Annotated in this window: 106 protein-coding genes, 1 tRNA gene and 1 pseudogene (1 of these 108 cut by a window edge); 62 read left to right on the top strand and 46 right to left on the bottom strand. The window is 65.7% G+C overall.

The features are described 5' to 3' along the window. The 5 genes from G3572_RS16735 to G3572_RS16715 form a co-directional block, all read left to right on the top strand. Positions 1–1,119: the 3' portion of an MFS transporter gene (locus tag G3572_RS16735; RefSeq protein WP_164614003.1), read on the top strand. 114 nt of this gene lie to the left of the window's left edge; the window shows 1,119 of its 1,233 coding nt (coding positions 115–1,233); the start codon falls outside the window, past its left edge; it ends in the stop codon at positions 1,117–1,119. Positions 1,120–1,175: 56 nt separating this feature from the next. Then, positions 1,176–1,832, top strand: coding sequence for a peptide-methionine (S)-S-oxide reductase MsrA (gene msrA / locus G3572_RS16730; protein ID WP_164614001.1), 657 nt, complete (start codon positions 1,176–1,178; stop codon positions 1,830–1,832). Continuing rightward, complete coding sequence (locus G3572_RS16725; protein WP_164613999.1) at positions 1,775–2,992, top strand: geranylgeranyl reductase family protein; 1,218 nt, start codon at positions 1,775–1,777, stop codon at positions 2,990–2,992. Before msrA ends, G3572_RS16725 begins: the two co-directional genes overlap by 58 nt. Positions 2,993–3,232: 240 nt before the next feature. Then, positions 3,233–4,162, top strand: a complete 930-nt coding sequence (locus tag G3572_RS16720; protein WP_240335606.1) for a 50S ribosomal protein L11 methyltransferase — start codon at positions 3,233–3,235, stop codon at positions 4,160–4,162. Positions 4,163–4,268: 106 nt separating this feature from the next. Then, positions 4,269–4,634, top strand: a complete 366-nt coding sequence (locus tag G3572_RS16715) for a hypothetical protein (RefSeq protein WP_164613997.1) — start codon at positions 4,269–4,271, stop codon at positions 4,632–4,634. A gap of 106 nt (positions 4,635–4,740) precedes the next feature. Here G3572_RS16715 and G3572_RS16710 read toward each other — a convergent pair whose 3' ends face one another. Then, the gene (locus G3572_RS16710) at positions 4,741–4,944 is read right to left on the bottom strand and encodes a DUF1127 domain-containing protein (protein ID WP_164613995.1); all 204 of its coding nucleotides are present in this window, start codon (positions 4,942–4,944) and stop codon (positions 4,741–4,743) included. A 354-nt stretch (positions 4,945–5,298) separates the two neighbouring features. On the opposite strand from G3572_RS16710, the gene ruvC reads away from it, so the two are divergent. The 4 genes from ruvC to ruvB all read left to right on the top strand — a co-directional run bounded on the left by ruvC (position 5,299) and on the right by ruvB (position 8,596). Next, positions 5,299–5,811, top strand: coding sequence for a crossover junction endodeoxyribonuclease RuvC (gene ruvC, locus G3572_RS16705; protein WP_164613993.1), 513 nt, complete (start codon positions 5,299–5,301; stop codon positions 5,809–5,811). Then, positions 5,808–6,506 carry a Holliday junction branch migration protein RuvA gene (gene ruvA / locus G3572_RS16700; RefSeq protein WP_164613991.1) on the top strand — a complete coding sequence of 233 codons (699 nt, stop codon included), beginning with the start codon at positions 5,808–5,810 and terminating at the stop codon, positions 6,504–6,506. The genes ruvC and ruvA overlap by 4 nt, the downstream gene beginning before the upstream one ends. A 114-nt stretch (positions 6,507–6,620) precedes the next feature. Continuing rightward, the gene (gene htpX / locus G3572_RS16695; protein ID WP_164613989.1) at positions 6,621–7,523 is read left to right on the top strand and encodes a zinc metalloprotease HtpX; all 903 of its coding nucleotides are present in this window, start codon (positions 6,621–6,623) and stop codon (positions 7,521–7,523) included. A 44-nt stretch (positions 7,524–7,567) separates the two neighbouring features. After that, positions 7,568–8,596 carry a Holliday junction branch migration DNA helicase RuvB gene (gene ruvB, locus G3572_RS16690; RefSeq protein ID WP_164613987.1) on the top strand — a complete coding sequence of 343 codons (1,029 nt, stop codon included), beginning with the start codon at positions 7,568–7,570 and terminating at the stop codon, positions 8,594–8,596. A gap of 61 nt (positions 8,597–8,657) precedes the next feature. On the opposite strand, the gene ribD is transcribed toward ruvB, so the two are convergent. From ribD to dnaG, 6 genes are all read right to left on the bottom strand, one after another. Continuing rightward, positions 8,658–9,749, bottom strand: coding sequence for a bifunctional diaminohydroxyphosphoribosylaminopyrimidine deaminase/5-amino-6-(5-phosphoribosylamino)uracil reductase RibD (gene ribD / locus G3572_RS16685; RefSeq protein WP_354004056.1), 1,092 nt, complete (start codon positions 9,747–9,749; stop codon positions 8,658–8,660). Beyond that, positions 9,746–10,213: a transcriptional regulator NrdR gene (gene nrdR / locus G3572_RS16680; RefSeq protein WP_103332883.1), complete on the bottom strand. Its 468-nt coding sequence runs from the start codon at positions 10,211–10,213 to the stop codon at positions 9,746–9,748. Before nrdR ends, ribD begins: the two co-directional genes overlap by 4 nt. 267 nt (positions 10,214–10,480) lie before the next feature. Continuing rightward, positions 10,481–10,759, bottom strand: a complete 279-nt coding sequence (locus tag G3572_RS16675) for an HlyU family transcriptional regulator (protein ID WP_164613985.1) — start codon at positions 10,757–10,759, stop codon at positions 10,481–10,483. Between the two features lie 209 nt (positions 10,760–10,968). Next, on the bottom strand, positions 10,969–11,328 hold the full coding sequence (locus G3572_RS16670) for a hypothetical protein (RefSeq protein ID WP_164613983.1): 360 nt from the start codon (positions 11,326–11,328) through the stop codon (positions 10,969–10,971). A 10-nt stretch (positions 11,329–11,338) separates the two neighbouring features. Then, positions 11,339–13,348, bottom strand: a complete 2,010-nt coding sequence (gene rpoD / locus G3572_RS16665) for an RNA polymerase sigma factor RpoD (RefSeq protein ID WP_164613981.1) — start codon at positions 13,346–13,348, stop codon at positions 11,339–11,341. A 124-nt stretch (positions 13,349–13,472) separates the two neighbouring features. Beyond that, positions 13,473–15,461 carry a DNA primase gene (gene dnaG / locus G3572_RS16660; protein WP_164613979.1) on the bottom strand — a complete coding sequence of 663 codons (1,989 nt, stop codon included), beginning with the start codon at positions 15,459–15,461 and terminating at the stop codon, positions 13,473–13,475. 178 nt (positions 15,462–15,639) lie between these two features. Between dnaG and G3572_RS16655 the strand changes: the two genes are divergently transcribed. Continuing rightward, positions 15,640–16,272, top strand: coding sequence for a hypothetical protein (locus G3572_RS16655; protein ID WP_164613977.1), 633 nt, complete (start codon positions 15,640–15,642; stop codon positions 16,270–16,272). Here G3572_RS16655 and G3572_RS16650 read toward each other — a convergent pair. Next, a complete protein-coding gene (locus G3572_RS16650; protein ID WP_164613975.1) occupies positions 16,247–16,696 on the bottom strand; it encodes a CreA family protein in 450 nt (149 codons plus the stop codon). The two genes, G3572_RS16655 and G3572_RS16650, sit on opposite strands and share 26 nt — an antisense overlap. A 56-nt stretch (positions 16,697–16,752) precedes the next feature. Here G3572_RS16650 and ybgC point away from each other — a divergent pair, with 56 nt between their 5' ends. Then, the gene (gene ybgC, locus G3572_RS16645) at positions 16,753–17,154 is read left to right on the top strand and encodes a tol-pal system-associated acyl-CoA thioesterase (protein ID WP_164613973.1); all 402 of its coding nucleotides are present in this window, start codon (positions 16,753–16,755) and stop codon (positions 17,152–17,154) included. Between the two features lie 447 nt (positions 17,155–17,601). Here ybgC and G3572_RS16640 read toward each other — a convergent pair whose 3' ends face one another. Next, positions 17,602–18,096, bottom strand: coding sequence for an REP-associated tyrosine transposase (locus tag G3572_RS16640; protein ID WP_164613971.1), 495 nt, complete (start codon positions 18,094–18,096; stop codon positions 17,602–17,604). Positions 18,097–18,359: 263 nt separating this feature from the next. Between G3572_RS16640 and tolQ the strand changes: the two genes are divergently transcribed. The 12 genes from tolQ (at position 18,360) to folD (ending at position 30,750) form a co-directional block, all read left to right on the top strand. Then, the gene (tolQ, locus tag G3572_RS16635) at positions 18,360–19,055 is read left to right on the top strand and encodes a protein TolQ (RefSeq protein ID WP_164613969.1); all 696 of its coding nucleotides are present in this window, start codon (positions 18,360–18,362) and stop codon (positions 19,053–19,055) included. Positions 19,056–19,058: 3 nt separating this feature from the next. After that, positions 19,059–19,529: a protein TolR gene (gene tolR / locus G3572_RS16630; protein WP_164613967.1), complete on the top strand. Its 471-nt coding sequence runs from the start codon at positions 19,059–19,061 to the stop codon at positions 19,527–19,529. Positions 19,530–19,554: 25 nt separating this feature from the next. Then, entirely contained in the window at positions 19,555–20,739 is a 1,185-nt protein-coding gene (locus G3572_RS16625) for a cell envelope biogenesis protein TolA (RefSeq protein ID WP_164613965.1), read from the top strand. Positions 20,740–20,899: 160 nt separating this feature from the next. Continuing rightward, the gene (gene tolB, locus G3572_RS16620; RefSeq protein ID WP_240335605.1) at positions 20,900–22,189 is read left to right on the top strand and encodes a Tol-Pal system beta propeller repeat protein TolB; all 1,290 of its coding nucleotides are present in this window, start codon (positions 20,900–20,902) and stop codon (positions 22,187–22,189) included. 103 nt (positions 22,190–22,292) lie between these two features. Further along, a complete protein-coding gene (pal, locus tag G3572_RS16615) occupies positions 22,293–22,838 on the top strand; it encodes a peptidoglycan-associated lipoprotein Pal (RefSeq protein WP_164613963.1) in 546 nt (181 codons plus the stop codon). 4 nt (positions 22,839–22,842) lie between these two features. Then, positions 22,843–23,727 carry a tol-pal system protein YbgF gene (ybgF, locus tag G3572_RS16610; RefSeq protein WP_164613961.1) on the top strand — a complete coding sequence of 295 codons (885 nt, stop codon included), beginning with the start codon at positions 22,843–22,845 and terminating at the stop codon, positions 23,725–23,727. Between the two features lie 20 nt (positions 23,728–23,747). Beyond that, positions 23,748–24,965 carry a tRNA lysidine(34) synthetase TilS gene (gene tilS, locus G3572_RS16605; protein ID WP_164613959.1) on the top strand — a complete coding sequence of 406 codons (1,218 nt, stop codon included), beginning with the start codon at positions 23,748–23,750 and terminating at the stop codon, positions 24,963–24,965. A 78-nt stretch (positions 24,966–25,043) separates the two neighbouring features. Further along, a complete protein-coding gene (gene ftsH / locus G3572_RS16600; protein WP_164613957.1) occupies positions 25,044–26,951 on the top strand; it encodes an ATP-dependent zinc metalloprotease FtsH in 1,908 nt (635 codons plus the stop codon). 81 nt (positions 26,952–27,032) lie between these two features. Further along, a complete protein-coding gene (locus G3572_RS16595; RefSeq protein WP_164613955.1) occupies positions 27,033–27,632 on the top strand; it encodes an MOSC domain-containing protein in 600 nt (199 codons plus the stop codon). 154 nt (positions 27,633–27,786) lie between these two features. Continuing rightward, a complete protein-coding gene (locus tag G3572_RS16590; protein WP_164613953.1) occupies positions 27,787–29,463 on the top strand; it encodes a formate--tetrahydrofolate ligase in 1,677 nt (558 codons plus the stop codon). Positions 29,464–29,543: 80 nt separating this feature from the next. Beyond that, the gene (locus tag G3572_RS16585; protein WP_164613951.1) at positions 29,544–29,858 is read left to right on the top strand and encodes a chorismate mutase; all 315 of its coding nucleotides are present in this window, start codon (positions 29,544–29,546) and stop codon (positions 29,856–29,858) included. Between the two features lies 1 nt (position 29,859). Further along, a complete protein-coding gene (folD, locus tag G3572_RS16580) occupies positions 29,860–30,750 on the top strand; it encodes a bifunctional methylenetetrahydrofolate dehydrogenase/methenyltetrahydrofolate cyclohydrolase FolD (RefSeq protein WP_164613949.1) in 891 nt (296 codons plus the stop codon). Between the two features lie 52 nt (positions 30,751–30,802). Here the strand turns inward: folD and pdeM are convergent, their stop codons facing one another. Together pdeM and G3572_RS16570 are read right to left on the bottom strand one after the other, a co-directional pair. Then, the gene (gene pdeM / locus G3572_RS16575) at positions 30,803–31,453 is read right to left on the bottom strand and encodes a ligase-associated DNA damage response endonuclease PdeM (protein WP_164613947.1); all 651 of its coding nucleotides are present in this window, start codon (positions 31,451–31,453) and stop codon (positions 30,803–30,805) included. 82 nt (positions 31,454–31,535) lie between these two features. Next, positions 31,536–33,929: a ligase-associated DNA damage response DEXH box helicase gene (locus tag G3572_RS16570; RefSeq protein ID WP_164613945.1), complete on the bottom strand. Its 2,394-nt coding sequence runs from the start codon at positions 33,927–33,929 to the stop codon at positions 31,536–31,538. A 98-nt stretch (positions 33,930–34,027) separates the two neighbouring features. On the opposite strand from G3572_RS16570, the gene G3572_RS16565 reads away from it, so the two are divergent. The 7 genes from G3572_RS16565 to G3572_RS16535 all read left to right on the top strand — a co-directional run bounded on the left by G3572_RS16565 (position 34,028) and on the right by G3572_RS16535 (position 40,535). Then, a complete protein-coding gene (locus tag G3572_RS16565) occupies positions 34,028–34,840 on the top strand; it encodes a TIGR00282 family metallophosphoesterase (protein WP_164613943.1) in 813 nt (270 codons plus the stop codon). Beyond that, on the top strand, positions 34,837–35,736 hold the full coding sequence (locus tag G3572_RS16560; RefSeq protein WP_164613941.1) for a DMT family transporter: 900 nt from the start codon (positions 34,837–34,839) through the stop codon (positions 35,734–35,736). The genes G3572_RS16565 and G3572_RS16560 overlap by 4 nt, the downstream gene beginning before the upstream one ends. Then, the gene (locus G3572_RS16555) at positions 35,736–37,514 is read left to right on the top strand and encodes an SLC13 family permease (protein WP_164613939.1); all 1,779 of its coding nucleotides are present in this window, start codon (positions 35,736–35,738) and stop codon (positions 37,512–37,514) included. The genes G3572_RS16560 and G3572_RS16555 overlap by 1 nt, the downstream gene beginning before the upstream one ends. Positions 37,515–37,525: 11 nt before the next feature. Next, positions 37,526–37,897: a hypothetical protein gene (locus tag G3572_RS16550; protein WP_164613937.1), complete on the top strand. Its 372-nt coding sequence runs from the start codon at positions 37,526–37,528 to the stop codon at positions 37,895–37,897. A 4-nt stretch (positions 37,898–37,901) separates the two neighbouring features. Continuing rightward, the gene (locus G3572_RS16545; RefSeq protein WP_164613934.1) at positions 37,902–39,245 is read left to right on the top strand and encodes a phosphohexomutase domain-containing protein; all 1,344 of its coding nucleotides are present in this window, start codon (positions 37,902–37,904) and stop codon (positions 39,243–39,245) included. Positions 39,246–39,312: 67 nt separating this feature from the next. Next, positions 39,313–40,053, top strand: coding sequence for a YebC/PmpR family DNA-binding transcriptional regulator (locus G3572_RS16540; RefSeq protein ID WP_164613932.1), 741 nt, complete (start codon positions 39,313–39,315; stop codon positions 40,051–40,053). Positions 40,054–40,328: 275 nt separating this feature from the next. Continuing rightward, positions 40,329–40,535 carry a cold-shock protein gene (locus G3572_RS16535; RefSeq protein ID WP_101922075.1) on the top strand — a complete coding sequence of 69 codons (207 nt, stop codon included), beginning with the start codon at positions 40,329–40,331 and terminating at the stop codon, positions 40,533–40,535. Between the two features lie 72 nt (positions 40,536–40,607). Here G3572_RS16535 and G3572_RS16530 read toward each other — a convergent pair whose 3' ends face one another. After that, positions 40,608–41,210 (bottom strand): LysE/ArgO family amino acid transporter, encoded by a 603-nt coding sequence (locus G3572_RS16530; RefSeq protein ID WP_164613930.1) that lies wholly within the window; start codon positions 41,208–41,210, stop codon positions 40,608–40,610. An 82-nt stretch (positions 41,211–41,292) separates the two neighbouring features. On the opposite strand from G3572_RS16530, the gene G3572_RS16525 reads away from it, so the two are divergent. From G3572_RS16525 to G3572_RS16500, 6 genes are all read left to right on the top strand, one after another. After that, a complete protein-coding gene (locus G3572_RS16525) occupies positions 41,293–42,180 on the top strand; it encodes a LysR family transcriptional regulator ArgP (RefSeq protein WP_354004055.1) in 888 nt (295 codons plus the stop codon). Positions 42,181–42,220: 40 nt separating this feature from the next. After that, entirely contained in the window at positions 42,221–43,114 is an 894-nt protein-coding gene (locus G3572_RS16520) for a DMT family transporter (RefSeq protein ID WP_240335598.1), read from the top strand. A gap of 142 nt (positions 43,115–43,256) precedes the next feature. Continuing rightward, the gene (gene ftsW, locus G3572_RS16515) at positions 43,257–44,420 is read left to right on the top strand and encodes a putative lipid II flippase FtsW (RefSeq protein WP_164613928.1); all 1,164 of its coding nucleotides are present in this window, start codon (positions 43,257–43,259) and stop codon (positions 44,418–44,420) included. Then, positions 44,420–45,520 carry a UDP-N-acetylglucosamine--N-acetylmuramyl-(pentapeptide) pyrophosphoryl-undecaprenol N-acetylglucosamine transferase gene (locus G3572_RS16510; RefSeq protein ID WP_164613926.1) on the top strand — a complete coding sequence of 367 codons (1,101 nt, stop codon included), beginning with the start codon at positions 44,420–44,422 and terminating at the stop codon, positions 45,518–45,520. The genes ftsW and G3572_RS16510 overlap by 1 nt, the downstream gene beginning before the upstream one ends. Then, positions 45,517–46,929, top strand: coding sequence for a UDP-N-acetylmuramate--L-alanine ligase (murC, locus tag G3572_RS16505; RefSeq protein WP_164613924.1), 1,413 nt, complete (start codon positions 45,517–45,519; stop codon positions 46,927–46,929). Before G3572_RS16510 ends, murC begins: the two co-directional genes overlap by 4 nt. Next, positions 46,926–47,183 carry a DUF2484 family protein gene (locus G3572_RS16500; protein WP_164613922.1) on the top strand — a complete coding sequence of 86 codons (258 nt, stop codon included), beginning with the start codon at positions 46,926–46,928 and terminating at the stop codon, positions 47,181–47,183. The genes murC and G3572_RS16500 overlap by 4 nt, the downstream gene beginning before the upstream one ends. 42 nt (positions 47,184–47,225) lie before the next feature. Here G3572_RS16500 and G3572_RS16495 read toward each other — a convergent pair whose 3' ends face one another. After that, positions 47,226–47,525, bottom strand: coding sequence for a hypothetical protein (locus G3572_RS16495; RefSeq protein WP_164613920.1), 300 nt, complete (start codon positions 47,523–47,525; stop codon positions 47,226–47,228). Positions 47,526–47,796: 271 nt separating this feature from the next. Between G3572_RS16495 and G3572_RS16490 the strand changes: the two genes are divergently transcribed. From G3572_RS16490 to recN, 9 genes are all read left to right on the top strand, one after another. After that, the gene (locus G3572_RS16490) at positions 47,797–48,180 is read left to right on the top strand and encodes a PRC-barrel domain-containing protein (RefSeq protein ID WP_205518768.1); all 384 of its coding nucleotides are present in this window, start codon (positions 47,797–47,799) and stop codon (positions 48,178–48,180) included. A gap of 127 nt (positions 48,181–48,307) precedes the next feature. After that, the gene (murB, locus tag G3572_RS16485; RefSeq protein ID WP_164613918.1) at positions 48,308–49,231 is read left to right on the top strand and encodes a UDP-N-acetylmuramate dehydrogenase; all 924 of its coding nucleotides are present in this window, start codon (positions 48,308–48,310) and stop codon (positions 49,229–49,231) included. A gap of 60 nt (positions 49,232–49,291) precedes the next feature. Next, complete coding sequence (locus tag G3572_RS16480) at positions 49,292–50,209, top strand: D-alanine--D-alanine ligase (RefSeq protein WP_164613916.1); 918 nt, start codon at positions 49,292–49,294, stop codon at positions 50,207–50,209. Next, positions 50,197–51,108, top strand: a complete 912-nt coding sequence (locus tag G3572_RS16475) for a cell division protein FtsQ/DivIB (RefSeq protein WP_164613914.1) — start codon at positions 50,197–50,199, stop codon at positions 51,106–51,108. The genes G3572_RS16480 and G3572_RS16475 overlap by 13 nt, the downstream gene beginning before the upstream one ends. Then, positions 51,105–52,436: a cell division protein FtsA gene (gene ftsA, locus G3572_RS16470; protein WP_164613912.1), complete on the top strand. Its 1,332-nt coding sequence runs from the start codon at positions 51,105–51,107 to the stop codon at positions 52,434–52,436. Before G3572_RS16475 ends, ftsA begins: the two co-directional genes overlap by 4 nt. Positions 52,437–52,665: 229 nt before the next feature. Then, positions 52,666–54,297: a cell division protein FtsZ gene (gene ftsZ, locus G3572_RS16465; protein ID WP_164613910.1), complete on the top strand. Its 1,632-nt coding sequence runs from the start codon at positions 52,666–52,668 to the stop codon at positions 54,295–54,297. A 214-nt stretch (positions 54,298–54,511) separates the two neighbouring features. Beyond that, the gene (gene lpxC, locus G3572_RS16460) at positions 54,512–55,432 is read left to right on the top strand and encodes a UDP-3-O-acyl-N-acetylglucosamine deacetylase (RefSeq protein ID WP_164613908.1); all 921 of its coding nucleotides are present in this window, start codon (positions 54,512–54,514) and stop codon (positions 55,430–55,432) included. Between the two features lie 128 nt (positions 55,433–55,560). Further along, positions 55,561–56,400: an outer membrane protein assembly factor BamD gene (locus tag G3572_RS16455; protein WP_164613906.1), complete on the top strand. Its 840-nt coding sequence runs from the start codon at positions 55,561–55,563 to the stop codon at positions 56,398–56,400. Between the two features lie 36 nt (positions 56,401–56,436). Then, complete coding sequence (recN, locus tag G3572_RS16450; RefSeq protein WP_164613903.1) at positions 56,437–58,077, top strand: DNA repair protein RecN; 1,641 nt, start codon at positions 56,437–56,439, stop codon at positions 58,075–58,077. A 125-nt stretch (positions 58,078–58,202) separates the two neighbouring features. Here recN and G3572_RS16445 read toward each other — a convergent pair whose 3' ends face one another. The 5 genes from G3572_RS16445 to G3572_RS16430 form a co-directional block, all read right to left on the bottom strand. Next, positions 58,203–58,589, bottom strand: a complete 387-nt coding sequence (locus G3572_RS16445; RefSeq protein ID WP_164613901.1) for an SgcJ/EcaC family oxidoreductase — start codon at positions 58,587–58,589, stop codon at positions 58,203–58,205. Beyond that, positions 58,586–59,953, bottom strand: coding sequence for an FAD-binding oxidoreductase (locus G3572_RS16440; RefSeq protein WP_164613898.1), 1,368 nt, complete (start codon positions 59,951–59,953; stop codon positions 58,586–58,588). Before G3572_RS16440 ends, G3572_RS16445 begins: the two co-directional genes overlap by 4 nt. 57 nt (positions 59,954–60,010) lie before the next feature. Then, positions 60,011–60,682 (bottom strand): DUF1638 domain-containing protein, encoded by a 672-nt coding sequence (locus tag G3572_RS16435; protein WP_435530988.1) that lies wholly within the window; start codon positions 60,680–60,682, stop codon positions 60,011–60,013. Beyond that, complete coding sequence (locus G3572_RS21900; RefSeq protein ID WP_205518767.1) at positions 60,679–60,834, bottom strand: hypothetical protein; 156 nt, start codon at positions 60,832–60,834, stop codon at positions 60,679–60,681. The genes G3572_RS16435 and G3572_RS21900 overlap by 4 nt, the downstream gene beginning before the upstream one ends. 136 nt (positions 60,835–60,970) lie before the next feature. Next, on the bottom strand, positions 60,971–61,666 hold the full coding sequence (locus tag G3572_RS16430; protein ID WP_164613896.1) for a corrinoid protein: 696 nt from the start codon (positions 61,664–61,666) through the stop codon (positions 60,971–60,973). Positions 61,667–61,828: 162 nt separating this feature from the next. Here G3572_RS16430 and G3572_RS16425 point away from each other — a divergent pair, with 162 nt between their 5' ends. Continuing rightward, positions 61,829–62,917, top strand: a complete 1,089-nt coding sequence (locus G3572_RS16425) for a PA0069 family radical SAM protein (protein WP_164614184.1) — start codon at positions 61,829–61,831, stop codon at positions 62,915–62,917. Between the two features lie 94 nt (positions 62,918–63,011). Here the strand turns inward: G3572_RS16425 and bmt are convergent, their stop codons facing one another. Beyond that, positions 63,012–64,028, bottom strand: a complete 1,017-nt coding sequence (bmt, locus tag G3572_RS16420) for a betaine--homocysteine S-methyltransferase (RefSeq protein WP_164613894.1) — start codon at positions 64,026–64,028, stop codon at positions 63,012–63,014. A 132-nt stretch (positions 64,029–64,160) separates the two neighbouring features. Further along, positions 64,161–64,475, bottom strand: coding sequence for a DUF1476 domain-containing protein (locus tag G3572_RS16415; RefSeq protein WP_164613892.1), 315 nt, complete (start codon positions 64,473–64,475; stop codon positions 64,161–64,163). Positions 64,476–64,735: 260 nt separating this feature from the next. Between G3572_RS16415 and G3572_RS16410 the strand changes: the two genes are divergently transcribed. Both G3572_RS16410 and purS read left to right on the top strand, forming a co-directional pair. After that, positions 64,736–65,506, top strand: coding sequence for a phosphoribosylaminoimidazolesuccinocarboxamide synthase (locus G3572_RS16410; protein ID WP_164613890.1), 771 nt, complete (start codon positions 64,736–64,738; stop codon positions 65,504–65,506). A gap of 120 nt (positions 65,507–65,626) precedes the next feature. Then, positions 65,627–65,866 carry a phosphoribosylformylglycinamidine synthase subunit PurS gene (gene purS, locus G3572_RS16405; protein WP_164613888.1) on the top strand — a complete coding sequence of 80 codons (240 nt, stop codon included), beginning with the start codon at positions 65,627–65,629 and terminating at the stop codon, positions 65,864–65,866. 85 nt (positions 65,867–65,951) lie between these two features. Here purS and G3572_RS16400 read toward each other — a convergent pair whose 3' ends face one another. The 9 genes from G3572_RS16400 to G3572_RS16360 form a co-directional block, all read right to left on the bottom strand. Further along, positions 65,952–67,301 carry a cytochrome P450 gene (locus tag G3572_RS16400; RefSeq protein WP_164613886.1) on the bottom strand — a complete coding sequence of 450 codons (1,350 nt, stop codon included), beginning with the start codon at positions 67,299–67,301 and terminating at the stop codon, positions 65,952–65,954. Next, positions 67,298–68,530 (bottom strand): hypothetical protein, encoded by a 1,233-nt coding sequence (locus G3572_RS16395; RefSeq protein WP_164613884.1) that lies wholly within the window; start codon positions 68,528–68,530, stop codon positions 67,298–67,300. The genes G3572_RS16400 and G3572_RS16395 overlap by 4 nt, the downstream gene beginning before the upstream one ends. A 59-nt stretch (positions 68,531–68,589) precedes the next feature. Next, positions 68,590–69,348, bottom strand: coding sequence for a cytochrome c biogenesis CcdA family protein (locus G3572_RS16390; RefSeq protein ID WP_164613882.1), 759 nt, complete (start codon positions 69,346–69,348; stop codon positions 68,590–68,592). Positions 69,349–69,517: 169 nt separating this feature from the next. Continuing rightward, positions 69,518–72,289, bottom strand: a complete 2,772-nt coding sequence (locus tag G3572_RS16385; protein WP_164613880.1) for an Rne/Rng family ribonuclease — start codon at positions 72,287–72,289, stop codon at positions 69,518–69,520. Between the two features lie 423 nt (positions 72,290–72,712). Further along, a complete protein-coding gene (gene ppk2 / locus G3572_RS16380; RefSeq protein WP_164613878.1) occupies positions 72,713–73,618 on the bottom strand; it encodes a polyphosphate kinase 2 in 906 nt (301 codons plus the stop codon). 66 nt (positions 73,619–73,684) lie between these two features. Beyond that, positions 73,685–75,013 carry a sigma-54-dependent transcriptional regulator gene (locus tag G3572_RS16375; protein WP_164613876.1) on the bottom strand — a complete coding sequence of 443 codons (1,329 nt, stop codon included), beginning with the start codon at positions 75,011–75,013 and terminating at the stop codon, positions 73,685–73,687. Between the two features lie 7 nt (positions 75,014–75,020). Beyond that, a complete protein-coding gene (locus tag G3572_RS16370; protein ID WP_164613874.1) occupies positions 75,021–76,790 on the bottom strand; it encodes a sensor histidine kinase in 1,770 nt (589 codons plus the stop codon). Between the two features lie 47 nt (positions 76,791–76,837). Next, the gene (gene purQ, locus G3572_RS16365; RefSeq protein ID WP_164613872.1) at positions 76,838–77,506 is read right to left on the bottom strand and encodes a phosphoribosylformylglycinamidine synthase subunit PurQ; all 669 of its coding nucleotides are present in this window, start codon (positions 77,504–77,506) and stop codon (positions 76,838–76,840) included. 76 nt (positions 77,507–77,582) lie between these two features. Continuing rightward, on the bottom strand, positions 77,583–77,801 hold the full coding sequence (locus G3572_RS16360) for a ribbon-helix-helix domain-containing protein (protein ID WP_164613870.1): 219 nt from the start codon (positions 77,799–77,801) through the stop codon (positions 77,583–77,585). Between the two features lie 140 nt (positions 77,802–77,941). On the opposite strand from G3572_RS16360, the gene treY reads away from it, so the two are divergent. After that, positions 77,942–80,176: a malto-oligosyltrehalose synthase gene (gene treY, locus G3572_RS16355; protein ID WP_164613868.1), complete on the top strand. Its 2,235-nt coding sequence runs from the start codon at positions 77,942–77,944 to the stop codon at positions 80,174–80,176. A 92-nt stretch (positions 80,177–80,268) separates the two neighbouring features. Here treY and G3572_RS16350 read toward each other — a convergent pair whose 3' ends face one another. Then, positions 80,269–80,727, bottom strand: coding sequence for a pyridoxamine 5'-phosphate oxidase family protein (locus G3572_RS16350; RefSeq protein WP_164613866.1), 459 nt, complete (start codon positions 80,725–80,727; stop codon positions 80,269–80,271). 210 nt (positions 80,728–80,937) lie between these two features. Here G3572_RS16350 and G3572_RS16345 point away from each other — a divergent pair, with 210 nt between their 5' ends. Both G3572_RS16345 and G3572_RS16340 read left to right on the top strand, forming a co-directional pair. Continuing rightward, the gene (locus G3572_RS16345; protein WP_240335597.1) at positions 80,938–82,278 is read left to right on the top strand and encodes a hypothetical protein; all 1,341 of its coding nucleotides are present in this window, start codon (positions 80,938–80,940) and stop codon (positions 82,276–82,278) included. After that, complete coding sequence (locus G3572_RS16340; RefSeq protein ID WP_164613865.1) at positions 82,278–83,048, top strand: COG3904 family protein; 771 nt, start codon at positions 82,278–82,280, stop codon at positions 83,046–83,048. Before G3572_RS16345 ends, G3572_RS16340 begins: the two co-directional genes overlap by 1 nt. A 25-nt stretch (positions 83,049–83,073) precedes the next feature. On the opposite strand, the gene G3572_RS16335 is transcribed toward G3572_RS16340, so the two are convergent. The 6 genes from G3572_RS16335 to G3572_RS16310 form a co-directional block, all read right to left on the bottom strand. Next, positions 83,074–83,652, bottom strand: coding sequence for a YdeI/OmpD-associated family protein (locus G3572_RS16335; protein WP_164613863.1), 579 nt, complete (start codon positions 83,650–83,652; stop codon positions 83,074–83,076). A 396-nt stretch (positions 83,653–84,048) separates the two neighbouring features. Further along, positions 84,049–84,123, bottom strand: a tRNA-Glu gene (locus tag G3572_RS16330). A 63-nt stretch (positions 84,124–84,186) separates the two neighbouring features. Beyond that, complete coding sequence (gene recJ / locus G3572_RS16325; RefSeq protein ID WP_164613861.1) at positions 84,187–85,932, bottom strand: single-stranded-DNA-specific exonuclease RecJ; 1,746 nt, start codon at positions 85,930–85,932, stop codon at positions 84,187–84,189. A gap of 138 nt (positions 85,933–86,070) precedes the next feature. After that, positions 86,071–87,051, bottom strand: coding sequence for a class II fructose-bisphosphatase (glpX, locus tag G3572_RS16320; RefSeq protein ID WP_164613859.1), 981 nt, complete (start codon positions 87,049–87,051; stop codon positions 86,071–86,073). 1,046 nt (positions 87,052–88,097) lie between these two features. After that, positions 88,098–89,393 (bottom strand): homoserine dehydrogenase, encoded by a 1,296-nt coding sequence (locus G3572_RS16315; RefSeq protein ID WP_164613857.1) that lies wholly within the window; start codon positions 89,391–89,393, stop codon positions 88,098–88,100. A gap of 131 nt (positions 89,394–89,524) precedes the next feature. Then, entirely contained in the window at positions 89,525–89,779 is a 255-nt protein-coding gene (locus G3572_RS16310) for a hypothetical protein (RefSeq protein ID WP_164613855.1), read from the bottom strand. A gap of 194 nt (positions 89,780–89,973) precedes the next feature. Between G3572_RS16310 and G3572_RS16305 the strand changes: the two genes are divergently transcribed. Further along, positions 89,974–90,486, top strand: coding sequence for a hypothetical protein (locus G3572_RS16305; RefSeq protein ID WP_240335596.1), 513 nt, complete (start codon positions 89,974–89,976; stop codon positions 90,484–90,486). A 61-nt stretch (positions 90,487–90,547) separates the two neighbouring features. Here the strand turns inward: G3572_RS16305 and G3572_RS16300 are convergent, their stop codons facing one another. From G3572_RS16300 to G3572_RS16290, 3 genes are read right to left on the bottom strand one after another with little or no spacing between them, the layout of a single operon-like run. Then, positions 90,548–91,138, bottom strand: a complete 591-nt coding sequence (locus tag G3572_RS16300; RefSeq protein WP_164613853.1) for a TadE/TadG family type IV pilus assembly protein — start codon at positions 91,136–91,138, stop codon at positions 90,548–90,550. Positions 91,139–91,157: 19 nt separating this feature from the next. After that, entirely contained in the window at positions 91,158–91,694 is a 537-nt protein-coding gene (locus tag G3572_RS16295) for a TadE/TadG family type IV pilus assembly protein (RefSeq protein WP_164613851.1), read from the bottom strand. Continuing rightward, positions 91,691–93,373, bottom strand: coding sequence for a pilus assembly protein TadG-related protein (locus G3572_RS16290; RefSeq protein ID WP_164613849.1), 1,683 nt, complete (start codon positions 93,371–93,373; stop codon positions 91,691–91,693). The genes G3572_RS16295 and G3572_RS16290 overlap by 4 nt, the downstream gene beginning before the upstream one ends. Before the next feature lie 385 nt (positions 93,374–93,758). Between G3572_RS16290 and G3572_RS16285 the strand changes: the two genes are divergently transcribed. From G3572_RS16285 to G3572_RS16265, 5 genes are all read left to right on the top strand, one after another. Next, positions 93,759–95,189, top strand: a complete 1,431-nt coding sequence (locus tag G3572_RS16285; protein WP_164613846.1) for a Glu/Leu/Phe/Val family dehydrogenase — start codon at positions 93,759–93,761, stop codon at positions 95,187–95,189. Between the two features lie 126 nt (positions 95,190–95,315). Further along, the gene (locus tag G3572_RS16280; RefSeq protein WP_164613844.1) at positions 95,316–96,566 is read left to right on the top strand and encodes a sarcosine oxidase subunit beta family protein; all 1,251 of its coding nucleotides are present in this window, start codon (positions 95,316–95,318) and stop codon (positions 96,564–96,566) included. A 190-nt stretch (positions 96,567–96,756) separates the two neighbouring features. Continuing rightward, positions 96,757–97,035 (top strand): sarcosine oxidase subunit delta, encoded by a 279-nt coding sequence (locus G3572_RS16275; RefSeq protein ID WP_164613842.1) that lies wholly within the window; start codon positions 96,757–96,759, stop codon positions 97,033–97,035. After that, positions 97,032–99,950 (top strand): sarcosine oxidase subunit alpha family protein, encoded by a 2,919-nt coding sequence (locus G3572_RS16270; protein WP_164613840.1) that lies wholly within the window; start codon positions 97,032–97,034, stop codon positions 99,948–99,950. Before G3572_RS16275 ends, G3572_RS16270 begins: the two co-directional genes overlap by 4 nt. Next, positions 99,943–100,488, top strand: coding sequence for a sarcosine oxidase subunit gamma (locus tag G3572_RS16265; RefSeq protein ID WP_164613838.1), 546 nt, complete (start codon positions 99,943–99,945; stop codon positions 100,486–100,488). Before G3572_RS16270 ends, G3572_RS16265 begins: the two co-directional genes overlap by 8 nt. Positions 100,489–100,623: 135 nt before the next feature. On the opposite strand, the gene G3572_RS16260 is transcribed toward G3572_RS16265, so the two are convergent. The 3 genes from G3572_RS16260 to G3572_RS16250 form a co-directional block, all read right to left on the bottom strand. Then, positions 100,624–101,052 (bottom strand): VOC family protein, encoded by a 429-nt coding sequence (locus G3572_RS16260; RefSeq protein WP_164613836.1) that lies wholly within the window; start codon positions 101,050–101,052, stop codon positions 100,624–100,626. Positions 101,053–101,117: 65 nt separating this feature from the next. Further along, positions 101,118–102,527 carry a surface lipoprotein assembly modifier gene (locus G3572_RS16255; protein ID WP_164613835.1) on the bottom strand — a complete coding sequence of 470 codons (1,410 nt, stop codon included), beginning with the start codon at positions 102,525–102,527 and terminating at the stop codon, positions 101,118–101,120. Beyond that, positions 102,524–103,627 carry a hypothetical protein gene (locus G3572_RS16250; RefSeq protein WP_164613833.1) on the bottom strand — a complete coding sequence of 368 codons (1,104 nt, stop codon included), beginning with the start codon at positions 103,625–103,627 and terminating at the stop codon, positions 102,524–102,526. The genes G3572_RS16255 and G3572_RS16250 overlap by 4 nt, the downstream gene beginning before the upstream one ends. Positions 103,628–103,826: 199 nt before the next feature. On the opposite strand from G3572_RS16250, the gene thyX reads away from it, so the two are divergent. The 3 genes from thyX (at position 103,827) to parA (ending at position 106,282) form a co-directional block, all read left to right on the top strand. Beyond that, the gene (thyX, locus tag G3572_RS16245; protein ID WP_164613831.1) at positions 103,827–104,732 is read left to right on the top strand and encodes an FAD-dependent thymidylate synthase; all 906 of its coding nucleotides are present in this window, start codon (positions 103,827–103,829) and stop codon (positions 104,730–104,732) included. Positions 104,733–104,941: 209 nt separating this feature from the next. Beyond that, a complete protein-coding gene (locus G3572_RS16240; protein ID WP_164613829.1) occupies positions 104,942–105,559 on the top strand; it encodes a hypothetical protein in 618 nt (205 codons plus the stop codon). 96 nt (positions 105,560–105,655) lie between these two features. Continuing rightward, entirely contained in the window at positions 105,656–106,282 is a 627-nt protein-coding gene (gene parA, locus G3572_RS16235; protein WP_164613827.1) for a ParA family partition ATPase, read from the top strand. Here the strand turns inward: parA and G3572_RS16230 are convergent. Next, positions 106,273–106,491, bottom strand: a complete 219-nt coding sequence (locus tag G3572_RS16230; protein WP_164613825.1) for a hypothetical protein — start codon at positions 106,489–106,491, stop codon at positions 106,273–106,275. The two genes, parA and G3572_RS16230, sit on opposite strands and share 10 nt — an antisense overlap. A gap of 139 nt (positions 106,492–106,630) precedes the next feature. On the opposite strand from G3572_RS16230, the gene G3572_RS16225 reads away from it, so the two are divergent. Further along, positions 106,631–107,203 carry an NYN domain-containing protein gene (locus G3572_RS16225; RefSeq protein WP_240335595.1) on the top strand — a complete coding sequence of 191 codons (573 nt, stop codon included), beginning with the start codon at positions 106,631–106,633 and terminating at the stop codon, positions 107,201–107,203. On the opposite strand, the gene uvrB is transcribed toward G3572_RS16225, so the two are convergent. Further along, a complete protein-coding gene (gene uvrB, locus G3572_RS16220) occupies positions 107,200–109,380 on the bottom strand; it encodes an excinuclease ABC subunit UvrB (RefSeq protein WP_164613822.1) in 2,181 nt (726 codons plus the stop codon). The two genes, G3572_RS16225 and uvrB, sit on opposite strands and share 4 nt — an antisense overlap. 350 nt (positions 109,381–109,730) lie before the next feature. Here uvrB and G3572_RS16215 point away from each other — a divergent pair, with 350 nt between their 5' ends. Beyond that, positions 109,731–110,042: an ETC complex I subunit gene (locus tag G3572_RS16215; RefSeq protein WP_164613820.1), complete on the top strand. Its 312-nt coding sequence runs from the start codon at positions 109,731–109,733 to the stop codon at positions 110,040–110,042. 284 nt (positions 110,043–110,326) lie between these two features. Here the strand turns inward: G3572_RS16215 and G3572_RS22155 are convergent, their stop codons facing one another. Continuing rightward, a complete protein-coding gene (locus G3572_RS22155; protein WP_435530987.1) occupies positions 110,327–111,703 on the bottom strand; it encodes a type I restriction enzyme subunit R domain-containing protein in 1,377 nt (458 codons plus the stop codon). Between the two features lie 210 nt (positions 111,704–111,913). Further along, positions 111,914–112,341 (bottom strand): annotated as a pseudogene (locus tag G3572_RS21895) (transposase); the annotation flags it as partial. Positions 112,342–112,411 lie beyond the last annotated feature (70 nt).

Below are 112,411 nucleotides of genomic sequence, written 5' to 3'. Positions count from 1 at the left end.
GCGGTGCTGAATAACTTTGTCATCGAGGTTGCCGGATTTACCGGGGTCGAGATCGGCTGGCTGCATACGGTGCGCGAGATTCCGGGCCTGCTCGCCGTGCTGGTGATCGCGCTGCTGCTGGTGTTCCGTGAACAGGTCTTGGCTCTGTGCAGTCTGCTCCTGCTCGGCCTTGCGACCGTGGTCACGGCTTGGTTTCCCAGCTTTGGCGGCTTGCTGATCGTGACCCTGCTGTCATCCATCGGGTTTCACTATTTTGAGACGGTGAACCAATCCTTGCAATTGCAATGGGTCGAAAAGGGACGCGCCCCGCAGGTGCTCGGGCGGATCGTGGCGGTGGGGTCGGGGGCGGCCCTGCTGTCTTACGGGCTGCTTGTGGTGCTGTGGGACAGGTTCAGCCTGAGCTATGACACCGTTTACATGGTGTCGGGCGGGGCGACGATTGCGCTGACGCTTTTCGCCGCGCTTGCCTATCCGCAGTTCGTCAATCCGGTCAAACAGCGGAACCGGATCGTGCTGCGCCGCCGCTACTGGCTTTTCTACGCCCTGCAATTCATGGCCGGATCGCGGCGGCAGATCTTTGTGGTCTTTGCCGGCTTCATGATGGTGGAACGCTTCGGCATGAAGGTGTCCGAGATGACGGCGCTTCTGCTCATCAATTATGTTCTTCAGATGGTCGCTGCCCCGGCCATGGGGCGCGCGCTTGGCCGGTTTGGAGAGCGCAGTGTGATGGCCTTCGAATACCTCGGCCTGACACTGGTGTTCCTGTTCTATGGCGGCATCTATTGGTTTGGCTGGGGTGTCGTGATAGCCGGGGCGCTTTACATCGCCGATCAGATGTTTTTCGCGCTGTCTTTTGCGCTGCGCACCTATTTCCAGAAAATCGCCGATCCGGCCGACATTGCGCCGACTGCGGCGGTGTCCTTTACCATCAACCACATCGCGGCGGTGTTCCTGCCCGCGGCGATGGGATATCTCTGGGCGACCTCGCCTGATTATGTGTTCCTTCTTGGGGCCGGGATGGCCCTGATTGCCTTGGGACTGGTCCTTTTGATCCCGCGCCATCCTGAACCCGGTGTCGAGACGGTTTTTGCGCGTGGATTGCCGCAACCCGCAGAGTGAGTGGCACGCGTGGCATTTAACCCTATATGACGGGTCCGACGACAGAGGATTGCAAAATGTTCTTCATGAAACGTGCCAAATCACAGATGGTTGACCCCAAGGATGCCCTGCCCGGCCGGGCTGAGCCGTTGCCGACCGCCGAGACACATTTCATCTCTGGCCTGCCGCTGAAATCGCCTGTGCCGGATGGCATGGAAGAAGCGATGTTCGGGATGGGCTGCTTCTGGGGTGTCGAGCGGAAGTTCTGGCAGGTGCCGGGCGTCTGGTTGACGATGGTCGGCTATGCCGGAGGCTATACGCCAAACCCGACCTATAAGGAAACCTGCACGCAGCTGACCGGCCATAACGAGGTGGTTCGCGTCATTTATGACCCTTCGGTGGTCAGCTATGATGCGCTTCTCAAGCTGTTCTGGGAAAATCACGACCCCACCCAAGGCATGCGGCAAGGCAATGACATCGGCTCGACCTATCGGTCGGGCATCTATACCTACACCGACGCGCAGGCCAAGGCCGCCGAGGCAAGCAAATCTGTCTATCAAGCGGCGCTGCGGGCGGCGGGCCGAGGGGAGATCACCACCGAAATCCTGCCTGCGCCCGTGTTCTACTATGCCGAAGACTACCACCAGCAATATCTCGAGAAGAACCCGAACGGGTATTGCGGCATCGGCGGCACCGGCGTGACCTGCCCGATTGGCACCGGCGTTTCGGCCTGATCTTGCCGCAGCCCGGCTTTGATGTCTTGGTAATCGGGGCGGGGCCGGCGGGCTCTGCCGCAGCGATCACCGCGGCACGGGGCGGGCTGCGGGTTGCCTTGCTCGACAAGGCAGCCTTTCCGCGTGAAAAGCTGTGCGGCGGCGGTGTTACTGCCCGGGCCCATGCTTATGCGCGAGACGTCTTTGGCGATTTGCCGGAGGCCTTGTTTCACGTCAGCCGCGCGGTGCGCTTTTCCAGCGGCGGCCAGACCCTGGGGCAACTGGACCCCGCCCCGCCGATCTACATGACCATGAGACTTGGCTTTGACGCCGAGCTGCGCGCCCGCGCGATTGCCGCAGGGGCGGTAGATCTATGCGGTCAGCGTCTTGTCGATTGCGCCCCCGAGGCCGGACGCGTGACGCTGGCGGGGGGCGAGAGCCTGACTGCGCCGTTGGTGATCGGCGCCGATGGTGTTCATTCGGGCGTGGCGCGGGCGCTGTTTGGCCGCGCGCAGGATGTGGCCAGCATCGGCTTTGCGCTTGAGGCCGAGGTGCCGGGCGGGCCGGGGCCGGTGACAGACCTCGACCTGACGGCGCTGCCTTGGGGGTATGGCTGGGATTTCCCCAAGCCTCAGGGCCGAACCCTCGGCATCGGAGGGATCGCGGTGCAGGACAAGGACTTGCGCCCACGCTTTCATGACTGGCTCCGCGCGCGCGGGGTCGATCCGGCCAGCGTCAAGATCAAGGGCCATCACCTGCCATCGGGTGCCTCGCGGGCTGTGCCGGGGCGGGGTGCGGTGCTGTTGGCGGGCGATGCCGCGGGGCTGGTCGATCCGATCACCGGTGAGGGGATCGCTTGGGCGATCCTTTCGGGCCGTCTTGCCGCAGAGGCGGCGGCAGAGGCGCTGCGTGCGGGCGCGCCCCGGTCGGCCTTGGCCCGCTATCAGGCACGGATGGAGCCGATCAGGGCCGAACTGTCACGCGCGCGGTTTCTGGCGCAGGTGGTGTATCATCCTCTGTTGCAGCCGCGCTTGCTGCGCGCGCTCGCAGGGTCGGACCACCTGCAGCGCCGCTATCTGGCCTTGCTTGCGGGCGAGATGGATTATGCAGATCTGGGGCTGCGCCGCATGGCCGGGGTGGTCTGGCGCGTTTTGCGGGGGCACGGCGCGCGCTCGCCTTGACGTCCTCGGCAGCGGCAGCTAGGGCCAAGGGCAACATCTGACAGAGGTTTCGCCATGCCCAGCTACACCGCCCTGACCACCATTGCCGGTGACGAAGCCGCAGAAGCCTTGGCGCAGGCGCTGGAGCGTATGCAGCCCGAACCGCTGGAAGTCGAGATCTATGACGAGGCCGAAACGCCCGGGCTTGCCCGCGTGGTCGCGCTCTTTGCCAAAGAGCCCAATGGCGCGCTGCTTGATGTGCTGGCCGAAGCGTTCGGGGCCACCCCCTTTACCGTCACCGAACACGCGCAGCGCACCTATACCGCGCTGACGACCCTGCCCGGCGAGGGGGCGGCCAAGGCACTCGCCGAAGCGATCGAAGCGATGGAGCCCGCGCCATATGGCGTTGGCGCGTTCGAGATCGAGGACGACTCCGGCCTGTGGGAAGTCGGCTCCTATTTTCTGGAGCAACCTGATGCCGGTATGCTCGATGCCCTTGCCGCCGCGCATGGGGCCAAGCCTTTCGTGATATCGGAACTGCCCGAGATTGACTGGGTCGCCAAGGTGCGCCGCGAACTCGCTCCGGTCGAGGCAGGACGCTTTTTCGTGTTCGGCAGTCATGACGCCGAGCGGGCAGAAGGGTTGTCTGCCGACCGCGTGCCGCTGCAGATCGAAGCGACGGTGGCCTTTGGCACCGGACATCACGGCACTACGCTGGGTTGTCTGCGTGCCTTTGACCGTCTGTTCAGCACCGGATTTGCGCCGGCGCGGGTGGCCGATATCGGCTGCGGCACGGCGGTGCTTGCGATGGCCGCGGCTGCCGTCCTGCCGGATGCTCTGGTGTTGGCGAGCGATATCGACGAGGTGGCGGTGGATGTCGCCCGCGCCAATGTGGCGATCAACGGCCTTGAAGGGCGGATCGAGTGCATGGAAGCTGCGGGCTTTGCCCATCCGCGACTGGCCGAAGCCGCTCCCTATGATCTTGTCTTTGCCAATATCCTGAAGGGGCCGCTTGTCGAGCTGGCCCCGCCGATGGCAGCGCACCTTGCGCCGTCGGGGCTGTGCATCCTGTCGGGTCTTCTGGTGGTGCAGGCAGAGGCCGTGACGGCGGCCTATGTCGCCGCCGGCTTCGAGCCCGAAGGTCGTGAAGATATCGGGGAATGGTCCACGCTTGTTATGCGCCGGATTTGAGACAAACCCCTGCGATTGTTGCCGAAGTCTCGCCTCTCTTGCCGCATTCCAGCCACATTTCCGCCCTAGGATTGTCTTGTGGGGCGTATGAGTTTGGAGACCGGCCATGTCTGACCCAAGCATCGCTGAATTCAATAGCCGCATCGCGCGAATCCAGAAAGCGCGTGCCAAAGGCCACGGGTTTGAGGCCGAGGGCGCTTTGGGCCGGTCGTTCTACACCCGCAATGATCCGCGTTTCCGCCGCAAATGGCGCGTTCCGGTTCTGCGGCCACTGTTTCTGGCGCTGGTGTTCGGCACCGCCCTCAAGGCCCTTTTCCTGTATCAGCTGGGCGCTCCGGCCTATGACGCCCGTGTCGCCGGCCTGATGGCAGGAGAGGGGATTGACCGTATCGGCGGCTGGCTGATGCAGGCAGACCCTGCCACCACCGCCATAGCGCGCCAGATCGGCCTGTTCGGTCGCATCGACGGCTGATCTTTTAAAGTTTCGGCAAAAAACCAAAAGGCCACCGGAGCGATGCTCGGTGGCCATTGTCGTTCGGTCTGTCGTTTGACGATCCGGTGGCGCTTGGGCCAGCGGATCAGCGCATCAGAGACTCGATGTCGCCGCGGCACAGGCCAATATCATCAAGCTCGCGGTCCGTCAGTTTGGACAGGGCTTTGCGGGTGATGCGGGCATCGTTCCATGCCGAGAGCGTTGCGAAAACGCTGCTCACACCTTGAACGGCGCGGAAAATCGAGATGGCACCGAACGGCGCCGTGCGGGTCGTCTCATAGGCGGCCATGACGGTTATCCTTTTTAAACTGCTTACGGGAGAGGCACTTTTGCCCTCGCGCTGCCACATAACGATGCTGCATGTGCAAAGCAAGTAGGCCGGAATACATGGCAGCCATGCACCGGACGCATGGGGTTTTGCCTTCATTTTGCCTTTATTTTTGGGGTCTTGGCGCTAAGGCGCCGAAAGTGTCGCCCGCGGTGTGAGAGGTGTCGCTTTCGCTGCGCCCGCGTAACGGCCCTGTGACAAGCAACGGGGCAAGATGCCGTCAACACGGCCCCGCTTTGAATTGGCTTGGCCTGTGTTCTCCTTTCGTGCTAGCTCTTGCGAAAGAGAAAAAGCTGAAAGGCGGGGCAGGGCGGCATGCGGGTTCTGGGAATCGATCCGGGGTTGCGAAACCTTGGCTGGGGCGTGATCGATGTTGCAGGCGCGCGCATCACCCATGTTGCCAACGGCATTTGTCATTCCGACGGGGCCGAGGGGTCTTTGGCCGACCGTCTGCGCAGCCTGCATGCGCAGTTGACGGAGGTGTTGCGGGTCTGGCAACCCCAGACAGCGGCGGTGGAACATACTTTTGTCAACAAGGATGCCGTCGCCACGCTGAAACTTGGGCAGGCGCGGGGGATCGCGCTTCTGGTGCCGGCCCAGTTCGGGCTAGAGGTCGGAGAATACGCGCCGAACGCCGTCAAGAAATGCGTGGTGGGCGTCGGTCATGCGGCCAAGGTGCAGGTAGACCATATGGTTCGTCTTCACCTGCCGGGTGTCGTGATCAAGGGGCCCGATGCGGCGGATGCCCTCGCCATTGCGATTTGCCACGCCCATCATGTGCAAGCCTCGGGTCGGCTGGAGGCCGCGTTGAAAAGGGCGGCGGGATGATCGGGAAAATCTCGGGCAGGCTGGATTGGCGCGGGCCGGGCGAGGTGCTGATCGACGTGCGCGGCGTGGGATACATCGTGCATGTGTCTGACCGGACGCTGGCGGGGCTGCCGGTGCTGGGAGAGCCGGTATCGCTTTATACCGAACTGGTGGTGCGGGAAGATTTGCTGCAACTCTTCGGCTTTCCCACCATGCTGGAAAAGGAATGGCATCGGCTGCTGGTCACGGTGCAAGGCGTCGGGGCCAAGGCGGCATTGTCGATCCTTGGCGCTTTGGGACCTGAGGGCGTTGCGCGTGCGATTACCTTGGGCGATGCCCGCGCGGTGCAGTCGGCACCGGGGGTGGGGCCAAAGCTGGCGCAGCGGGTCATTCTGGAGCTAAAGTCCAAGGCCCCCGCTGTCATGGCGGCAGGTGTTAGCCTTTCGGCGCGCGCCGAGGTGGATGAGACGGTGGTCGAAGAGATCGCGGCAGAGGCGGCACAAAAGCCGCGCGCACCCGCGAAGAAAGCGGTCAAGCCGGACGAGGCACCGGCGCGTCGGGCAGCCTATACCGCCGATGCCTTGTCGGCGCTGCTGAACCTTGGTTACGGGCAGGGCGACGCGGCGCAGGCTGTGGCGACGGTCGCGTCCGAAGAGCCGGAGGCAGATACGGCTACGCTCATCCGCAAGGCGCTGCGCCTGATGGCCCCGCGCTAGGGGGCGCTGTTCCCCCCGGAGTGTTTTGAAAAGGTGCAATCCCGTTGGGCTTCGGGCAAGGCCCTTTTCAAGCTCGGTCCGGTTTCCCATATCTGGCGGAGACGGAGGGACGTGATGGCCGGATACACCAAGACATTCATGCTTATGGCGGCGCTGACAGCGCTGTTCATGGGGTTGGGCGCGTTTCTGGGCGGGACAAGCGGTGCGGTGATCGCCCTGGCGGTTGCCGCGGCGATGAATGTTTTTGCCTATTGGAATTCGGACAAGGCGGTTTTGTCGATGACGGGGGCGCGCGCCGTCGACGAGGCCAGCGCACCGGGTTTGGTGCGCATGGTCAACCGCTTGGCGGATGGGGCCGGAATGCCACGACCCAAGGTTTATGTGATCGAGACGGATCAGCCCAACGCCTTCGCCACCGGACGCAACCCTGAGAATGCGGCGGTGGCGGCGACCACAGGTTTGCTGCGCCGCCTGAGCGAAGAGGAGGTGGCGGCTGTCATGGCGCATGAGCTTGCCCATATCCGCAACCGCGACACGCTCATCATGACGGTGACTGCGACCTTTGCCGGTGCGATTTCGATGCTGGCCAATTTCGCGCTGTTTTTCGGCGGCAACCGAGAGCGTCCGGCGGGGATGATCGGCACCATCGCCCTGATGCTGCTGGCACCTTTGGCCGCCGCGCTGGTGCAGATGGCGATTTCCCGGTCGCGCGAGTATGAGGCCGATCGGGTGGGCGCGGAGATTTGCGGCAACCCCGACTGGCTTGCATCTGCCCTGCGCAAAATCGAGGCCTTCGCGAAGGGCATCGACAATACGGCCGCCGAGCGCAATCCGGCGATTGCCCATATGTTCATCATCAACCCCTTGCATGCGCATGCGCATGACAAGCTGTTTTCGACCCATCCCAATACGGCCAACCGGATCGCGGCGCTCGAGGCGATGAAGCCCGTCGCGCGGTCCTCGGTGCCGCGTGTTGGCGGCGGTCGGCGCGGTGCAGGTTCGGGGCCCTGGACCTGATCTGAGTGCTTGCCAAAGCTCTGGCGTTCGGGGATTGTTCCGCCATGTTGGAACCTGATCCCGCCCTGCGCCCCGAACGGCTTGCCGAAGACACCGACCGCGCCCTGCGCCCGCAGGGGCTCGAGGAATTCATCGGCCAACAAGAGGCGCGGGCCAATCTGCGCGTGTTTATCGAGGCCGCCCGGATGCGGGGGGAGGCGATGGACCATACGCTGTTTCACGGCCCGCCGGGCTTGGGCAAGACGACACTGGCGCAGATCATGGCGCGCGAGTTGGGCGTGGGGTTTCGCATGACATCCGGCCCGGTTTTGGCAAAACCGGGTGATCTGGCCGCGATCCTGACCAATCTTGAGCCGCGCGATGTGCTTTTCATTGACGAGATTCACCGCCTGAGCCCGGTGGTCGAAGAAGTGCTCTATCCGGCCTTGGAAGATTTCGCGCTCGATCTGGTGATCGGAGAGGGGCCGGCGGCGCGCACGGTGCGGATCGACTTGCAGCCCTTTACCCTTGTGGGGGCGACGACGCGGCTGGGCCTGCTGACCACCCCTTTGCGCGACAGGTTCGGGATACCGACCCGGCTGGAGTTCTATACCGAGGCCGAATTGCATGAAATCGTCTCGCGCGGGGCGCGGCTTTTGGGGGTGGAGGCCGAGCCGGACGGGTGCCGCGAGATTGCCCGCCGCGCCCGCGGCACGCCGCGCATCGCCGGGCGTTTGCTGCGCCGTGTTGTCGATTTTGCGCTGGTCGAGGCGGGGGGGCGCATCTCGCGCGCACTGGCCGACCGCGCGCTGACGCGGCTGGGTGTGGATCAGCTTGGCCTTGATGGGGCGGACAGACGCTATCTGTCGCTTCTGGCCGAGAATTACGGGGGCGGCCCCGTGGGGGTGGAAACGATCGCCGCCGCTCTGTCAGAGCCCCGCGATGCCATCGAAGAAGTGATCGAGCCCTATCTGCTGCAACAGGGATTGATCCTGCGCACCCCGCGTGGCCGGATGCTGGGCGCAAAGGCGTGGCGGCATCTGGGGCTGGAAGCGCCGAAACCGCCCGGGCAGGGCGACCTGTTTGACGGGTAGGTCTGGTGCAGGCGGTCGGTGCACTCCCCGCGGGAGTATTTTCAAAAGAAGGTGCAAGACCTTAGCCGCGTGACCAATGGCAGACGCTGTCATTTCCGATGGAGAAATGCCCGTGCAATCGAAAGCCGGGTGCATCGGCAAGGCGGGGCAGCGCGAGCGGCCCGAGGGCGGGCATTCCTTCGGCACCGATCAGTTTGCCCGCAGTCAGCTGGATCAGGTCGTCAACAAGCCCTTCGGCGATCAGCGCGGCAGCGATCGTGCCGCCACCCTCGCTGAGGATGCGTGTGAGACCCTCTGCGGCAAGGAGGCGCAAGGCAGACGTGAGGTGGAGCCTTCCGCCTTGTGTCGGGCAAGGCAGCAATCGCGCGCCGGTGCCGCGCCATGCGTCCTGCGCCTCGGCGGGGGCCTCGGGCGCGTGAAGCACCCAGACCGGATGCTGGCGCGCCGTGACACCAAGCCGGCTATTCGGGGCATGGGCGAGGGTGCGGTCGAGCAGGATGCGGACAGGTTGATGCAGCGCGCCCATGTCGCGCACTGTAAGGTCCGGATTGTCGGCCAAGGCGGTGCCGGAGCCGACCATCACCGCATCATGGTTGAGCCGCAGGGCGTGGACATAGCGCCGTGCGGCGGGTCCCGTGATCCAGCGCGACTCTCCGCTGGCGGTCGCAATCCGGCCATCTATCGTGGTGGCCAGCTTGAGCGTGACGAAGGGCAGGCCTTGCGTCACCCGTCTGAGAAAGCCTGCATTCAGGCGATAGGCTTGATCGGAAAGGATATTCTCGGTCACCGAGATGCCGGCCGCGCGCAGCATCGCGTGGCCTTTGCCTGACACGCGCGGATCGGGGTCGGTAAGTGCGGTGACGACGCGGGAGAGGCCCGCTGTGACCAGCGCCTCGGCGCAAGGGGGGGTCTTGCCGTGATGGGCGCAGGGCTCCAGCGTGACATAGGCAGTGGCACCGCGCGCATCGCCCGCCTGGTCGAGTGCCCGCCGCTCGGCATGCGGGCGGCCGCCGGGCTGGGTCCAGCCGCGCCCGAGGATGCGCCCCTCCCGCACGATCACGCAGCCCACAGCCGGATTGGGCCATGTGCGGCCCAAGCCCCGCGCGGCGAGCGCGAGGGCATGGGCCATGTGGGTTTCGTCGGTGGCGCTCACTCTTCGGGTTTTTCGCCGGGACGCAGCTCGCTCACGAATTTGTCGAAATCGTCAGCGGCCTGGAAGTTCTTGTAAACGCTGGCAAACCGCACATAGGCCACGGTGTCGATCCGCGCGAGGCTTTCCATCACGATGTCGCCGATGGTGCGGGACGGGATGTCGGTATCGCCGATGGATTCCAGCCGCCGCACGATGCCAGAGATCATCTGGTCGATCCGTTCGGGGTCGATCGGGCGCTTTTGCATCGAGATGCGGATGGCGCGTTCCAGCTTGTCACGGTCAAAATCCTCGCGTTTGCCGCTGGATTTGATGACCACCAGATCGCGCAATTGCACGCGTTCATAGGTGGTGAAGCGGCCGCCGCAGGCCGGACAGAAGCGCCGCCGCCGGATGGCGACGTGGTCTTCGGCGGGGCGCGAGTCCTTCACCTGGGTGTCGATATTGCCGCAGAATGGGCAGCGCATGGCCCCCTCCTCGCTTGTTCGTTGATGTGCCTGCCTCTGGCCCCGGTGTTGCCCCGGGGTCCGTTCCACAAACTATAGGGGCATGGCGGCGATTTGGGCCAGAACGAAGTGTGCGCCCCATCATCTGGGGGCCTGGGTGTGGCGTGGCGGACTCAGGCGGAGCGGCGGCGCGTCTGGCCTGCGTATGGCAAAGGTATGGCTTGCGTCGGGCTGCGGGTGCGCGGCACTGCGCAGACCTGCTGCGCGCACGCCGCGTCAAGGCGGGCTTTACGAAAACAGGCCATCACCCAACTGGTCGATGGCCTGCTTGGCCTTGGCGACGCTGGCCTCGACCGCCTCGTCATGGCTGGGGCGGGTATCGGCGCGGATGAGGTGATGGGTCTTCACCTCGCCATTGACGGTCCGCTCGACCCGCGCGGCGATGCGGAAGATGGAGCCTTCCTTGATCGGTTCGGGGAAGATGCGGAAGTCATTGTGCAGGATCGGCTCTGCCTCGGGGGCAGGGGTGTCGGACTTGCCAAAGAGGCGGGAGAGGAATGAGGGCATGGCGGGCTCCGATAGTGATGTGCAAACATGGTCAGTCTTGCAAGAATGGGCAAGGGTAAGACGAGGCCGGGACATGCTGTTCAGCTCGCGAGGTTGTGCAGCGTGAAGCACCTCTTACGAAGGTGGCTGACATGCCGGATCAGTGGAGGGCGTAACATCTGCGGGTGTTGCGCTTGTCTCGGTGTGCTTCGTGTGCACGCGCCCTGCCGCTAAGCTTGGGTTAAGACCATCGAGAGCCAGCGTTCAGCGGTTGCGGCGTCGCGGATCCGCAAGGTGATTTCGCCTGATTTATTCAGCCGCGCGTCGGGAAACTGTGCGACGACAGCTTCAAAACTCAGGCGCCCCAGACGCAATTCGGGCTTGCGAATATAGGCCAGAACCCATTCATCGTTGGGGATGGCGGCGAAACAGAAATCGTCCCCCCGCCAAATCCGCACACTGTTCAGGAATCCTTTTTCATGGGCGTGAACCGAAAAGTCTGCGCGAGAAGAAAACCCGCTGACCAGAACATCAAACGCGGCTTTTGCGTCAGCCGCGACGATCTCTGCGCGCAGATCATTCAGGTTCACTCGTGTTCCCTTACTGATCCAAGAAGCTGCGCAGCTTGCGGCTGCGGCTGGGGTGCTTGAGCTTACGCAGCGCCTTGGCTTCGATCTGGCGGATGCGTTCGCGGGTCACGCTGAACTGCTGGCCGACTTCTTCGAGCGTGTGGTCGGTGTTCATGCCGATGCCGAAGCGCATGCGCAGCACGCGTTCTTCGCGGGGCGTGAGCGAGGCCAGAACGCGGGTCGTGGTTTCCTTCAGGTTTTCCTGAATGGCGGAATCCAGCGGCAGGATCGCGTTCTTGTCTTCGATGAAGTCGCCAAGCTGGCTGTCTTCCTCGTCGCCGATGGGCGTCTCGAGGCTGATCGGTTCCTTGGCGATCTTCATCACCTTGCGGACCTTTTCCAGCGGCATCTGCAGCTTTTCGGCCAGTTCCTCGGGTGTCGGTTCGCGGCCGATCTCGTGCAGCATCTGCCGCCCCGTCCGCACCAGTTTGTTGATCGTCTCGATCATGTGGACCGGAATACGGATCGTGCGGGCCTGATCGGCGATGGAGCGGGTGATCGCCTGACGGATCCACCACGTTGCATAGGTCGAGAACTTGTAGCCGCGGCGGTATTCGAACTTGTCGACCGCCTTCATCAGGCCGATGTTACCTTCCTGAATGAGATCAAGGAATTGCAGCCCGCGGTTGGTGTATTTCTTGGCAATCGAGATCACCAGACGCAGGTTCGCCTCGACCATTTCCTTCTTGGCCTGACGCGCCTCTTTCTCGCCCTTCTGGACCTGATTGACGATGCGGCGGAATTCGGAAATGTCGACACCGATATACTGGCCGACGACGGCCATTTCGGCGCGCAACTCTTCCACCTTGTCGCGCGAGCGTTCCATCAACGCCTGCCAGCCGCGACCGCCCTTGGCGGCCATGCGGTCGCACCAGCTTGGGTCAAGCTCGTAGCCCTGATATTCGTCGATGAATTCGCGGCGGTTGATGCGGGCGGCATCTGCCAGCTTCACCATGCCGGAATTGATCGTCATGATCTTGCGGTTGATGCCGTAAAGCTGGTCGATCAGCGCCTCGATCCGGTTGTTGTGCAGGTGAAGTTCGTTCACCAGCACCACGATTTCGGAGCGCAGTTTCTGGTAGGCGGCTTCGTCGGCCGAGGAAAAGCGGGTCTTTTCCGACAGGGTCGCGTTCATCCGCGCTTCCTGCATGTCGGCCAGCTTGACGTAATCGCGCGCGATGATCGCCAGCGTTTCGAGAACCTTGGGCTTGAGCGCGGCCTCCATCGCGGCGAGCGACATGTTGGAGGCTTCGTCATCCTCGTCGTCGTCATCGCTGCGCATCAGCGGGTTGCCGTCGGCGTCGAGTTCGGGTTCCGAGGATTCCGAGCGGCGCGGAGCGGCGGCGGAGACATCGACGCCATCCAGATCGGGCGCGCCCATCGGGCCGTCCATGTCATCCTCGCCGTCGAGGCTGCGGCCGAAGGTGGCTTCAAGATCGATGACGTCGCGCAGCAGGATGTCTTCGTTCAGAAGTTCGTCGCGCCAGATGGTGATGGCCTGAAAGGTCAGCGGGCTTTCGCAAAGCCCGAGGATCATGGTGTTGCGGCCCGCTTCGATCCGCTTGGCGATGGCAATCTCGCCTTCGCGCGACAGCAGTTCCACGCTGCCCATCTCGCGCAGATACATGCGCACCGGATCATCGGTGCGGTCCAGCGTTTCCGAGGTGGTGCCCGCCACCGCCACTTCGCGCGAGCCGGAGGAGGTTTCCACCAGATCGCCGCCAAGCGCCGGTTCGCTCTCCTCGACGTCATCATCCTCGATCACGTTGATGCCCATTTCGGACAGCATCGACATGACATCCTCGATCTGCTCGGAGGACACCTGTTCGGGCGGCATGACCTGATTGAGTTGTTCGTAAGTGATATACCCACGCTCGCGTGCGTCGGCGATCATCTTCTTGACGGCGGCCTGGCTCATGTCGAGCGAGACATCGGCCTCGTCTGCTTCAGGTTTGCCGTCGTCGGTGTCTTTCAGGGCCATGGGTGCTCCTTGAGGGCGCGAGGGGCGAATCGCTGCGGACGTTTACGAATCAATACCGCGAATCACGCCGGGTTAAAGGGCCGGAAGCTGCATTTCTTGCCCGATTGGTCGGGAAAAGGGTTACTCATTGCTTACCTCCGCGGCCGCCGCGGCTGAAATCGATGGAGTCGTGCAAGGATCGGGCACGAGTCAATTCATCACGGTCCAGTTCGACCCCGTTTGGGGCGATCACAGATTCCCCTTTGGCATCTTGTGGTCCGCGCGCGGCAGAGTGGCGGGCCTCGGCGGCTTTGGACACGCGCCATGTCAGGCCTTCGTCCGCCACGCCTGTTACATCGTCTTCGGCATCGGCAATTTCAAGCCTGTGGGCGCGATCGGCCTGCAGGCGGGCCAGTGTCTCGGCCAGACAGGTTTCGGCGGCCTCCTCGGGGGCGGCGGGGCCGATGGCGCTGGTGATGCGCACATGCGGGTGCAAAAGAACCGCCTCGGTCGGCAGCGGGGCTTCGGCCATCAGCAGCGCGGGCAGGTCTGGCGCGGCCTGATGGTAGAGCAGAAGGCTGCGCAAGGTGTCGTGGCCCGGGCCGATGAAGGCCATGCGTTCGAGCGTGGATTCGAAGCGGGGGATCAGGGCAGGGTGGTGGATGCAGGCCGCCAGGACAACCGCCTCGCGCAGGCTGTCCTGCACGGTTTCGGCGGGGGTCGCGAGGAGAGAGCGTTTGGTGCTGGGCATCGGGGCGACGGGCTGGAACGGCTTGCCGCGCGCGCCGCCCTGCCAAGGGGCGCCGGGCTGCCACGGGGCGCGGGGGCCGCGCGGGGTGAACGGGCGGGCCCCGATGCCGAAAAGCGTCTCGCGGAGGCGGCGGATCTCTTCCGCGTAATGGCCGCGGATCGACGGATCGGCGATGCGGTTGAGCGCCGCGCGCAGGGTCTTGTCGAGGGCGGCCTTGCGTTCGGGGCTGTCGAAGGTCTTGCCTTCGGTTTCGCGCCGCCACAAGAGGCTGACCATCGGCTGTGCCGCTTCGATCACCTTCTGCATCGCCCCCGCGCCCTGCTGCTTGATAAGGTCGTCCGGGTCCAGCCCCGGCGGCAGCACGGCAAAGCGCAGGCCCTTGCCCGCCTCGAGCAGCGGCAGGGCGAGGTCGATCACCCGCAGGGCGGCGCGGATGCCGGCGGTATCGCCATCAAGCGCGATCACCGGCTCGTCCGCGATGCGCCACATCAGGCGCAGCTGGTCTTCGGTGACAGCGGTGCCGAGAGGGGCAACCGTGGCCTGAAACCCCGCCTCGGACAGGGCGATCACATCCATATAGCCTTCGGCCACGATCAGCGGTTGGCCCTTGCCTGCCGCCTCGCGCGCCGGGGCGTGGTTGAAGAGGTTGCGGCCCTTGTCGAAGAGGTCGGTTTCCGGCCCGTTGAGGTATTTGGCCCGCGCGTTCGGGTCCATCGCCCGCCCGCCAAGGCTGATGGCGCGGCCACGCGCATCGCGGATGGGAAAGATGATGCGGCCGCGAAAGCGGTCATAGATCGAGCCGTCATCCGCCTTGGCGCAGACGCCGGAGCCGACGATCAGATCGGCGGTGAACCCCTTCTGGATCAGGGCGGTGAACAGCGCCTGCCGGGCATCGGGGGCAAAGCCGATCTCCCACCGCTCGACCGCCGCCTCGGACAGGCCGCGTTTGGCGATATAGGCGCGGGCCTCGGCGGCGGCCCCTGTCTTCAGTTGCAGGCGGAACCATTTCACCGCCTCTTCCATCACCTGCGCGAGCTGGGTGCGGTGGTCCTGCTTTTCCGCCGCCTTGGGGTCGCGGGCCGGCATCTGCATTCCGGCTTCGCGGGCCAGAATCTCGACCGCCTCCATGAAGCCGGTGTTTTCCGAGTCCTTGATGAAGGTCAGCACATCGCCTTTGGCATGGCAGCCGAAGCAGTAATAGAAGCCCTTGCGGTCATCGACGTGAAAGCTGGCCGATTTTTCCTGATGGAAGGGGCAGGGCGCCCACCAGTCGCCTTTGGCCATGTTGGATTTGCGCATGTCCCATGTGACCTTGCGCCCCACGACCTGTGAGAGCGAGATCCGGGTGCGCAATTCGTCGAGGAATCCGGGTGGCAGGGACATGGGGCCTATATCGGGTCTCTTGGCCTTCGAGTCCAGCGCGGCGGCACCGTGGGAGGCTTTCGGCGGGCGTATTCGGGGCTGCTGCAAATGCGGGGCGTTGTCTGCGCGGGCCGGGGGCGCTAAGGGCGGGAGCGTTTGGACAGCAAACGCCTTGGGGCAAACGGACGAGGAGGGCGGCATGGACGCGGAGCGGATCAGCGCGATGTTCACGCGCGGCGATGGCAGTTATCTGTGCGCGCGCTGGGGGCGGCCGATTGTGCCGGTGGTCTTCGGGGTCGAGGAGGCGACCCTGACGGTGGTCAAGGGCGCGGTCGAGGCGGTGGTGGCGCTGGCCGGGCACAAGATGGCCGAGACGGACGCGGAACTGGGGGCAAACCTGATGCTGTTCTTCTGCCGGGACTGGGCCGAGTTGCGGGCGGTGCCGAATCTTGACCGGCTGATCGAGGGGCTTGGCCCGCTGGTGGACCGGCTGGAGGCGGCGGGGGCAAACCAGTACCGGGTGTTCCGCTTTGATCAGGCGGGGGCGATCCGGGCCTGTTTCGTGTTCCTGCGGATGGATGCGGCGCTGGCATCGGTGCCCGCCGCGCCGCTGGCGCTGTCGCAGGCGGTGCAGGTGATCCTGCCGTGGAGCGAGCGGGCCTTTGCCGGTGCGCCGCCGCTGGAGATCCGGGAGGGCGTCGCGGTGCTGAAGCCCGAGGTCGCGGCGCTGATCCGCGCGGCCTATGATCCGGTGCTGCCGCAGGTGGCACGCGATGCCAGCCACGCCTTGCGGTTGGCGGCGCGGGTCACTCTGGCGGGGGGAGCGGAATGACCGAGAGGGACATCTTGCCCGAGCCCTGGGTGACCTCGCTGGCATGGGCAAGGTAGACGAGGGCGTGGTTGGCCGCGTCATAGATGCGGGTGACGCGCAGGGATTTGAGGATCAGCGACTGGCGTTCCGAGAACACGGTCTCGCCGCCGCGGCTGCGGTTGATGTTGCCGAGGGTGATCGGGCCGGTCTGCACGCAGTCGATGGCGGAGTAGGACGGGTCTTCGAACCAGTTGCCGTTGGAGAGGCGGTCGATCAGGGAGCGGTCAAAATAGGCGACATGGCAGGTGACGCCTTGCACCTTGGGGTCGGCCACGCTTTCGATGAGGATGTCATTGCCCACCCAGTCCACCCCGACGCGGCCGACCTGCTCGGCGTGGAGGGGGGCGGCGAGGGCGAGGGTGAGGGCGGCGGCGGCGCGGATCATGGGTGGCTCCGGTTGCGGGGAACCGCTCGGGGCGGTCAGGGAAAAGGGGGAAGGCTGTGGCGCATCGGTTCGAGGTGAGGGTCTATTACGAGGATACCGATCTGGCGGGGATCGTCTACTACGCCAATTATCTGAAGTTCATCGAGCGGGCCCGCAGCGAATGGGTGCGGGAGATGGGGGTGGATCAGGGGCGGCTGCGGGCGGAGGCGGGGATTGTCTTTGCGGTTCGGCGGGTGGAGGCGGATTATCTGCGCCCTGCCGTCTTTGACGACCTGCTGGCGGTCACGACGGCGCTGGTCGAGGTCGGGGGGGCGCGGATCGTGCTGGATCAGGCGGTCTGGCGCGGGCAGGAGCGGCTGTTTGCGGCGCGTGTGGTGCTGGTCTGTCTGGGGCCGGAGGGGCGGGCCGTGCGGGTGCCCGAGGCGGTTCGGGCGGTGATGCTGGCGGGCGGGGTGTAACACGCGCGGGCAGAGGGCGTGGTGTCCGGAATCAAGGGCTTGGCCCTGTGGTGTTAGGGGTTTGTTAAGGTTCGCGGCGCGGGTTTCGAGCCTGGGGTTAGGGGGGTGCGTGCGCGCACGCACCCTACGCGGTTTGGCGGTCGGGGAGGTGCTGCGGGTCATGCCGCGCAGCGGACGGGCGGGAATGTGCTGCGGGTCATGCCGCGCGGGGGACGGGCGGGAATGTGCTGCGGGTCATACCGCGCGAGGGGCGGGCGGGGATGTGCTGCGGGTCATGCCGCGCGGGGGACGGGCGGGAATGTGCTGCGGGTCATACCGCGCGAGGAGCGGTCGGGGCGGGCTGCGGGGGGCTGCGCTCCTCGGTCTGGCGCCCGCTGGGCTGGCGGCGCGGGGGGGGCGGGACGGCGCTGGCCGTGCTTTGCGTGCGGCGGTCGAGGCGCGGGGGGCCTATCCGGCTTCGGCCCGTGCGGCCCCGGCGCGCCGATGGGCGCGGGCCTGCGAGGACCACGGCCAGTCTTCCGGGCGGGAGACGAGCCCGTGGCGGACCGGGTCCAGCCAGCACTGGCGCAGATGCGCGGACAGATCGGGCGCATCGCGCAGGTGATGTTCCCAATACCGGCGCTGCCAGAAGCCGCGTTCGTGCCGGGCCATGTCCGACGCGCGCCGTGGCCCGCAGGGCAGCGCCCGCGACACCCGCGACTTGATGAGCCGCCAGCGCGTGGGATAGTCGCGGTCCCCTTCGGGCAGCGACCAGATGCAGTGCATGTGATCGGGCAGCACCACCCAAGCCAGAATGTCGAAGGGGCGTTCGGCGCGGGTCTGGCGCACCGCCTGCCGCAAGAGCCCGATGTTGCGCAGCAGCGCGTCACTGCCGCGATCGGCAAGCGCCACGGTGAAGTAGATCGGCATGTCGGTCAGGTCGGGGCGGCGATACTCTGGCATGGCGCGAGTTTGCCTGCCCAAGGTTAAGCATGTCTTAAACCGCGCCGGCATCGCGCCTCCTGTAAGGCCTGCCGTGGGCGCGATCGGCGCCGTATTGTGTAGGGTGCGTGCTTGCACGCACCCTCGCCGAGGGGCGCAAGGCGCGGCAATGTTTCAGCGATCTGCCGCCTTGTGACGCAGTTGTGTTGGCAATCCGCTTCAAATCCAGATAGAATCACTGGTAACAGGCGGCCGACAAGGCCCCGATAACAAGAGCAGGCGTAATGGAAACGGAAACCCTTGCGATGGCGCAGGAGATTGATTTCTCTTTGATCGCCCTTTTTGCACGCGCAACGCTGACGGTGAAGATCGTCATGATCATGCTGATGGTCATGTCCTTCTGGTCCTGGGCAACCATCGTGCAGCGCCATATCGTCTATCGCGCGGCGCGCCGCGAGGCCGAGATTTTCGACCGTGCCTTCTGGTCGGGCGAGCCGCTGGATGAACTTTTCGAAAAGATCGGGCCGCAGCCGGAAGGGGCGAGCGAGAAGATCTTTGCCGCCGGGATGCTGGAGTGGCGGCGCAGCCACCGGCAGGATGGCGCGCTGATCGCGGGCGCGCAGGCCCGGATCGACCGGGCGATGAATGTGGCGATCTCGCGCGAGAGCGAGCGGCTGAACACCGGCCTGTCCTTTCTGGCCACCACCGGGGCGACCGCGCCCTTCATCGGGCTGTTCGGCACCGTCTGGGGCATCAAGCACAGTTTCGAGCAGATCGCGATCTCGCAGAACACCAACCTTGCCGTCGTGGCCCCCGGTATTGCCGAGGCGCTGCTGGCGACCGGCATCGGCCTCATCGCCGCTATTCCGGCGGTGGTGTTCTACAACAAGCTCAATTCCGACAGCGAGCGTATCTTGGGCGGCTATGAAAGCTTTGCCGATGAATTCGCCACCATCCTGTCGCGCCAGTTGGATACCTGAGCCGTGGGGGGCGGGGTTCAGCAGAAATCGGGTGGCGGATCGGGCCGCCGCCGCCGGGGCAAGTCGGCGGCGATGGCCGAGATCAACATCACGCCCTTTGTCGACGTGATGCTGGTGCTTTTGATCATCTTCATGGTGGCCGCGCCGATGCTGACGGTGGGCGTGCCGGTGGAGTTGCCGCGCACGGCGGCCAGTGCCTTGCCCACCGAGCAGGAAGAGCCGCTGAGCATCACGCTGACGGCGGATGGCCGCACCCTGATCCAGACCACGGAAGTTCCGATGAACGAGCTGATCCCCCGGCTGAGTGCGATCGCGGCGGAGCGGACGAGCAACAAGGTGTTTTTGCGCGCCGACGGGGCGATCCCCTATCAGCGGGTGGCGGAAGTCATGGGCGCGCTGAACGCGGGCGGGTTCAATTCGATCGGTCTGGTGACCGATACGGACGGGCCTGCGATGAACGGCAGCGGCAACTAGGGCCGATTGGGAAAACGCGCGCGCAATGCAGACGGGCACAGTCATATCTGGCGCTGGCCATGCGGCTTTGATCCTCTGGGTGATTCTGGGGGATTGGCTGTTTGCGCGTCAGGAACCCGCGGCGGTGGAGGTGGCAGAGGTGTCGCTGATCTCGGCCGCCGAGTTCGATGCGATGGTGGCCGCCGCGCCCTCGACGCCCGAGCCTGCGCCTGCGGCAGAACCCGCGCCCGAGCCGCCCGCGCCTGCCCCTGCACCCGAGCCCGTGCCTGCGCCCGCGGTCGAGCCGCCGCCGCCGGTGGTGCCGGACCTGCCCGCGCCGAGCCAGACGCCGCCGCCCGCGCCCGAGCCGGTGCCGGCGCCAGAGGCCTTGCCGGAAAACAACGGCGTGGCCGATGCCTTGCCCTTGCCGGTGAATCCCGACCCCATCCCCGAAGTGCCGCTGCCGCCGACCAGCAGCCCGCGGCCCAAGCCCGCGCCGCGCGTGGCCCCGGTGCCGGTGGATGCGCCCGCGCCTGCGGTGGAGGTGGCCGAGGCCCCCGTGGAGGCGGTGACGCCCGATCCGGTGGAAGCGCCCGAGATCGTGGAGCCCGAGCGCCCCGAGGCGCAGCCCGAAGAAGCGGGCACCGTGCTGGAGACGGAAGCCAACCGCAACGAGGAGGTGGTCGCCTCTGGCGCGCCGCCGAGCAGTCCGCGCCCGCGTGGCCGCCCCGTGCGCAGCGAGGCCCCGCCGGTGGAAACCGCGCGGCCGACGCCGACGCCTACACCGACGCCGACCCCGACCCCCGCGCCTGACAGCAATGCCGATGCGGTGGCCGCCGCGCTGGCCGAGGCGCTGGCCGCCGAAGAGCCCGCGCCGACCGGCGGGGCGACCAATGCGCCTGTCGGGCCGCCGATGACCAGCGGCGAGCGCGATGCCCTGCGGGTGGCGGTGCAGCAGTGCTGGAACGTGGGCAGCCTGTCGTCGGATGCGCTGAACACCACGGTGGTGGTTTTCGTCTCGGTGGCGCAGAACGGCGTGCCGGATGCAGGCTCGATCCGTCTGGTGAGTTCGACCGGCGGATCGGAGGCCGGTGCGCGCGGTGCGTTTGAAGCGGCGCGGCGCGCGATCATCCGTTGCGGCGCGCGCGGTTTCCCGCTGCCGCCCGAGAAATACGACCAGTGGCGCGAGATGGAACTGGTGTTCAACCCTGACGGGATGCGGGTCAGATGATCACGTTTGCGCCAGAACTTGCCCAAACGGGGGTTTTGCCCTTCGTTTTCCCCCTTACCCCGGCGATGGCTGCGTTATGCTGCCCGCAACAGACCGAGGACAACCCGAGGCCATGATGACAGTAAAACATTTGTCTCTTCCCGTTCTTGCCATCGCCCTGATGGGCCTGTTCGGGCTGCAGGCCCCGGCGCAGGCGCAATCGGGGCCTTTGCGCATCGAAATCACCGAAGGGGTGATCGAGCCGCTGCCCTTTGCGGTGCCGGATTTCGTCGACGAGGGCGGGGCGGGGGAATATGCCCGCAACATCGCCCGCGTGATCGCCGCCGACCTGTCGGGGACGGGGCTGTTCCGCGAGATCCCGCGCGAGGCGCATATCAGCCGCATCAGCAGCTTTGACAGTTCCATCGCCTATGAGGACTGGAAGGCGATCAACGCGCAGGCGGTGATTACCGGCGCGGTAACGGTTTCGGGCGGGCGGATCGTGGTGAAGTTCCGCCTGTTCGACGTGTTCAGCGGCCAGCAACTGGGCGAGGGGCTGCAATTTGCCGGCACGCCGCAGACGTGGCGGCGCATGGCGCACAAGGTGGCCGATGCGGCCTATAGCCGGATCACCGGCGAGGGCGGCTATTTTGACTCGCGCGTTGTCTTCGTGAGCGAGTCGGGGCCGAAGAACAACCGGCTGAAGCGGCTGGCGGTTATGGATTATGACGGCGCGAATGTGCAGTATCTGACGGACAGCAGTTCCATCGTGCTGGCACCGCGTTTCTCGCCCAGTGGCGACCGTATCCTGTTCACCAGCTATCAGACCGGCTTTCCGCGCATCACGCTGATGGATGTCGGCTCCTTGCGCACCCAGACGCTGGCCGAGCAGCCCGGCACCATGACCTTTGCGCCGCGCTTCTCGCCCGATGGCGGGCGGGTGGTGTTCAGCCTCGAGCGGGGCGGCAACTCGGACCTCTACATGCTGACGCTGGGATCGGGCAATCTGGTGCAGCTGACCAACGCGCCCTCGATCGAGACCGCGCCGAGCTTCAGCCCCGATGGCAGCCAGATCGTGTTCGAAAGTGACCGTTCGGGGTCGCAGCAGCTGTATATCATGCCCGCCAGCGGCGGCGAGGCGCGGCGGATTTCGGCGGGGCAGGGGCGCTACAGCACCCCGGTCTGGTCGCCGCGCGGTGACATGATTGCCTTTACCAAGCAGCATCAGGGCCGGTTCCACATCGGCGTGATGCGCACCGATGGCCGCGAGGAGCGCTTGCTGACCGCGTCCTTCCTTGACGAAGGCCCGACCTGGGCGCCGAACGGGCGGGTGATCATGTTCACCCGCGAGACCAGCGGTGCGGGCGGACAGGCGGCGCTGTATTCGGTGGATATCTCGGGGCGCAACCTGCGCCAGATCCCGACCGAGGGCGCAGCCTCTGACCCGGCGTGGTCGCCCTTGCTGCCCTGATCTTCCGCGCGTGGCCGGATCGGCCCCCGCTAAGGGGCCGATTCACAGGTCACGACACATCTGATACGCTATGGCCAATCGAGCCAAGAAAAGGAAATACACCATGTCGCTTCTTCCCAAGGCCCTTCTGCTTGTTGCCGCGTTCGGACTGGCAGCCTGTAACAACCCTGACCGTTTTGGCGCTGGCGGTGCCGGAGCCGGTGGTGCGGGTGGCGCGGGCGGTGCCGGCATGGGCGGCGGTTTCGTGGACACCACGGGTCTGGGTGATCCGAATGATCCGCGTTCGATCGCCTATTTCAACCAGCGCGTCGGTGACCGCGTGCTGTTCCCCGTGGACCAGCACACGCTGACCGACCAGGGCCGTCAGGTGCTGTCGGGGCAGGCGCAATGGCTGATGACCAACAGCAGCTATGCCGTGATCATCGAAGGCCATGCCGACGAGCAGGGCACCCGCGAGTACAACCTCTCGCTGGGCGCGCGCCGTGCGGCTTCGGTGCAGAACTACCTGATTTCGCAGGGCGTTCCGGCCAACCGGATGCGCACCGTCAGCTATGGCAAGGAGCGTCCGGTGGAAGTCTGTTCGTCGGAAGCCTGCTATGCGCAGAACCGCCGCGCGGTGACCGTGCTCTCGATGGGCGCGGGGATGTAAGCTGATGCTGCGCGGGGTTTTGATGGCCTTTGTGCTGATGGCGGGGCCTGCGTTCGCGCAGGCCAACCCCCAGACGCTGGCCGATATCCGGGCCGAGCTTGGGTCGCTTTCGGCCGAGTTCAACCGGCTGAAAACGGAACTGGTGCAGACCGGGGCCTCGGGCGGCGCAATGGCGGGCGGATCGGCCTTGCAGCGCATGGACACGCTGGAGGCCGAGCTTTCGCGGCTGACCGCGCGGGCCGAGGATATCGAGATGCGGCTGAACCGCGTCATCAGCGATGGCACCAACCGGATCGGCGATCTGGAGTTCCGGCTTTGCGAGGTGACGCCGGGCTGTGATCTGGCGACGGTCGGCACGACCCCGCTTCTGGGCGGCGATATGGGCGCGGGGGCTGCCACGGGCGGCACGGCGGCGGTGGTGCCTTCGCAGCCGCCGAATGCGGTGGTGATCGAGGAACCCTCGGTGCCGCCGGTCGGCGGAGCCATTGCGGGCGGCGCGGAATTGGCAATTGGCGAGCAGGCAGATTTCGACCGGGCCCAGGCGGTGCTCGGTCAAGGTGACTTTCGCACCGCCGCGGACCTCTTTGCGACCTTTACCCAATCCTATCCTGGCTCGCCGCTAGGACAGGAGGCGCAGTTCCGCCGGGGCGAGGCTTTGGAACAGTTGGGCGAGACGTCGAATGCGGCGCGGGCCTATCTGGAGGCGTTTTCGGTGAACCCGGATGGCGCCTTTGCCGCCGATGCCCTGCTGCGGCTGGGCGAGTCGCTGGCCGTTCTGGGGCAGACGCCCGAGGCATGTGTCACGCTGGCCGAAGTCGGCACCCGCTATCCGGGCAGCATTTCGGCCACGCAGGCGCAGCTTGCGATGCAGGGGTATCAGTGCCAGTGAGCCCGCAAGGCCCGGATCTGATGGAAAGCGCCCGACGGGCGCTTTCTTCCGTTCCGGGGGAGGGGGTTGTGGGGCTTGCCGTGTCGGGCGGCGGCGATTCGATGGCGATGCTGCATCTGCTGGCGGGGGTGGCGGCGCGGCCCTTGGCAGTGGCCACGGTGGATCACGGCCTGCGGCGTGAAGCGGCGGCAGAGGCCGTGCAGGTGGGGCAGGTCTGTGCGGGGCTGGGCCTGCCGCATGCGGTGCTGCGCTGGGAGCATGGCGCGGTGGCGGGCAACCTGATGGAGGCCGCGCGCGCGGCGCGCTACGGGCTGCTTGCCGATTGGGCGCGGGCGGGCGGGATCGGCACCGTGCTGGTGGCGCATACGGCGGACGATCAGGCGGAAACCGTGCTGCTGGGGCTGGCGCGGGCGGCGGGGCTGGACGGCTTGGCCGGGATGCGGCCTGCGTGGACCCAAGGCGGTGTGGCCTTTGCGCGCCCGTTTCTGGGGGTGACGCGCGCGGCGCTACGGGGGTTTTTGCAGGACCGCGGGCTGTGGTTCGTCGATGACCCCAGCAATGACGACACGGGCTTTGACCGTGTGAAGATGCGGCGCGCGCTGGCGGGGCTGGCCGGGGTGGGGATCACCGCGCCGGGGCTGGCGGCGGTGGCGCGGCATCTGGCAGCGGTGCAGGCGGATTTGCGCGGGCTGGTCGCTGATGCGGCGGCGCGGCTGGTGGTGGAGCGTGCGGGGGCGCTGGAGATCGACCGCGCGGGCTTTGCCGCGCTGCCGGGCGAGGTGGCGCGGCGGCTGGTGCAGGCGGCGGTGATGTGGATGTCGGGCGCGCTGCATGTGCCACGGGCGGCGGGGCTGGCGCAGATGGTGGCGGCGCTGGGCGCGGGGGGCAGCGCGACGCTGGGCGGCTGCCGGATGATGCCGCGCGGGGGGCTGGCGGTGCTGGTGCGCGAGCCGCGCAGCCTCGGGCCGGAGGTGCCGCTCGGCGCGGTCTGGGACGGGCGCTGGCAGGTGCAGGGGACGGGGCCGGGCGTGGTGCGCGCGCTGGGGGCCGAGGGGCTGGCGCAGGTGCCGGACTGGCGCGCCGCGGGGCTGGCGCGCGCGGTGGCCGTGACGACCCCGGCCGTCTGGGAGGGCGGGCGGCTGCTGGCGGTTCCGGCGCTGGGATTTGGGTTAACCGATCGTCAAGACATTACTGCGACATTGACGGCAGGTTTTGGCTTATTCCTGTTATCGCATTGAACCCAGCGCCGTTCTGTCTATCTTAGGGGATAAGACCGCCGCCCTGTCCCGGGCGGCGGACATGTGAGGAGACGCTTCGTGGGCAATGCACGAAATATCGCATTCTGGGTCGTTCTGTTCTTTCTGATCCTTGCGCTGTTCAATCTATTTAGCGGCAATCAGACCACCACCTCGTCGCGCCAGATCTCGTATTCCGATTTCGTGCAGCGGGTCGACTCGGGTGAGGTGACCAGCGTGGTCATCGATGGCGAGCGGTTGCAGGTGCGGGGCCGGGACGGCAACACCTATGGCGCGATCGTGCCGCAGGGCACCGATGTGACCGACCGTCTGGTCGCGGCGGGCGTCGAGGTGCGGGCCGAGGCGCAGCAGCAATCGGGCTTTGTGTCGATCCTGATGACCTTCCTGCCCTTCCTGTTGCTGATCGGCGTCTGGATCTTCTTCATGAACCGGATGCAGGGCGGCGGCAAAGGCGGGGCGATGGGCTTTGGCAAGTCGCGCGCGAAGCTGCTGACCGAAAAGCATGGCCGCGTGACCTTTGACGACGTGGCCGGCATCGACGAGGCCAAGGAAGAGCTTGAGGAAATCGTGGAATTCCTGCGCAACCCGCAGAAGTTCAGCCGCCTTGGCGGCAAGATCCCGAAGGGCGCCTTGCTGGTCGGCCCGCCCGGCACCGGTAAGACGCTGCTGGCCCGCGCCATTGCGGGGGAGGCGGGTGTGCCGTTCTTCACCATCTCCGGTTCCGACTTCGTGGAGATGTTTGTGGGCGTGGGTGCGTCCCGCGTGCGCGACATGTTCGAACAGGCCAAGAAGAACGCGCCCTGCATCGTCTTCATCGACGAGATCGACGCCGTGGGCCGTGCGCGCGGCGTGGGCATCGGCGGCGGCAATGACGAACGCGAGCAGACGCTGAACCAGCTTCTGGTCGAGATGGACGGGTTTGAGGCGAACGAGGGTGTCATCATCGTCGCCGCCACCAACCGCAAGGATGTGCTGGACCCGGCCCTGCTGCGCCCCGGCCGCTTTGACCGCCAGATCCATGTGCCGAACCCCGACATCAAGGGCCGCGAGAAGATCCTTGGGGTGCATGCCCGCAAGGTGCCGCTGGGGCCGGATGTGGACCTGCGCACAATCGCGCGCGGCACCCCCGGATTCTCGGGTGCCGATCTGATGAACCTTGTCAACGAGGCGGCGCTGATGGCCGCGCGTGTGGGCCGCCGCTTTGTCGCGATGGACGATTTCGAGAACGCGAAAGACAAGGTGATGATGGGGGCCGAGCGGCGCAGCATGGTGCTGACGCAGGACCAGAAGGAAATGACCGCCTATCACGAGGCAGGCCACGCGATCGTGGGCATGGCGCTGCCGAAATGCGATCCGGTCTACAAGGCCACGATCATCCCGCGCGGCGGTGCGCTCGGCATGGTGATGAGCCTGCCGGAAATGGACCGTCTGAACTGGCACCGCGACCAGTGCGAGCAGCGCATCGCCATGACGATGGCCGGCAAGGCCGCCGAGATCATCAAATGGGGGCCGGATGCCGTGTCGAACGGCCCGTCGGGTGACATTCAGCAGGCCAGCGCGCTGGCACGGGCGATGGTGCTGCGCTGGGGCATGTCGGATGTGGTCGGCAACGTCGATTATGCCGAGGCGGCTGAGGGCTATCAGGGCAACACCGGCGGCTTTTCGGTTTCGGCCGAAACCAAGCGGCTGATCGAACAGGAAGTGAAGCGCCTGATCGACGAGGGCTATGAAACCGCCCGCCGCATCCTGCTGGAGCGCAGCGAGGAGTTCGAGCGTCTGGCGCAGGGCCTGCTGGAATACGAGACGCTGACCGGTGACGAGATCAAGAAGGTGGTCGCGGGCGAAAAGCTGGGCGGCGATGATGATGCCGACAAGCCGGCTTCGGGCGGGGGGATCGCCTCTATCCCGTCGATCCCCAAGCTCAAGCCCAAGGCGACGGGCGGGCTGGAGCCGGAACCCACCGCCTGAGACACGACACGGATTGCAAAAGCCCCGGAACCATCGCAGGTTCCGGGGCTTTTTCGTCGGATGGCTTTGAAGGAGGCAGGAATGGCGGCGTTGAAACCCAGCGGATTTGTGGGCCGGATCACATGGCTGGGCGTGGTGCCTGACCGGAACCGCCAGTTGCAGGCCGAACCGCTGACGCAGTTGCGCGCCGGATTTGACGGACCCGAAGGGGAGGCGCATGGCGGGCTGACGCGGCCCGCCTGCAGCCGCGTGAAGGCGCAGTATCCGCGCGGCACCGAGATCAGGAACACGCGGCAGTTTTCGGTTCTGGGGGCCGAGGAACTGGCCGAGATCGCGCAGCGCATGGGGCTTGCATCGCTGGACCCTGCGCTTTTGGGGGCCACGATGGTGATTGCGGGGCTGTCCGATTTCAGCCGCCTGCCGCCGTCGTCACGCCTGCAGGGCGAAGGCGGGGCGACGCTGGTGGTCGATATGGAAAACCGCCCCTGCGTGCTGCCCGGCAAACCGATCGAGGCGGCGCATCCCGGCTATGGCAAGGCCTTCAAGCAGGCCGCCAAGGGACGGCGCGGCATCACCGCCTGGGTGGAGCGGGAGGGCGTTTTCACGCTGGGAGAGGCGATTGCCCTGCATATTCCTGACCAGCGGGTCTGGGCGCATCTGGCGGAGGCGCGGCGCGGGTGAGGTCGCCCGCCACGCTGTCCCGTGCTGCCCCAGGGGCAGGATGCGGCGGATTTTGTGGGCCGGATGTCGGAAATGCCTGTGTTTTGGGCAAGCGCCCCGGTAACACTGGGGCCAAGCGCCGCCAAAAGGCGCATGCCTGACATGGGAGAGTGACATGGCCTTTGCGTCCGACATCGAGATTGCCCGCGCGGCAAGGAAATTGCCGATTCAGGCCATCGGCGCAAAGCTGGGCATCCCCGAGGCGGCGCTTTTGCCCTATGGGCATGACAAGGCCAAGGTCGGGCAGCCGTTCATCGCCGGGCTGAAGGATCGGCCTGACGGCAAGCTGATTTTGGTGACAGCGATCAACCCCACTCCGGCGGGGGAGGGCAAGACCACCACCACGGTGGGGCTTGGCGACGGGCTGAACCGGATCGGCAAGCGGGCGGTGGTCTGCATCCGCGAGGCGAGCCTTGGCCCGAACTTTGGCATGAAGGGCGGGGCGGCAGGCGGCGGCATGGCGCAAGTGGTGCCGATGGAAGAGATGAACCTGCATTTCACCGGCGATTTCCACGCGATCACCAGCGCGCACAACCTGCTCGCCGCGATGATCGACAACCACATCTATTGGGGCAACACGCTGGATATCGACGCGCGCCGCGTGGTGTGGCGGCGGGTGATGGACATGAACGACCGCGCCCTGCGCGATGTGGTGGTGAACCTTGGCGGTGTGGCGAACGGCTTTCCGCGCCAGACCGGATTTGACATCACGGTGGCGTCGGAGGTGATGGCCATTCTGTGCCTCGCGCGCGATCTGGACGATCTGCAGGAGCGTCTGGGCAATATCGTGGTGGCCTATACGCGGGCGAAAACGCCTGTGACCGCGCGCGACATCAAGGCCGACGGCGCGATGACGGTGCTGCTCAAAGATGCGATGCAGCCCAATCTGGTGCAGACGCTGGAGAACAACCCCGCCTTCGTGCATGGCGGCCCGTTTGCCAATATCGCGCATGGCTGCAATTCGGTGATCGCCACCACCACGGCGCTGAAGCTGGGGGAGTATGTGGTGACCGAGGCGGGTTTTGGCGCCGATCTGGGGGCCGAGAAGTTCTTTGACATCAAGTGCCGCAAGGCGGGCCTGCGCCCCGCGGCGGCGGTCATTGTCGCCACGGTGCGCGCGATGAAGATGAATGGCGGGGTGGCCAAGGCGGATCTGGGCACCGAGAATGTGGCTGCGGTGCAGGCGGGCTGCCCCAACCTTGGCCGCCATATCACCAATGTGAAGGGCTTTGGCGTGCCGGTGGTGGTGGCGATCAACCATTTCACCACCGATACCGAGGCCGAGATTCAGGCGGTGAAGGATTATGTGGCCGCCCAAGGGGCCGAGGCGGTGTTGTGCAAGCATTGGGCGCAGGGCAGCGCGGGGATCGAGGATCTGGCGCGCAAGGTGGTGGCGCTGGCCGAGAGCGGCGTGGCCGATTTCGCGCCGCTCTATCCCGATGCCATGCCGCTGCTGGCTAAGATCGAGACCATCGCCAAACGCATCTACCATGCCGAGGCCGTGGTGGCCGACAAGGCGGTGGTGGACCAGTTGAAGGCCTGGGAGGCGGCGGGGCATGGGCATTTGCCGGTCTGCATCGCCAAGACGCAATACAGCTTTACCACCGACCCGACGGTGCGCGGCGCGCCCACCGGCCACAGCATCCCGGTGCGCGAGGTGCGGCTTTCGGCGGGGGCGGGGTTTGTGGTGGCGATCTGCGGCGAGATCATGACCATGCCCGGATTGCCGCGCGTGCCTTCGGCCGAGGTGATCCGCCTGAACGCGGATGGCGATGTCGAAGGCCTGTTCTGAGCCGGATTCTGAGGCAATTCCCCGCGTTGCCCTTTGGCGGGCGGCGCTTTATGTCGGGGGGGTCTAACGGGAAGGGTCCGATGCGCAAACCTGCCGAATGTGAAACCATGGCCCATATCCGGGCCGAGATTGACCGGCTGGATGAAGATCTGGTGCGGCTTTTTGCCGAACGTGCGGGCTATATCGACCGCGCCGCCGAGATCAAGGCCGAGGTCGATCTGCCCGCCCGGATCGGGAGCCGCGTCGAAGAGGTGGTGGCCAATGTGCGCCGGCATGCGCTGGCCCATGGTCTGCCGCCCGATCTGGTGGAAAAGCTCTGGCGGCGCCTGATCGACTGGTCGATCGCGCGCGAGGAAAACCGGCTTGGACCTGATTCCATGCGAAAGGACAGTTGAGATGACAGCACAGGTGATCGACGGCAAGGCCTTTGCGGCCGATGTGCGCGCGCGCGTTGCGGCGCATGTGGCCCGTCTTGGCGAAGAACAGGGGATCGTCCCCGGGCTTGCCGTGGTTCTGGTGGGCGAGGACCCGGCCAGCCAGGTCTATGTGCGCAACAAGGGCGTGCAGACCCGCGAGGCCGGGATGGCCAGTTTCGAGCACAAGCTGCCCGCCGAGACCGCCGAGGCCGATCTGCTGGCGCTGATCGCAGAGCTGAATGCCGACCCGAAGGTGCATGGCATTCTGGTGCAACTGCCCTTGCCTGCCCACATGAATGCCGATCTGGTCATCAATGCCATCGATCCGGCCAAGGATGTGGACGGGTTCCACATCTCGAACGTCGGGCTGCTGGGCACGGGGCAGAAGGCGATGGTGCCTTGCACGCCGCTGGGCTGTCTGATGATGCTGCGCGCGCATCACGGGTCGCTCTCGGGCCTGTCGGCGGTGGTGGTGGGGCGGTCGAACATCGTGGGCAAGCCGATGGCGCAGCTTCTGCTCGGCGACAGCTGCACGGTGACGATTGCCCATAGCCGCACGAGGGATCTGGCGGCGGTGTGCCGCGGCGCCGATATTCTGGTGGCCGCCGTGGGCCGCCCCGAGATGATCACCGCCGATATGGTGAAACCCGGGGCCACCGTGATCGACGTCGGCATCAACCGGATCGAGCGGGACGGCAAGGCGCGGCTGGTGGGCGATGTGGACTACGCGGGCGTCTCTGCCGTGGCGGGGGCGATCACGCCGGTGCCGGGCGGGGTGGGGCCGATGACCATCGCCTGCCTGCTGGCCAATACGCTGACCGCCTGCTGCCGCGCAAACGGGTTGCCCGAGCCCGAAGGGCTCACGGCGTAACACCATGCAGGAAGGGCTCACAGCGTAACACCATGCCCGAAGGGCGGTCCCCCTAGCGCGGCATCGGGATGGCGCGGGCGACCGCGCCGCCCGCAAGGATCGCCAGCGCGTCGGGCTGCATCAGCCCCGAAAGCGCGGGATCATGGCTCCACAATCCGCCGGTATAGGTGCCGAAGGCGGGCAGGATCAGGCGCTGGCGGTCGGCCAGAAAGCAGCGCCAGACCTTGCCGGCGAGCCTTGCCTTGGGGTGATAATGCCCCGAGACCTCGCCCTGCGCGCCGGTTTGCGCGATGTGGCGGAAGACCAGCCCCGCCAGATGCACCTCGGCGCGGTGGCTGCCCGCAATCTCGAGCGGGCCGGCATCATGGTTGCCCGCAATCCAGATCCAGTCGCGTCCGGCGATCATCCGCGTCAGCCACAGCCGGTCGCCTTCCTCGAGCCCGTCCAGACTCGCGGCATCGTCGAAGCTGTCGCCAAGACAGATCACGCGGCGCGCGCCGGTGGCCTCAACCTCGGCCTCCAGCCGCGCCAGCGTCTCGCGGGTTTCATAGGGCGGCAGCAGCGTGCCCGCCCGGCGCGCCATGCGTTCGGATTTGCCAAGATGCAGATCCGACACGCAGAGCACGCCCTGATCGGGCCAGAACAGCGCCCCCGAGGGGCGGGCGATCAGGGTGGCATCGGCAAGGCGGAACGTCAGGCTCATGGTGCCTGATCTGCCCGCGCGGGCAGGCCAATGCAATCCCCCTGCCGCTTGCACCTTTCCGAAATACGCCCGCCAGAGGGCGTCAGGCCAGCCCTGCCGCCTCCATCAGGCGGCGGGCGGCATCTTCGGCCAGCCGCTCGCGCCCTGCGCCCTGCACCGGGATGCGGCCCGGTTCCAGAAACAGCGGTGCAGCCAGCGGAGTGACGCGGGGCAGGCGCCGCGTCTCGATCCGGCCTGCGACGCGGGCCAGCATCTCTTCGACGCGGGCAAAGTCGATCAGCCCGCGCATCGCCTCTTCGCGGGTGATCTGCAAAAGCAGGTGGTCGGGGTCGTATTTACGCAGGGTGTCATACAGGATATCCGACGAAAACGTCGCCTGCCGCCCCGATTTGCGGCGGCCCTGATGGCTGCGCTCGATCAGACCGGCGATGATGGCGCTGGCGCGGAAGGTGCGTTTCATCACGGCATTGCCCGCCAGCCATGTTTCCAGCCCGTCCTGCAGGGCCTGCAGGTCGAAGAGGGGAGCGGCATCGGTCACGGCGTCTATGCCCCAGATCAGCGTCGCGTAATCGGTGGCGACAAAGCCGAGCGGGGCAAGGCCGGCCTCTTCCATCGCCTTGGTCAGCAGGAGGCCAAGCGTCTGCTGGGCGTTCCTGCCGGCAAAGCCGTAGATCACCAGATGCTCGCGCCCGTCATGCGGGAAGCTTTCGCAGAGCAGCGTATCGGCATCGGGCAGGCGCGAGACCTCGCGCTGGAGCGAGAGCCATTCGGCGGTGTGGGCGGGCAGGTCAGGCCAGCGGGATTGTGCGAAAATGTCAAGAATCCGGTGGGTGAGCAGGGTGGATGTGGCGAATTTTGTTCCATTAAACACAGCAACCTTGGGGTCGCGGCCTGGTTGGTTGGTGACCTCGACCGTCATTTCGCGCAAGGATTCATAGCGCACGACCTGACCGCCGATCAGAAAGGTGTCGCCGGGGGTGAGGGTGGCGGCGAAGGATTCCTCGACCTCGCCCAAGGGGATGCCGCCGGCGCGGTTCTTCAGCCGCACCTTGAGGGTTTCGATGTCGATGATGGTGCCGAGGTTCTGGCGGATCACCGCCGCCGCGCGCGGATCGCGCAGGTGCCACTGGCTGCCGGTCTGTTTCAGTCGCTGCCAGCGGTCATAGGCGCGCAGGGCATAGCCGCCGGTGGCCACGAAATCGAGCGCGGCATCGAACTGCGCGCGGGTGAGCGCGGCATAGGGTCCGGCGGTGATGACCTCGGCATAAAGCGCATCGGCCTCGAAGGGTCCGGCGCAGGCGGTGAGCAGGATGTGCTGGCACAGCACGTCGCGCGGGCCGGGGCCGCGGGGCTCGCCATCGAGCGTGTGCTCGCGCACCGCGTCGAGGGCGGCCTTGCATTCCACCACCTCGAAGCGGTTGGCGGGCAAGAGCAGCGCCTTGGAGGGGGCGTTGTAGCGGTGGTTGGCGCGGCCGATGCGCTGGACGAGGCGTTTGACGTTCTTGGGCGCGCCGACCTGGATCACGAGGTCGACATCTCCCCAGTCGATGCCGAGGTCGAGCGAGCCGGTGCAGACGATGGCGCGCAAGCTGCCCGCGACCATCGCCGCCTCGACCCGTTCGCGCTGTTCGCGTGACAGGCTGCCGTGATGGATGCCGATGGGCAGGTCTTCGGTGTTGTTCAGCCACAGGTCGTGGAAGAACAGTTCGGCCTGCGCGCGGGTGTTGTGGAAGATGAGCGTGGTGCGGTGCCGCTTGACCTGTTCGAGGATGGCGGGGATCGCATAGCGCCCGCCGCCGCCCGACCACGGGGGCGGTGCCTCGGTTTCCAGCATCGAGATGTCGGGGGCGGGGCCGGGGTCGGCCAAGAGGATTCCGGCATCGGGGGCAAGGAAGCGGGCAAGCGCGGGCGGGTCTTCCACCGTGGCCGACAGGCCGACGCGGCGCAGCCCGGGCGCGAGCCGTTGCAGGCGCGCGATCAGCAGGGTGAGCTGGTCGCCGCGTTTGCTTTCGGCCAGCGCATGGATTTCGTCGAGCACCACCCGTTGCAGGCCGGCAAAGACGCGCGGAGCGTCTTCGTAGGACAGGAGCAGCGCCAGAGATTCCGGCGTGGTCAGCAGGATATGCGGCGGGTCGGCGCGCTGGCGGCGGCGCTGGGTATAGCTGGTGTCGCCGGTGCGGTCTTCGACCCTTATGGGCAGGTTCGCGCCTTCGATCGGGGTGCGCAGGTTGCGGCGGATGTCGGCGGCGAGCGCCTTGAGCGGCGAGATATAGAGGGTGTGCAGGCCCTTTGGCGGTGCCTCGGCCAGTTCGGCGAGCGTGGGCAGGAAGCCCGCCAGCGTTTTGCCGCCGCCCGTGGGGGCGATCAGCAGGGTGGCGGGGTCGCCCGCGCGGGCCAGCATGTCCCACTGGTGCGGATGCAGGGTCCAGCCCTTTGCGGCGAACCAGTGGGACAGGGCGGGGGGAAGGGTTTTCATCGCCTTAGGGTAGCGGTGTGTGGGGGCGCGTCAACGGAGCCTTTGCGGGCGCGCTGATTTTGCTTGAAGGGCGCTGCGGCGGGGCCTAAGCGGGTGCTATGCGAATGCTTTTCCTTGGCGATGTGATGGGCCGGACCGGGCGCGCGGCGATTGCCGAGCGGTTGCCGGGTTTGCGGGCGGAATGGAACCTCGATTTCGTGGTGGTGAATGGCGAGAACGCGTCTTCGGGCGCGGGTCTGACGCCGGAACATGCCAAGATCCTGCTGGACGCGGGGGCGGATTGCCTGACGCTGGGCGATCATGCCTTTGACCAGAAGGACATGCTGTCCTTCATCGAGCAGGAGCCGCGCATCATCCGCCCGATCAATTTCAGCAAGGTGGCACCGGGCAAGGGCTGGCGGGTGTTCACCGCGACGCAGGGGCGCAAGGTGCTGGTGGCGCAGGTTCTGGGGCAGGTGTTCATGAAACGCCCGTTTGACGATCCGTTCTCGGCCATCGAACAGGTGCTGAAGGCGCATCCGGTGGGGGGCATGGTGCAGGCGTCGATTGTCGATGTGCATGCCGAGGCCACCAGCGAGAAGATGGCGATGGGCCATTGGTGCGACGGGCAGGCGAGCCTTGTGGTCGGCACCCATACCCATGTGCCGACGGGTGATGCGCAGGTGCTGCCGGGGGGGACTGCCTATCTGACCGATGCGGGGATGTGCGGCGATTACAACAGCGTCATCGGCATGGAAAAGCTGGAGCCGCTGCGGCGGTTCATCACCGGAATGCCGAAGGCGCGGTTTGAACCGGCGGGCGGCGTGGCCACGCTGTCGGGGGTGTTTGTGGAAACCGATGACCGCAGCGGCAAGGCGCTGCGCGTGCGCATGATCCGCGTGGGCGGGCGGCTGGAAGAGGCGCGCCCTTGAGCGAACACCGGCTGTTTGCCCTTGTGCTCTTGGCTTTGGGCCTCGGCTGGGGGCTGACGCAGCCTTTGGGCAAGCTGGCAACCAGCACGGGGCATCAGCCGTTCGGTCTGATCTTCTGGCAATTGGTGATCTGCACGCTGGTGCTGGGGGCGCTGTCGCTGCTGCGGGGCAAGGGCGTGGTGCTGACGCGGCAGGCGCTGGTGTTCGCGCTGGTGGTGGCGGTGCTGGGCACGCTGGTGCCGAATGCGACGTTTTACACCAGCATCCAGCATCTGCCGTCGGGGATCATGTCGATTTTGATTTCGGCGGTGCCGATGCTGTCGTTTCCGATGGCGCTGGCCTTGGGGATGGACCGCTTTTCGCTGCGGCGGATCGCGGGGCTGGCGCTGGGCCTGATCGGGGTTGCGCTGATCGCCGCGCCGGGTGCGGGCCTGCCGGGGCATCTGCTGGCCTTCCTGCCGCTGGCGCTGGTGGGGCCGCTGTTTTACGCGATGGAGGCGAATTACGTCGCGCGCAGGGGCACTGGCGGCATGGATGCGGTGCAGGCGATGTTCATGGCCAGTCTGGTCGGGATGATCCTGTGCCTGCCGGTCACGCTGGCAACCGGGCAATGGATTGACCCGCGCGGCGGCTGGGGCGTGGCCGAATGGGGGCTGATCGGATCAAGCGTCGTGCATGCCCTGTGCTATGCGGGTTATGTCTGGCTGGCCGCACGCGCGGGGGCGGTTTTTGCGGCGCAATGCTCGTATCTGGTCACTGGCGCGGGCGTTATCTGGGCGATGCTGCTTTTGGGGGAGCGTTTGCAACCTTTGGTGTGGGCTGCGCTTGTGGTGATGCTGGCGGGCGTGGCAATGGTGCAGCCAAGGGCGGCGGCCCGGACGGAACAGGGGGCGTGATGCTGGGGATCGAGCTGGATCAGATGGTGGAGGCCTATGCGGCCTTGGCAATTCTGGCGGGGATGCTGGTGCTGTTCGTGCGAGAGACCTATCCGGTCGAGGTGACGGCGATCGGCGGGGCCTGTCTGATGCTGGTGCTGGGCATCCTGCCGCAGGCAGATGCGGTGAAATCGCTGTCCAATGCTGCGCCGTGGACGATTGCGGCCATGTTCATCATTGCGGGCGGGCTGGTGCGGACGGGGGCGCTGGATTCGGCCACGCAATATGCGCTGCGCTATGTAAAGACGCATCCGAAGGGGTCTTTGGCGGTGATCTCGCTGGGCGTGGTCTCTATGTCGGCCTTCATGAACAACACGCCGATTGTGGTGGTGATGATTCCGGTGTTCATGCAGATTGCGCGGCAATTGTCGCTGTCGCCGTCCAAGCTGATGATTCCGCTGTCATATCTGGCGATTCTGGGCGGCACGATCACCCTGATCGGGACATCCACCAACATCGTGGTCGATGGCGTTGCGCGGGAACGCGGGCTGGAGCCGTTCGGGATTTTCGAGATCACGCCGCTGGGCATTGCGGCCTGTCTGGTGGGCATGGCCTATCTGGCGCTGTTCACCAAGCGGCTGCTGCCGGATCGGGACAGCATGGCGATGATGCTGACCGACCGCAGCCGGATGAAGTTCTTCACCGAGGTGGCGGTGCCCGAGGACAGCCCCATCGTGGGGCAGCGGGTGGACAGTGTGGGCCTGTTCAAGCGCGACAACATGCGGGTGGTCGATGTGCTGCGCGGAGATGCCAGCTTGCGGCGGCAGCTCAGCGAGGTGGTGCTTGAGACGGGCGACAGGGTGGTGTTGCGCACCCCGATGTCGGAGGTGCTGGCGCTGCAGGAAAGCCGTGAATTGCGGATGGTGGACAAGCTGTCCTCGGTGCAGACGACCACGGTAGAGGTGCTGATCACCCCCGGTTGCGCGATGGTGGGGCGCAGTCTGGGGAGCATGCGGTTGCGGCGGCGCTACGGGGTGTATCCTTTGGCGGTGCATCGCAAGAACCAGAACATCGGGCGGCAGCTGGACGATCTGGTGGTGCAGGTCGGCGATACGCTGCTGCTGGAAGGCGCGCCCGCCGATATCCAGCGGCTGGCGGCGGATATGGATGTGGTGAACATCTCGGAGCCGTCGGACCGCGCCTATCGCCGCACCAAGGCGCCTATCGTGGTGCTGGTGCTGGCGGCGGTGGTGGGCCTGTCGGCGCTGAACGTGGCCCCGATCCTGCTGTTGGCGATGATCGGGGTGGGCGTTGTGCTGATCACCCGCTGCATCGATGCCGACGAGGCCTTCGGCTTTGTCGACGGGCGTCTGATGGCGCTGATCTTTGCGATGCTGGCGGTGGGCGCGGGGCTGGAACATTCCGGCGCGGTGCAACTGATCGTGAACGCGGTTGCCCCCTTCATGCAGGGATTGCCGCCCTTTGCGCTGATCTTTGTGGTCTATGCGCTGACCTCGGTGCTGACCGAGATCGTTTCCAACAATGCGGTGGCGGTGATCCTGACGCCGATTGTGATCGGGCTTGCCGCACAGATCGGGGTTGATCCGCGCCCCTTTGTGGTGGCAGTCATGTTCGGGGCCTCGGCTTCCTTTGCGACGCCGATCGGTTATCAGACCAATACGCTGGTTTATGGTCCGGGCGGCTATCGGTTCAGTGATTTCCTGCGGATCGGTTTGCCGCTCAATCTTGTCATGATGGTGGCGATCTCGGCCCTGATCCCGCTGTTCTTTCCATTCTGAAGGGAAAAGCGATGCGTAAACTCTTGGCTTGTCTGGTGCTGGCGGGCTGTGTCGGGCCGCTGGGCGGGGCGCCGCAGCCGCAGGCCGCGCGGCTTTCTGCCGAAGTGCTGACGCTGACGCTGACCGATGGCACGGTGTGCCGCGTCACGAACTGGACCGTGGTGCCCGAGGGTCGGCTGGACCCGTGCCTGCCGGGCGCGCGCTATGCGGTGCGGCTGGTCGAGAACCCCAATTTCCTCCGCCAGATCTGGACGGGGCTGACCTCGGCGCTCGGGGCAGAGGGGGCGGTGCCGCCGATGGCCGAGGTGGAGATCACCGATGCGGCGGGGCGCTCGCAGGTGTTTGTCTCGCCGCCGCCGGTCGGGAATATTTTCAAGGATTGATCTCATGGCTCCTAAATTTGGCACAAGCGGGTTGCGCGGGCTGGTCACGGAACTGACCCCGGCGCTGGTGGCGGATTACACCCGCAGTTTTCTGGCGACCTGTCCGGTGGGCAGCGGGCTGTGGGTCGGGCGGGATTTGCGCGAAAGCTCGCCCCGCTTGGCGGAGGACGTGATTGCCGCGGCGCGGGGCGAGGGTGTGGCGGTGACCGATTGCGGCGCGGTGCCGACACCGGCGCTGGCGATGGCCGCGATGGCGGCGGGGGCGGCGGCCATCATGGTGACGGGCAGCCACATTCCGGCGGATCGCAACGGGCTCAAGTTCTATGTGCCGGAGGGCGAGATCACCAAGCGCGACGAGGCGGCCATTCTGGCGGGGCTGGGCCGCGCGCCTGCGGGGCAGGAGGCGGCGCGGCGTGCCACGATGCAGGCCACGGGCGACTGGGCGGCGCGCTATCGCGGTGCCTTCGGCCGTGCGCTGGACGGGATGAAGGTGGGCGTCTGGGCGCATTCGGCGGTGAGCCGCGACGGTGTGGTGGCCTGTCTCGAGGCGCTGGGAGCGCGGGTGGCGGTGCTGGGGCAGTCGGATGTCTTTGTGCCCGTGGACACCGAGGCGGTGCCGGACGACGTGCGTGCGCAGTTCAGGGGCTGGGCCGAGGGGCTGGATGCGATTGTTTCCACCGATGGCGATGGCGACCGGCCTTTGGTCGCGGATGCGGCGGGGCGGATCGTGCCGGGCGATGTGCTGGGGCAGATCACGGCGGCGCTGGTCGGGGCAGAGGTGGTGGTGACCACCGTTTCGGCCAATACCGGCGTAGACCTGTCGGGCCGGTTTGGCCGTGTGCTGCGCACGCGCATCGGATCGCCTTTTGTGATTGCGGCGATGGAAGAGGCGGGCGGGCGCGTCGTGGGATACGAGCCGAATGGCGGCTTCCTGCTGGGATTTGAGGCCGAGGGGCCGGAGGGCGCGCTGCCGCGCCTGATGACGCGCGACAGCCTGCTGCCGATCGTGGCGGCCTTGATCGAGGCCAAGCGGGCCGGATCGCTGGCCGCGCGGGTGGGGCAGGAGCCTGCACGCTTTACCGTGACCGACCGGCTGGAGCATGTGCCGGTGGAGGCGTCGCAGGCGCTGCTGGCCGATCTTGCAAACGGCGGGCTGGAGGGTTTTGTCGCGCCCTTCGGTGCGGTGGCGGCTTTGGACCGCACCGATGGCTTGCGCGCGACGCTTGCGGACGGGCGGATCGTGCATCTGCGCCCGTCGGGCAATGCGCCCGAGTTCCGCGTTTATGCCGAGGCCGGAACGGCAGAGGCGGCGCAGGCCTTTGCGCAGGTGAAGGCCCGCTTGGGCTGAGCCTTGCAGGCGGGCTTGCGGCTGGTGTAAGGGAGGCCAGCACGCAAAGACGGTAGGAGATCGGGTCATGGCCGGCCATTCAAAATGGGCAAACATCCAGCATCGCAAGGGCAAGCAGGACAAGCTGCGCTCGAAGATGTTTTCCAAGCTGGCGAAAGAGATCACCGTCGCGGCCAAGATGGGGATGCCCGATCCGGACATGAACCCGCGTCTGCGGCTGGCGGTCAAGGCGGCCAAGGCGGTGTCGATGCCCAAGGATGTGATCGACCGCGCCATCAAGAAAAGCCAGATGGGCGATGCCGAGGATTACACCGAAATCCGGTACGAGGGGTATGGGGTGAACGGCATCGCCATCATCGTCGAGGCGATGACGGATAACCTGAACCGCACCGCCAGCAACGTGCGCAGCTATTTCACCAAGGCGGGCGGCAATCTTGGCACCACCGGATCGGTGTCGCACAGCTTTGACCGCGTGGGCGAGATTTCCTATCCGGCAAGCGTCGGCGATGCCGATACGGTGATGATGGCCGCGCTGGAGGCGGGGGCCGATGATGTGGAATCCGATGAGGAGGGCCACTGGATCTACTGCTCGGTCGAGACGCTGAACGAGGTGTCGGACGCCTTGGAGAAATCACTGGGCGAGTCGACGGAATCCAAGCTGATCTGGAAGCCGCAGTCGCGCACCGAGGTGGATCTGGAGACGGCGCAAAAGCTGATGCGTCTGATCGACCTGCTGGAAGAAGATGACGATGTGCAGACGGTGACGCATAACTTCGACATCCCCGAAGAGGTTGCGGCGCAGCTGTAAGGCGGCGCTCCGCGCTCCCTTCGGGCGCTTGTCGCTGCACGGCACGCCCGGGCGGGGGACAAGCAGCGAAGACGGCCATCAGGCCGGATGTGCGGCATGGCGGGCGAATTGTGGTGTTGCCCCTTGCAATCGGGGGCCATCGCGCGCATGTAGGGGGGGCAAAGCTTCTTCTCTTTCGGTCTTCTGTCTGCTTCGGCCCACAGTTTCGCGATCTAGACGACTCTCGGCCGGGCCATCGCATGTTGTGGGTGGCACAAAATACAGGAGATCTCACGATGGCCAACGGCACCGTGAAATGGTTCAACGCCACCAAAGGCTTCGGTTTCATCGCCCCGGAAGGCGGCCAGAAGGACGTGTTCGTGCACATCACCGCGCTGGAGCGCGCTGGCATCCGTGCGCTGAACGACGGTCAGGCTGTGACCTTCGATCTGGAGCGTGACCGCAACGGTCGCGAATCGGCGACCAACCTGGCTCTGGCCTGATCTGTCAGGTCTGACCTCGGGTTAGACATCTGGAACGGGGGTGGCGCAAGCCGCCCCCGTTTTGCTTTGCGCCTAGGCTCCGGCGATCAGCGCGGCGGCGATCAGCCACATGGTGATGCCGATGCCCAGTTCCAGCCAGACCCAGGCCTTGGGATTGGCGAAGAGGGGTGCAAGCAGGCGCGCGCCGAAGCCGAGGGCAGTGAAGAAGGCAAAGCTGCCCGCCATTGCGCCAAGGCCAAAGGTCCAGTGCTGCGGGGCGTATTGCGCTGAAATTGCGCCCAGAAGCACCACGGTATCGAGATAGACATGCGGATTGGCCCATGTGAACACCAGAACGGTGGCGAGGGTGCGGCCAAGGCTGGCGCTTGTGCCCGGCGCGGGGCGCAGCGCCTCGCCGCCCCTGAAGGCGGCGCGGAAGCGCAAAGCGCCATAGACCAAGAGGAAGGCCGCGCCCGCGTAGAGCATGGCGGTGGTGATCCACGGCGCGAGCGCGGCAAGGGTGCCGAAGCCCGCCACTCCGGCGGCGATCAGCACCGCATCGGACAGGGCGCAGGTCAGCACCACCGGCAGGACATGCTCGCGCCGCAAGCCTTGGCGCAGGACAAAGGCGTTTTGCGCGCCGATGGCGGCGATCAGCGACAGGGCGGTCAGAAATCCGGCGATAAGGGCGGTCATGGCGGGCCTTTCAAGGGGTCGGCTTGACTTAGCGCGGCAGGCGTGGATCAATCCAGATCATCTTTCTGATGCTGGATAAGCCGTGCTGATCTTTGACCCTGTGCAACTGGCCGCGCTGGCCGCCGTGCATCGGCGCGGGTCGTTCGACCTTGCCGCCGCCGATCTGGGGGTGACGCAATCGGCGGTATCGCAGCGGCTGCGCTCGCTGGAGGAACGGGCGGGCACGCTGCTGATCCGCCGTGGCAGTCCGAGCGTGGCGACCGAGGCGGGGCTGCGGCTGATCCGGCATTTTGACGCGCTGGTGCTGCTGGAGCGGCAGGTGGCGGAAGATCTGCCCGGGGTGCAGGCGGGTGCGGTGAGCCTGCGGATTGCGGTGAATGCGGACTCACTGGCCACATGGGTGATGCCCGCGCTGGCCGAGGTGCCGGGGGTGTTGTTCGATCTTGTGATCGACGATCAGGATTTCAGTCAGGACTGGCTGCGCCGCGGCGAGGTGGTGGGTGCGATTACCGGACATGCGGGGCCGTTGCAGGGGTGCGATACCCAGCCTTTGGGCGCGCTGCGCTATCGGGCGACGGCGAGCCCTGCCTATATGGCGCGCTGGTTTCCTGCGGGCGTGACGCCAGAGGCGGTGGCGCGTGCGCCTGCGCTGACCTATTCCGACAAGGACCGGCTGCAGGCGCAATGGGTGGCGGCGCGGGGGCTGGGCGCGCGGGCCGAGTTTCCGAGCCACCGGCTTGCCTCGACGCAGGGCTTTGTCGATGCCTGCCTTCTGGGTCTGGGCTGGGGGCTGAACCCCGAGCCGCTGGTGGCGGGGCATCTGGCGGCGGGGCGGCTGGTGGAAGTGGTGCCGGACACGCCGCATGATGTGGCGCTGCACTGGCAGTTCGCGCGGCTGACGGCGGGGGCGATTGCGCCCTTGACGCGGGCGCTGCGCCGCGCGGCGGCGCAGATGTTACGGATACAATAAGGCGCTTGTCTCTGCCCGCGCCGGAGACCAGAAAACGCGGATGATGGTCAAGACCGACACCAACCCCGTTCATGCGATCCTGTGGATGCTGGCCTCTGGCCTGAGCTTTGTGGGGGTGACGGGGATCGTGCGTTATCTGGGCACCGATCTGCCCGCCGCGCAATCGGCCTTCGTGCGCTTTGCCTGGGGGGCGCTGTTTCTGGCGCCCGCGCTGATCGGTCTGCTGCGGCAGGGCTTTGCAGGGCTGCATCTGGGGCTGCATCTGGGGCGGGGCGTCGTGCATGTGGCGGCGGTGATCTGCTGGTTCTATGCGATGGCGCGTATCCCTGTCGCAGAGGTGACGGCGATCGGCTATCTGAACCCGGTCTTGCTGACGCTGGGCACGGTGGTGTTCTTTGGCGAGCGGCTGACCCTGCGCCGGGTTCTGGCGATTGCGGTGGCGCTGGGCGGCGCGCTGATTGTGCTGCGCCCCGGCCTGCGCGAGGTGACGGACGGGCATATCGCGCAGATTGGCGCGGCGGTGTGCTTTGCCGGATCTTACCTTTTTGCCAAGCGGCTGTCGGGGGTGGCGAGCGCGGGGCAGATCGTGGCGATGCTGTCCCTGATCGTGACCTTGGGTCTCGCGCCGCTGGCGGCCTGGGTCTGGGTGCCGATGGACCTTGAGCAGCTGGCGTGGCTGGCAGTGGTGGCGGCCTGCGCGACATCGGGGCATTACTGCATGAGCCGCGCCTTTGCCGCCGCGCCGATTGCGGTGTCGCAGCCGGTGGTGTTCCTGCAACTGATCTGGGCGGCGCTTCTGGGCTGGGCCGCCTTTGGCGAGCGGGTGGATGTGTTCGTGCTGATCGGCGGCGCGGTGATTGTCGGGTCTGTCAGCTATATCACATGGGCCGAAGCGCGCGAGCGGCGGCGGGGGCCGGTGCCCGAGGTGCTGTAACCCGCCGGTGCCGCGCGCGATGCGCGGCGCGGTGCGCGGGGGGCTGCCTTTCCTCTGGCCATAAGCCGCTTTGTTGGCTACACTTTGCACCAGACCCGGCAAACGGGCGTTCGGCAGAGCAGAGTTTACAGGCGGTTTTCCCATGACTGAAATGGTCTATGGCTCCAGTCCCGTTCGGGTGACAGAGCCTGTCATTCCCCGTTGGTGGCGCACCATCGACAAGTGGTCGCTGACGGCGATCATGGTGCTGTTCGGCATCGGCCTGCTGCTGGGGCTGGCGGCGAGCGTGCCGCTGGCGAGCCGCAACGGGTTGAATGATTTCTATTATGTGCAGCGGCAGGCGGTGTTCGGCGTGGTGGCGCTGCTGTTTATGGCGGGCGTGTCGATGATGCCGCCCGCGATGATCCGCCGTCTGGGCGTCGTGGGCTTTCTGGGGGCCTTCGTGGCGCTGATGCTGCTGCCGTTCTTCGGCACCGATTTCGGCAAGGGCGCGGTGCGCTGGTTCAGCTTCGGCTTTGCCTCGGTGCAGCCGTCGGAATTCCTCAAGCCCGGATTTATGGTGATCGTGGCCTGGCTGATGGCCGCAAGCCAGGACCTGAACGGGCCGCCCGGCAAGTCGGTGTCATTCGGGCTGACCTTCGTGGTGGTGATGCTGCTGGCGATCCAGCCCGATTTCGGGCAGGCCGCGCTGATCCTGTTTGGCTGGGGGGTGATCTATTTCGTGGCCGGAGCGCCGATCACGCTGATCGGGATCATCCTTGGCATCGTCGGCTTTGGCGCGACGATTGCCTATGAAAGTTCGGAACACTTCGCGCGGCGGATCGACGGGTTCCTGAACCCCGAGATCGACCCGCGCAGCCAGATCGGCTATGCCACCAACGCCATCCAGGAGGGCGGCTTCTTTGGCGTGGGCGTGGGCGAAGGGCAGGTGAAATGGACGCTGCCCGATGCGCATACCGACTTCATCATCGCAGTGGCGGCGGAGGAATACGGGCTGATCCTCGTGCTGGTCATTCTGGCGCTCTATGGCACCATCGTGGTGCGCAGCCTGTTCCGCCTGATGCGGGAACGTGACCCGTTCATCCGGCTGGCGGGCACCGGGCTTGCCTGCATCTTCGGCGTGCAGGCGATGATCAACATGGGCGTGGCGGTACGGCTTCTGCCCGCCAAGGGGATGACGCTGCCCTTTGTCAGCTATGGCGGGTCGTCGGTGATTGCGGCGGGCATCACGGTGGGGATGCTGCTGGCCTTGACGCGCACCCGTCCGCAGGGCGAGATTGGCGATATCCTCCGCAGGGGGCGCTGATGGCTGAGGGAAAGCTGTTGTTGATCGCGGCAGGCGGCACCGGGGGGCATATGTTCCCCGCGCAGGCGCTGGCCGAGGCGATGGTGCGCAAGGGCTGGCGGGTGAAGCTGTCGACCGATGCGCGCGGCGCGCGCTATACGGGCGGCTTTCCGCATGTGGTCAAGGTGGAGCGGGTGGCCTCGGCCACCTTCGCACGCGGCGGTGTTCTGGCGCGGGCGGCGGTGCCGTTCCGCATTGCGGGGGGCGTGATCGGCGCGGTGCTGGCGCAGATGCGCGACCGGCCTGCGGTGGTGGTGGGCTTCGGCGGCTATCCGACGATACCCGCGCTGGCGGCGGCCTGGGTCTTGCGGCGGCCCCGGATGATCCATGAGCAGAACGGCGTGCTGGGGCGGGTGAACCAGATTTTCGCGCCGCGCGTGGACAGGGTGGCCTGCGGCACATGGCCGACCGATCTGCCCGCCGGGGTGGAGGGCGTGCACACCGGCAATCCGGTGCGGATGGCGGTGCTGGACCGTGCGGGCGCGGGTTACATCGCGCCGGGGGATTACCCGATGTCCTTGGTGGTGATCGGCGGCAGTCAGGGCGCGCGGATCTTGTCGGATGTGGTGCCGGAGGCGGTGGCGATGCTGCCCGACGCCATCCGCCGCAACCTGCGCGTGGCGCATCAGGCGCGGGCCGAGGACCTTGAGCGGGTGGTGGATGCTTATGCAGAGGCCGGCATCCGCGCCGAGGTGCAGCCGTTCTTCAATGACATTCCGGCGCGGCTGAGCGAGGCGCAACTGGTGGTGTCGCGCTCGGGGGCGTCGTCGATTGCCGATATCAGCGTGATCGGGCGTCCGTCGATCCTTATTCCTTTCGCGGCGGCGACGGGGGATCACCAGTCTGCCAACGCCCGCGGGCTGGCGGGGGCCGAGGCGGCGGTGGTGATTCCGGAAAAGGTGCTTGACGCCACAACGCTCAGCGGCCACATGGCGGCAGTGCTGTCGCAGCCCGAGGCTGCGAGCCAGATGGCGCGCAACGCCTTGTCGCATGGCCGCCCCAATGCCACCGAACGTCTGGTGGCGCTTGTTGAAGCCCTCGCAGAAGGAGCCCCGCAATGAATGCAGCAACCAAGTTGCCGCTGGAACTTGGCCCGATCCATTTTGTGGGGATCGGCGGGATCGGCATGTCGGGCATCGCCGAAGTGCTGATGACGCTGGGCTATACCGTGCAGGGGTCGGACGCCAAGGCGAGCAAGATCACCGACCGGCTGGTATCGCTGGGGGCCACGTTCTTTGAGGGGCAGGCGGCCCAGAACATCGGCAATGCGGCGGTGATCGTGATCTCTTCGGCGATCAAGAAGGGCAACCCCGAGCTGGAAGAGGCGCGGCGGCGCAAGCTGCCGGTTGTGCGCCGTGCCGAGATGCTGGCCGAGTTGATGCGGATGCGGTCCAACATCGCGGTCGCGGGCACGCATGGCAAGACGACGACCACGACGATGGTGGCGACCTTGCTGGACAAGGGCGGATTTGATCCGACGGTCATCAACGGCGGCGTCATCCATTCCTACGGCTCCAATGCGCGCGCCGGGGCGGGCGAATGGATGGTGGTGGAGGCAGACGAGAGTGACGGCAGTTTCAACCGCCTGCCCGCGACCATTGCCATCGTCACCAACATCGACCCCGAGCATATGGAGCATTGGGGCAGCTTCGATGCGCTGCGCAAAGGCTTTCTCGATTTCGTGTCGAACATCCCGTTCTACGGGCTTGCGGTGTGCTGCACCGACCATGCCGAGGTGCAGGCGCTGGTGGGCAAGGTGGCGGATCGGCGGATTGTCACCTTCGGCTTCAATGCGCAGGCCGATGTGCGGGCTGTAAACCTCAGGTTCGAAAATGGCAGCGCAATGTTCGATGTTCTGCTGAACAATGAGGAAGATGGTTCGAAAATTGAAGGTTGCGTGCTCCCGATGCCGGGCGATCACAACGTCTCCAACGCGCTGTCGGCGATTGCCGTGGCGCGGCATCTGGGCATGAAGAAGGAAGAAATCCGCGAGGCCTTGGCGGGCTTTGCCGGAGTGAACCGCCGTTTCACCAAGGTGGCCGAGGTGAATGGCGTGACCATCATCGACGATTACGGGCATCATCCGGTGGAGATTGCCGCCGTGCTGCGGGCCGCGCGCCAGTCGACCAAGGGCCGCGTGATCGCGGTTCACCAGCCGCATCGCTACACGCGGCTTGCCAGCCTGTTCGAGGATTTCTGCACCTGTTTCAACGAGGCCGATGTGGCCGCGATTTCCGAGGTTTATGCCGCCGGAGAAGAACCGATTGCCGGTATCAGCCGCGATGATCTGGTGGCAGGTCTGATCGCGCATGGCCACAGGCACGCCCGCGCGGTGATGGACGAGGCCGATCTGGCCCGTCTGTTCCGCGAGCAGGCGCGTCCGGGCGATATCTTTGTCTGCCTCGGTGCGGGGACCATCAGCACATGGGCCAATGCGCTGCCCGCGAAACTGGTGGAGAAGGCGGCGTGACTCCGGCGCTGACAGCGGCGCTTTTGTGGCTGGTGCTGGCGAATGTGATCGCCATGCTGCCAAGCCGCGACCACCACTGGCGCGCGGCCTATGTGCTGATCGCGGTGGGCATTCCGCTTGTGGGCTGGGTCACGGCGCAAAGCGGCCCGATCTGGGGGCTGCTTATCCTTGCCGCAGGGGCGAGCGTGCTGCGTTGGCCGCTGGTGTATTTCTGGCGCTGGATCAAGGGCAAGGGCGACTCGCCCGCAGAATGATCTCCGCAGAATGATTTCCCTGGCTCACCACGCCATCCGGCGTCAGGCGCGCCCCTGATCCGGCGCGGGCGGATAGGGTTCGGCGCGGGCAGGGTCCACCTCGCGCGCGGCGGCGCTCGGGTCCATCGTGGGGCTTTCCGGACGCGGCAGGGGCGGGGTGCGGCGCATGCGGCGCACGCTCCAGATGCCGAAGGGAACGCCCGCGGCGAGACCGATGATGGCGGCGACGGCAAAGAGTTGCCAGCCGTAAAGTCCGGCGGTCAGGCCAGCGATGATCGCGGCACCTGCAAAGCAGCCGATGGCCAAGGGCACGACAGTAGCGCGCAGATAGGGAAAGGTCATGGCGATCTCCTTTCGATGATCGGGGTCGTTGATCGGGTCTGCCCGTTCGGGGCGCGTCAGCGCGGGCGCCCGCACGGGGTTGCTAAATCAACGGGGCCACGGGGTCATGGTTCCATGCCTGCGCTAAACATTTGACTATAAATGATTTTTTTGTGACCCGACGGCGGGCGGGGGCGAAATGCGGGAACTTTTGCCGCGCTGCCCCGTTGTCTTTGCATCTGGCAGACCGATCGGCCCTGAAGGCCCGTCTGCGCAAAATGGAGGATATCCGATGCAAGCCCAATCTTTTGCGGCCAACCCCTCGACCCAGAGCAGCGGCAACGGCCTGATTTCCGGCAAGACGGTGCAGGGCACCCGCGTTTACAGCCCTGCGGGCGAAGAGCTTGGCCATATTGACGATGTGATGATTGATACCTCATCCGGCAAGATCGTGTATGGCGTGCTGGAATTTGGCGGTTTTCTGGGGATCGGCAGCGATCACCATGCCATTCCCTTTGGCAAGTTGCGCTATGACACCTCGCGCGAGGGGTATGTGACTGACCTGACCAAAGAGCAGTTGGAGCAGGCCCCGCGCCAGCATGAAACGTGGCGCGAGGACCGCGAATGGCAGCGGCGCAGCCACGAATACTATGGTGTGGCTCCCTACTGGCTCTAAGCCTTTGACGGGACCGAAAGACCAAAACGGGCGCAGCGGGGCTGCGCCCGTTTTGCGTTGCAGGGAACAAGGTTCCGGCCCCATCGGGGGCCTTGTCTTTGGGGCCGCGGCGCGGGTAGCTAGGGGCATGACACAGACGCTTCCCACCCCCCGCGGCACCCTGACCCCCAACCGGCCCCTCGCCGATCTGACCTGGCTGCGCGTGGGCGGGCCTGCGGATTGGCTGTTCCAGCCTGCGGATGTTGAGGATATTGCCGCGTTTCTTGCGGCGCTGCCGCCCGATGTGGCGGTGTTCCCGATGGGCGTCGGGTCCAACCTGATCGTGCGGGATGGGGGCCTGCGCGCCGTGGTGATCCGGCTGGGGCGCGGGTTCAATGCCATTGCGATCGAGGGCGAGGGGAGGCTGACGGCCGGAGCGGCGGCGCTGGATGCGCATGTGGCGCGGCGCGCGGCCGAGGCGGGGCTGGACCTGACATTTCTGCGCACCATTCCGGGCAGCATCGGGGGCGCTGTGCGGATGAACGCAGGGTGCTACGGGTCTTATGTGGCTGATGTGCTGGAAAGCGTGCGGGTGGTGCTGCGCGATGGCAGCGTGGTGGACATTCCGGCAGCGGCGCTGAACCTGCGCTATCGGCAATCGGACCTGCCCGAGGGCGCGGTGGTGGTGAGCGCGACCTTTCGCGCGCCGGAGGGCGACCCTGCGGCGCTGGCGCAGCGCATGGAGGAGCAGATTGCCAGGCGCGACGCCAGCCAGCCCACCAAGGAGCGCAGCGCCGGATCAACTTTTCGTAATCCGGTCGGCCATTCCTCGACCGGGCGGGCCGATGACAGCCACGAGTTGAAGGCGTGGAAGGTGATCGATGACGCAGGAATGCGCGGTGCGACGCTGGGCGGGGCGCAGATGAGCCAGATGCATTCCAATTTCCTGATCAACGCCGGAGGGGCGACTGCCGCCGATCTGGAAAATCTGGGCGAGGCGGTGCGAAAAAAGGTTTTCCAAACCAGCGGGATCACGTTAGAGTGGGAAATCATGCGCGTCGGCGAAGCGTAACGGCCAACCGCGCGCAAAATAACAAGAATAAGGACCCGAACGGGGTTCGAGAGGCAGTAAATGGCGGGTGCATCTGGCAAGGTGTCCCGCGTGGCGGTTATCAAGGGCGGACCCTCGGCTGAGCGCGAGGTTTCGTTATCGACAGGCAATGCCTGTGCAAACGCGCTGCGCGAGGCGGGATATGACGTGGTCGAGGTCGATGCTGGCCCGGACCTGCCCGCACGTCTGATCGAAATCAAGCCGGATGTGGTGTTCAACGCCCTGCATGGACGCTGGGGCGAGGATGGCTGCGTGCAGGGGCTGCTGGAATGGCTGCGGATTCCCTATACGCATTCGGGTGTGCTGGCGTCGTCGCTTGCGATGGACAAGCAGCGCAGCAAGGATGTCTATCGCGCCGCCGGTCTGCCGGTGGCGGAGTCGGTGATCGTGGCGCGCGAAGAGGTGGAAAAGGCCCATGTGCTGCCGCCGCCCTATGTGGTTAAGCCCAACAACGAAGGCTCGAGCGTCGGGGTGTATATTGTGCATCCGGGCAGCAATGCGCCGCGTCTGGCCGCAGAGATGCCGGCCGAGGTGATGGTGGAAGCCTATGCGCCGGGGCGGGAGCTTTCCATCAGCGTGATGGGAGATCGGGCGCTGTGCGTGACCGATATCATCACCGATGGCTGGTATGACTATGACGCGAAATACAAGCCCGGTGGCAGCCGCCACGAGGTGCCTGCGGCGCTTCCGCCCGATGTGGAGGCGGCCTGTCTGGATTACGCCTTGCGCGCGCATCAGGCGCTGGGGTGCCGCGGGCTGAGCCGCACCGATATTCGCTGGGACGAGGCGAAGGGTGTGGACGGGCTGATCCTTCTGGAGACGAACACGCAGCCGGGGATGACGCCGACCTCGCTGTCGCCCGAACAGGCGGCGCATCTGGGGATCAGCTTTCCACAGCTGTGCGCGTGGATCGTGGAGGATGCGTCATGCAACCGCTGAGCGCCCCGCGCCGCGTTGCGCCCGTGACGCCAAACGTGCTGCGGCGCGATCCGGCGCCGTCGCGCTGGGCCTACCGCATGCAGCGCCTGTGGCTGACACCGCTGTTCCGCGTGATGTTCCGGGTGGGGGTGCCGACCTTTGTGCTGATGCTGGTGGTCGGGATCGTGCTGGCCGATGAAGACCGCCGCACCGCGATTGCGGGCGGGATCAGCGAGATACGCACGCAGTTCCAGAACCGGCCCGAATTCATGGTCAGTCTGGTGTCGGTGGTGGGGGCCTCGCCCGAACTGGCCGATGTGGTGCGGGCGCGGCTGGATCTGAAGCTGCCGCAATCATCCTTCGATATCGACCTTGCCGCCGCGCGGGCGCGGATTCAGGAGTTGGACGCGATTGCGCGCGCCGATCTGATCGTGCGCACGGGGGGCGTGCTGGAGGTGGCGATCACCGAGCGGGAGCCGGCCCTGTTGTGGCGCACCGCCGACGGGATCGAGATGCTGGATGCGACCGGACACCGCGTGGCGAGCCTCGCCGCGCGCACGGACCGGCCGGATCTGCCGCTGATTGCGGGCGATGCAGCGGATGCCGCGACGCCGGAGGCCTTGGCCCTGCTTGCCGCCGCAGCCCCGATTGCCGACCGCGTGCGCGGTCTGGTGCGGGTGGGCGAGCGGCGCTGGGATGTGGTGCTGGATCGCAACCAGCGCATCCTTTTGCCGGAAGCCAAACCGATTGCCGCCATCGAGCGGCTGATCGCCCTGCATCAGGCGGGCGATCTGCTGGGACGCGACATTCTGACCGTGGACCTGAGAACCGAACACCGCCCCGTGCTGCGGTTGGCGCCCTATGCGCTGAACCAGTTGCGCCAGTCGCAGGGCATTGACATCAGCAGGAGCCAGCTATGACCGATCTTTATCAGGCGCAGCGCGCCATGCGGAACATGCGCCGTGCCGCCATGCAGCGGGGCGTCATTGCCATTCTGGACATCGGCACCTCGAAAATCGCCTGTCTGATCCTGCGGTTTGACGGAAGCGACAGCTTCGGCGATGACACGGTCGGACCGATGGCGGGGCAGTCGTCGTTCCGCGTGATCGGGGCGGCGACCACACGCTCGCGCGGGGTGCGCTTCGGGGAAATCGCCGTCATGGCGGAAACCGAGCGCGCGGTGCGCACCGCGGTGCAGGCGGCGCAGAAGATGGCCAATGTGCGGGTCGATCATGTGATCGCCTGTTTCTCGGGGGCAGAACCGCGCAGCTATGGGCTGGCGGGCGAGATCGATCTGGAAGACAGCGTCGTGACCGAGCAGGATGTGGCCCGTGTGCTGGCGGCCTGCGATCTGCCCGACATCGGGCCGGACCGCGAGGTGCTGCATGCGCAGCCGGTGAACTTTGCGCTGGACCACCGCTCGGGTCTGGGCGATCCGCGCGGGCAGATCGGCAACCGCCTTGCCACCGACATGCATCTGCTGTCGATTGACGGCAATGTGGTGCAGAACATCCTGCACTGTATCCAGCGCTGTGATCTGGAACTCGCCGGCATGGCGTCTTCGGCCTATGTCTCGGGCATCGCGGCACTGGTCGAGGACGAGCAGGAGCTGGGCGCGGCCTGTATCGACATGGGCGGCGGGTCGACCGGCATTTCGGTCTTTATCAAGAAGCACATGATCTACGCCGATGCGGTGCGCATGGGGGGCGACCATGTGTCGAGCGATATCTCCAAGGGTCTGATGGTGCCGATGGCGGTGGCCGAGCGCATCAAGACCAAGCATGGCGGCGTGCAGGCGACCGGCATGGATGACCGCGAGATGATCGAGGTCGGCGGGGACAGCGGCGACTGGGAGAAGGATCGCCGTCAGGTCAGCCGTGCCGAGTTGATCGGCATCATGCGGCCGAGGGTCGAGGAAATTCTGGAAGAGGTGCGGGCGCGGCTGGACGCGGCGGGCTTTGACAGCCTGCCAAGCCAGCAGATCGTGCTGACGGGCGGGGCCAGCCAGATCCCCGGTCTGGACGGGCTTGCCAGCCGTATTCTGGGCCAGCGCGTGCGCCTTGGCCGTCCGCTGCGGGTGCAGGGATTGCCACAGGCGGCGACCGGCGCGGCATTTTCCTCGACCGTGGGTCTGTGCCTGTTCGCGGCACATCCGCAGGACGAATGGTGGGATTTCGAGATTCCGGCCGAGCGTTATCCCGCGCGGTCGCTCAAGCGGGTGGTGAAATGGTTCAAAGACAACTGGTGACCCCCACCCCTTGCGTGGGTGGGCGAAATCCCGCTGAAATTCTTGCAACAAACCCCATATTTTGTGGGGCGCTAACGCTTTTTTAAGTGACGACTGTCGGCCTTGTGGATATTCTAGGGGGTAATTCGGGAGAAAACGCGTCCGGGACAGACGCTTCGGCCCGATCAGGATATCAAACGCGGCGGCAAGAAGACCTCTGGCGGCACAACAAAAGACAGGCGGATAGGCAATGGCACTCAACTTCATCGTGAACGCGCAGCGCGAAGAGCTGAAGCCCCGGATCACCGTGTTTGGTGTGGGTGGCGCAGGTGGCAACGCGGTCAACAACATGATCGAGCAAAACCTCGAAGGGGTGGAGTTCGTCGTGGCCAACACCGACGCGCAGGCCCTGCAACAATCCAAAGCCACGTCGAAGATCCAGATGGGGATCAAGGCGACCGAGGGTCTGGGGGCGGGCGCGCGCCCGTCCGTGGGGGCTGCTGCCGCCGAGGAAACCATCGAGGAAATCGTCGACCATCTGGCAGGCGCGCATATGTGCTTCATCACCGCCGGGATGGGCGGCGGCACCGGCACCGGCGCGGCCCCGATCATCGCGCAGGCCGCGCGTGAGCTGGGTGTGCTGACCGTTGGCGTCGTGACCAAGCCCTTCCAGTTCGAGGGCAACAAGCGGATGAAGCAGGCCGAGGACGGGATCGAGGCGCTGCAGAAGGTGGTCGATACCCTGATCATCATTCCGAACCAGAACCTGTTCCGCCTTGCGAATGAGCGCACCACCTTTACCGAAGCCTTCGCGATGGCCGATGACGTGCTGTATCAGGGCGTGAAGGGTGTGACCGATCTGATGGTCCGTCCGGGCCTCATCAACCTCGACTTCGCTGACGTCCGCGCCGTGATGGACGAGATGGGCAAGGCGATGATGGGCACCGGCGAAGCCAGTGGCGAAGACCGCGCGGTGCAGGCCGCCGAGAAGGCGATTGCCAACCCGCTTCTGGATGAAATCAGCCTGAACGGTGCCAAGGGTGTGCTGATCAACATCACCGGCGGCTATGACCTGACGCTGTTCGAACTCGACGAGGCCGCGAACATCATCCGCGAGAAGGTGGACCCCGACGCGAACATCATCGTCGGCTCGACGCTGGACACCACGATGGAAGGCATGCTGCGCGTGTCGGTCGTGGCAACCGGCATTGACGTGGCCGTGGCCAAGGCAGAGACGCCGGTGGCACGCCGGTCGATGGCGGCGCCGCTGCCGTCGCATCTGACCGCGCCGATCGAAGCGCCGGCCCCTGCGCCGCAGCCTGCGGTGACGGTGCAGCATGTGGCGCCGGCCCCGCAGCCGATGCCGCAACCCGTGCCGCAACCGCAGCAGCAGCCGCAACTGTTCGACGCGCCTCCGGCCCGCGCCGCCTATGCGCCGCCCGCAGCCGAGCAGCATGACGAATTGCCAGAACCCGCCTATCGCCCGCAGCCTGCCGCCGCGCGCGGTGTGCCGATGCATGACGACGCCGCCGCCTTTGTCGCGCCGCGCCCCCGTGCCGCCGGCACCCCGTCGCCCGAGGCTTTGGCCCGTCTGCAGGCCGCTGTGTCGCGCGGTCCGGGGCAGGCCGCCGCGCCGCGTCCCGCCGCTGCTGCGCCCCAGCCCGCGGCTGCGCAGAAGACCGCCGAGCAGGCTCGTCCCCGCTTTGGCATCGGATCGCTGATCAACCGTATGGCGGGTGGCGGCCATGAGCCGCAGGCGAGCGAGCGTCCGGCCCCGAGCCGCCAGCAGCCGCCCGTGACGTCCTATGATGACGAGCAGGACATGAGCGCCGATCAGGAGCGGATCGAGATCCCGGCTTTCCTGCGGCGCCAGGCGAACTGAGACAGACTTGTAACAATTGCAGCAAAGCCCGCCGGTCTGGCGGGCTTTGTTGTTTGATTTCATCATCTTGCGGTTGTTTGTGCCTGTCATGCGCCGACATAAAGCGTGAGTTGGCATTGGCTTCATGACTCCTTAAGTCATTGTCAGGGAACGGAGGCGGGAATCTTTCCGTTGTTCCGTGACAACTTTGTTGCGATAGGCCAGGGGTCTGACTGTGCAGAATACGCTGAAATCCGCTGTGGTGTTCGAAGGCCGGGGTTTGCACTCTGGCGCGCCCGTGCGCATGGTTGTGCGGCCTGCTTCGGCAGATTACGGCATCTGGTTCAAGCGCACTGATGTGACCAGTGGCGATGCGATGATCGCCGCGCGCTGGGATCAGGTGGTGCCGTCGCGGCTGTGCACGCTGATCCGCAATGCGTCCGGTGTGGAAGTGTCGACCATCGAGCATGTGATGGCGGCCTTGGCGGGCTGTGCGATCCATAACGCGGTGATCGAGATCGACGGCCCCGAAGTGCCGATCCTTGACGGCTCGGCGCTGGCCTTTGTCGATGCGTTTCTGGCCAAGGGGCTGATCGAACAGTCCGCGCCTGTGCGGGCGATCCGCGTGCTGAAGCCCGTGGAAGTGCGCGAGGGCGAGGCCGTGGCCCGTCTGGACCCCGCCGACATGCTTGAGATCGATTTCTCGATCCATTTCGACGAGGCGGCGATCGGCTCGCAGGCCAAGCACCTGAGCCTGTCGAATGGGGCCTTTGTGCGGGAACTTGCCGACAGCCGCACCTTCTGCCGTCAGGCCGATGTGGATGCGATGCGCGCCCGCGGGTTGGCGCTTGGCGGAACGCTGGACAATGCGGTGGTGTTCGAGGGCGACCGTGTGCTGTCGCCGGGCGGTCTGCGCCATCGGGACGAGCCTGTGCGCCACAAGATGCTGGATGCGATGGGCGATCTCTATCTTGCGGGTGGGCCAATTCTAGGCCGCTACACCGGCATAAGGTCGGGCCACGCGCTGACCAATCGTCTGCTGGTGGCGCTTTTCGCCGATTTGACCGCGTGGCGCATGGTGGAATGCAGTGCGCTGACCGTGGGCAAGCTGCCCGGAATGGGCGTTCATCGCAGCGATCTTCCCGCAACGGCATGACAGGGTTGTGACCGGTGGCGCAAAGGCGTTTTGCGCCGCCGATTTTTCTGTGCTAGGACGACTGCAACAGGGCGGATGATGCGCCATGAGGTGCGCATGATCCGGGTGGTTTGATGGATAGGCAGACGATGGCAGTCGGAAAATCGGGCGCGAAATGGCTGGGCATCGCGCTCATTCTGTCATTTCTCTCGGCTTGCGGTCCGCGCACGCAAGAGCGCGCGCTGGACAGCTACACCGCCGAAGAAATTTACAAACAAGGCGAATTGCAGCTGGAGACCGGGGCGCGGCCGAAAGAGGCGATCCGGTATTTTCAAGAGGTGGAACGGCTTTACCCCTATTCCGAATGGGCGAAGCGGTCTTTGATCATGCAGGCGTTCAGCCAGCACAAGGCGCGCGAATATGAAGAGGCGCGCTCTACCGCCCAGCGGTTTCTCGACACCTATCCCGGCGATGATGATGCGCCCTATGCGGCCTATCTGATGGCGCTGTCCTATTACGACCAGATTGACGAAGTGGGCCGCGATCAGGGGCTGACCTTTCAGGCGCTGCAGGGCATGCGCACGGTGATCGAGGAATATCCCGACAGCGATTATGCGCGGTCGGCCATGCTGAAGTTCGAGCTGGCCTTTGACCATCTGGCGGGCAAGGAAATGGAGATCGGCCGCTATTACCTGAAGCGGCGGCAGTATACTGCGGCGATCAACCGCTTCCGCACCGTGGTGCAGGATTTCCAGACCACCACCCATACCGCAGAGGCGCTGCACCGGCTGGTGGAGGCCTATCTGGGCCTCGGGCTGACGGCAGAGGCACAGACGGCGGCGGCGATCCTTGGCTTCAACTACCAGTCCTCGCCCTTCTACGAGGACAGCTTCCGGCTGCTGAAGGGGCGTGGTCTGGCCCCCGAGGCGCAGGGCAACAGCTGGTTGAGCCAGGTCTATCGCCAGATGATCCGGGGCGAATGGCTGTGAAGATGGCGGGGTAAGCCCCGCCCTACGGGAAAACCTATGCTCCGTTCACTTGATATCCGCGATGTGCTGATCATTGATCGGCTGACCCTTGATCTGGGGGCCGGTCTGAACGTGCTGACCGGAGAGACCGGAGCGGGCAAGTCGATCTTGCTCGATGCGCTGGGGTTCGTGCTGGGCTGGCGCGGGCGGGCGGAACTGGTGCGCGCCGGTGCCGCGCAGGGCGAGGTGACGGCGGTGTTCGACCTGCCAGCGGGCCATGCCGCCCATGCGGTGCTGGCCGAGGCGGGGATCGAGGCCGAGGATGAGCTTATCCTGCGACGGGTGAACACCGCGGATGGGCGCAAGACCGCTTTCGTCAATGATCGCCGGGTGTCGGGCGAGGTGCTGCGGGCGCTGTCTGAAGGCCTGGTGGAGCTGCACGGCCAGCATGATGACCGCGGGCTTTTGAACCCGCGCGGGCATCGCGCCTTGCTGGACAGCTTCGCCGGGCTGGACCTGTCGGCCTCGCGCCGGGCCTGGGCTGCGGCGCGGGTGGCGCGCGCGGCACTGGCCGAGGCGGAGGCGGCGTTGGCGGCGGCGCGGGCGGAAGAAGATTTCCTGCGCCACGCGGTGGCGGAACTCGACAAGCTGAACCCCGAACCCGGCGAGGAGGCGGCGCTGGATATGCGCCGCCGTGCCATGCAAGGGGCCGAGCGGATCCGGGCAGATGTGGCGCGGGCGTTGCAGATGCTGTCCGAGGACGGGGCCGAGGCCGCGTTGCGCGATGCGACACGCTGGCTGGAAGGCGCTGCCGACCGGGCGGAGGGCGCGCTGGAGGCGCCGCTGGCGGCGATTGGCCGCGCGCTGATCGAATTGTCGGAGGCACAGGCGGGGGTCGAGGCCTGTCTGGCGGGGCTGGACGTGAACCCCGGCGATCTGGAGGCGGTGGAAGAGCGGCTGTTCGCCATTCGCGCGCTGGCACGCAAGCACGGGGTGCTGCCGGATGACTTGGGCGGCTTTGCGGCGGGCCTGCGCACGCGCTTGCAGGCGCTGGACAATGGCGAGGCGGGCATCGGGGCGCTCCAGCGTGCGGTGGCCGAGGCCGAGGCGGCATGGACCGCCGAAGCCGCGCGGCTTACGGCGGCGCGGGTCGAGGCGGCGGCGCGGCTGGACCGCGCGATGGCGGCGGAACTGGCCCCGCTCAAGATGGAGCGTGCGGTGTTCGCCACCGCGGTGACGCGCGGCGAGGCGGGGCCGGAGGGGGCCGATGAGGTGACCTTCACCGTGGCCACCAACCCCGGCGCGCCGTCGGGGCCGCTGAACAAGATTGCCTCGGGCGGGGAGTTGAGCCGCTTCCTGCTGGCGCTGAAGGTCTGTCTGACCGGGCAGGCCGAGGGGCTGACGATGATTTTCGACGAGATCGACCGTGGCGTCGGCGGCGCGACCGCCGATGCGGTGGGGCGGCGGCTGAAGCTGTTGTCGGACACGGCGCAGGTTCTGGTGGTGACGCACAGCCCGCAGGTGGCGGCACTGGGCGCGCATCATTGGCGGGTGGAAAAGCGGGTGGTTGACGGGCAGACCCTGTCGACCGTGCTGCCCCTGTCGGCGGCCGAGCGGGTGGAAGAGATCGCGCGCATGCTGTCGGGCGATACGGTGAGCGATGCCGCACGCGAGGCTGCGCGCGCGCTGTTGGGGTAGCGCACGGCTCGGCGCTCCCTTCGGGCGCTTCTCGCGGGGGAGGGGGCTGCGAGGATCGACCGTCAGGGAGAGAGGAGCGCTCCGCGCGGGGGTATTCCAGCGAGGTGCAGGCAGGGGGCTCCGGTTCAGCCTTCGACCATCGCGAAGGTGGCGGTGAGGGCGAGCCAGCCTTCGCCCTTGGCCGCGAGCACGGCGGTGAGCAGGGCGGCGATGCGCGGGAGTTCTCCGCCGCTTGCGTCCCGCAGGCCGGTGACAACGAAGCGCTGATGCAAGACGGCGGCACCGGGGCCGAGGGGGCGCAGCGCGGTCTTGCCGGTGACGAGGCGGGCCATGCGCGAGAGGCCCGCAAATTCCATCTGCATCCCCTTGGCGATCTGGCTGCGGCCTTCGGCCCAGTGACCGGTCAGCATGTGGAAGCTGCCATCCTCGGCAAAGAGCGCGGCGAGGGCTTCGGCACTCTGGCTGCCGAAGGCCTGTGCAAAGGCGCGGGGGAAATCATTGGCGGCGGTCATTGCGGCACCAGCTTGCCGGGATTGAGCAGGCCTTGCGGGTCCAGCGCCTGTTTTATGGCCCCCATCACCGCCCAGGCAGGGCCGTGTTCGGCGGGCATATGGCCGAGTTTGCCCATGCCGATGCCATGCTCGCCCGTGATGGTGCCTCCCAGCCGCAGGGCACGGTCGGCCATGCGGTCGGCGAGGTGTTTTGCGGCAGCGGCCTCGGCGGGATCGTCGGGCCGCACCAGCAGGATGGCGTGGAAGTTGCCATCGCCGACATGGCCGAGGATCGGGCCGGGGATGGGCGAGCCTGCGATATCGGCGCGCGTTTCCTCGACCGCCTCGGCAAGTGCCGAGATCGGCACGCAGACATCGGTGACAATAGCGGTAGAGCCCGGACGGCTGGCGAGGATGGCGGGGTAGGCCTGATGCCGCATCTTCCACAGGCGGGCGCGGTCTTCTTGCGCCTTTGCCCATTGGAAGCCACGGCACCCATGCGTGCGGGCGATGTCGCCAAAGCGTTCGGCCTGTTCGGCGACGCCATGCGGGCTGCCGTGAAACTCGACCAGCAGATGCGGGGTGGGCGGCAGGGTCTGGCCTGACCACGCGGCGCAGGCGGCCACCGCCTCGGTGTCGAGAAACTCGATCCGGGCAAGGGGCAGGCCCATCTGGATGGTGGCGGTGACGCAGTCCACCGCGCCCGCGATGTCGGGAAAGGCGCAGATGGCGGCAGAGACCGCCTCGGGCTGGCCATGCAGGCGCAGGGTGAGTTCGGTGACAAGGCCCAGCGTGCCTTCGGAACCCACGAGGAGCGCCGTCAGATCATAGCCTGCCGAGGATTTCGGCGCGCAGGAACCGGTGCGGATGATCTGACCATTGGCCAGCACCACCTCGAGCCCCAGCACGTTGTGGCGCATGGTGCCGTAGCGCAGCGCAGTGGTGCCGGAGGCCCGCGTCATCGCCATGCCGCCAAGGCTGGCATTGGCACCGGGATCGACCGGGAAGAACAGGCCGGTGGCGCGCAGATCGGCGTTGAGCGCTTCGCGGGTGATGCCGGGTTGCACCACGGCCAGCATGTCTTCGGGATAGACGGCGAGCACGGCGTTCATGCGGCTGAAATCGAGCGTCAGGCCGCCGTGGGCGGCGAGGGCATGGCCCTCGAGCGAGGTGCCTGCGCCCCAGCCGGTCATCGGGATGCCGTGTCTGGTGCAGATGCGGGCGATCTGTGCCACTTCGGCGGTGGTTTCGGGATAGGCCACCGCATCGGGGCTGCGGCTGCGGATATGGCTTTCGGACTGGCTGTGCTGGTCGCAGACCGCGCGCGCGGTGCTGAGGCGGTTGCCCAGAAAGGCAAGTTCGGACAGGGCGAGATCTAGACGCATGGCACCTCCGGGCAGGACCCGTGCGGGCCGTGGCGGGCGCGGGTCAGGCGGTGGAGATTAAGGGGCGGCGGCGGGGCCTGCAACCTGTGCCAAGGCGGTAGCAAGATCGCCATAGCCGGTGAACCGCCGCTGATAGGCGAGGTTCAGCCGAGCCGCGCAGTCGGCGGCCTTGGCATCCAGCGCGGGGTCATCGGTCTGGGCCTGATAGATCAGGGTGGTGTAATTGCCGAAATACATGTCGCGCAGTTCGGGATGGCGGTCGAGGCCCATAGGGCGCCAGACGAAGGCATCGAACTGGCGCACCAGAAAATCGGTGAGATAGAATGCGGTGAACTCTTCGTCGGCCTTTGCGGCAAAGGCGGCGTTGCCTTCGAAAAAGCTGTAGCAATGCGGTCCTTCGATCATGGCGACACCCAGTTCGGCGCATTTGGCCTGCAACAGCCCGCCGGTGCCGCAATCGGCGTAGACCACGAAGATCTGCGCATAATCGGCGCGACGGTTGGTCACCACCTGCTCCACCGCGGCGGGAATCCGGTCCGGCCAGAGGTGCAGGTTGGCGGGAAGGCATTGCAGGTCGAGATGGGTCCAGCCATTCGCCTGCTTGAGCGCGAGGATTTCATGCGCGAGCGCGCCGCATGCGACGAGAAGCACCCGCTCTGCCTCTGCCGTGTTGCTGCCCGATAGGGTCAGGCCGGCGGTAGTCAGCGTGTCATCGTCGAGGGAGGTCAGCGCCACTGGCGCAGGCCGAGCATGAAGCTGCCCGCAAGGGTTGCCAAGGCGAGCGCCAGCAGCGGCACCTGCGCCCAGATCGCAAGGGCGAGCGTTGCGCCGGCGGCGGTGATGACAAAGGCCAGCATTGCCAAGAACAGGGGGAGGGGCATTCCATACTCCTTTTCCTTGACTCGAATGTGGTCGCTCGTTTCAGAAATGTGAAGCCCAAAATACAACAAAAAAACCCCGGACGTCGGTGACGCCGGGGCATTGTCTGGCGGGCGCGGTGTCTGCGCCGAAAAGGGGTCAGGCCCCCATCTGGTTGTGCTTGCGGGCGACCCAGGCCTTGGCGGTTTCCACCGCGACGGCGGCATCGCGGCAATAGGCATCGGCGCCGATCGCGCGGCCGAATTCCTCGTTCAGCGGCGCGCCGCCGACCAGAACGATGTAATCGTCGCGCAGGCCCTTTTCCTTCATCGTGTCGATCACGACCTTCATGTAGGGCATGGTCGTGGTCAGCAGCGCCGACATGCCGAGGATGTCGGGCTTTTCCGTTTCCAGCGCCTCGATATACTTCTCGACCGAGTTGTTGATGCCCAGATCGAGCACTTCGAAGCCTGCGCCTTCCATCATCATGGCGACAAGGTTCTTGCCGATGTCGTGGATGTCGCCCTTGACGGTACCGATCACCATCTTGCCCATGCGCGGCGCGCCGGTTTCCACCAGCAGCGGCTTGAGGATATGCATGCCCGCCTTCATCGCGTTGGCGGACAGCAGCACTTCGGGCACGAAGAGGATACCGTCACGGAAGTCGTTGCCAACGATGGTCATGCCCGCGACCAGAGCCTTGGTCAGCACGTCATAGGGCGTCCAGCCGCGTTCGATCAGGATGTTCACGCCATCCTCGATCTCTTCCTTCAGGCCGTCGTAAAGGTCATCGTGCATTTGCAGCACAAGTTCGTCATCCGAAAGATCGGCAAGGATGATTTCGTCGTCGGCCATGGGGGAGCGCTCCTGCGGCGGGGGTGTCTTGCAGTCTGCATGGGGCCAAATCGGCCTTGCGACTTTGCGGTTTACGACATGCCCGGAATGAAAGCCGACAGCAAGGGGGGTGGGGCGTGTCGGGGCTTGAATTATGTTCATGATACGTTCATGTTATGGCCGATGTCAGAGCCTGATCCCAGCTTGATGCCCGGCCAGCGCATCCGCGCGCGCGGGGCGTCGTCCAACCATGCCGGGCGCTTTGAGGCGCAGGGGCGGGAGCGGGTCGAGGATGGCTGGGACATCGCCGAGGAGGAACGGCTGTTGCGCACCGAGATCCGGCTGGAGCGGCCGCGGTCGGCGCTGACCTACAACCGTTCGCCCGACCTGCCGTTTGACCGGTCGGTGAACCCGTATCGGGGGTGTGAGCATGGTTGCATCTATTGCTTTGCGCGGCCAAGCCACGCCTATCTGAACCTGTCGCCGGGGCTTGATTTCGAGACCAAGCTTGTCGCGCGTCCGGGTATCGCCGAGGTGTTGGCAGGCGAGTTGCGGGCGCGGTCCTACAAGGTGGCGACGGTGGCGCTTGGCACCAACACGGACCCGTATCAGCCCTGTGAGGTTGAGCATGGACTGATGCGGCAGGTGCTGAAGGTGCTGTCAGCCTTTCACCATCCGACCGCGATCACGACGAAGGGCACGTTGATCGAGCGCGACATCGACATTCTGGCCCCGATGGCGGCGCGCGGTCTCTTGCGCGTGGGGATTTCGGTGACCACGCTGCATGCCGGTCTGTCACGGCGGCTGGAGCCGCGCGCGCCCGCGCCGGAGCGGCGGCTGCAGATGATCCGGCGGCTGTCGGACGCGGGGATCCCGGTGCGGGTGATGATCGCGCCGGTGATTCCGGGGCTGACGGATTCAGAGCTGGAGCGGATATTGGCGGCCTGCCGTGCGGCAGGGGCGCAGGCCGCAAGCTGGATTGTGCTGCGCCTGCCGCGCGAGGTTTCCCCGCTGTTTCAGGACTGGCTGGCGCAGCATGTGCCAGAGCGGGCGGCAAAGGTGATGGCGCGGGTGCGCGAGATGCACGGCGGGCAGGATTATGATGCGCAATGGGCGCGGCGGATGCGCGGCGAGGGCATCTGGGCCGATCTTGTTGCGCAGCGCTTTGACAAGGCGGTGGCGCGGCTGGGGCTTGCCAAGCAGATGCCACCGCTGCGCTGCGATCTTTTTGCGCCGCCGCCGCGTGCGGGGGATCAGCTGGCGCTGTTCTGACCGGCGAAGGTCACGGGTTCAACGGCATAGCCCCTTGGGGGAAACTGACCCTGCGGGAGCCATCCGGCGTGCGATCCCTGCCGCAAGGCACCCCTCAGCCGCGGCGGCTGCGGCGCTCGCGCTTGGGATCGTTCGACGTGTCGCCGGTGCCATCGGAGGCCGAGGAAAAGCCGCCGAGCTTGGCCGAAATATCCTCGAGCGTCGGGCGCGGGCCCTTGGGCGTTGCCTCCAGTGCCGCGCGCATCGCCTTGAGATGTTCCGGCATGGTGCCGCAGCAGCCGCCGATGATCCGCACGCCTGCATCGCGCGCCAGCACGGCATATTCGGCCATCAGTTCCGGCGTGCCGTCATAATGGATATGGCCGTCATGATATTTCGGAATCCCGGCGTTGCCCTTGGCGATGATCGGGCGGGCGGTGCCGGTCGAGACAAACCCCAGAACGGTGCGCATCAGATCTGACGCGCTGACGCCGCAGTTTGCGCCGAAGGCCAGCGGCGGGTTGGCCAGCTTTTCCACCATCTCGGCCATCGCTGCCGAGGTGGTGCCCATCATCGTGCGGCCTGCGGTGTCAAAGCTCATGGTGCCGCACCACGGCATTCCGGCAAGGGCGGCGGCTTCGGCGGCGGCCTTGTATTCCTCGGGCGCGCTGATCGTTTCGATCCAGAGCACATCGGCGCCGCCCGCTTTCAGCCCCTCGGCCTGTTCGTGGAACATCTCGACCGCCAAAGCGTGGGTCAGCGTGCCCATCGGCTCGAAAATCTCGCCCGTCGGACCGACCGAGCCTGCCACGACCACCGTGCGCCCCGAGGCATCCGCGATCTCGCGCCCGAGGGCCGCACCGACACGGTTCAATTCGTGCACACGGTCCTGCGCCTGATGCAGTTTCAGGCGGCTGGCGTTGCCGCCGAAGGTGTTGGTCAGAAAGATATCGGACCCTGCCTCGACCGCACCGCGATAGAGTTTGCGGATGTTGTCGGGTTGGTCGATGTTCCAGAACTCGGGCGGCTCGCCCGAGGACAGTCCCATGTTGAACAGGTTTGTCCCCGTGGCACCATCGGCCATCAGCCAGTCGCGGGTGGAAAGCAGTTTGGACAGGGCATCTTGTGGCATCGGGGCCTCGGGGTGAAGGGGCGGGAACAGGGATGTCGCGGGGCGTGCGCCTGAAGGTGCAGCGCAAGCCGCAGCGGGCAAGGGCTGGCGCGAAAGGTCGGCCCGCGCGGGGGGGGCCTTTCGCGCGCGCTCTCAGATCTCGGTCATCAACTGGGCTTTGGCGGTGACGAGCAGTTCGGCCATCTTGGCGCGGATTTCGTCCGCCGTGGCCTTGCCGTTCAGGTCGGCGGCAACCTTGCGCACCACATCCTCGATCCCGGCTTCCTCGAAGTCGGCTTCGACCACCGTCATCGCATAGGCCGCGGCCTCGTCACCCGATTTGCCCATCAGGCCCGCCGCCCAGAGGCCCACCAGCTTGTTGCGCCGCGCCTCGGCACGGAACTGCATTTCGGCATCATGGGCGAACTTGTTTTCGAAGGCGTTTTCGCGGTCGTCGAAGGTGGTCATGGGCGGCCCCTTTGTTGGAGTAGTCTTTGGTCTGATATGCCCTTCCCGCCGCCCTGCCGCAAGAGGCGGATCATGTGCCTGCCCGCTTTGTCACAGGGGAAGACGGGACGCCGCGGGCGCAGGTGCAAAAGGGGCTGGTCCCCGCGGGGTGTCTTTCGTGGCCTCTGGCTTGCAGACAGGGCGGGCTTCCCGTATAGGCCTGTCAAAGACAGACGGGGCGGTGCTTCACCGCCCCTTGATGCATTTCTCTTGGAGAGTTCATGGCACGGCGCAAGAAGGTCTATGAGGGAAAAACCAAGATCCTCTATGATGGCCCGGAACCCGGCACCTTGATCCAGTATTTCAAGGATGAAGGCATCTCGTCCGAAGCGCCGGTGACGACCGAAGCGAAAGGCACCGAAGGCAAGGGGGTGCTGAACAACCGCCTGTCGGAATTCTTCATGACCGGGCTGAACAGCATCGGGGTGCCGACGCATTTCCTCAAACGGCTGAACATGCGCGAGCAGCTGGTGCGCATGGCCGAGATTTTGCCGCTGGAAGTGGTCGTGCGCAATTTCGCTGCCGGCGAATTGTCGACCAAGCTGGGGATTCCCGAAGGCACCGCGTTGCCGCGTCCGATTGTCGAATACTACTACAAGGATGACCGGCTTTCGTCGCCGATGGTTGCGGAAGAGCACATCGTCGCCTTCGGCTGGGCCAGCCAGCAGGATCTGGATGATGTGGTGGCCCTTGCCCTGCGGGTGAATGATTTCCTTTCGGGTGTCATGATGGGCGTGGGCGTGCGTCTGGCCGATTTCCGCATCGAGGTCGGGCGGGTCTGGGAAGGCGATTACATGCGCCTGATCGTCGCTGACGAGATCAGCCCCGACAATTGTCGGCTGTGGGACATGCGCCCTGTGATCGACCGGGGCGACGGGCAGCCCGTAGCGGAACCCGGGCCGATGGCCGACGTCTATACCGAGCTTGCGCGGCGTCTGGGGGTCTTGCCGACCAATGTCACCCATACGACCAAGCCGACGCTGATCAATTAGCTGGCCCCATCGGAGGGACGGGCCGCCTTGCGGCTTGTGAGCTCCGCGCGCCCTCTTGCTCCGAAGGGGAGGGGGCGCTAAGGGTGGGGCGAAAATCGGACAGCCATTTGGGGAATTGCCATGAAAGCCCGTGTCACCATCATGTTGAAGGCCGGCGTTCTGGATGTGCAGGGTGAAGCTGTTCGCCATGCGCTTGGAACGCTCGGCTTTGCCGGGGTGCAGGGGGTGCGTCAGGGTAAGGTGATCGAGCTTGATCTGGCGGCAACCGATGCCGTGGCAGCCGAGGCTGAGGTGAAGGCCATGTGCGAGAAGCTTTTGGCCAATACGGTGATCGAGTCCTACCGCGTCGAGATTCTCTGACTCCGGTGCCGCGCGCGGCTGGCGGTGGCGGGGGGCTGTCTGCCCCCCGGACCCCCCGAGGATATTTTCAGACAGAAAATGCAGATCAGACCGGACGCCGCGTGAGTGCGAGGCGGATGCCATCCGCTGCCCGCACGGTGAGGTGCGCGACGGGGACCGGCGTCGCGCCTTCGATCGGCGCGAAGCGGTAGGCGCGGATCAGGTGCGCCAGCAGCAGCGTGCCTTCGACCATCGCAAAGCCTGCGCCGGTGCAGACACGGGGGCCTGCCGAGAAGGGCAGGTAGGCGTCGCGGGCGCAGGTCTTGTTGTCTTCGCGCGTCCAGCGGTCAGGATCGAATCCATCGGGATTGGCCCAGAGCCGTTCATGGCGGTGCAAGTGCCAGGGCGACAGCACGATCTGTGCGCCCGGGGCAAGACTGCGGCCCCGGAAGGTTTCGGGGCAGGCGCTTTCGCGCACCATCATCGGCACCGGCGGGTAGAGCCGCAGGGTTTCGCGGAACACGTCGCGGGTGAATTTCAGCTTTGACAGGGCTGCGAAATCGGCCTCGGCTGGCAGGGTTGCGGCCTCGGCGGCGACGCGGTCTTGTGCCTCGGGGTGGGTCGCGAGCAGGTAGAGCGCCCAGGCGAGCGCGGAGGCGCTGGTTTCATGCCCTGCGAGGAAGAAGATGGCGACCTGATCGACCATTTCCCCGGTGTCGAAGCGCTGGCCGGTCTGCGGGTCGGGGGTGAGCATGATCTTGGTGGCCAGATCATCGGGGGCAGTGCCTGCGGCGATTTCGGCGGCGCGCGCCATTGTCATGCGGGTGATGAGGGCGCGGATTCTGGCGGCAGCGCGCAGGGTGCTGCGGCGGTGCAGGCGCGGAACCCAGCGCGGGAGCGGCAGGAAGGCGGCAAGGTTCAGGATGGGCTGGGTTCGCTGGTAGGCGCGGAATTCGTGAAACACCTCTTGGGCGGTCTGATGCTCGATGGGGATCGAAAACAGGGTGCGGAAGATCACATCGGCGGCGGCGTGGCTCATTGCTTCCTCGACCTCCACCTCTCCCTCGGCGAGGCGGGCGGTGGCGGCGCGGGCGGCATCCCACATGGCGGGGAAAGTGTCGCGCAGACGGCCGCCTTCGAAGGCAGGATCGATGATCCGGCGCTGTCGCTTCCATTGCGCGCCATTGGTGACAAAGACCGAGTTGCCGAGGAGCGGGTTCAGCCCTTCGCGAATGCGGTCCGACTTGGGAAAATCATCGGGGCGGGTCTTGAGCACAAGATCGACCAGTGCCGGATCGTTGCACAGATAGCTGCGGAAGAACGGCGTTCTGAATTCGGCCATCCAGGCGCGGTAAAGCCGTGCGGGCTGGGCCGAGAGAATATCTTGCCGGAACAGCCGCAGGTGACGCCAGAGCGAGATGCGGTCGGGGCGGGGTATAGGCTTGGGAGGCGTCATGCCGTGTGTCTAAAGCGGTTGACCGCACGGGTGATGCGGCTTTTGGACGGGGCGCGGTTGGCATAGCGGGTCGCAAGGGTCTTTGGCCCTGCGGTGATCTGGAAATAATCGTAATCGCCGGGGCGGTCAAAGGCGCAGAGATACTGGAAATGCAGCCGGAAAAAGCGCCAGCGCAGAGCCTTCCAGCGTGCGGGCGACAGGGTTTGCGTGAAGGCGGCCGAGATCACCAGCGGCCAGCGCTGCCCCTCTGGCGCAACGCCCGTCACCGCCACCGGATCGCAAAGCGCAAAGGCGCAGCCATCGCCGGGAGCGGTTACATCGACCCATGTGATGTCGTCACGGGTGGACAGGAAGGCCAGATCGGCGCGCAGGCGGGTGGCTCCGGGCAGGAAACTGACCATGGGCACCACTTGGCCCAGGGACAGGAAGGCCAGCGGCGGGTGGCCGGCGGGCAGGCCGGTGCGCAAGAGGTCGGACAGGATCGACACGCCCAGATGTGCGCCCGAAGAATGGCCGACCACCAGCACCTCGTCACAGTCAGGCTCGAGTGCCGCGCGGATCGTGGCGGCAAACTCGGCCATCCGCGTTTCAAGCGCGGGCGGGTTGGCCCCGTTCCAGCGGGCGGAGAAGGCGTAATCATGCATCAGGTAATAGGCGAAGACCTTGTTATCATGCGCCTTGAACCAGCGCAGGATGAACGGCACCGGAAGCACACCGGCTGCGAGCAGCGCGGGGTGGACAGACTGCGCCAGCAGCGTGCCGAAGCCCCAGCCGATGGCGCAGGCAAGGGCAAGTTGCGCCAGCAGGAACACGATGGGATAAAGCGCGGCAATCACCGGCCCCTTGCGCAGACGCATCAGCCGGAACAGCGCGCCCGAGCCGATATAGGCCCATGCCGTGCGCACAAGCTGGGCATAGGTGGCGGGAATGGTGTTTGACATGCTGTCGCGCACGATGTCGGACCAGACCAGCACCTGAACATCGGCCTCGGCCCGCGCGCCCCCGATCACACCCTCGGCACGCCAGCCATAGGGGCCCTTGGTTTGCTTGGGCTGCAGGGTGATTTGATAGCCCGAAATCGCGGCCTGTTCGGCGGCCTCGCGGCGGTAGAGTTCGCGGTAGCGGCGCGGATGGATGGGATCGTAGCCCGGAATATAGAACACGCGGCGGCGGAAAGGCCGTGTGCCTTGTGCTGCCGTGTCGGTCGTGATCGGGTCTATCTTGGCCATCCGCCCCTCCTGCCTGCGCAGTCTAGGCGGCATTTCGGGCAGAAATAAGGGGAAAGCTGTCAGCCCAGCAGCGGGATGCCCAAACGGTCGAAGGTTTCCAGAAGCCACCAGCTGAAATCGGTGAAGGCCCCGGTGACCAGCGCCAGCCCGACCACAAGCAAGAGAACCCCCATCACGCGCTCGATGGTCTTCATGTGGGGTTTGAGCCGCTGCATCACGCCGAGCGAGCGTTCGACAAAGAGGGCGGCCAGCAGGAAGGGTAGGCCGAGGCCAAGCGCATAGACCGCAAGCAGCATGGTGCCGCGCTGCACAGAGCCTTCCTGCGCCGCAAGCGACAGGATGGCGCCCAGTTGCGGGCCGATGCAGGGGGTCCAGCCGAAGGCGAAGGCGAGGCCCAGCACATAGGCCCCAAGGGCGGTGCCGCCGCGATCGCCCGCATCGAGCCGCGCCTCCCGGTCAAGGATCGGGATGCGGAACAGGCCAAGGAAATGCAGGCCGAAGACAATAACCACCACACCCGAGATGCGCGCGAAAAGCACCTGATTTTGCAGGAAGAACGCGCCGAAGACCGAGGCGGTGAACCCCAGCAGCAGGAAGACGGTCGACAGCCCCATCACGAAGAACAGCGCGGGCAGGATCACCCTGCGGCGCGCGGTGGCATTGTCGCGCATGTCGCCCATCGAGATGCCGCCCATATAGGCCAGATAGGGCGGCACGATGGGAAGCACACAAGGCGAGAGGAACGAAAGCACCCCCGCTGCCAGTGCAATCAGCATGGCGGGCAGCAAGGCTGCGTCGATCAGGTCTATTCCGAACATGGCCGCGTGTCCCCTTTGGGGCAGTGATAGCTTGACGCGCCGCGCGCGTCACGGGGGCGGGGTGTCACATCGGCGTGGTGTGAGTGAAATATCGGACAAAGGCGGACGTTCGCGTCAAAGCAGCGGGGGCGGCAGATGGTTCTGCCGCCCCCGTCAGAATGTGCAAAGGTCAGCGACCCAGCGACCACCAGCCCTTGCGCTTGGGCTTGGCGGGGGTGTCGTCGGCTTCCGGTTCTGGCGCGGAGGCGAGGCCGGGATCAACCTGCAATCCGGTTTGTGCCGCCGCCGCTTCGTCGCCGGGCGCGGGTTGCAGGGCCGGAGTGGCCTCGACCTGCGACGCAGCTTCCGGCGCTGCCGCCGGAGGTTCGGCCGCAGGAGCCTCGGCCACAGGTCCGGCAGAGCCGGCTTCGGGCGCTGCCTCTGTCACCGGGGCCGATGCTGCCGCCGGAACGGCTTCGGCGATGGCTTCTGGCGCGGCTTCAGCCTCTTTTGCCTTGGGCTTGCGGGACCGGCTGCGCTTCTTCGGGGCTTCGGTAGCCTCTGGTTCCGGCGCTGACGCGCCTTCCGGTGCCGGTTCGGCCTCGGGCGTCGCGGCGGCTTCGGTCACGGCCTCGGAGGGGGCCGCCTTCGGCTTGCGCGAGCGGCTGCGCTTTTTCGGCGCTTCGGGCTCTGCCGCGGGGGCCTCTGCACCGGCCTCTGCTGCGGGCACCTCTGGTGCTGCACCTTCGGCGACCACCGCATCAGTGGCAGCCTCGGCGCCATCGACCTCGTCACCCTCATCACCATCGGCATCATCCGACGTGGCATTGCCCTCGGCGTCGGTTCCATTCGCGCCAGCGCCCTTGCGGCGGCGGCGGCGGCGGCGCTTTTTCTTGCCGTTGCCGTCCGATTGGCGCGGTTCGGTCCCTTCTGCCTTGGCCTCGGCTTCGGCGGGTTCTTCCGTCTCGGCCTCGTCCTCGGCTTCGGCTTCGATCGGCAGATCCTCGTCCTCTTCCTCGGCGACAGGTGCGCCCATCAGGCTGGAGTTGCCCGAAATCACCGAACCCGGTTCCGGCACCACGCGCAGCGCGGTCTTGAACTTTTCGATGGTGTAATCGGGGCTGATCATCGACGGATCGGCTTCGAGCCGCACCGCCATGCCATACCGGGCCTCGATCAGCGCGATATGCTCACGCTTCTGGTTGATCAGATAGTTGATGATGCCGATGGGCGCGCGCAGCAGCACCTCTTTGGAGCGTTTGCGCGTGCCTTCCTCTTCCAGCGCGCGCAGCACTTGCAGGGCCATCGAATCATCCGACCGGATCAGTCCGGTGCCGTGGCAATGCGGGCAGGGCTGGGTGGTGGATTCGAGCATGCCGGGGCGCAGGCGCTGACGGCTCATCTCCATCAGGCCGAAGCCCGAGATGCGGCCGACCTGAATGCGGGCGCGGTCGGTTTTCAGCTTGTCTTTCAGGCGCTTCTCGACGGCGGCGTTGTTGCGACGCTCTTCCATGTCGATGAAGTCGATCACGATCAGGCCCGCAAGGTCACGCAGGCGCAACTGGCGTGCCACCTCTTCGGCGGCCTCCAGGTTGGTTTTCAGCGCGGTCTCCTCGATGGAGCCTTCCTTGGTGGCACGGCCCGAGTTCACGTCGATGGCCACCAGCGCCTCGGTGATGCCGATGACGATGTAGCCGCCCGATTTGAGCTGGACCACGGGGTTGAACATGCCGGCCAGATAGCCCTCGACCTGATAGCGCGCAAACAGCGGCGTCGGGTCGGTGTAGCGCTGCACCGCCTTGGCGTGGCTGGGCATGATCATGCGCATGAAGTCTTTGGCGGTGCGGAACCCGTCTTCGCCTTCGACCAGAACCTCGTCGATCTCGCGGTTATAGAGATCGCGGATCGAGCGCTTGATGAGGTTGCCCTCTTCATAGATCGGGGCAGGGGCGATGGATTTGAGCGTAAGTTCCCGGATCTGTTCCCACAGCCGCATCAGGTATTCGTAATCGCGCTTGATTTCCGCCTTGGTGCGCTTGGCGCCTGCGGTGCGGATGATGAGGCCTGCGCCTTCCGGTACTTCGATCTCGCCGGCGATTTCCTTGAGCTTCTTGCGGTCTGCGGCATTGGTGATCTTGCGGCTGATCCCACCCCCGCGCGCGGTGTTGGGCATCAGCACGCAGTAACGGCCTGCAAGCGACAGATAGGTGGTCAGCGCGGCACCCTTGTTGCCGCGTTCTTCCTTGACCACCTGCACCAGCATGATCTGGCGGACCTTGATGACTTCCTGAATCTTGTAGCGCCGCGCACGGGGTTTGCGCGGGGCGCTGATTTCTTCGGCCACGTCCTCTTCGGCGATGGATTCGATTTCATCGTCGGTGTCCGAGGCGTGGTCCATCGCGCGGTAGGGCGTCTCGCCATTGCCGTTCTCGGCGCCGTTTTCCGCGCCGTGATCTGCCGCATGGTCGTGGCCGTGGTCCGCGTGGTCTTGCGTGGCGGCGGTGGCGGGTGCCTCTGCCGTTTCGCCATCGTGATCTTCGTCCAGATCGACCACATCCATGCCCGCCGGACCCGAGGTCACGGCATCCTGCGCCTTGGCCTCTTCGGCGGCCGGCTTGGGGCGCGGCGCGCGGCGGCGCGAGCGGCGGTTTTCTTCCTCTTCCTCGGCACGGGCAAAGGCGCGTTCTTCTTCGATCAGCGCTTTTCGGTCTGCCACCGGGATCTGGTAGTAATCGGGGTGGATTTCGGCAAAGGCCAGAAATCCGTGCCGGTTGCCGCCGTAATCGACAAAGGCTGCCTGAAGCGAGGGTTCGACCCGCGTTATCTTGGCAAGGTAGATGTTGCCAGCAAGCTGGCGTTTGTTGACGGTTTCAAAGTCGAATTCCTCGACCTTGTTTCCGTCGACCACCACAACCCGAGTTTCCTCGGCGTGGGTGGCATCAATAAGCATTTTCTTAGCCATATCATTCCATTGCGCCTCAAACGCATCAACCCCTCTGGCGGACCGGAGGGGCATTGATACGGGTTGCGGCGTCTTGTTCGGGCGGGCTCGCGCGTCAGGCGTGACGGCAGAATGCCCATTGGGCACCCCACGCCGTTCATCGTCTTTGTCGCGCGCGTCATCGCGGTTCACGTCTGAGGGGCAAAGCCCCCCACCTTCAAAAAGCCCGGTTGTCCAACGACTTACGGGCAATGACAACAGCCTTGCGGCCGATCCGGCTGCTTGCCCGCGCGTCGCGTTTCATCGCATCGGCCATGGCTTGCAGAGAATTCTGAACATGGGACTGCCCATGCTCGCCAACCCTAGCGGCAAAGCGCGCGCAAGGGCAATGGGCAATTTGTGCACGACACCGACCCGCTGCCCTCGTGGCGCGGCCGAATCCGGTCAGTAGCGGGCGGGAACGTAGAGTTCTGGCGGCAGCACGGCGCGTTCGTAATCGGGGTTGAACACGCGTTCGGGCAGGTGAACCTCGTCATGCGGGACAGGCTCATAGGGGATGAGGCTGAGCAGATGGGCGATGCAGTTCAGCCGCGCGCGCTTCTTGTCATTGCCTTCCACGATATACCACGGCGCTTCGGGAATGTTGGTACGGGCCATCATTTCCTCTTTCGCCTTGGTATAGTGCTCCCACCGCACCCGGCTTTGCAGGTCCATTGGCGACAGCTTCCATTGCTTCATCGGATCATGGATGCGCATGAGGAAGCGCATCTGCTGTTCCTCATCGGTGATGGAGAACCAGTATTTGATGACGGTGATCCCGGAGCGCACCAGCATGCGTTCAAATTCCGGCACATCGTGAAAGAACTGTTCGACTTCGTCTTCGCTGGCAAAGCCCATCACCCGCTCGACACCGGCGCGGTTATACCAGCTGCGGTCAAACAGGACGATTTCGCCGCCTGCGGGCAGGTGCGGCACATAGCGTTGAAAGTACCACTGCGTCTTTTCGCGGTCGGACGGGGCGGGCAGGGCGACGGTGCGCACCACGCGCGGGTTCAGCCGCTGGGTCAGGCGCTTGATGACGCCCCCCTTGCCGGCGCTGTCGCGGCCTTCAAAGATCACCACGATCTTCTTCTTGTGATACTGGACCCAATCCTGCAGCTTGATCAGCTCTGACTGCATGCGGATCAGCGCATGGAAATAGCGGTGCCGGTCAATCGTATCGGGGTGCTTCTGCTTGTAGATCCGCGCGATTTCGAGCGAAAGCTGGGCATCTTCCAACTCCAGCTCGAAATCCTCGTCAAAAGTGTCGGCGAGTTCGGCTTCCAGCCAGTCTTGCGCGGGGGTCGTCACGGAGGGCACCTTTCAGGATGGTTCCGCCGTGATTACTCCCGCGCCGGTAACAGCAATGCGACAGGTTCAGGTGTAATCCTGCCGCTGCAAGCCATATTTCGCCATCTTCTCGTTCAACGTCCGACGCGGCAGGCAGAGTTCATCCATCACGGCGACGATGCTACCCTTGTGGCGGCGCATGGTGTTGTCGATCAGCATTTTCTCGAAGCTTTCGACATATTCTTTCAGCGGCTTGCCTTCCGTTGTCATCGCGGGGCCGGAGGCTTCGTTGTCGGCCATCAGGAGGCTGGCGATAGACCCCGACCCGCGCCGGTTCTGCAGCACGGCCCGTTCGGCGATGTTGACCAGCTGGCGCACATTGCCGGGCCAAGGCGCCTGCAGCAGTTGCGCGGCCTCTTGCGCGGTGACCTGCGGCGCGTCGCAGCCGTATTCTTCGGCAAACTGTTCCGACATGCGGGTGAACAGCGTCAGGATATCCTCGCCGCGCGACCGCAGCGGCGGGCAAAGGATCGTCATGGCACCCAGGCGATAGTAAAGATCGGCGCGCAGGGCGTCTTCCAGCGTCTTGTCGGGGGCGTGTTCGTTGCAGATGGCGATGATACGGGTTTCCGGCGGGGTGCCGCCTTCGTTGATCAGCGTCAGAAGACGCGCTTGCAGCGACTGGCTCAGCGCCTCCACATCCTCAAGGCAGAGCGTGCCGCCGCGCGCTTCCTCGACAAGCGGGATGCTGCCATCTTCGGCGGGGCCGAAGAGTTTGGCGGCAAGCTGGTCTTCCGACCATGCGGCGCAAGAGATGGTCACGAATTTCTTGGCCGCGCGCGGCCCCACCGCATGCAGCGCATGGGCCACCAGCGTCTTGCCGGTGCCGGTTTCGCCGTCGATCAGCACATGGCTGTCGGCCTGCCCGAGATCGAGGATGTCTTCACGCAGCCGTTCCATCACAGGGCTGCCGCCGATGAGCTTCTTCATCAGCACCGAGCCGTCCGACAATTCGCGCCGCAGCGCGCGGTTGTCGAGCGTGAGGCGGCGGGCCTGCGTTGCACGCTTGGCCAGTTCGGTCATGCGGTCGGGGTTGAACGGCTTTTCCAGAAAGTCATAGGCCCCCACGCGCATTGCCTCGACCGCCATCGGCACATCGCCGTGGCCGGTGATCATGATGACGGGCAGACCGGAATCCATGCTCATCAACCGTTTGAGAAAGGCCATCCCGTCCATGCCGGGCATCTTGATGTCACTGACAACCACGCCCGCAAAATCGGCGCTGATGCCCTTCAGCGCATCCTCGGCACTGGCATAGGTTTCGGTATCGAAGCCCGACAGGGCCAGCCACTGGCTGATGGATTGACGCATATCGGCCTCGTCATCGACGATGGCCACCTTCATTGCGCGCGACATGAAAACCTCATTCCGCAGCTTCCTGCTCTTTTATCGGCCCCATCAGGGGCAATTGCATTTCAAACACCGCGCCGCCGCCTTCGGCATTGCGCGCGGTCAGACGGCCCCCCAGATCGCCCACGATCCCCGAAGAGATCGCAAGACCAAGGCCGACACCCTCGCCGGGCTTTTTGGTGGTGTAGAAAGGCTCGAAAAGGTTATCCAGATCGGCGATCCCGTGGCCGTTGTCACGCACCATCAGCATGGCGGTATCCCCTTGGCTCAGGATCAGGTCGATCTGCGGGCCTTGACGGTCCTTGGTGGCATCCAGCGCGTTGCGCAGCAGGTTGATGATCACCTGCTCCAGACGGATGCGGTCTGCCATCACCATCACCGGCTGGCGGGGCAGGGTGCGCGTGATCTTGACCACGCGCGCCTTGAGTTGTGGCTCCATCATCGACAGCGCCGAACTGAGCGCCTGACGCATATCCACCGGCTCGAACGCCTCGCCGCCCTTGCGGGCGTAGGATTTGAGCTGGCGGGTGATCGCGCCCATGCGTTCGATCAGGTCGTCGATGCGCTGGAACGACGACAGGGCTTCCTCGGGGCGGCGGCGCTGTAACAACAGTCGCGCGCCGGCGAGATAGGTTTTCATCGCGGCGAGCGGCTGGTTCAACTCGTGGCTGACGGCGGCCGACATTTCACCCAAGGCCGCCAGCTTTGACGATTGCGCCAGCGTGAGTTCGGCCACGGCAAGGTCTTTCTGCACCTTCTCGCGTTCGGCAATCTCGCGTTGCAGACGGGCGTTCAGCAGCCGCAGTTCCGCCGACTCGCGCCGGAAGCTCATGCTTTGCGACCATGCCTTGCGCGACAGGGCATAGAAGGTAAGCGCCAGCAGGATGGCAAAGCCCATGATTTCCAGCGCCAGAACGCCATTCACCCGCTCGCGCACCGAATCATAGGCGGTGAAGGTGACCATGCGCCAGCCACGGAACGGCACCCGCGCCTCGGTCTTCATCACGGCCTGACCGGCAAGATAGGCATCGGGCGGGTTTTGCGCCCAGTCGGCGGTGGCCTGCAGCGCGCGCCCGATGGCCGAGCGTTCCTCGCGCACCGCCAGCGCCTCGGCCAGCGGCAGGCCGCGCCAGCGCGGTTCGGTGGCCAGAATGACGGTGCCTTCGCTGTCGGTGACCAGCACCGCATCCTGAAAACCGGCCCAGGCGCGTTCGTATTTCATCAGGTCGACCGCGACCGCGATCACCCCCACGGGGCGGCCATCCACGATGATCGAGCGGGAATAGGTGAAATCGAACCCCGCCGTGCCGCGCCGCGCGGCAGTAAAGATCGTATCCTTGGCCCGCAAAGCATCGACGTAGAAACTTTCGGTGCGATAGAGCGTGCCCAAGAGATTGCGGTTGGTCGCGCCCACCACGCGGCCATCACGGTCCATCAGCATGATCGAGGCCACCCCGATCTCGGACTGCACCTTGATAAGCCGCTGGGAGGTCTGCGAGAAATTGCCCTGCCGCAGCGCCTCGCCAAAGGCGGGGTCGGTGGACAGCAAGAGCGGCACCACCGAGGTGCGCTGCAATTCGGAAATCATATTGCCCGAATAGAGCGCCAGCCGCAGGTCGGCCCTGTTGCGCGTGGTTTCCGAGAATCGCTCGGTGAGCCAACGGTTGGTGACCAGCACCACCCCCACGGCCAGCACGATCATCAGCGCCACAACAAGTTTCACGCGCCAGGAGATGCCCTGCGCGTCGTCTGTCTGGTCGTTGGGAAGCCGTGTGTCCGCCATGCGCGCGACTCTAGGCTGTGGTCAGGTGCGTCTCAAGCCGGGGTCGGTCAGGCAAGCGCCATCCCGCCCATCAGAGATTTGAACATTCCGGCGCCATCGGTGCCGCCGTGAACCGGCTCGCAGGCGCGCTCTGGGTGGGGCATCATGCCCAGCACACGGCGGTTTTCCGATAGGATGCCCGCGATGTCGCCCATCGAGCCGTTGGGGTTCTGCGCGTAGGTAAAGGCGATGCGGTCCTCGCCCTGCAGACGCGCCAGACCTTCGGCATCGGTGGTGTAATTGCCATCGTGATGCGCGATCGGGATCAGGATTTCCTGCCCGCGCCCATAGGTGCTTGTATAGGGGCTGTCGGTGGTGGCGACGCGCAGTGCGACGGTTTTGCAGGCAAATTTAAGCCCTGCGTTGCGCATCAGCACGCCCGGCAGCAGCCCCATTTCCGTCAGCACCTGAAAGCCGTTGCAGATGCCCAGCACATAACCGCCACGGGTGGCATGGGCCTTGACCGCCGCCGCGATGGGGGATTGGGCGGCAATCGCGCCGCAGCGCAGGTAGTCGCCAAAGGAAAATCCGCCCGGCACGCCCACGACATCGACACCGGGGGGCAGGTCGGTGTCCTTGTGCCAGACGCGCGCCACCTGAAAGCCCGCCTGTGCAAAGGCCGATGCCAGATCCCGGTCGCAGTTCGATCCGGGGAAGGTGATGACAGCGGCTTTCATGGGGGACTCTCCCTGATGGTGCGATCTGCCTTGCCCCATAGCGCAAGCGAAGGCGCGCTTCCAGTGTGCGATTGGCCTATTTGCCGCGATAATGCTGCAGGACAAACACGCGGATGGCCGAGGCCAGTCCTTCATCACCCTGACGGCCCGCGTCGATGCGCGCGGCGAGCGCATTTACGGTCTCGCCGCTCTCGGTGGCAATCGCGCGGAAGGCATCCCAGAAACTGGGCTCCAGCGTGACGCTGGTGCGGTGTCCGTGCAGGGTGAGCGAGTGTTTTGCGGGGCGGTTAGACATGGGTCCAGTCTAGCGGGGGTTCCGCGTTGCGCAAAGGGTGGAACCTGTTGGCCTTGCGCGGGTTGGACCCTCAGGCCCGCGCGCGCCCCGCTGCGCGGTCATCTGCCGCCTTTCACCCGCCTGCGCACAAGGAAAACCCGATGCTGCCACTTGCCACCTATCGCCTGCAAATGCGCAACGGCGTGGATTTTGACACGGTTATCGCGGATATCGATGCCCTGACCCGCCTTGGTATCAGCCATCTTTATCTTTCGCCGGTGTTCACGGCGACGACAGGCTCCACTCACGGCTATGATGTGACGCGCCCCGACGAGATTGATCCGGCCTTGGGCGGTCTGGAGGGGTTCCGGCGCCTTGCCGAAGCGGCGCGGGCGCGGGGCCTTGGCATCATCCTTGACATCGTGCCCAATCACACGGCCTTTTCGCTGGAAAACCCGTGGCTGGTGGATGTGCTGCGGCACGGGCAGGCCAGCCGCTATGCGCAGCATTTCGACATCGACTGGTCGGCGGGCCGTCTGGTGCTGCCGTGGTTGGCGCGCCCGGTTCAGGCGCTTCTGGCCGAGGGGGCCCTGCACGTGGGACAGGACGCGCGCCTTGGCCCGGTTCTGGTTGTGGACGATCTGCGGCTGCCCTTGCAGGGTGACACGCAGGGGCCGCTGGAAGAGGTGCTGGAGCGGCAAAGCTGGCATCTGGCGGATTGGCAGGCGGGCAGCGACAGCATCACCCATCGGCGGTTTTTCAACATCACCGATCTGATCAGCATGCGGGTCGACCGCCCCGAGGTGTTTGATGACACGCATGCGCTCGTGCTTGATCTGGTGGCGCGGGGCGATGTGCAGGGGTTGCGGATCGACCATATCGACGGGCTGCGCGCGCCGGGGGCCTATCTGGAACGCCTGCGCGGCAGGGTTGGGCCGGATGTGCCGATCTGGGTCGAAAAGATCCTTGTGGGGGATGAGCCTTTGCCTGACTGGCCGGTCGAAGGCACGACCGGATATGAACACGCGCGCGACATAGCGCGGGTGCTGACCCCGCCCGCCGGAGTTGCCGCGCTCGGGGCGCTGTGGTCTGGCGCGGTGGCGCGCGGCACGGATTATGCGGCCACGCTGACAGCGGCCAAGCGGGATATTCTGCGCCATGATCTGGCCGCCGAGGTCTTGCGCCTGGTCGATCTTGCGCGCGCGGCACTCAAGGATGATCCGGAGCATGACCCCGGCCCCGAAACCTTGCGCCAATCGGTGATCGGGATGCTGGAGGGGATGCCGGTTTATCGCACCTATTTCGGCGAGGCGCACCAGGCGGCAGAAGATGCCGCCGCGCCGCTGGACGCGATGCGCGCGCATGTGGCCGCCACGTTGCGTCCGCCCCTGACCGCGCTGCGTCTGATCGATGTGCTGGCAGAGGCGCAATCGCCCGAGGAAGCCGCGTTCCGCGATCTCTTCCAGCAGACAAGCGGGGCGGTTCTGGCGAAATCTGCCGAAGATACCGCGCTTTACCGCTTTGTTCCCTATCCTGCCGCCTGTGAGGTGGGGGCCTCGCCCGAGGCGCCGACCCTGCCGCCCGAGGAATTTGCGCAAACCTGGGCGTCGATGCCCGCAGGGGCCATGGTGCTGACCTCGACGCATGACACCAAGCGCAGCGAGGATGCTCGCATGCGTCTGGTGGCCTGCGCGGTGCTGCCCGATGCCGTGCAGGTGCTGTGGCACGAGACCTGCGCGCTGCCGCGGGTGCAGGCCGCGCTTGCGGGCGGGATGCGCAAGGAAGAACTCTGGACGCTGATGCACAGCCTGCTGGCCGCATGGCAGCCCGCCGACCTTGCGCCCGATCTGGCAGAGCGCGTAGCGGGCTATCTGCAAAAGGCGATGCGCGAGGCGAAAGAGATCTCCGTGCCGGGCTACCCTAATGATGCCGCCGAGGCCCCGGCCCTTGGCCTTGCGCGGGCCCTGACGGTGTTGTGGCAGGCCAATCTTCCCGAAGCGGCGGCGGCCCTGATCGACCGTGGCGAGGTGCTGTCGCTTGTGCAACTGGCCCTGAAGCTGCTGGCACGCGGGGTGCCCGATATTTACCGCGGCTGCGAGGGGCCGTCCTTCAGCCTCACCGATCCTGACAACCGCCGTGCGGTTGACCTTAAGGCGCTCTCGGCGCTGGACCAGCAACAGGATTTCGCGGGGCGCAAGTATCGGCTGACGCGCAGCCTGTTGTCCCTGCGGGCGCGCCGCATCAGCGACCTGCGCGGCGCAGGCGGAACGCAGGTCGAAGCGGCAGGGCGCGGCTATCTGGTGCGCCGCCAAACGGCGAGCGGGGTGATTTGCGCCGAGATCCGTCCGGGGCGCGAGCCGGTGCTGCGCCATGAAGCGGATGAACAGGCGGCGTGAAGGGCCGATCCCCGCACGCCGCCAATGCGGCACATTGAAAAGCCCCCGCCCCCAAATGAGGGGGCGGGGGCCGTTGTGGGCGAAACGGGGGCTTAGAACGTCACGCTGAAATGCTCGCCCGTGTCAGGCTGTTTGCCGGTCAGCTTGGATTTGACCAGCTCGAAGGCAAAGCCCATCCCGCCCGAGGTCAACCACACCTCGGCCTCGGTAGGCACAAGGCGGATCAGGCGGATGTCGGGATCATCGATGCCGTCAAACCAGCTGCTGGCCACAGGGTTCCACAGCTCTTCGAGCTTGGCGCGATCCTGCACAAGACTGGCGCTGCCTTCGATGCGGGCGTGGATGTTGCTCTCGCCCGTCACGATCAGCGACGCATCGCTTTGGCCGCTTGTGATCGCCTCGACAAGCGCGGTGCCCTGCGCGGTGATGAACCAGATGGCGCGGTCCTCCTTGCGGGCATAGGGCGACATCGGCACATGGCGCGCATCGCCCACCGACAACATGGCGGAATGCACGCTTTCCATTTCTTTCCAGAAGCGATCAATCAACATGATGAACCTTTTTGATTTGGGATGCGGGCAAATGGCCCGCTTGCCGGAGTCAACGCCCCGGCCTTTGCGAGGTTCCCTGCGCGGGGCAGGCGATGCAAAGAGCAGAAGGCGGCGATCACGCTGTTGGCATTTGGCGGCACGGGGCCGCGCGCCTATCTTGCGCAGGTCCGCCTGCCGGGTTCCGGCGTCGCATCAAGGAGCCGCCGCACCATGACCCCGCCCCCCACGTCCGCCGAAGCCCGTGGCCTGCATGCCGCGCGCGAGATAGAGGGCCATCTGTCCGCGCTGGAGACATTCACGCCGATGGCTTTGGGCGTTTTGTCGGTGGCATCGGGGATTTACACCTACCTTGGCGTGTCCTCGCTCTTGAACAACAGCGGCGCGCTGACCTTTTTTGCGGCGGTCGCCTATTCGCTGGCGGTCTCGGTGGCGATCTTCGTGTTCTGGAGCTATCTGATCCGGCTCTTGCCCGCGATGCGGTCGGCGGCGTCGCGTCTGGGCCTGTTTTTGTCCATGGCGCTGGGGTCTTTGGCGATCATCGCAATGTCAAGCTGGCTGAACGCGGCGGCCTTGGCCGGATCGGCGGCGGTCGAGCAGCATCTGGCCAAGACGGTGCAGCAGTATCAGGTCGGTCTGGAGCAGGCGCACCGTGTGGCGGTCGCCGCGCAGGGGCTTGGCCTTGATGTGGCGCGCACGCGCCAGAGCTTTCAGGACCTGTCGGCGCAAGAGGCAACGGGCAATCTTTCCGGCACCGCGGGGCGGGGGGCGGTGTTTCGGGTGCTGATCCAGAAAGCCGATGAATTGGCCGGGCTGGAGGCCCAGATTGCCGCGCAAGGCCCCTTGGTCGATGCCGCTTTCGCCGAAGGAAACCAGATCCTGAGCAGGATGCGGGCATTGACCGCCTCGGTCGGGGACGTCGAGCAAAGATCGGTGGAGTTTGCCGAAGAATCGGTGCGGCTGGCGGGGCTGATCGCGCAGTTGCGCCAGCTGTCGGTCGCCCCCCTTGTCGCGCGGGCGGCGCAGGATCTGTCGGCCTCGGTCGTGGTGCCAGAGCTTGACGGATCAACCGACAGCATCCGCAGCGACCAGCGCAGCACCATTGATGCGGTGCTGACCCTGCTTGCCCAGCGTGCCACCACCCTGAAGGCGGCGGCGGACGAGGTGCTGGCGATGCCCACCCCGGATGATACCACCTATGCTCCGATATCGACCGCCGATGCGGTGCTGCGCTATGCGGGCGATTTCATCCCGTCCTGGGCGGGGGCGATTGCGATCGATCTTCTGCCTGCCGTGCTGGTGCTGATCATGATGGTGGCGCAAGGCGCGATCAGGGCCGAGCGCGGCACCGTCGCGCCCGAGGAAACCATGACGCTGGCCGAGGTCCGTGCCGCCGTGATGGCCCTGCGGGCGCTGGAGCCGCCGCCTGCAACGGGCCCCGGCTCTGCCCCGGTTGCCGCGCCGGAACCCCTGCGCATGGCTGCGGCAGAGCCTGCGGGGCCAGCAGCCCAGCCCGATGTGCCGCCGCCGCACCTCATCAGCGGCACCCGCTGATGCGCGGTTTGCGGGTGCCCCGGTCGGGGCGGGTGTTGCAGGCGATGCTGATGGTGCAGATTGCCCTTGCCGGACTCATCATCGCCGGCGACTTCCAGCAGGTGCTGCCCGGTCTCTTCCAGTCCAACCCGGCCCCGCCCGCCGCCGTGCCGGTGCGGCCGGGGGACCAGACCCGCCGCTATGCACCGCGCGACCTGCCGCGCCAGCAGCCCGCTTCGCCCGAATTTCCCCGCAGCGATTCCGTTCCGGCGCGATTGCAATTCACGGAAACCGAGGTCGAGGGGCGCAAAACCCTCTTGGTCGAGGGCGCGATCGAACCCGGCGACAGCGCCCGTTTTGCCGATTATCTTGCAGCGCGCGGCACTTTGCCCGACCAGATCGCGCTGCACAGCCCCGGCGGATCGGTCACCGATGCGCTGGAGATTGGCCGCCAGATCCGCGCGGCCGGACTGCCGACCTTGATGCAAGGTGGCGCGGCCTGCTTTTCGGCCTGTCCCTATATCCTTGCAGGCGGGGCCGAGCGACGGGTCAGCCGCGGCGCGATGGTGGGGGTGCATCAACACTATTTCGGGGAAAACACGCTTTTGCCCGCCTTTGTCGCGGTGGAAAGCATCCAGCACGGGCAGGCCGATGTGCTGGATTATCTTGGCGAGATGGGGATTGACCTGCGCCTGTCGGCCCGCGCCATGCAGACCCCGCCCGCCAGCATCTACATTCTGGTCGAGGACGAGCTGACCGAGTTCGCTCTGGCCACCCAGATGCTGGACTGACGCGTTTGGCCCGCCCTGCGGCGGGTCAAAGCTGCGGCAGTTTTCGCGCTTGTGCCGAGGCGGTCACGATCTGCGCGATGCGTGCCGCGCGCGTTTCGGCGCGTTTGGCATTGTGAAGCCAGCGCAGCACATTGCGCCGGTAGCTGGGGGCCGCGGCGCTGAAAAACCGATCCGCGCTGCCGCTGGCGGCGAGCGCCTCGGCCAGATCCGGCGGCACCTGCAGCGCGTCAACCGCTGCCGTTTCATCCCAGCGACCCGCCGCTTTGGCCGCGGCGATGGCCGCGAGTCCGGCGGGGTGCATCCGGCCCTCGGCCTCCAGCCGCGCGGCGCGCTGCTTGTAGGTTGCCGCCCAGGCCTGTTGCTTGCGGGGCGAGATCAACTGCATGGTCCGATGCGCATCCAGCTTGCGCCGGACCCCGTCGATCCAGCCGAAGGCCACCAGTTCATCGAGCACCTCACTGACCGGGACATAGGGCGCGCCGGGGGCCTTCTTCCATGTGACGAGCCACACGCTGTCTGACTGCGCATGGTGCAGCGTAAGCCAGTCGCGCAGGGCGGCAGCGGATTGCACCTCGATTTGCGCAAATTTCTCTGTCTGGATCATCGTCGCCGCCACCCCATCTGCCCCGGATCAACCGCCCGTCGGCCCCGCGCCACAAGGGATGGCGCAGCGCGGCGGCTTTTCAAGGGTCTTTCAGCTTGGGGGTGGGTGGCAGGTGTGCCGCGGGCGCGATTGGCCCCGCAACGCCCATCGCGGGCTTGAATGCGCTTCTGCCCGTCGGGCCACGCTTCGCGGGATTTTGGTTGGGCCCCCGCCGGAGGTCGCATCTGCACCTTCACATAATAGCGACTTCCGGCGACCGGTTCGATGCTCTTCGCCGCGTCGCCGAGTTTGTGTTTGCGGCTACCATCTCGAACTGGCAACCGCCGCCAGACAAGAGGTCACCCCGGGGTCAGATGCGCCCGGTGACAGTTCTTTAGTCTATAGATCAGGGGAAAGTGGCAGCCCGTAGGGGAGTCGAACCCCTCTTCCCAGGTTGAAAACCTGGTGTCCTAACCGATAGACGAACGGGCCACGCTGTCGGTGAGGGGTATCTAGTGGGCTTCCCACTGACTCGCAAGAGGAAAAACGATCTGATCAGCCGGAAGCGGGGGCGGCGTCGTCCAGTCGCAGTTGCACCTTTGTGCGACCGCCCCAGTGGTTCAGTTCCAGCCGTCCGGCCAGATGGAAACGGCGGTGACCTGCGCCGTCAAGCGCCGGCCCCAGCGGCGAGTCGAAGGCGCCGAAGGCCATCGCCTCCACCTGCGCGCCCATCCCGTCCGACAGCACCAGCTTCAGGTGCTTCTCGCCGATCCGGCGCGGTGCCACGCCGATATCGGCAAAGGCGAATCTCGGGGCGGGCGCGCCTTGGCCGAAGGGACCGGCGGCCTCGATCTGCTCGACAAAGCCGGGGGTGCAGGCCGAGGGCATCAGCAGGCTGTCGATCCGCAGATCGCGTGGCTCCTCGCTGCCTGCGCCTTGCCTCGCGAGCAAATCCGCCAGCCGCGTCATGGCTTCGTCCAGCCGCTCTTGCATGACCGTCAGCCCGGCTGCCATCTTGTGCCCGCCACCCTTGAGCAAGACGCCTTCGGCGGCTGCCCGCTGCACCACGGCCCCCAGATCGACCCCTGTGACCGAGCGGCCAGACCCTTTGCCGATGCCGCCCTCCAGCCCGATCACGATTGCAGGACGATTGAAGGCCTCTTTCAGGCGGGCGGCGACAATGCCGACCACGCCGGGGTGCCAGCCCTCGCCTGCCGCCCAGACAAGCGGGGCATCCGCGCCTCGCGCCTCGGCCTGTGCCATCGCTTCTTCGCGCACACGTTCGGTGATCTCGCGCCGCTCTGTGTTCAGCTCATCCAGCCGGGCGGCCATTGCGGCGGCGGTGCGCGGATCATCGCAGGCCAGCAGCCGTGCGCCCAGATCGGCCTGCCCGATCCGCCCGCCCGCGTTCACCCGTGGCCCCAGCACGAAACCCAGCGCATAGGGGGTGGGGGCCTGATCCATCCGCGCCACATCGGACAGGGCCACCAGACCTGTCCGTTCGCGCCGTGCCATCACCCGCAGGCCCTGCCGCACCAGCGCGCGGTTGACCCCGACCAGCGGGGCCACATCCGCCACCGTGGCCAGCGCCACCAGATCAAGCATCGCCATCAGGTCCGGCCCTTGCACGCCCTCGGCGCGCAGGCGGCGGTTGGCCTCGACCAGCATCAGGAACACCACCGAAGCGGCGCACAGATGCGCCAGATCGCCGTTTTCATCCTGCCGGTTCGGGTTCACCACGGCGACGGCGGGGGGCAGCGTCTCTGCGCCCAGATGGTGATCCAGTACCACCACATCACAGCCCGCCGCCGCAATCGGCTCGTGGCTCAGCGTGCCGCAATCGACGCAGAGGATCAGATCATGCGCCGCGCCCAAAGCCTGCATCGCGGGGACATTCGGGCCATAGCCCTCGTCGATCCGGTCGGGAATATAAAGCGTGGCCTCGCGCCCCATCGCGCGCAGCCAGACGATCAACAGCGCGGCAGAAGCGCCGCCATCGACATCGTAATCGGCGAAGATGGCGATGCGCTGGCGCTGGCGCAGGGCATGGAGGAAACGGTCGGTCGCAGGTCCCATGTCGCGCAGGGTCAGCGGATCGGGCAGCAGATCGCGGAGGACGGGGGCGAGGAAGGCCGGCGCATCGGCGGGCGACACCCCGCGCCGCACCAGCGTGTGGCAAAGCGCCATCGGCAGCCGGGTCTGCTGCGCCATCGCCTCGGCGAGGCGTTCCTCCTCGACGGCAGGGCCGGTCCAGCGGCGACCGAGGACAGAGGCTTCGACGTTGAGGAATGCGCGTGTCATCGTTTTGGTCTGCACCAGCGGGGGCGGCGCTTCAACCTGAAATGTGGCTCCGGAGGCGTCCGGGGAACGCCTCCGGCGGGAGTATTTGGGCAAGCAGCAATGGAGGGGGAGCAGGGCATGGTTTGCGCCCCCGCCAAGTCAGCGGCGGATCGGGTTGCGGTAGGTCATGCGGCGCACCGAGCCGGTTTTCGACCGCATCAGGATGGTTTCGGTGGTCAGGTGGGTGGGCTCGCGCCGGATGCCGGCAAGCAGGCTGCCGTCGGTCACGCCGGTCGCGGCGAAGATCACGTCGCCGCGCACGAGGTCGTCGCGGGTGTAGACGCGGTCGAAGTTCTCGATGCCGGCCTTGCGGGCGCGGGCGCGCTCGTCATCGTTGCGGAAGAGGAGCTTGCCGAAGAACTGGCCGCCCATGCATTTCAGGGCCGCCGCCGCCAGCACGCCTTCGGGTGCGCCGCCGGAACCCATGTACATGTCGATGCCGGTCAGGTCGGGTTCGGCGCAGTGCATGACACCCGCGACGTCGCCATCGGTGATGAGGCGGATGGCGGCGCCGGTGGAGCGGATCTCGGCGATCATCTCTTCGTGGCGGGGCCGTTCCAGCACGCAGACGGTGATGTCATTGGTCGAGCAGCCCTTGGCGGCGGCGAGGGCGGAGACGCGTTCGGAGGGGGTCATGGCCAGCGTGACGGTGCCGGGGCGGTGGCCGGGACCGATGGCGAGCTTGTCCATGTAGACGTCGGGGGCGTGCAGGAGGCTGCCGCGCGGGGCCATCGCGATCACGGTCAGGGCGTTGGGCATGTCCTTGGCGGTGAGGGTGGTGCCTTCGAGCGGATCGAGGGCGATGTCGACGGCGGGGCCGTTGCCGGTGCCGACCTCCTCGCCGATGTAGAGCATCGGGGCCTCGTCGCGCTCGCCCTCGCCGATCACGACGACGCCCTTGATGTCGAGCAGGTTCAGCTGGTCGCGCATGGCGTTCACGGCGGCCTGGTCGGCGGCTTTCTCATCGCCGCGGCCGATCAGGTTGGCGCTGGCCAAGGCCGCGGCCTCGGACACGCGGGCGAGGCCGAGCGAGAGCAGGCGGTCCTGAAACTCGGCGACTTTGGGCGGGGCGACGGGCATGATCTGTCCTTTTTCGGGAAATGCTTTGGCTTCGGGTTTAGCCTGCCCTGTCCGATGGGGGCAAGCCTGATGGCGCTAACCTTCGGGGAAATCGCGGCCCCGCCTGAAAAGGCGGCGATGCCTGCATTGCCCCGCGTGTTACAGGGACGATCTTGAGGTATTTCAAAGCGTTGATCTGTGTGTGTTAAGGAAACGGTAAGGATTTGAGCGGGAGCGGCGGGGCCGAGGGGCGGCGGCGCGCCAGATTGCGCCTGCGGGGAGGCAGTTGCGCAGGAAGGGGGGAGGGCGTGCGATTGGGGGCCTGTGCCGGACGGGGCAGGGGGGCGGTTGGAGTCTGACTGCGGGCGGCATTTGCAGACAAAGGGGCGCGCGCGTGGGCGGGCGGGTTTGGCGGGCGGGTTTGGCGGGGGAGGCGGCGGGCAGGGGTGTGACGGATCTGGCGGGAGCAAGGATTACCGCGCGCGCAAGGCACTTCAGACCCCCATTGTAGTTCCCGCGCAGCATGTCGACGAGCAGGGATGGGGGTGCGCTTGCGGGCCTGTGCGGGGCGGGGCGGGGGGCGGTTGGAGTCTGACTGCGGGCGGCATTTGCGAGCGAAGGGGCCCGTGCGGGGGCGGGCTTGGCGGGGGAGGCGGCGAGCAGGGGTGTGACGGATCTGGCGGGAGCAGGGATAACCGCGCGCGCAAGGCACTTCAGACCCCCATTGTAGTTCCCGCGCAGCATGTCGAGGAGCAGGGATGGGCGAGCGATTGGGGGCCTGTGCGGGGCGGGGCAGGGGGGCGGTTGGAGTCTGATTGCGGGCGGCATTTGCGAACGAAGGGGCGCGCGGGGGGCGGGCTTGGCGGCGGAGGCGGCGGGCAGGGTGTGACGGATCTGGCGGCGAGCAGGATGGGCGCGCGCAAGGCGCTTGCCCTGTCGTGCCGCAGTCGCCGCCGTCCGCTCCGCCCTGACGCTGCCGCGACGCTGGGGGCAAATGCCTTGGGGCCGCGCTGCGAGGTCTGGCGGAGGCAGAAGGGCAGGCAGGTCCAGCGAAGTGGCGGGCGGGATCAGACCTCTTCGATGCGGATGGCGGCGGGGGCGCCGATGAGCACGCCTGTCGTGTCGAACTGGGCCAGCGCATAGGCGACATCGGCAGGCGACGCCTTGTGCGTCACGATCAGCACGGTGGCCTTGTTGTCGGCCTCGTTGGGCTGGTTCAACTGGCGCATCTGGTCGATGGAGATGCCTGCCTCGCCCAGTGCTGTCGCGATCTTGGCCAGCGCGCCCGGTTTGTCGAGCAGCGTCATGCGCAGGTAATAGGGCGCGGGCGTCGCGGATTTCGCGGCCACAGGTTCGGCCAGCGAGGCGGCGGGGCGGCCAAAGGTGGAGAGCCGAGTGCCGCGCGCGATGTCGATGACATCGGCCATCACCGCGCTGGCGGTGGGGCCTGCGCCCGCGCCCGCGCCGCGCATCACGATCTGGCCCACGGAGTCGCCTTCGAGCACCACCATGTTGGTGCCGCCCTGCAACTGGCCGAGCGGGCTTTCGGCGGGGACGAGGCAAGGCGTCATGCGCTGTTCCAGCCCGCGGCCCGTCATCTGCGCCACACCGAGGAGCTTGATGTGATAGCCCATGTCGTCGGCGAGGTTGATATCGTCGATCGAGACGTTGCCGATGCCTTCGAGTTCCACATTGTCGAAGCTGACCCGCGTGCCGAAGGCGATGGCTGCGAGCAGGCTGAGCTTGTGGCCCGCGTCGATGCCCCCGACATCGAGGTTCGGATCGGCTTCGAGATAGCCAAGCTGGCGCGCCTCTTCGAACACCGTCTCGTAGGGCAGGCCCGCTGCCTGCATCCGGGTGAGGATGTAGTTGCAGGTGCCGTTCATCACACCCATCACACGCCGCATCTGGTTGCCTGCCAGCCCTTCGGTGAGCGTCTTGATGACGGGGATGCCGCCTGCGACGGCGGCTTCGAAGCGGATCACGCGGCCTGCGGCTTCGGCGGCGAGCGCGAGGGCATGGCCGTGATGGGCCAGCAGCGCCTTGTTGGCGGTGACGATATCCTTGCCGGTGGCGATTGCGGCCTCGGTGGCAAGGCGGGCGGGGCCTTCGTGGCCGCCCATCACCTCGACAAACACGTCGATGTCATTGCGGCGGGCGAGGGCCACGGGATCGGCTTCCCAATGATAGGTCGACAGGTCGGCGTCGCGGTTCTTCTGCGGATCGCGGGCCGAGACGGCGGTGATCTCGACCGGGCGGCCCGCGCGGGCGGCGATCAGGTCGGCATGGGATTGCACGATCTTGACGACGCCGATGCCGACGGTGCCCAGACCGGCAAGACCAATTCGCAAGGGGGCTGGCATGGGGCGACTCCGTCTGTCTGTGGCGTGGCGTTCGGGGCGGTCTTAGCGCGCCTGTCGGGGCAAGGCAACGCGGGCCGGCGGGCGGAAGGGCGGGAAAAACGCGGGCCGGGGCATGGCGCGCGCGGGGGCGGCTATTCGCGGCGCAGGCGGTCGGCGCGGGCGCGCAACTGTTCGGCCCGCGCGGTGACGGGGGCGGTGGCGGCGGCGCCGTTGCCCAACGCGTCGGCTTGCGCCAGCAGCCCGTCGATCGGCACCAGAACCGGCGCGGGTCCGGGGGCTGCGGCGCGGGTGGCGGTGGCGAAATCGGGCAGGGGCGCGCAGCCTGACAGGCCGAGGCCGAGGCAGGCGGCAAGCGCCATGCGGCGGGAAAGGCGGGGGTGGTGCATGGTCTGGCATCCGTCGGCGGCGGCAGGCTGCGCCGCATGGGCCAAAGCCTAGGCAGGATCGCGGTTGCGGGCAAGGGGGGCTCGGGGCGATGTTTTCGGGGGCGCGTTTCGGGGGACGGGCGTGGCATCTGGACCCTATCGCGGGGGCGGCGGCTGGTTTATGGCTTGGCAAACCCGAGCGAGGAGCCGCCACGATGCCCGATCCGTCCGACCTGACGCCCGAGATGCCCGCAGCGGCCCAAGGCGCGATTCTGGCCGAGCTGCGGCCATCGCCGCCGCGGCGGGTGCTGGGGGTGGCGATTCTGGCGGCTTTGGGGGGCACGCTGGTGTGGCTGGCACTGGCCTTTCCGCCTGCGGCTTTCGGCTGGCTTCTGGTCCTGCTGGCGCTGGGTGTTTCGGCGCTCTGGCTGGCGGTGCGCATGTGGCAGGTGAGCGGCGCGTCGCTGGTGCTGACGCGCGAGGTGCTGCGCGACGGGTCGGGCATGGTGCTGGCGCGGGTGGAGGATATCCGCGCGGTCAATCGCGGGGTGTTTGCCTTCAAGCCGGCGGGGGGGTTCACGCTTTCGCTGCGGCAGAGCGGCCCGCGCGGCTGGGCGCCGGGGCTGTGGTGGCGGCTGGGGCGGTCGGTGGGCGTGGGCGGCGTGACCCACCGGCACGAGGCGCGTTACATGGCCGAGGTGCTGGACGAGCTGATCAAGCCGCGCTGAGTGCCGCAGGCCGGTTTGCCGCGCCCGCAGGTCGGGGCGCGGCTGCGGGGGGCGGCTGGCCTTAGCCGCAGGCGACGCCCTGCATGCAGATCTTGGGCAGGAAGCGCGGGCGGGTGACGACGACGTTGCGCATCGGGCCGGTGTCGATGTCGTTGATGATCATGTCGACCGCGCCGAGGATCGGCCGGAATTCCACCGTCGTTTCCACCACGATCAGCGCGTCGCCGTCATACATCACGGGCAGGTGGCTCTGGATCGTCGGCAGGGTTTCGGTGGTGAGGCGCGGGATGGTGGGGACGCTGGAGCGGGACCACAGCACCTCGTATCTTGCGCGGGCCTGACTGTAGAACACCGAGGTGATGCGGGTGCGGGTCGGCAGCGAGGGGCCCATCATGTATTGCATGGTGTTGAACATGCCCTGCACATAGACCTCGGTCACGTTGTCCTGCTTGCGGGTGATGAGGTCGGACACCGCGTAGGATGCCTTTTGCGAGCGGTTGGCCACGTCGAAGGCATCCCAGAAGGTGAAGGTGCCGAGGATGCAGAACAGGTAGAGCGGCAGCACGAGGATCATCTCGGCCGAGGCGAGCCCGTCTTCGTTGCGGCGGAAGCGGCGCAGGGCGTGGCGGAGCAGGGTCAGGGGGGTTTTCATGGCGATCCTTTCCCGATGATCAAGACGGTTCGTTCACGAAAGACGAAATCGAGGCGATGCCGATGCCGCCCGAGCCATCGCGGAAAAGCTGCCGGCCGAAGATCATGTTCGGGAACAGCACCGGCAGCACGATGCAGGCGCGCACCAGCATCAGTTCCTGCTGGCGGCCCAGATCGAAATTGACGACGGGCTGGATTTCCTCGTCATTGTTCACGCAGGTGACGGGGGTTTGCGGCATGGCCCATGTCACCGTCGACACCGATTGCAGTTCGATCATCATCTGGTCTTCGCAATTGCCGATGATCCGCGCGCGGTTGCAGATGCTTTGCTTGAGCGTCTCTTGCGTGGGGTTCTGCATCAGGCCAAGGCGCAGCTCGCGCATCGACACGTCGAGCGCGTGATCGAGCATCACCGACTTGATGGTGATGATGCCCAGTTCGGCGGCCCAGAAGAACATGCTGATGTAGACCGGGAAGAACAGGGCGAACTCCACCGAGGCAAGGCCGCGTTCATCCTTGCGGAAGGGGCGAAAGAGCGAGCGCAGGCGGGACATCATTGGGTCAACTTCAGCTGGGTGATGTTGGTCGCGATGGAGCGGAAGGCGGTGCGGATTTCCAGCCCCTGCGCGTTGAAGTAATGCGCGGGCGAGGAGGCGCAGTTGGCAATCGCCGTCTGGCCGTTCGGCGGGGCCTCGAAGGCGATGCCGTAGACCAGCACGTTGCGCGCGCGGGCCTGACCGCAGACGTTGGCAAGCTGGCTGTCCATCGTGGAGGTCGGCGTCTGGGTGCGGATGGCGTTCATCGCATTGGCCTGCGTGAGGCCCAGCGGGCGCGCATAAAGCTGCTGTGCCACCCATGCCACCCGCACGCTGTTCCAGACCTGCGGCCATGTCTGCTGTGTCGCCCCGCTGTAGGTGGCGGTGGTGCTGTAGCAGGTCGAGCTGGACGGCGTAGTGCTGTTCCACGGGCGCGAATGCCATGCGTTCAGATGCGGCACATAGAAGGGGCGGCTGTTGCAGATGTTGGTGGCAGAGGAGGTGTTCACACGCGACGAATGGAAGATGGAAAACAGCGTGTCGGAGTTGCCGCGCCAGATCGGCGAGGTTCCGGCACGGAAACCGGCGTTGACCCGTTCTTCGGCGAAGTGTTCACCGTCGGTCATCAGCACGACGATCTTCATCGCTTCGCGGTCGCCGAAGTTGAAGGGACGGTTGTTGAAGTAGGACGGTGTCTGGCCGGCCGCGATCATGCCCGAATAAAGCGTTCTGGCCGAGGGATCGAGCAGCGCCATGCCCCATTTCATGCCGGCGTTGATCGAGGTCGCGCCGATGGCCTGCAGGCCGCTGATATGCGCCTTGAGCGCGGTGCGGTTGTTGGTGGGCGCCCGGATGAAATTGGTATTGCTGACGGTCCCGTTGACGGTGGGCGGGCACCAGCGGTTGCCGGTGTTCACCACGGCATTGGAATGGGTGGGCGCGATGTAACTGCCGGTTGTGGTCGTCGAATAGGTGTCGGCGTGGGCGGTGACGGGCATCGCGGTGTTGAGGGGCAGCGACAGGTTGCCGTAGACCGAACTGGGCAGATCAAAGCAGTTCACGGTGGCGACGCCATGATCGTCGATCCGGTTGGTGAACAGCTGCTGCATGTTTTCGGGCAGGTTCACCTGTCCGTTGAACGGAACGATGCTGATCGACACCCGGTTTTCTGTATCCTGATCGAGCACGGTGTCGATGAATTCGTTCGCCGCCGTCTTGAGGTTCACCAGCCGGCTTGAATCGTTCATCGACCCCGACACGTCGAGCACCATCACGATTTCGATGTTGTTGATGCGCTGTTCGGCACTGGCGCGGCCGCGCGCCACCAGCTTGGTGCTGTTGGACATGTCATAGAGGTTCATGAAGATCGGCGTGATTTCCTTCTCGGCCTCGGCGCGCACGGTCGAGGCGTTGAAGGTGCGCTCGAAGGAGACCGAGCGCAGATGGTCGGTCATGTTGGCCTTGGCAAAGTAATCGCGCACCACCGCTTCGGCATCCAGTTGCTGCGTGAGCGAGGCGGCGGCCAGCGTGGCGCGGTCCAGCGTCTGCTGCTGCTTGGTGCGCATGGTTTCGAAGTTGATGATATCGACCCCGATCCCTGCGAGCATCAGCATCAGCGTCAGCATCACGGTGGTGAAGATAAGGATGTGGCCGTCTTCGTCGCGTGCAAAACGCAGGGCAGATTTCCGCGAAAACCTCATGGCAGCACTCTTCATTCTGCGGTCCGATCCCAAGTCGCTATGCGCCGCAGAACCGCCCCCACGGGTCTACAGCTTTGTTAAACACCGTTCACCTAAGCGAGGGGGCGGGGCAAAATTATGGCAAGCCGGGGCGCGGGCGGGCTGGCGTTGCCGTTCTGGAAACAATCGCGGATTGTGGTGCGAATTGTGCTAGAGTGGGAAACGCAGAGCGGCTGACGGATGCGCAGCGCGCCATCCGTTTGGCGTGAAATGCCGACAAATCGCTACGATTCGATTCGTTATTTCTGGATTCACGCGTCAGTTTTTGCGGTGAACTGGGCCGAGCGGACCGCTAGCGTAACCCCGGGGCGCCGTCCGCCGCGCCCGGCCCGTCAGGAGGAATGGCATGATCAGGGATGGAGAGCCGAGTTTTCGCGAGTCGGTCGATCTGATGTTCAACCGCGCCGTGCGGCTGATGGATCTGAGCCCCGGCTTGGAGCAGAAGATCCGCGTGTGCAACTCGACCTATACGGTGCGTTTCGGTGTGCGCCTGCGCGGCAAGATCGAGACCTTCACCGGATACCGCTCGGTGCATTCGGAACATATGGAGCCGGTCAAGGGCGGCATCCGCTATGCGCTGTCGGTGAACCAGAACGAGGTGGAGGCGCTGGCGGCGCTGATGACCTATAAATGCGCGCTGGTGGAGACGCCCTTTGGCGGATCGAAAGGGGGGCTGTGCATCGACCCGCGCGCCTGGGAGGAGCACGAGCTGGAGCTCATCACCCGCCGCTTTGCCTATGAGCTGATCAAGCGCGACCTGATCCATCCGGCGCAGAACGTGCCCGCGCCCGATATGGGGACCGGCGAGCGCGAGATGGCGTGGATCGCCGACCAGTACAAGCGGATGAACACGACCGATATCAACGGCAATGCCTGCGTGACCGGCAAGCCGCCGCATGCGGGCGGGATTCAGGGCCGGGTGGAGGCGACGGGGCGCGGCGTGCAATATGCGTTGCAGGAGTTCTTCCGCCACCCCGAGGATATCGCCAAGGCGGGTTTGACCGGCGGGCTGGAGGGCAAGCGGGTGATCGTGCAGGGGCTTGGCAATGTGGGCTATCACGCCGCCAAGTTCCTGAGCGAGGAGGATGGCTGCAAGATCACGGCGGTGATCGAACGCGACGGCGCGCTGCACAGCGAGAGCGGGCTGGACATCGAGGACATCCGGCAGTGGATGGTCAAGCATGGCAGCATCAAGGGCTATCCGACAGCGGCCTTTGTCGACGATGGCAGCACGCTGATCGAGGCCGAGTGCGACATCCTGATTCCGGCGGCGCTGGAGGGGGTGATCCATATGGGCAATGCCGCGCGGATCAAGGCGCCGCTGATCGTCGAGGCGGCGAACGGGCCGGTGACCTTCGGCGCCGACGAGATCCTGCGCGAGAAGGGCGTGGTCATCATCCCCGACATGTATGCCAATGCGGGCGGGGTTACGGTTTCCTACTTCGAATGGGTCAAGAACCTCTCGCACATCCGCTTTGGCCGCATGCAGCGCCGCGCCGAGGAGGCCCGCTCGCGCATTCTGGTCGAGGAGTTGGAACGGCTGTCGGCCGATCAGGGGCTGGGCTGGACCCTGTCGCCCGATTTCAAGGAAAAGTTCCTGACCGGATCGGACGAGCTGGCGCTGGTGCGCTCGGGTCTGGATGACACGATGCGCACCGCCTATCAGGCGATGCGCAAGGTCTGGCACGAACGCGACGATGTGGATGACCTGCGCACGGCGGCCTATCTGGTGTCGATCGGGCGGGTGGCACAATCCTACCGCTCCAAGGGCCTGTAAGGCGGCTCTGGCCATCTGCGACACACAATGTCGCGGATGGCCAAGGCGCGGGCCGCGATCCTTGCTTATCTGCGGCGGACCCGCTTTAGTGCCGCCAGAGGGCTTCGGGTCGGGGAAAGGTCTGACATGCGCTATTCCGGCTTCAGGGTGATTGCACAGGGTCTGTTCGGAAACACCGGATGGAAACCGGCCTGGCGCGATCCCGCCCCCAAGGCCGAATATGACGCGGTGATCATCGGCGGCGGCGGGCACGGGCTGTCGACCGCCTATTATCTGGCCAAGAACCACGGTCTGACCAATATCGCGGTGCTGGAAAAGGGATACCTCGGCTCGGGCAATATCGGGCGCAACACCACGATCGTGCGGGCGAACTACTTCCTGCCGGGCAATTCCGAATTCTATTCGCACAGCCTCAAGCTCTGGGAAGGGCTGGAGGCGGATCTCAATTACAACGTGATGCACTCGCAGCGCGGGCTGATCAACCTGTTCCATTCCGATGGCCAGCGCGATGCCTTTGCCCGCCGCGGCAATGCGATGATCAACCAGGGCGATGATGCGGTGCTGCTGGACCGCGAGGGGGTGCGCGAGCTGTTGCCCTATCTCGACTTCGACAACACGCGCTTTCCGATCTATGGCGGGCTCCTGCACCCGCGCGGCGGCACCGCGCGGCATGATGCGGTGGCCTGGGGCTATGCCCGCGCTGTCGACCGGCGCGGGGTGGACCTGATCCAGAATTGCGAAGTGACGGGGATCGACATCGAGAATGGCCGCGTCACCGGCGTGCAGACCACCCGCGGCGCGATCCGGGCGCGGAAGGTGGGCATGGTGGTGGCAGGCCGCTCGGGACAGGTGGCGGCGATGGCGGGGCTGCGGCTGCCGATCGAATCCCATATCCTGCAAGCCTTTGTGACCGAAGGGCTGAAGCCGGTGATCGACCATGTGATCAGCTTCGGCATGGGGCATTTCTACATCAGCCAGTCCGACAAGGGCGGGCTGGTCTTCGGGGGCGACCTCGACTTCTACGCAAGCTATGCCTCGCGCGGGAACCTGCCGATGGTCGAGCATGTGATGGAGGCGGGCATGACGCTGATGCCGATGATCGGCCGCGCCCGCGTGCTGCGGTCCTGGGGCGGGATCATGGACATGACACCCGACGGATCGCCCATCATCGACCGCACGCCGGTCGACGGGCTGTTCATCGATGCGGGCTGGAACTACGGCGGCTTCAAGGCAGTGCCGGCCAGCGGATATTGCATGGCGCATCTGATGGCCACCGGCGAAAGCCATCCCGTCGCCGCCCGCTTCCGGCTGAACCGCTTTGCCACCGGCCACCTTCTCGACGAAGAAGGCACCGGCAGCCAGCACAACCTGCATTGAGGGGCGCGATGGGTCTGACCGCTTTTCGCCTTGCCCGCCTGTCGGATGCCTCCGGCGGGAGTATTTCATCAAGCAGCAATGCAGGGTGCCGCGCCCATGATTTGCTGCTTGCCCAAATACTCCGGGGTGAGGCCGCAGGCCGAGGGGCGGAGCCCCTTGCGACGACTGCCAAACAGAAAGGCTTTTCAAGATGCGCCTGACCTGCCCGCTGTGCGGCCCGCGCGACCGGCGTGAATTCTATTACTACGGGGCGGCGGATTACCTCGCGCGTCCCGCAGAGGGCGCACCGCCCGAGGCATGGGATGATTACCTACACCTGCGCGACAACCCCGCCGGGGTGACGCAGGACCTTTGGTATCACGAGCAGGGCTGCTGCTCCTGGCTGAAGGTGACCCGCAACACGGTGACGCATGAGATCCTTGCGGTGGAGAGTGTGGCCGGGGCCGATGCGGCGGAGGGGCGGGCATGAGGATCGACGGCAAGGGCCGCATTGACCGCACGCGGCCGGTCACCTTCCGTTTCGACGGGCGCAGCTATGCCGGTTACCGGGGTGATACGCTCGCCTCGGCGCTGATTGCCAATGATGTGCGGGTTGTCGGGCGCAGTTTCAAATACCATCGCCCGCGCGGCATCCTGACCGCCGGACCCGAGGAGCCCAATGCGCTGGTGGAGGTGGTCGGCCCCGCGAACCAGACCCCCAACACGCGGGCGACCGTGCAGGAGCTGTTCGAGGGGCTGGTGGCGCGCAGCCAGAATCGCTGGCCGTCGCTGGGGTTTGATCTGCTGGAGGTGAACGATCTGGCCGCGCCCTTCCTGTCGGCGGGGTTTTACTACAAGACCTTCATGTGGCCGCGCCGCTTCTGGGAGGGGCTCTACGAGCCGCTGATCCGTCGCGCTGCGGGCCTCGGCCGGTTGTCGGGCAAGCATGACGAGGGGCTTTATGAAAAGGCCTGGGCGCATTGCGACCTGCTGGTGATCGGGGCCGGGCCTGCGGGTTTGATGGCGGCGCTGGTGGCGGCACGGGCCGGGGCGGATGTGATCCTGTGCGATGAGTCTGCCGAACCCGGCGGGCGGCTGCTGGCCGATGAGGGCATGATCGACGGCGCGCCCGCGGCGGAGTGGGTGGCGCGGGTGCTGGCCGAGTTGGCGGACCTGCCCAATGTGCGGCTGATGCGCCGCACCACGGTGACCGGCGTTTATGATGACAGCACCTTTGGCGCGCTGGAGCGGGTGGGCCTGCACCGCAGCCCGCGCCCCAACCTGCCGCGCGAGTGTTTCTGGCGCATTGTGGCCAAGCGCTCGGTGCTGGCGGCGGGCGCGCTGGAGCGCGGGATTGCCTTTCAGGACAATGACCGCCCGGGCGTGATGATGGCCTCGGCGCTGGCCACCTATCTCAACCGCTATGGCGTGGTGCCGGGCAAGCGGGTGGCGTTGTTTGCCAACAACGACTCGGTGCGCGCCACGGCCCGCAGCCTGATGGCGGCGGGGGTGGAGGTGGCGGCGATCCTCGACAGCCGCCCCGATGCGCCGGATGAGCCGGGGATCGTGGTGCACAAGGGGGCGGTGGTGCAGCGCGCGCGGGGCCGGATGGGTCTGCGCGAGATTAGTTTCACCAAGGACGGGCGCGCGCAGCGGCTGGAGGTGGAGTGTCTGGGCCTGTCGGGCGGCTGGAATCCGTCGGTGCATCTGACCTGCCACCTGAACGGTCGCCCGCGCTGGTCCGAGGATCTGGCGGCCTTCGTGCCGATGGAAGGTGCGGTGCCGGGGATGTTGGTGGCCGGCGCGGCGGGGGGCAGTTTCTCGACCCACGGCTGCCTTGCATCGGGGGCCGAGGCGGCGCGGGCCAGTCTGGAAGCGCTGGGCAGGGCGGCGGGCGCAGTGGAGTTGCCGCGCGCCGAGGATGCGCCCTATGTTATCGCGCCCCTCTGGGCGGTGGCGGGCAAGGGGCGGGCCTGGCTCGATTTTGCCAATGACGTCACGGTCAAGGATGTGGCGTTGGCGGCGCAGGAGGGGTTCCGCAGCGTCGAGCACATGAAGCGCTATACCACGCAAGGCATGGCGCCCGATCAGGGCAAGTCCTCGAACGTGGCGGCGCTGGCGGTGCTGGCCGATGCCACCGGGCGCGGCATTGCCGAGACGGGGACGACGACCTTCCGCCCGCCCTATACGCCGGTGTCGATTGCCGCGATGGGGGCAGGCGGGCGGGGCGCGGGCTTTGCGCCGCAGCGGTTCCTGACCAGCGATCAGGCCAGCCGTGACCGGGGTGCGCCGATGGTGGAGGCGGGGCTGTGGTATCGGCCGAGCTATTTCCCCAAACCCGGGGAGACGACATGGCGCGAGGCTTGCGACCGCGAGGTGCGCATGGTGCGCGAAAGCGTGGGGGTCACCGATGTCTCGACCCTTGGCAAGATCGACATCCAGGGCCCCGATGCGGCGCGGTTCCTTGACCTTGTCTATACCAATACCTTCTCGACCCTGCCGGTCGGCAAGGTCCGCTATGGGCTGATGCTGCGCGAGGACGGGCATGTGCTGGATGACGGCACCTGTGCGCGGCTGGGGGATCAGCACTGGCTGATGACCACCACCACCGCCGCCGCCGGTCTGGTGATGCGGCATCTCGATTTCGTGAGCCAGGCGTTTTGCGCGGGGTGGCAGGTGCGCTTTGCCTCGGTCACCGAGGGCTGGGCGCAATTCGCCATCGCTGGCCCCAAGGCTCGGGCGCTGGTGGCGAGCGCGCTGGGCCATGCGCCGGACCTGCCCTTCATGGGCTGTGCGCCCGTGACGGTGCAGGGGGTGGCGGGGCGGCTGTTCCGCATCTCGTTCTCGGGCGAGGAGGGGTATGAACTGGCGGTGCCGACCCGCTATGGCGAGGCGCTGTTCCGTGACCTGACCGCGCGGGCCGAGACGATGGGGGGCGGGCTTTACGGGATGGAGGCGCTGAACGTCCTGCGCATCGAGAAGGGCTTCATCACCCATGCCGAAATCCACGGGCGCATCACCGCCTTTGACATCGGCATGGAAAAGATGGTGAGCGCCAAGAAGGATTGCATCGGCAAGGCCGCCGCTGCGCGGCCCGGCATGACAGGGCCTGCGCGGGCGCAACTGGTGGGGCTGAAGCCGCTGACCGACAGCGTGATCACGGCGGGCGCGCATCTTTTCGCGCAAGGCGTCGATCTGGTGCGCGAGCAGTCGGCGGGCTATGTCACCTCGGTCGGCTATTCGCCCACGCTCCACAGCCATCTGGCGCTGGCATTTCTGGACAACGGCCGCGCGCGGCATGGCGAGACGGTGCGGCTGGTCGACCGGCTGCGCGGGGTGGATGTGCTCTGCACGGTGACCGATCCGGTGTTCCACGATCCGAAGGGGGAGAAGCTGCGTGCCTGACCTGATTGCAAAGCCCGCGCTGGGCGTGGCCCCCGTCACCCATGCCGGAACCACGCTGGCCGAAATCCCGCTGCCGCAGATCATCGCCATCGCGCCCTATCCGGGGCAGGCGGCGGCGGTGGGCGCGGCGCTTGGTCTGGCGTTTCCGGCGCCGAATACGGTGAGCGAAAGTGGCGGGGCGCGGCTGGTCTGGGCGGGGCGCGACATGGCCTTTCTGATCGGGGCGGAGGCGAGCGCGGCCACGCTGCCCGAGGGGCTGGCCGCGATGGTCAGCGATCAATCCGATGCCTGGGTGATGCTGACGCTGGTGGGGCCGCGCGCCGTTGACGTGCTGGCGCGGCTGGTTCCGCTGGACCTGCGCGCCGCGCAGCGGGGGCAGGCGTTCCGCTCTGCGCTGGGGCATATGCCTCTGGTTCTGATTGCGGAAGGGGAGGGCGGCTTTACCCTGCTTACCTTCCGTTCCATGGCGCGCACGGCCTGGCATGAGATCGAAGAAGCGATGGCGAAGGTCGAGGCGCGGCTTGCGCTGAGCGCCTGACCGGCGCGCCCTTGGCTGCCGCAGGGCGCTTCGCGCTGGGGCTGTAAGAAAGGTGCAAATCCGGGGGTTCGGGATTTGCACCTTTTCCATTACTCGTCTTTCAACGCCGGGCTCAGGTCACCCCGGCGGGTGCCTTTACCAGTGGCCGGTGTTTTCCATGCTGGCCCAAGGTTCGGCCGGAGCGAGAGCCTCGCCCTTTTGCAGCAGTTCGATCGAGATGTTGTCGGGGCTGCGGACAAAGGCCATGCGGCCATCGCGGGGAGGGCGGTTGATGGTGACGCCATTGGCCTGCAGATGGGCGCAGGTTTCGTAGATGTTGTCCACCTCATAGGCGAGATGGCCGAAATGGCGGCTGTCCGACGGCAGGCCGTCATCGCCATCCCAGTTGTAGGTCAGTTCCACCGGACATTCCGGCTGGCCCGGAGGGGCCATGAAAATGAGCGAGAAGCGGCCCTTCTCGCTGTCATGCCGCCGCGTTTCTTCAAGCCCGAGAAGGCGGTAGAAGGCCATAGAGGCCTCGAGGTCGAGAACCCGGACCATTGTGTGCAGGTATTTCAGTGCCATGCCATGTCTCCTGTCTGTGCCGGGGTCATCATAACGCGGCGGACCGGAAAGGCGAGGGCGTGCGGTCAGAACTTTGAGCGGATCGACAGGCCAAGGCCGAGCGATTGCGCGCGGTGGAGCGCGATGTTGGAGCGGGTGCGCTCGGCCCTGACCGAGAGCACCGGCATGAAGCCCATGCGGTCAAGCTCTTGCAGCGCGAGATTTGCCTCTGCCCGCAGGGTCACATCCTGGCGGCCATCGGGGCTGAGGGCGGCGCGGTCATAGTCGCGGGCGGCCAGCCCCATGCCCGCCGACAGACCGATGCCGCGCACCGGTTCGGCCTTTGTCCATGTCAGATCGGCGCTGATGGCGCGGTGGTCGATGCTGTCGGCGCGCGAGCGGGTGTCGCGCAGATCGAGGGTGACGCCCACACGGTCGCCGCCGTCAAGCTGCCGGGTCAGCCCCGCGCTGGCGCCGAGGATATTGGCCGAGCGGTTTGGCGCATCGAGACGCCGCTGGCGTTCGGCGGTGAGGCCGAATTCTACCGTCAGGCGGGGTGCAAGCTGGCGCGACAGGCCCAGATCCACGCGGGCGTAATCCGACATCGGGCTGCCGCCAAAACGGTTGTGGCCAAAGGTGAGCGCCGCCGTGGCCTCGCCTTGCAGGGCAGGCAGTTTCACGGCGCGGTCGAGCCCGATCTCGTAGCCGGAGAGGCGGTAGTTTCCGGCGCGGGCCATCGGGGCGGCGGCCTTGGCGGCGGAGGAAAGCCAGACCTCGCGCTGGATGAGGCCGAAGCGCAGGTCTGTCTTGGCGGCGGCGCTTTCCGCGAGGCGGTATTGCGCGGTTGCCGCCGCCTGCACGACCCCGCCCGAGAGGGCGCGGCTGTCGGGGGCGATGGTCAGCGGTAGGCCCAGAAAATCGATCACACGCTCGGAGGTGCCGCCGTTCACGTTGGACGAGGGGCGCACCGAAAAGTCCAGCCGCAGCGACAGGCGGCTGCGGTTGCGCACATAGCGCAGGTCGCGCACGGCGACCGCGCGGGCGGTCTCGGTGGGGGCGGCATCGATCGCGCGGCGCAGCCAGAGCTGGGCGCGCAGTCTTTGCCCGTCCGAGGCCAGCGCCTGCGCCATGGCCATCGCCGCGCCATAGCGTTCGCGGGGGAGGGTGGCCCCTGTCCAGGCGAGGCGGGCGGTGGCGCGCGATTGCGGATAGGCCGCCATGTCGCGCTGCGCCCGTGCCTTGAGGATCAGCGCGGTGGCGTCCTTCGGGTTTTGTTGCAGCAGCGCGTCGGCAAAGCGTTCGGCCTGTGCGGGCTCGCCGCGGTCCAGAAGGGTGACCGCCATCTGCACCATGCCTTCGGGCGTCAGCACCAGCGGCGCGGCCTGTGCCACCGCGCCTGCCGCCATCAGCCCGAGGCAGAGCGCCGCCGCCCTGAGGGCCGCGCCGGCGCGGCGGACCGATTTCGCCCGGACTGTCGCTGCGCCCGTGCCGCTCATGGCCGGTAGAGGATGAAGCCACCTGTTTCGCGCACGGTCACGCCGTCGATGCGCGGGTCCTCGGCCTCGATCACGATCACGCCCACCACCTCGTCGGCATTGGGGCCGGAGACGACGCCGTAATACTTGCCGGCTTCATAGGTCACCACGCGGGCGCGGTCACCGTTATAGTCGATCACGGAACTGTCGAGCAGGCCGCCGATCTCGCCATTGGCGTTGATCGCACCGGGGCCGACCGCAAAGACCAGCGTGGGCAATTCGCGGGTGGCGGGGGCCTTGTCGTCGCGGTCGAACTTGGCATCCATCGCTTCGAGCACGCGCGCGGTGATGTTGGTGCCGTTGGCATCGAAAATCTGGCGGTTGCTGACGGTGCCCTTGACCGCATCGCCGCGGTTGAAGTCGTTGAAGTCGATGGCGATGGTCATCGCGCCCGTGGCATATTCCAGCCCCGAGGCCCCGTCGAAGTCACGCACGGCGGCGTAATTGCCGGAATAGGCGGCCTGATTGGCCCCGCTGGGCGGATTGGGCGGGCGCACGAAATTGTCGTTGCGCTTCATCACGAAGCCGCCAAAGCCGTAGCCGCGATAGGCCCCCGTGCGCACGATGGCAAATTCGGTGCGGCCGCTGCGGCTGACACCGGCCAGCAGCTTGTGTTCGAACTGCGGGATCAGCGCGCCGGTCTGCGGGTCGCGCACCTCGGCCGCCGCCTCGTAGACCTCGTATCCGCCGAGCCGGTCCACGGGTTGCCCCAGACGCTTGCGATAATCGTTGCCGCCGTCGAAGGCGAGGTTGTCGACCGTATAGGTGTTGTCGGCGGCATTGAAGGTGAAGCCCTGCGCATAGCCGTTGCCGGTGTCGTCGCTGACGTCTTCATAGCGGATGATGGGCGTGGCGGCGCTGGGCGTCTCGGTGCCGGGCAGGCCGCCCGGCCCGTCTTCGGGCGGGGTCGGCGTCGGGTCGGGCGGGGTCGGGTCGGGGCAGGGGGTGCCTGCGAGCGGGTTGCCGCCGCATTGGGGTGCGTTGCCAAACGGGTTGCCGCCGCTGCCACAGCTTGCCACGGCCAGACCGGCCCCGAGGACCGCGATCACACGCCACTTCATGATTACCTGCTCGATTATAGGTGTTATTTTGCGGACAAAACTGCCTTTCTCACGGCATTGTGTCAATGAATCCATGCGCCTGCACAGGCGCCTGATGCAGAATTGCCGCGCACCCTTGCGACGGTTCCCCAACCTCTCGTATCCTGCGCGCCAATGACGCCCACATGTTGTGAACGCCCGGATTCGAAAGGCCCGTCCCATGCCGCTTTCCCCTGACCAGATCGCCGAAATCGAGGCTGCCCGCAGCACGCCGCGCCCCACCTTGCGTGCGGTGAGCGAGGGGATGGAGGCGCATCTGTACCGCGCGCATGAGGTGCTGGACCACGGCTTCATCCGCGTGATCGACTACATGGGCGACGATGCCGCCATCGTGCAGGCCGCCCGCGTGAGTTATGGCGCCGGCACCAAGCATGTGTCGAATGACGAGGGGCTGATCCGCTATCTGATGCGGCACTGGCATTCGACCCCGTTCGAGATGTGCGAGATCAAGCTGCATGTGAAACTGCCGGTCTTCGTGGCCCGCCAGTGGATCCGCCACCGCACCGCCAATGTGAACGAATACTCTGCCCGCTATTCGATTCTGGACCGCGAATTCTACATCCCCGCCCCCGAGCAGCTGGCCGCGCAGAGCACGGTCAACAATCAGGGGCGCGGCGCGGTGCTGGAGGGGGCCGAGGCCGCGCGGGTGCTGGAAATGCTCAAACGCGACGCGGGGCAGGCGTTTGACAGCTATGAGCAGATGTTGTCGCAGGACGGTCAGCAGGGGCTGGCGCGGGAACTCGCGCGGATGAACCTGCCGATGAACACCTATACCCAGTGGTACTGGAAGACCGACCTGCACAACCTGTTCCACTTCCTGCGCCTGCGCGCCGACGCCCACGCCCAATATGAAATCCGCGTCTATGCCGAGGCGATTGCGGCCTGCGTCAAGGACTGGGTGCCTTTGGCCTATGCCGCCTTCGAGGATTACCGCATGGGCGGGGTGACGCTGAGTGCCAAGGCGATCGCGGTGCTGAAACGGCGTCTGGCGGGCGAGGTGGTGACGCAGGAAGACAGCGGGATGAGCAAGGGCGAGTGGCGGGAGTTTGAGGGGGTTTGGGGGTAGTTCGTCGCGTGGGTAGCAGAAATAAAGGTCTCAGAAAGCTAGTTGAGGGAAAGCTCTGCATTTTTTGTGGTGGCAGCGTTTTGGCCACAACTATTGAACATGCTCCGCCGATCGCGTTGTTTCAAAATAAAATAAGACCAAAGGGTTTCGAGTTCCCGGCATGTTCGTCCTGCAATCATGGGACTTCCTCGCTGGATCAGGTCGCCTCCATGTTTGTATCAATTACGGCAGATGCAGTTAGTGAAAAAGCTGAAAACCCATACACTTTTCAACTTATGCAGGGCGTTGCAAATAACTACCCTGAAGTTCTAAGTTACATTCAGGATTGGAGCAGTGATGCAAAAGAGATAGACTGTGACTTCGGTGGTCATAAAAGTGAACTTCTCAGGGTGCCCGTTAACCGAAGGCTGTATACTCGTTGGCTGAATCCATGGTTGGCCAAGCAGACGGCTGCGCTTTGGTACTATGAGACAAAAGAAATTTTGGATAAGTCGAAAAGAATATCTGTAACCTGGCTCCCTGTAGACACATTTATTTTTTCAGGGGCGCCTATAAAAATTTGTGAAATTCTGCCGTTCGTTGGCGAAATGGCGACTCGTTCGCAGAGTTTTGGCAGTAAGTTTTCTTACCGATACAGTTTGTCTAATGAGACTGATTTCGGAGCGTTTTTGATAATTTATAGGGACTGTGTGGCGGGGTTTGCAGTGGTAGCGCCAAGTGAGATGTTCATAAGGTATAACTCGCAGATTAGAGTCGGTGATTTATTTCGACCAGTTCCTGGACGTGGATTGGAGATGTGTCTTGAGCTTCCTTTAGCCATCGTGTGAATTGATCGGCGATCTCTGGAACGCCTCCTCCCAACCATCCCCCTATCCCCCAACCCCGAATCACCCTATGCTGCACCGCAGCAACGGGAGTGCTTCATGGGTCAGGTCATCACGGTCGCGCAGCAGAAGGGTGGGTCGGGGAAGACCACGCTTTCGGTCAATCTGGCGGTGGAGCTGGCGCGGCGGGGGGTGACGGTGGCCTTGCTCGACACCGATCCGCAGGGCTCGCTTGGCCGTTGGTTCATGACGCGGCGCGAGCGTCTGGGCGATCCGGGGATGGAGCTTTCGACCGCCAGCGCATGGGGCGTGGGCTATGAGTGCGAAAAACTGCGCAAGGCCCATGACATCGTGATCATCGACACGCCGCCCAAGATCGACGCCGATCTGCGGCCCAGCCTGCGCGAGGCCTCGCTGGTGCTGATCCCCGTCGCGGCGAGCCATGTCGACCTGTGGGCCACCGACGGCGTGCTGGACCTTGCCGCGCGCGAAAGTCGCCCCTGCCTGATCGTGCTGAACCGCTGCAAGGCGGGCACGCGGCTGGGCGAGGAGGTGGCGGCGGCGGCGGGCGCCCTTGCCGAGGTGGCAAGCGCGCGTCTGGGCCAGCGCGTGGCCTATGCCGAGTCGATGGGCCACGGGCTCGGCGTGGCCGAAGGCGGCAAATCGGCGGCGGCGGTGGAGATTGCCGCGCTGGCCGACGAGATCATGGCGCGGCTTCAGTCCTGAGGCTTGCCGGGGCCTTGCGGCTTGTCCGGCCCGCGCACGATCAGCACCCAGAAGGCCAGCGCGCCGAGCGCGGCAAAGACGAAGCCCCAGCCGGGGCTGCCGTTGACGAATTCCACCCCCGCCCAGATCACCGGAATACCGGCAGAGAGCCAGCGCACCAGCGCATTGGCGAAGAACGGGTGGTTCGGGTCGAGGAATTTCTTGAGCACGGGCGGTCCTGGTCTGGCTGGCGGCAAGGTCTGGCCCAGAGGTAGCGGCTCGGGACCCGCGATCCAAGGGCCGGTGCCACAAATTGCATCTATTTCCGCCTTGGTGCCGCCCGTTTCTCTGCGTTAGCCTGCGCGGATGATGACCAATCTGTTGTTTCTGATGTCTCTTGCCGTCGCCCTGTTCGGATACGGGGCAACCGGTTCTGCGCGGTCGGAGCCTGTGGCTCTGGCGCTGGCGGCAACGCTTCTGGCGCTGGCGCTGATGCTGCGCCGCCCGCCTGTGCCGCGGCGGCCAAGGCGCGTGGAAAGGCGGGGCGCGATTCTGGTGGATGGGTCCAACATCATGCATTGGAAGAATGACGAGCCGCGGCTCGACACGCTCAAGGAAGTGCTGCGCGCCCTGCGCGAGCAGGGCTATGAGCCGGGCGTTGTCTTCGATGCCAATGCCGGATACAAGCTGGCGGGGCGGTATATGGATGACGGGCCGTTGGCGCGGGCGCTGGGCCTGTCGGAAGATCAGGTGCTGGTGGTGCCAAAGGGAGAGCAGGCCGACCCGTTCATCCTGCGCACCGCGCGCGATCTGGGGATCGGGGTGCTGAGCAATGACCGCTTTCGCGACTGGGCCGGGGATTTCCCCGAAGTGGCGCAGCCCGGACATGTCCGGCGCGGCGGTTACCGCGACGGGGTGCTGTGGCTGGAGACGGCGGGCTAACGCTTGCGCCGTTTGACGCCGCCGCGCTGGCCGGGGCGGCCCGCGGTGCTGCGGCCTGTCATCTTCTGCGCCTCGTCCACCGCTTCCTCGACGGCGGATTGACGGGCCAGCGGGTCATCTGCCACCGTCAGCTCCACCGCCTCCAGCCGCTTGACCTCGTCGCGCAGGCGGGCGGCTTCCTCGAACTCGAGGTTCTCGGCGGCCTTGCGCATCTGCAGGCGCAGGGCATCGAGATGGGCGGCAAGGTTCTGGCCGATCATCGGCTTGTCGACCTTGGCGGTGACGCGGGCCATGTCGGTATCGCCCTGCCACAGCCCTTGCAGCACATCCTCGACGTTCTTTTTCACCGTCTGCGGGGTGATGCCATGCGCCTCGTTATAGGCGAGTTGCTTTTCGCGGCGGCGGTTGGTTTCGCGAAGCGCACGTTCCATGCTGCCCGTCACGCGGTCGGCATACATGATGACACGGCCTTCGGCGTTGCGGGCGGCGCGGCCGATGGTCTGGATCAGCGAGGTTTCCGAGCGCAGGAAGCCCTCTTTATCCGCATCGAGGATCGCCACCAGACCACATTCGGGAATGTCGAGGCCTTCGCGCAAGAGGTTGATGCCGACCAGCACATCAAAGGCCCCCAGCCGCAAATCACGCAGGATTTCAATGCGTTCGATGGTGTCGATGTCGGAGTGCATGTAGCGGATGCGGATGCCCTGTTCGTGGAAATATTCCGTCAGGTCTTCCGCCATGCGCTTGGTCAGCGTGGTGACCAGCACGCGCAGGCCCTGCGCCGCGACCTTGCGGATCTCATCCAGCAGGTCATCGACCTGCATCTCGACGGGGCGGATCTCGACGACCGGATCGACAAGGCCGGTGGGGCGGATCACCTGTTCGGTAAAGACGCCGCCGGCCTGCTCCATCTCCCACGCGGCGGGGGTGGCGGAGACGAACACCGATTGCGGGCGCATCGCATCCCATTCCTCGAACTTCAGCGGGCGGTTGTCCATGCAGGAGGGCAGGCGGAAGCCGTGTTCGGCCAGCGTGAACTTGCGCCGGTAGTCGCCTTTATACATGGCGCCGATCTGCGGCACCGAGACATGGGATTCGTCGGCAAAGACGATGGCATTGTCGGGAATGAATTCGAACAGGGTCGGCGGCGGCTCGCCCGGGGCGCGGCCCGTCAGGTAGCGCGAATAGTTCTCGATGCCGTTGCACACGCCGGTGGCCTCCAGCATCTCGAGGTCGAAATTGGTGCGCTGTTCCAGCCGCTGGGCTTCGAGCAGCTTGCCTTCGTTCACCAGCTGGTCGAGCCGCTGGCGCAGCTCTTTCTTGATGCCCAGAACCGCCTGCTGCATCGTCGGGCGCGGGGTGACGTAATGGCTGTTGGCATAGATGCGGATCTGCTTGAACGTGTCGGTCTTGGCCCCCGACAGCGGGTCGAATTCCACGATGGATTCAAGCTCTTCGCCGAAAAAGCTGAACCGCCACGCGCGGTCGTCGAGGTGGGCGGGCCAGACCTCGAGACTGTCGCCGCGCACGCGGAAACTGCCGCGCTGGAACGCCTGATCGTTGCGGCGGTATTGCTGCGCCACCAGTTCTGCCATGACCTTGCGCTGGTCATAGCTTTGCCCGACCACCAGATCCTGCGTCATCGCCGAATAGGTTTCCACCGAGCCGATGCCGTAAATGCAGGAGACAGAGGCGACGATGATGACATCGTCCCGCTCGAGCAGCGCCCGCGTGGCCGAGTGGCGCATGCGGTCGATCTGTTCGTTGATCTGGCTTTCCTTCTCGATATAGGTGTCCGAGCGGGGCACATAGGCCTCGGGCTGGTAGTAATCGTAGTAGGAAACGAAGTATTCCACCGCGTTGTCGGGAAAGAAGCCTTTGAATTCGCCGTATAATTGCGCGGCCAGAGTCTTGTTGGGCGCAAGGATGATGGCGGGGCGCTGGGTTTCCTCGATGATCTTGGCCATGGTGAAGGTCTTGCCGGTGCCGGTGGCCCCGAGCAGCACCTGATTTTGCTCTCCGGCCAGCACCCCCGCTGCCAGTTCGGCGATGGCGGTGGGCTGGTCGCCTGCGGCCTGAAACGGGGTCGACATCACAAAGCGCCGCCCGCCTTCCAGCTTGGGCCGGGTCAAGACCTCGGGGCGGGCGGTCAGGGCGTTGGCATTGTTGTGGGGCATGGCGGTCCTTCGCTCCGGTCGAGTCGCGGAAAGGTCAATGTATTCCGTTTTTGTTCCGGTTAAAGAGGCTGTGAGGGGAACATTAACCCTCGTTGCGTCAAGGTTAAGAAGTGCCGTTCAATTTTAACGAAAACACGATGAAAAATTGCATCTTTTGGTTGAAGGGCGGGGCGGAGTTTGGCACAGTCAACAGGCAAGCAGCAACTGACGCTGCCGGTTGATCGCACCACACCCCACCCACACCCCGTGGTCAACCGGCAGCCCTTGCCTTGCGCTGCCCCCGTGCCTTCGTGCTTGCACTTTCCCCCCGTTTTCCGGCATATGGGGGCTGTCTGTTCAGGAGGTTTCCCATGCGCGCCCGCATCTATCAGCCCGCCAAAACCGCGATGCAATCCGGCACGGCCAAGACCAAGGGTTGGGTGCTGGATTTCGTGCCTGCCACCGCGCGCGAGGTGGACCCGCTGATGGGCTGGACCTCGTCGGATGACACGCAGGCGCAGGTTCGTCTGCGCTTTGACACGCGCGACGCGGCCGAGGCCTATGCGCAGGCGAAGGGCATCGACTACGAGGTGGTCCTGCCCAAGGCCCGCAAGCCGCTGATCCGCGCGCGCGGCTATGGCGAGAACTTCGCCACCGACCGCCGCGGCGCGTGGACGCACTGAACTCCTGTAAATCGGGGCATAGTTGCTGCCGTTTGGGGTAAAGTTTGGCCGGTCCGGGACAAAGGTTTTGTAAGGCGTTGATTTTGTGATGTGCGCCCTTCGCCGCGATTTTTAGGAGAGGGGCTTTGGGGCAACGAAGGTAACTGCTCCACACTTCGGTCGCCATGCAGGTGTTGATCACTTGAGGGCTGCTGGAAGCCTTCAGGGTGAGATCACCGAACTCAGACCAGTCAAGATCTGCCGCTTGGGCGCTTTTAGGTTTAAGACAGAGAAATCTGCTGTTCTCATCCAGAGCGGGGATGCGCGCCAGCGTCCGTGCCATAGTCAAATTGGTGCATGAAGTGTTGGAAAATGGCGTCCGTCTTTTCGGAAAGCGTATCTTCGCCATACTTTGATGCGGGCAGACCTGTGCGGTCATCGTAAAGCAGGTCATAGATCTCTTGGCGAAGCCCGTCGCGGGTGCTCTGCTTTTCAAAAAGGTCTTGCACCTCCTCCATGCGCCTTTGTATCGCCTTCAAAATTTCGACCGATACTGACTTGATCTGCCGGATCTCTTCTTTCGATAGGTCATCCCGCATCAGAAGGTCGAAAACGGGCTTTTGTTCTAGTGTCAGGCCAAGCGCTACGTGGCCTTGCGCCTCATCTTCCAAATCGGCGGCAATCCTCATCAGCGCTTCGAAGGTGGCCTCGATTGTGTTCTTGTCCTTTTCCTTGTTGTATTCCGCCACGATCTTGTCGAAGCGGTCCTGGAAGTCAGTCAAGGTTGGGTTGGCCGCAAGCATCTTTGCCAGCCGTTCCTGAAGAACGGTCCGGAGGTCTTGAACGTCACTGGCCGGGCGTTCGCTTTTGGCAAACTCTTTTCGCAGGAGTTCAAAATTAACCTTTGAAATGTCAAAGACCCGCTCGCCCTCGCCATCAGGCCGGATGTCGATGGCCTCCGCCACAATTGCATTCAGCTTCTGGATGATCGCTGACGTATCAGCAGCCATCTTGTCCTCTTGGAGCGAACTGTAGATGTAGTTGATTGCCTGATAGTCAGACTTGAAGGTCTCGACCTTCGCGAAGGTCAGGCAGGACTTGTATTTGCGAAACACCGCCCGTGCCGCGATTTCGAACCGCTTCCGAGACTCGTCATTCGCGTTGATGAGTTCCTTGGCATCCTTGAGTGCCTTCAGCTTTTTGAAGCCATCTTCCACGTGCAGCCGTTCCAGGCCGAAGCCATCCGCTCGCAGGCCTTCGCGCACGATCTGGATAGCCTCTGCAAGCTCGGCAAGCAGGGCCTCTTCCGGGTTCAACGGATCAACGGTTGGCTCACCCTCGCCACCGCCAAGCGGACCACTGCCTCCGGTGTGGCCTGCAAACGTGGCCAGTGCTTTCCGCAGGTTCTTTAGGATCCCGCAATAATCGACGATCAGGCCGTTGTTCTTGCCTTCCTTGACCCGGTTGGCGCGGGCGATGGCTTGCATCAAAATGTGCGCCTGCAGGGGCTTGTCGAGATACAGGGTCGACAGTGACGGCACGTCGAAGCCGGTCAGCCACATCGCGCACACGATCACGATCCGGAACGGGTGGTCATCGCGCTTGAAGGCAGTTTCCACGTCGAGCCGCTTTTCGACCTCCCGTCCGCCGACCACTTCCTTGATCGTTAAGCCATCTTTCATCCGCTTGCGGTGCGGGATGATGTCGAGGCCCCAGTTCTTGAACTTCTGAACCTCGCCCCGCTCGTCGCTGACCACGACAGCCATCTCGGTCTTCCGCATCCATTCGATCTGCTGCGTGCGGATTACGCGTTCCTGATCGTCGGACACATGAACCAGATCCTTCTCCAGCTCCGTGATCCGGGCGGTCCAGGCCTCCGAGATGAAATCATACAGCCCGACTAGCAGGTCGGCGATCATCTCGTTCTCGTCGTCACGCTTCGGGCTGTAGCGGAAACAGGTCTCGCTGACGCCGAACGCACGACAGGCCAGCGCAATGCTGACCCCCTTCATCGCCACCGCCTTCTCGGCCAACTCCCGGCGCTGAGCTGGCCGCGTCACTTTTTTCCAAGAGCTTCTCGAAGCAGATCGGCCTGCATGCTGAGATCGGCGAACATGCGCTTCAGCCGCCGGTTCTCATCCTCAAGAGCCTTCATCTGGCTCACCATGGATGCATCCATGCCGCCATACTTGGCCCGCCACTTGTAAAACGTCGCGCTGCTGATCCCGTGCTCGCGGCACAACTCGGGAACGGGCATCCCGCCCTCCGCCTGGCGCAGCACGCCCATGATCTGGGCTTCGGTGAAACGGCTCTTCTTCATCGGAATCTCCTCGTTCATCCTGCCGAGAAAATTCTACTTCCGCATCCCCTTAACCATGGGGAGGATTACC

The sequence above is a fragment of the Pseudotabrizicola algicola genome (assembly GCF_010915705.1).
GTDB lineage: Bacteria > Pseudomonadota > Alphaproteobacteria > Rhodobacterales > Rhodobacteraceae > Pseudotabrizicola > Pseudotabrizicola algicola.
This window is presented reverse-complemented; position numbering and strand designations above follow the sequence as displayed.

What these genes read in the sequence shown, in the direction of transcription:
- G3572_RS16530 (WP_164613930.1), bottom strand. Translation starts at nt 41,210, where the DNA reads ATGACCGCCCTTATCGCCGGATTTCTGACCGCCCTGTCGCTGATCGCC.
- G3572_RS16445 (WP_164613901.1), bottom strand. Translation starts at nt 58,589, where the DNA reads ATGACCGCCGCCAATGATTTCCCCCGCGCCTTTGCACAGGCCTTCGGC.
- G3572_RS16290 (WP_164613849.1), bottom strand. Translation starts at nt 93,373, where the DNA reads ATGAGGTTTTCGCGGAAATCTGCCCTGCGTTTTGCACGCGACGAAGAC.
- recN (WP_164613903.1), top strand. Translation starts at nt 56,437, where the DNA reads ATGCTCCGTTCACTTGATATCCGCGATGTGCTGATCATTGATCGGCTG.
- pdeM (WP_164613947.1), bottom strand. Translation starts at nt 31,453, where the DNA reads ATGAGCCTGACGTTCCGCCTTGCCGATGCCACCCTGATCGCCCGCCCC.
- G3572_RS16555 (WP_164613939.1), top strand. Translation starts at nt 35,736, where the DNA reads ATGCTGGGGATCGAGCTGGATCAGATGGTGGAGGCCTATGCGGCCTTG.
- G3572_RS16305 (WP_240335596.1), top strand. Translation starts at nt 89,974, where the DNA reads ATGCCCGATCCGTCCGACCTGACGCCCGAGATGCCCGCAGCGGCCCAA.
- G3572_RS16510 (WP_164613926.1), top strand. Translation starts at nt 44,420, where the DNA reads ATGGCTGAGGGAAAGCTGTTGTTGATCGCGGCAGGCGGCACCGGGGGG.
- G3572_RS16375 (WP_164613876.1), bottom strand. Translation starts at nt 75,013, where the DNA reads ATGTCGCGCGCAATGAAGGTGGCCATCGTCGATGACGAGGCCGATATG.
- glpX (WP_164613859.1), bottom strand. Translation starts at nt 87,051, where the DNA reads ATGCCCGTCGCCCCGCCCAAAGTCGCCGAGTTTCAGGACCGCCTGCTC.
- G3572_RS16715 (WP_164613997.1), top strand. Translation starts at nt 4,269, where the DNA reads ATGTCTGACCCAAGCATCGCTGAATTCAATAGCCGCATCGCGCGAATC.
- murB (WP_164613918.1), top strand. Translation starts at nt 48,308, where the DNA reads ATGACACAGACGCTTCCCACCCCCCGCGGCACCCTGACCCCCAACCGG.
- G3572_RS16310 (WP_164613855.1), bottom strand. Translation starts at nt 89,779, where the DNA reads ATGCACCACCCCCGCCTTTCCCGCCGCATGGCGCTTGCCGCCTGCCTC.
- G3572_RS16570 (WP_164613945.1), bottom strand. Translation starts at nt 33,929, where the DNA reads ATGAAAACCCTTCCCCCCGCCCTGTCCCACTGGTTCGCCGCAAAGGGC.
- G3572_RS16625 (WP_164613965.1), top strand. Translation starts at nt 19,555, where the DNA reads ATGCAGACGGGCACAGTCATATCTGGCGCTGGCCATGCGGCTTTGATC.
- G3572_RS16280 (WP_164613844.1), top strand. Translation starts at nt 95,316, where the DNA reads ATGCGCTATTCCGGCTTCAGGGTGATTGCACAGGGTCTGTTCGGAAAC.
- G3572_RS16495 (WP_164613920.1), bottom strand. Translation starts at nt 47,525, where the DNA reads ATGACCTTTCCCTATCTGCGCGCTACTGTCGTGCCCTTGGCCATCGGC.
- rpoD (WP_164613981.1), bottom strand. Translation starts at nt 13,348, where the DNA reads ATGGCCCTGAAAGACACCGACGACGGCAAACCTGAAGCAGACGAGGCC.
- G3572_RS16335 (WP_164613863.1), bottom strand. Translation starts at nt 83,652, where the DNA reads ATGATCCAGACAGAGAAATTTGCGCAAATCGAGGTGCAATCCGCTGCC.
- G3572_RS16675 (WP_164613985.1), bottom strand. Translation starts at nt 10,759, where the DNA reads ATGCCCTCATTCCTCTCCCGCCTCTTTGGCAAGTCCGACACCCCTGCC.
- G3572_RS16540 (WP_164613932.1), top strand. Translation starts at nt 39,313, where the DNA reads ATGGCCGGCCATTCAAAATGGGCAAACATCCAGCATCGCAAGGGCAAG.
- G3572_RS16385 (WP_164613880.1), bottom strand. Translation starts at nt 72,289, where the DNA reads ATGGCTAAGAAAATGCTTATTGATGCCACCCACGCCGAGGAAACTCGG.
- pal (WP_164613963.1), top strand. Translation starts at nt 22,293, where the DNA reads ATGTCGCTTCTTCCCAAGGCCCTTCTGCTTGTTGCCGCGTTCGGACTG.
- ftsZ (WP_164613910.1), top strand. Translation starts at nt 52,666, where the DNA reads ATGGCACTCAACTTCATCGTGAACGCGCAGCGCGAAGAGCTGAAGCCC.
- tilS (WP_164613959.1), top strand. Translation starts at nt 23,748, where the DNA reads ATGGAAAGCGCCCGACGGGCGCTTTCTTCCGTTCCGGGGGAGGGGGTT.
- G3572_RS22155 (WP_435530987.1), bottom strand. Translation starts at nt 111,703, where the DNA reads ATGAAAGATGGCTTAACGATCAAGGAAGTGGTCGGCGGACGGGAGGTC.
- purS (WP_164613888.1), top strand. Translation starts at nt 65,627, where the DNA reads ATGAAAGCCCGTGTCACCATCATGTTGAAGGCCGGCGTTCTGGATGTG.
- G3572_RS16590 (WP_164613953.1), top strand. Translation starts at nt 27,787, where the DNA reads ATGGCCTTTGCGTCCGACATCGAGATTGCCCGCGCGGCAAGGAAATTG.
- tolQ (WP_164613969.1), top strand. Translation starts at nt 18,360, where the DNA reads ATGGAAACGGAAACCCTTGCGATGGCGCAGGAGATTGATTTCTCTTTG.
- bmt (WP_164613894.1), bottom strand. Translation starts at nt 64,028, where the DNA reads ATGCCACAAGATGCCCTGTCCAAACTGCTTTCCACCCGCGACTGGCTG.
- G3572_RS16475 (WP_164613914.1), top strand. Translation starts at nt 50,197, where the DNA reads ATGCAACCGCTGAGCGCCCCGCGCCGCGTTGCGCCCGTGACGCCAAAC.
- G3572_RS16550 (WP_164613937.1), top strand. Translation starts at nt 37,526, where the DNA reads ATGCGTAAACTCTTGGCTTGTCTGGTGCTGGCGGGCTGTGTCGGGCCG.
- G3572_RS16285 (WP_164613846.1), top strand. Translation starts at nt 93,759, where the DNA reads ATGATCAGGGATGGAGAGCCGAGTTTTCGCGAGTCGGTCGATCTGATG.
- G3572_RS16710 (WP_164613995.1), bottom strand. Translation starts at nt 4,944, where the DNA reads ATGGCCGCCTATGAGACGACCCGCACGGCGCCGTTCGGTGCCATCTCG.
- G3572_RS21900 (WP_205518767.1), bottom strand. Translation starts at nt 60,834, where the DNA reads ATGCCCCTCCCCCTGTTCTTGGCAATGCTGGCCTTTGTCATCACCGCC.
- G3572_RS16315 (WP_164613857.1), bottom strand. Translation starts at nt 89,393, where the DNA reads ATGCCAGCCCCCTTGCGAATTGGTCTTGCCGGTCTGGGCACCGTCGGC.
- G3572_RS16440 (WP_164613898.1), bottom strand. Translation starts at nt 59,953, where the DNA reads ATGCGTCTAGATCTCGCCCTGTCCGAACTTGCCTTTCTGGGCAACCGC.
- dnaG (WP_164613979.1), bottom strand. Translation starts at nt 15,461, where the DNA reads ATGTCCCTGCCACCCGGATTCCTCGACGAATTGCGCACCCGGATCTCG.
- treY (WP_164613868.1), top strand. Translation starts at nt 77,942, where the DNA reads ATGCTGCCACTTGCCACCTATCGCCTGCAAATGCGCAACGGCGTGGAT.
- G3572_RS16215 (WP_164613820.1), top strand. Translation starts at nt 109,731, where the DNA reads ATGCGCGCCCGCATCTATCAGCCCGCCAAAACCGCGATGCAATCCGGC.
- htpX (WP_164613989.1), top strand. Translation starts at nt 6,621, where the DNA reads ATGGCCGGATACACCAAGACATTCATGCTTATGGCGGCGCTGACAGCG.
- ftsW (WP_164613928.1), top strand. Translation starts at nt 43,257, where the DNA reads ATGACTGAAATGGTCTATGGCTCCAGTCCCGTTCGGGTGACAGAGCCT.
- ftsA (WP_164613912.1), top strand. Translation starts at nt 51,105, where the DNA reads ATGACCGATCTTTATCAGGCGCAGCGCGCCATGCGGAACATGCGCCGT.
- ybgF (WP_164613961.1), top strand. Translation starts at nt 22,843, where the DNA reads ATGCTGCGCGGGGTTTTGATGGCCTTTGTGCTGATGGCGGGGCCTGCG.
- G3572_RS16275 (WP_164613842.1), top strand. Translation starts at nt 96,757, where the DNA reads ATGCGCCTGACCTGCCCGCTGTGCGGCCCGCGCGACCGGCGTGAATTC.
- G3572_RS16490 (WP_205518768.1), top strand. Translation starts at nt 47,797, where the DNA reads ATGCAAGCCCAATCTTTTGCGGCCAACCCCTCGACCCAGAGCAGCGGC.
- G3572_RS16520 (WP_240335598.1), top strand. Translation starts at nt 42,221, where the DNA reads ATGATGGTCAAGACCGACACCAACCCCGTTCATGCGATCCTGTGGATG.
- ruvA (WP_164613991.1), top strand. Translation starts at nt 5,808, where the DNA reads ATGATCGGGAAAATCTCGGGCAGGCTGGATTGGCGCGGGCCGGGCGAG.
- ruvB (WP_164613987.1), top strand. Translation starts at nt 7,568, where the DNA reads ATGTTGGAACCTGATCCCGCCCTGCGCCCCGAACGGCTTGCCGAAGAC.
- msrA (WP_164614001.1), top strand. Translation starts at nt 1,176, where the DNA reads ATGTTCTTCATGAAACGTGCCAAATCACAGATGGTTGACCCCAAGGAT.
- G3572_RS16255 (WP_164613835.1), bottom strand. Translation starts at nt 102,527, where the DNA reads ATGAGCGGCACGGGCGCAGCGACAGTCCGGGCGAAATCGGTCCGCCGC.
- G3572_RS16415 (WP_164613892.1), bottom strand. Translation starts at nt 64,475, where the DNA reads ATGACCACCTTCGACGACCGCGAAAACGCCTTCGAAAACAAGTTCGCC.
- tolB (WP_240335605.1), top strand. Translation starts at nt 20,900, where the DNA reads ATGGGCCTGTTCGGGCTGCAGGCCCCGGCGCAGGCGCAATCGGGGCCT.
- parA (WP_164613827.1), top strand. Translation starts at nt 105,656, where the DNA reads ATGGGTCAGGTCATCACGGTCGCGCAGCAGAAGGGTGGGTCGGGGAAG.
- G3572_RS16650 (WP_164613975.1), bottom strand. Translation starts at nt 16,696, where the DNA reads ATGATCCGCGCCGCCGCCGCCCTCACCCTCGCCCTCGCCGCCCCCCTC.
- G3572_RS16240 (WP_164613829.1), top strand. Translation starts at nt 104,942, where the DNA reads ATGTTTGTATCAATTACGGCAGATGCAGTTAGTGAAAAAGCTGAAAAC.
- G3572_RS16455 (WP_164613906.1), top strand. Translation starts at nt 55,561, where the DNA reads ATGGCAGTCGGAAAATCGGGCGCGAAATGGCTGGGCATCGCGCTCATT.
- G3572_RS16345 (WP_240335597.1), top strand. Translation starts at nt 80,938, where the DNA reads ATGACCCCGCCCCCCACGTCCGCCGAAGCCCGTGGCCTGCATGCCGCG.
- recJ (WP_164613861.1), bottom strand. Translation starts at nt 85,932, where the DNA reads ATGACACGCGCATTCCTCAACGTCGAAGCCTCTGTCCTCGGTCGCCGC.
- G3572_RS16410 (WP_164613890.1), top strand. Translation starts at nt 64,736, where the DNA reads ATGGCACGGCGCAAGAAGGTCTATGAGGGAAAAACCAAGATCCTCTAT.
- G3572_RS16585 (WP_164613951.1), top strand. Translation starts at nt 29,544, where the DNA reads ATGCGCAAACCTGCCGAATGTGAAACCATGGCCCATATCCGGGCCGAG.
- G3572_RS16395 (WP_164613884.1), bottom strand. Translation starts at nt 68,530, where the DNA reads ATGGCCAAGATAGACCCGATCACGACCGACACGGCAGCACAAGGCACA.
- G3572_RS16300 (WP_164613853.1), bottom strand. Translation starts at nt 91,138, where the DNA reads ATGAAAACCCCCCTGACCCTGCTCCGCCACGCCCTGCGCCGCTTCCGC.
- G3572_RS16595 (WP_164613955.1), top strand. Translation starts at nt 27,033, where the DNA reads ATGGCGGCGTTGAAACCCAGCGGATTTGTGGGCCGGATCACATGGCTG.
- G3572_RS16350 (WP_164613866.1), bottom strand. Translation starts at nt 80,727, where the DNA reads ATGTTGATTGATCGCTTCTGGAAAGAAATGGAAAGCGTGCATTCCGCC.
- nrdR (WP_103332883.1), bottom strand. Translation starts at nt 10,213, where the DNA reads ATGCGCTGCCCATTCTGCGGCAATATCGACACCCAGGTGAAGGACTCG.
- G3572_RS16535 (WP_101922075.1), top strand. Translation starts at nt 40,329, where the DNA reads ATGGCCAACGGCACCGTGAAATGGTTCAACGCCACCAAAGGCTTCGGT.
- ruvC (WP_164613993.1), top strand. Translation starts at nt 5,299, where the DNA reads ATGCGGGTTCTGGGAATCGATCCGGGGTTGCGAAACCTTGGCTGGGGC.
- G3572_RS16390 (WP_164613882.1), bottom strand. Translation starts at nt 69,348, where the DNA reads ATGTTCGGAATAGACCTGATCGACGCAGCCTTGCTGCCCGCCATGCTG.
- G3572_RS16430 (WP_164613896.1), bottom strand. Translation starts at nt 61,666, where the DNA reads ATGGCCGACGACGAAATCATCCTTGCCGATCTTTCGGATGACGAACTT.
- folD (WP_164613949.1), top strand. Translation starts at nt 29,860, where the DNA reads ATGACAGCACAGGTGATCGACGGCAAGGCCTTTGCGGCCGATGTGCGC.
- murC (WP_164613924.1), top strand. Translation starts at nt 45,517, where the DNA reads ATGAATGCAGCAACCAAGTTGCCGCTGGAACTTGGCCCGATCCATTTT.
- G3572_RS16295 (WP_164613851.1), bottom strand. Translation starts at nt 91,694, where the DNA reads ATGATGTCCCGCCTGCGCTCGCTCTTTCGCCCCTTCCGCAAGGATGAA.
- uvrB (WP_164613822.1), bottom strand. Translation starts at nt 109,380, where the DNA reads ATGCCCCACAACAATGCCAACGCCCTGACCGCCCGCCCCGAGGTCTTG.
- G3572_RS16225 (WP_240335595.1), top strand. Translation starts at nt 106,631, where the DNA reads ATGACCAATCTGTTGTTTCTGATGTCTCTTGCCGTCGCCCTGTTCGGA.
- G3572_RS16640 (WP_164613971.1), bottom strand. Translation starts at nt 18,096, where the DNA reads ATGCCAGAGTATCGCCGCCCCGACCTGACCGACATGCCGATCTACTTC.
- G3572_RS16565 (WP_164613943.1), top strand. Translation starts at nt 34,028, where the DNA reads ATGCGAATGCTTTTCCTTGGCGATGTGATGGGCCGGACCGGGCGCGCG.
- G3572_RS16260 (WP_164613836.1), bottom strand. Translation starts at nt 101,052, where the DNA reads ATGGCACTGAAATACCTGCACACAATGGTCCGGGTTCTCGACCTCGAG.
- G3572_RS16400 (WP_164613886.1), bottom strand. Translation starts at nt 67,301, where the DNA reads ATGACGCCTCCCAAGCCTATACCCCGCCCCGACCGCATCTCGCTCTGG.
- G3572_RS16425 (WP_164614184.1), top strand. Translation starts at nt 61,829, where the DNA reads ATGTCAGAGCCTGATCCCAGCTTGATGCCCGGCCAGCGCATCCGCGCG.
- thyX (WP_164613831.1), top strand. Translation starts at nt 103,827, where the DNA reads ATGCCGCTTTCCCCTGACCAGATCGCCGAAATCGAGGCTGCCCGCAGC.
- G3572_RS16270 (WP_164613840.1), top strand. Translation starts at nt 97,032, where the DNA reads ATGAGGATCGACGGCAAGGGCCGCATTGACCGCACGCGGCCGGTCACC.
- G3572_RS16545 (WP_164613934.1), top strand. Translation starts at nt 37,902, where the DNA reads ATGGCTCCTAAATTTGGCACAAGCGGGTTGCGCGGGCTGGTCACGGAA.
- G3572_RS16360 (WP_164613870.1), bottom strand. Translation starts at nt 77,801, where the DNA reads ATGTCTAACCGCCCCGCAAAACACTCGCTCACCCTGCACGGACACCGC.
- purQ (WP_164613872.1), bottom strand. Translation starts at nt 77,506, where the DNA reads ATGAAAGCCGCTGTCATCACCTTCCCCGGATCGAACTGCGACCGGGAT.
- G3572_RS16340 (WP_164613865.1), top strand. Translation starts at nt 82,278, where the DNA reads ATGCGCGGTTTGCGGGTGCCCCGGTCGGGGCGGGTGTTGCAGGCGATG.
- G3572_RS16480 (WP_164613916.1), top strand. Translation starts at nt 49,292, where the DNA reads ATGGCGGGTGCATCTGGCAAGGTGTCCCGCGTGGCGGTTATCAAGGGC.
- G3572_RS16655 (WP_164613977.1), top strand. Translation starts at nt 15,640, where the DNA reads ATGGACGCGGAGCGGATCAGCGCGATGTTCACGCGCGGCGATGGCAGT.
- G3572_RS16250 (WP_164613833.1), bottom strand. Translation starts at nt 103,627, where the DNA reads ATGAAGTGGCGTGTGATCGCGGTCCTCGGGGCCGGTCTGGCCGTGGCA.
- G3572_RS16370 (WP_164613874.1), bottom strand. Translation starts at nt 76,790, where the DNA reads ATGGCGGACACACGGCTTCCCAACGACCAGACAGACGACGCGCAGGGC.